Annotated in this window: 103 protein-coding genes and 1 pseudogene; 45 read left to right on the forward strand and 59 right to left on the reverse strand. The window is 58.2% G+C overall.

Translation table 11 applies throughout. The annotated features are described in order from the left end of the window. Nucleotides 1-383: 383 nt before the first annotated feature. The 6 genes from F4V58_RS12535 to F4V58_RS08040 form a co-directional block, all read right to left on the reverse strand. Nucleotides 384-533 carry a hypothetical protein gene (locus F4V58_RS12535; protein WP_157105773.1) on the reverse strand — a complete coding sequence of 50 codons (150 nt, stop codon included), beginning with the start codon at nucleotides 531-533 and terminating at the stop codon, nucleotides 384-386. 11 nt (nucleotides 534-544) lie between these two features. Further along, nucleotides 545-865, reverse strand: a complete 321-nt coding sequence (locus F4V58_RS08020) for a hypothetical protein (RefSeq protein ID WP_075734930.1) — start codon at nucleotides 863-865, stop codon at nucleotides 545-547. A gap of 2 nt (nucleotides 866-867) precedes the next feature. Beyond that, entirely contained in the window at nucleotides 868-1,110 is a 243-nt protein-coding gene (locus F4V58_RS08025; RefSeq protein ID WP_075734932.1) for a hypothetical protein, read from the reverse strand. Nucleotide 1,111: 1 nt separating this feature from the next. Further along, nucleotides 1,112-1,498, reverse strand: coding sequence for a hypothetical protein (locus F4V58_RS08030; RefSeq protein ID WP_150385753.1), 387 nt, complete (start codon nucleotides 1,496-1,498; stop codon nucleotides 1,112-1,114). Nucleotides 1,499-1,533: 35 nt separating this feature from the next. After that, nucleotides 1,534-2,322: an antA/AntB antirepressor family protein gene (locus F4V58_RS08035; protein ID WP_075734936.1), complete on the reverse strand. Its 789-nt coding sequence runs from the start codon at nucleotides 2,320-2,322 to the stop codon at nucleotides 1,534-1,536. Nucleotides 2,323-2,385: 63 nt separating this feature from the next. Then, entirely contained in the window at nucleotides 2,386-2,640 is a 255-nt protein-coding gene (locus F4V58_RS08040; protein WP_075734938.1) for a hypothetical protein, read from the reverse strand. A 185-nt stretch (nucleotides 2,641-2,825) separates the two neighbouring features. Between F4V58_RS08040 and F4V58_RS08045 the strand changes: the two genes are divergently transcribed. The 6 genes from F4V58_RS08045 to F4V58_RS08070 all read left to right on the forward strand — a co-directional run bounded on the left by F4V58_RS08045 (nucleotide 2,826) and on the right by F4V58_RS08070 (nucleotide 7,072). After that, nucleotides 2,826-3,317, forward strand: coding sequence for a hypothetical protein (locus F4V58_RS08045; RefSeq protein ID WP_075734940.1), 492 nt, complete (start codon nucleotides 2,826-2,828; stop codon nucleotides 3,315-3,317). After that, complete coding sequence (locus tag F4V58_RS08050) at nucleotides 3,310-3,684, forward strand: ImmA/IrrE family metallo-endopeptidase (protein ID WP_075734942.1); 375 nt, start codon at nucleotides 3,310-3,312, stop codon at nucleotides 3,682-3,684. The genes F4V58_RS08045 and F4V58_RS08050 overlap by 8 nt, the downstream gene beginning before the upstream one ends. A 24-nt stretch (nucleotides 3,685-3,708) precedes the next feature. After that, nucleotides 3,709-4,233 (forward strand): excalibur calcium-binding domain-containing protein, encoded by a 525-nt coding sequence (locus tag F4V58_RS08055; protein ID WP_150385754.1) that lies wholly within the window; start codon nucleotides 3,709-3,711, stop codon nucleotides 4,231-4,233. A 46-nt stretch (nucleotides 4,234-4,279) separates the two neighbouring features. Beyond that, on the forward strand, nucleotides 4,280-4,750 hold the full coding sequence (locus F4V58_RS08060) for a hypothetical protein (RefSeq protein ID WP_075734944.1): 471 nt from the start codon (nucleotides 4,280-4,282) through the stop codon (nucleotides 4,748-4,750). 88 nt (nucleotides 4,751-4,838) lie between these two features. After that, nucleotides 4,839-5,948: a site-specific integrase gene (locus tag F4V58_RS08065; protein ID WP_075734946.1), complete on the forward strand. Its 1,110-nt coding sequence runs from the start codon at nucleotides 4,839-4,841 to the stop codon at nucleotides 5,946-5,948. Between the two features lie 497 nt (nucleotides 5,949-6,445). Beyond that, nucleotides 6,446-7,072, forward strand: a complete 627-nt coding sequence (locus F4V58_RS08070; protein ID WP_075734948.1) for a hypothetical protein — start codon at nucleotides 6,446-6,448, stop codon at nucleotides 7,070-7,072. A gap of 184 nt (nucleotides 7,073-7,256) precedes the next feature. Here F4V58_RS08070 and F4V58_RS08075 read toward each other — a convergent pair whose 3' ends face one another. Both F4V58_RS08075 and F4V58_RS08080 read right to left on the reverse strand, forming a co-directional pair. Further along, a complete protein-coding gene (locus tag F4V58_RS08075; protein WP_075734950.1) occupies nucleotides 7,257-8,666 on the reverse strand; it encodes a cryptochrome/photolyase family protein in 1,410 nt (469 codons plus the stop codon). Between the two features lie 60 nt (nucleotides 8,667-8,726). Then, nucleotides 8,727-10,358, reverse strand: coding sequence for a multicopper oxidase family protein (locus F4V58_RS08080; protein WP_075734952.1), 1,632 nt, complete (start codon nucleotides 10,356-10,358; stop codon nucleotides 8,727-8,729). 185 nt (nucleotides 10,359-10,543) lie between these two features. Between F4V58_RS08080 and glmU the strand changes: the two genes are divergently transcribed. From glmU to F4V58_RS08095, 3 genes are all read left to right on the forward strand, one after another. Next, a complete protein-coding gene (gene glmU / locus F4V58_RS08085; RefSeq protein WP_075734954.1) occupies nucleotides 10,544-12,007 on the forward strand; it encodes a bifunctional UDP-N-acetylglucosamine diphosphorylase/glucosamine-1-phosphate N-acetyltransferase GlmU in 1,464 nt (487 codons plus the stop codon). A 24-nt stretch (nucleotides 12,008-12,031) separates the two neighbouring features. Beyond that, nucleotides 12,032-13,006, forward strand: a complete 975-nt coding sequence (locus F4V58_RS08090) for a ribose-phosphate diphosphokinase (RefSeq protein WP_075734956.1) — start codon at nucleotides 12,032-12,034, stop codon at nucleotides 13,004-13,006. Between the two features lie 358 nt (nucleotides 13,007-13,364). Next, nucleotides 13,365-14,033 carry a 50S ribosomal protein L25/general stress protein Ctc gene (locus F4V58_RS08095; RefSeq protein WP_075734958.1) on the forward strand — a complete coding sequence of 223 codons (669 nt, stop codon included), beginning with the start codon at nucleotides 13,365-13,367 and terminating at the stop codon, nucleotides 14,031-14,033. Between the two features lie 176 nt (nucleotides 14,034-14,209). Here F4V58_RS08095 and F4V58_RS08100 read toward each other — a convergent pair whose 3' ends face one another. Continuing rightward, the gene (locus F4V58_RS08100) at nucleotides 14,210-14,548 is read right to left on the reverse strand and encodes a hypothetical protein (RefSeq protein ID WP_075734960.1); all 339 of its coding nucleotides are present in this window, start codon (nucleotides 14,546-14,548) and stop codon (nucleotides 14,210-14,212) included. Nucleotides 14,549-14,833: 285 nt separating this feature from the next. Here F4V58_RS08100 and pth (F4V58_RS08105) point away from each other — a divergent pair, with 285 nt between their 5' ends. Then, complete coding sequence (gene pth / locus F4V58_RS08105) at nucleotides 14,834-15,382, forward strand: aminoacyl-tRNA hydrolase (RefSeq protein WP_084559736.1); 549 nt, start codon at nucleotides 14,834-14,836, stop codon at nucleotides 15,380-15,382. 522 nt (nucleotides 15,383-15,904) lie between these two features. After that, on the forward strand, nucleotides 15,905-16,903 hold the full coding sequence (gene ppk2, locus F4V58_RS08110) for a polyphosphate kinase 2 (protein WP_075734962.1): 999 nt from the start codon (nucleotides 15,905-15,907) through the stop codon (nucleotides 16,901-16,903). 170 nt (nucleotides 16,904-17,073) lie between these two features. Here ppk2 and F4V58_RS08115 read toward each other — a convergent pair whose 3' ends face one another. Then, entirely contained in the window at nucleotides 17,074-18,531 is a 1,458-nt protein-coding gene (locus F4V58_RS08115) for a glyceraldehyde-3-phosphate dehydrogenase (protein ID WP_075734964.1), read from the reverse strand. A gap of 222 nt (nucleotides 18,532-18,753) precedes the next feature. Between F4V58_RS08115 and pth (F4V58_RS08120) the strand changes: the two genes are divergently transcribed. The 5 genes from pth (F4V58_RS08120) (at nucleotide 18,754) to F4V58_RS08140 (ending at nucleotide 23,424) form a co-directional block, all read left to right on the forward strand. Beyond that, entirely contained in the window at nucleotides 18,754-19,431 is a 678-nt protein-coding gene (gene pth / locus F4V58_RS08120; protein WP_075734966.1) for an aminoacyl-tRNA hydrolase, read from the forward strand. A 30-nt stretch (nucleotides 19,432-19,461) separates the two neighbouring features. After that, a complete protein-coding gene (locus F4V58_RS08125; RefSeq protein ID WP_425429745.1) occupies nucleotides 19,462-20,328 on the forward strand; it encodes an SDR family NAD(P)-dependent oxidoreductase in 867 nt (288 codons plus the stop codon). A gap of 24 nt (nucleotides 20,329-20,352) precedes the next feature. Then, on the forward strand, nucleotides 20,353-21,996 hold the full coding sequence (locus F4V58_RS08130; RefSeq protein WP_075734970.1) for a peptide chain release factor 3: 1,644 nt from the start codon (nucleotides 20,353-20,355) through the stop codon (nucleotides 21,994-21,996). A 496-nt stretch (nucleotides 21,997-22,492) separates the two neighbouring features. Continuing rightward, the gene (locus tag F4V58_RS08135; protein WP_075736628.1) at nucleotides 22,493-22,885 is read left to right on the forward strand and encodes a hypothetical protein; all 393 of its coding nucleotides are present in this window, start codon (nucleotides 22,493-22,495) and stop codon (nucleotides 22,883-22,885) included. Further along, the gene (locus F4V58_RS08140; RefSeq protein ID WP_075734972.1) at nucleotides 22,879-23,424 is read left to right on the forward strand and encodes a gamma carbonic anhydrase family protein; all 546 of its coding nucleotides are present in this window, start codon (nucleotides 22,879-22,881) and stop codon (nucleotides 23,422-23,424) included. The genes F4V58_RS08135 and F4V58_RS08140 overlap by 7 nt, the downstream gene beginning before the upstream one ends. Here F4V58_RS08140 and F4V58_RS08145 read toward each other — a convergent pair. After that, nucleotides 23,413-24,081 carry a hypothetical protein gene (locus F4V58_RS08145; RefSeq protein WP_075734974.1) on the reverse strand — a complete coding sequence of 223 codons (669 nt, stop codon included), beginning with the start codon at nucleotides 24,079-24,081 and terminating at the stop codon, nucleotides 23,413-23,415. The two genes, F4V58_RS08140 and F4V58_RS08145, sit on opposite strands and share 12 nt — an antisense overlap. A 148-nt stretch (nucleotides 24,082-24,229) precedes the next feature. On the opposite strand from F4V58_RS08145, the gene F4V58_RS08150 reads away from it, so the two are divergent. Further along, complete coding sequence (locus F4V58_RS08150) at nucleotides 24,230-25,369, forward strand: DUF6882 domain-containing protein (RefSeq protein ID WP_075734976.1); 1,140 nt, start codon at nucleotides 24,230-24,232, stop codon at nucleotides 25,367-25,369. Between the two features lie 28 nt (nucleotides 25,370-25,397). Here F4V58_RS08150 and F4V58_RS08155 read toward each other — a convergent pair whose 3' ends face one another. Then, complete coding sequence (locus F4V58_RS08155) at nucleotides 25,398-26,414, reverse strand: 3-hydroxyisobutyryl-CoA hydrolase (protein ID WP_075734978.1); 1,017 nt, start codon at nucleotides 26,412-26,414, stop codon at nucleotides 25,398-25,400. Between the two features lie 43 nt (nucleotides 26,415-26,457). Here F4V58_RS08155 and F4V58_RS08160 point away from each other — a divergent pair, with 43 nt between their 5' ends. Beyond that, nucleotides 26,458-27,249: an HAD family hydrolase gene (locus tag F4V58_RS08160; protein WP_245802968.1), complete on the forward strand. Its 792-nt coding sequence runs from the start codon at nucleotides 26,458-26,460 to the stop codon at nucleotides 27,247-27,249. Nucleotides 27,250-27,523: 274 nt separating this feature from the next. Here F4V58_RS08160 and F4V58_RS08165 read toward each other — a convergent pair whose 3' ends face one another. From F4V58_RS08165 to F4V58_RS08175, 3 genes are all read right to left on the reverse strand, one after another. Then, nucleotides 27,524-27,847, reverse strand: a complete 324-nt coding sequence (locus F4V58_RS08165; RefSeq protein ID WP_075734982.1) for a putative quinol monooxygenase — start codon at nucleotides 27,845-27,847, stop codon at nucleotides 27,524-27,526. A 17-nt stretch (nucleotides 27,848-27,864) separates the two neighbouring features. Continuing rightward, nucleotides 27,865-28,413 carry a hypothetical protein gene (locus tag F4V58_RS08170; protein WP_075734984.1) on the reverse strand — a complete coding sequence of 183 codons (549 nt, stop codon included), beginning with the start codon at nucleotides 28,411-28,413 and terminating at the stop codon, nucleotides 27,865-27,867. A 96-nt stretch (nucleotides 28,414-28,509) separates the two neighbouring features. Then, entirely contained in the window at nucleotides 28,510-30,327 is a 1,818-nt protein-coding gene (locus F4V58_RS08175) for an ABC-F family ATP-binding cassette domain-containing protein (protein WP_075734986.1), read from the reverse strand. Nucleotides 30,328-30,405: 78 nt separating this feature from the next. Here F4V58_RS08175 and F4V58_RS08180 point away from each other — a divergent pair, with 78 nt between their 5' ends. Next, a complete protein-coding gene (locus F4V58_RS08180) occupies nucleotides 30,406-31,614 on the forward strand; it encodes a hypothetical protein (RefSeq protein ID WP_075734988.1) in 1,209 nt (402 codons plus the stop codon). A 26-nt stretch (nucleotides 31,615-31,640) separates the two neighbouring features. Here F4V58_RS08180 and F4V58_RS08185 read toward each other — a convergent pair whose 3' ends face one another. From F4V58_RS08185 to F4V58_RS08200, 4 genes are all read right to left on the reverse strand, one after another. Further along, a complete protein-coding gene (locus F4V58_RS08185) occupies nucleotides 31,641-32,555 on the reverse strand; it encodes a 4-(cytidine 5'-diphospho)-2-C-methyl-D-erythritol kinase (protein WP_075734990.1) in 915 nt (304 codons plus the stop codon). Then, nucleotides 32,552-33,403, reverse strand: coding sequence for a 16S rRNA (adenine(1518)-N(6)/adenine(1519)-N(6))-dimethyltransferase RsmA (gene rsmA, locus F4V58_RS08190; RefSeq protein WP_075734992.1), 852 nt, complete (start codon nucleotides 33,401-33,403; stop codon nucleotides 32,552-32,554). Before rsmA ends, F4V58_RS08185 begins: the two co-directional genes overlap by 4 nt. Nucleotides 33,404-33,424: 21 nt before the next feature. Next, on the reverse strand, nucleotides 33,425-34,597 hold the full coding sequence (locus tag F4V58_RS08195; protein ID WP_245802969.1) for a resuscitation-promoting factor: 1,173 nt from the start codon (nucleotides 34,595-34,597) through the stop codon (nucleotides 33,425-33,427). A 434-nt stretch (nucleotides 34,598-35,031) separates the two neighbouring features. Beyond that, nucleotides 35,032-35,856, reverse strand: a complete 825-nt coding sequence (locus F4V58_RS08200; protein WP_075734996.1) for a TatD family hydrolase — start codon at nucleotides 35,854-35,856, stop codon at nucleotides 35,032-35,034. Between the two features lie 18 nt (nucleotides 35,857-35,874). Here F4V58_RS08200 and F4V58_RS08205 point away from each other — a divergent pair, with 18 nt between their 5' ends. Continuing rightward, complete coding sequence (locus F4V58_RS08205) at nucleotides 35,875-36,357, forward strand: GNAT family N-acetyltransferase (protein WP_075734998.1); 483 nt, start codon at nucleotides 35,875-35,877, stop codon at nucleotides 36,355-36,357. Here F4V58_RS08205 and metG read toward each other — a convergent pair. The 4 genes from metG to rsmI form a co-directional block, all read right to left on the reverse strand. Then, on the reverse strand, nucleotides 36,354-38,186 hold the full coding sequence (metG, locus tag F4V58_RS08210; protein WP_075735000.1) for a methionine--tRNA ligase: 1,833 nt from the start codon (nucleotides 38,184-38,186) through the stop codon (nucleotides 36,354-36,356). The genes F4V58_RS08205 and metG overlap by 4 nt on opposite strands. A gap of 112 nt (nucleotides 38,187-38,298) precedes the next feature. After that, entirely contained in the window at nucleotides 38,299-40,146 is a 1,848-nt protein-coding gene (locus tag F4V58_RS08215; RefSeq protein WP_075735002.1) for a BCCT family transporter, read from the reverse strand. 183 nt (nucleotides 40,147-40,329) lie between these two features. Continuing rightward, the gene (locus F4V58_RS08220; protein ID WP_075735004.1) at nucleotides 40,330-42,186 is read right to left on the reverse strand and encodes a BCCT family transporter; all 1,857 of its coding nucleotides are present in this window, start codon (nucleotides 42,184-42,186) and stop codon (nucleotides 40,330-40,332) included. Nucleotides 42,187-42,445: 259 nt separating this feature from the next. Continuing rightward, complete coding sequence (rsmI, locus tag F4V58_RS08225; protein ID WP_084559739.1) at nucleotides 42,446-43,438, reverse strand: 16S rRNA (cytidine(1402)-2'-O)-methyltransferase; 993 nt, start codon at nucleotides 43,436-43,438, stop codon at nucleotides 42,446-42,448. A 54-nt stretch (nucleotides 43,439-43,492) separates the two neighbouring features. Here rsmI and F4V58_RS08230 point away from each other — a divergent pair, with 54 nt between their 5' ends. Then, nucleotides 43,493-45,130, forward strand: a complete 1,638-nt coding sequence (locus tag F4V58_RS08230) for a dolichyl-phosphate-mannose--protein mannosyltransferase (protein ID WP_075735006.1) — start codon at nucleotides 43,493-43,495, stop codon at nucleotides 45,128-45,130. Between the two features lie 37 nt (nucleotides 45,131-45,167). Here the strand turns inward: F4V58_RS08230 and F4V58_RS08235 are convergent, their stop codons facing one another. Then, nucleotides 45,168-45,866, reverse strand: coding sequence for a hypothetical protein (locus F4V58_RS08235; protein ID WP_075735008.1), 699 nt, complete (start codon nucleotides 45,864-45,866; stop codon nucleotides 45,168-45,170). After that, nucleotides 45,853-46,266, reverse strand: a complete 414-nt coding sequence (locus tag F4V58_RS08240; RefSeq protein ID WP_075736631.1) for a DoxX family protein — start codon at nucleotides 46,264-46,266, stop codon at nucleotides 45,853-45,855. The genes F4V58_RS08235 and F4V58_RS08240 overlap by 14 nt, the downstream gene beginning before the upstream one ends. A gap of 62 nt (nucleotides 46,267-46,328) precedes the next feature. On the opposite strand from F4V58_RS08240, the gene F4V58_RS08245 reads away from it, so the two are divergent. After that, on the forward strand, nucleotides 46,329-46,808 hold the full coding sequence (locus F4V58_RS08245; protein ID WP_075735010.1) for a methylated-DNA--[protein]-cysteine S-methyltransferase: 480 nt from the start codon (nucleotides 46,329-46,331) through the stop codon (nucleotides 46,806-46,808). A 279-nt stretch (nucleotides 46,809-47,087) separates the two neighbouring features. Beyond that, nucleotides 47,088-47,681 carry a DNA-3-methyladenine glycosylase I gene (locus tag F4V58_RS08250; RefSeq protein ID WP_075736633.1) on the forward strand — a complete coding sequence of 198 codons (594 nt, stop codon included), beginning with the start codon at nucleotides 47,088-47,090 and terminating at the stop codon, nucleotides 47,679-47,681. 103 nt (nucleotides 47,682-47,784) lie between these two features. Here the strand turns inward: F4V58_RS08250 and sepX are convergent, their stop codons facing one another. The 4 genes from sepX to F4V58_RS08270 form a co-directional block, all read right to left on the reverse strand. Then, on the reverse strand, nucleotides 47,785-49,125 hold the full coding sequence (gene sepX, locus F4V58_RS08255; RefSeq protein WP_075735012.1) for a divisome protein SepX/GlpR: 1,341 nt from the start codon (nucleotides 49,123-49,125) through the stop codon (nucleotides 47,785-47,787). Between the two features lie 206 nt (nucleotides 49,126-49,331). Then, a complete protein-coding gene (locus F4V58_RS08260; protein ID WP_075735014.1) occupies nucleotides 49,332-50,030 on the reverse strand; it encodes a GNAT family N-acetyltransferase in 699 nt (232 codons plus the stop codon). 15 nt (nucleotides 50,031-50,045) lie between these two features. Further along, a complete protein-coding gene (glp, locus tag F4V58_RS08265; RefSeq protein WP_075735015.1) occupies nucleotides 50,046-51,365 on the reverse strand; it encodes a molybdotransferase-like divisome protein Glp in 1,320 nt (439 codons plus the stop codon). Between the two features lie 15 nt (nucleotides 51,366-51,380). After that, the gene (locus F4V58_RS08270; protein WP_075735017.1) at nucleotides 51,381-52,310 is read right to left on the reverse strand and encodes a UTP--glucose-1-phosphate uridylyltransferase; all 930 of its coding nucleotides are present in this window, start codon (nucleotides 52,308-52,310) and stop codon (nucleotides 51,381-51,383) included. Nucleotides 52,311-52,365: 55 nt separating this feature from the next. Here F4V58_RS08270 and F4V58_RS08275 point away from each other — a divergent pair, with 55 nt between their 5' ends. The 3 genes from F4V58_RS08275 (at nucleotide 52,366) to mscL (ending at nucleotide 54,325) form a co-directional block, all read left to right on the forward strand. Beyond that, nucleotides 52,366-52,926: a 5-formyltetrahydrofolate cyclo-ligase gene (locus F4V58_RS08275; protein WP_075736635.1), complete on the forward strand. Its 561-nt coding sequence runs from the start codon at nucleotides 52,366-52,368 to the stop codon at nucleotides 52,924-52,926. 44 nt (nucleotides 52,927-52,970) lie between these two features. Continuing rightward, a complete protein-coding gene (locus F4V58_RS08280; protein ID WP_075735019.1) occupies nucleotides 52,971-53,759 on the forward strand; it encodes an SAF domain-containing protein in 789 nt (262 codons plus the stop codon). A 128-nt stretch (nucleotides 53,760-53,887) separates the two neighbouring features. Continuing rightward, on the forward strand, nucleotides 53,888-54,325 hold the full coding sequence (gene mscL, locus F4V58_RS08285; protein ID WP_075735021.1) for a large conductance mechanosensitive channel protein MscL: 438 nt from the start codon (nucleotides 53,888-53,890) through the stop codon (nucleotides 54,323-54,325). 26 nt (nucleotides 54,326-54,351) lie between these two features. Here the strand turns inward: mscL and F4V58_RS08290 are convergent, their stop codons facing one another. The 7 genes from F4V58_RS08290 to F4V58_RS08320 form a co-directional block, all read right to left on the reverse strand. Next, nucleotides 54,352-54,600 (reverse strand): hypothetical protein, encoded by a 249-nt coding sequence (locus tag F4V58_RS08290; RefSeq protein WP_075735023.1) that lies wholly within the window; start codon nucleotides 54,598-54,600, stop codon nucleotides 54,352-54,354. A 38-nt stretch (nucleotides 54,601-54,638) separates the two neighbouring features. After that, nucleotides 54,639-55,277 (reverse strand): MogA/MoaB family molybdenum cofactor biosynthesis protein, encoded by a 639-nt coding sequence (locus F4V58_RS08295; RefSeq protein WP_084559742.1) that lies wholly within the window; start codon nucleotides 55,275-55,277, stop codon nucleotides 54,639-54,641. 56 nt (nucleotides 55,278-55,333) lie between these two features. After that, nucleotides 55,334-56,764 carry a S1C family serine protease gene (locus tag F4V58_RS08300; RefSeq protein ID WP_084559743.1) on the reverse strand — a complete coding sequence of 477 codons (1,431 nt, stop codon included), beginning with the start codon at nucleotides 56,762-56,764 and terminating at the stop codon, nucleotides 55,334-55,336. A 135-nt stretch (nucleotides 56,765-56,899) separates the two neighbouring features. Continuing rightward, nucleotides 56,900-58,273: a HAMP domain-containing sensor histidine kinase gene (locus tag F4V58_RS08305; RefSeq protein WP_245802970.1), complete on the reverse strand. Its 1,374-nt coding sequence runs from the start codon at nucleotides 58,271-58,273 to the stop codon at nucleotides 56,900-56,902. 161 nt (nucleotides 58,274-58,434) lie between these two features. Further along, nucleotides 58,435-59,136, reverse strand: coding sequence for a response regulator transcription factor (locus F4V58_RS08310; RefSeq protein WP_075735027.1), 702 nt, complete (start codon nucleotides 59,134-59,136; stop codon nucleotides 58,435-58,437). Between the two features lie 384 nt (nucleotides 59,137-59,520). After that, complete coding sequence (rpmF, locus tag F4V58_RS08315) at nucleotides 59,521-59,694, reverse strand: 50S ribosomal protein L32 (RefSeq protein ID WP_075735029.1); 174 nt, start codon at nucleotides 59,692-59,694, stop codon at nucleotides 59,521-59,523. Nucleotides 59,695-59,709: 15 nt separating this feature from the next. Continuing rightward, a complete protein-coding gene (locus F4V58_RS08320) occupies nucleotides 59,710-59,979 on the reverse strand; it encodes a type B 50S ribosomal protein L31 (RefSeq protein WP_075735031.1) in 270 nt (89 codons plus the stop codon). A gap of 774 nt (nucleotides 59,980-60,753) precedes the next feature. Between F4V58_RS08320 and rpmB the strand changes: the two genes are divergently transcribed. The 6 genes from rpmB (at nucleotide 60,754) to F4V58_RS08350 (ending at nucleotide 63,527) form a co-directional block, all read left to right on the forward strand. Next, complete coding sequence (rpmB, locus tag F4V58_RS08325) at nucleotides 60,754-60,990, forward strand: 50S ribosomal protein L28 (RefSeq protein WP_075735033.1); 237 nt, start codon at nucleotides 60,754-60,756, stop codon at nucleotides 60,988-60,990. Between the two features lie 3 nt (nucleotides 60,991-60,993). Continuing rightward, entirely contained in the window at nucleotides 60,994-61,158 is a 165-nt protein-coding gene (gene rpmG / locus F4V58_RS08330; RefSeq protein ID WP_006822996.1) for a 50S ribosomal protein L33, read from the forward strand. A 3-nt stretch (nucleotides 61,159-61,161) separates the two neighbouring features. Further along, nucleotides 61,162-61,467 carry a 30S ribosomal protein S14 gene (gene rpsN, locus F4V58_RS08335; protein WP_075735035.1) on the forward strand — a complete coding sequence of 102 codons (306 nt, stop codon included), beginning with the start codon at nucleotides 61,162-61,164 and terminating at the stop codon, nucleotides 61,465-61,467. 20 nt (nucleotides 61,468-61,487) lie between these two features. Next, entirely contained in the window at nucleotides 61,488-61,736 is a 249-nt protein-coding gene (gene rpsR, locus F4V58_RS08340) for a 30S ribosomal protein S18 (RefSeq protein ID WP_075736641.1), read from the forward strand. 226 nt (nucleotides 61,737-61,962) lie between these two features. After that, nucleotides 61,963-62,745, forward strand: coding sequence for a hypothetical protein (locus F4V58_RS08345; RefSeq protein WP_075736643.1), 783 nt, complete (start codon nucleotides 61,963-61,965; stop codon nucleotides 62,743-62,745). Nucleotides 62,746-62,834: 89 nt separating this feature from the next. After that, nucleotides 62,835-63,527: a TetR/AcrR family transcriptional regulator gene (locus F4V58_RS08350; RefSeq protein ID WP_075735037.1), complete on the forward strand. Its 693-nt coding sequence runs from the start codon at nucleotides 62,835-62,837 to the stop codon at nucleotides 63,525-63,527. An 87-nt stretch (nucleotides 63,528-63,614) separates the two neighbouring features. Here the strand turns inward: F4V58_RS08350 and F4V58_RS08355 are convergent, their stop codons facing one another. The 4 genes from F4V58_RS08355 to F4V58_RS08370 form a co-directional block, all read right to left on the reverse strand. After that, complete coding sequence (locus F4V58_RS08355) at nucleotides 63,615-64,520, reverse strand: hypothetical protein (protein WP_075735039.1); 906 nt, start codon at nucleotides 64,518-64,520, stop codon at nucleotides 63,615-63,617. Between the two features lie 240 nt (nucleotides 64,521-64,760). Further along, the gene (purH, locus tag F4V58_RS08360) at nucleotides 64,761-66,299 is read right to left on the reverse strand and encodes a bifunctional phosphoribosylaminoimidazolecarboxamide formyltransferase/IMP cyclohydrolase (RefSeq protein ID WP_075735041.1); all 1,539 of its coding nucleotides are present in this window, start codon (nucleotides 66,297-66,299) and stop codon (nucleotides 64,761-64,763) included. A gap of 9 nt (nucleotides 66,300-66,308) precedes the next feature. Continuing rightward, nucleotides 66,309-66,938, reverse strand: a complete 630-nt coding sequence (purN, locus tag F4V58_RS08365; RefSeq protein ID WP_075735043.1) for a phosphoribosylglycinamide formyltransferase — start codon at nucleotides 66,936-66,938, stop codon at nucleotides 66,309-66,311. A 48-nt stretch (nucleotides 66,939-66,986) separates the two neighbouring features. Beyond that, nucleotides 66,987-68,750 carry a cell division protein PerM gene (locus F4V58_RS08370; protein ID WP_075735045.1) on the reverse strand — a complete coding sequence of 588 codons (1,764 nt, stop codon included), beginning with the start codon at nucleotides 68,748-68,750 and terminating at the stop codon, nucleotides 66,987-66,989. A 392-nt stretch (nucleotides 68,751-69,142) separates the two neighbouring features. Here F4V58_RS08370 and F4V58_RS08375 point away from each other — a divergent pair, with 392 nt between their 5' ends. The 5 genes from F4V58_RS08375 to F4V58_RS08395 all read left to right on the forward strand — a co-directional run bounded on the left by F4V58_RS08375 (nucleotide 69,143) and on the right by F4V58_RS08395 (nucleotide 75,609). Beyond that, nucleotides 69,143-69,940 carry a M23 family metallopeptidase gene (locus F4V58_RS08375; RefSeq protein ID WP_075735047.1) on the forward strand — a complete coding sequence of 266 codons (798 nt, stop codon included), beginning with the start codon at nucleotides 69,143-69,145 and terminating at the stop codon, nucleotides 69,938-69,940. Nucleotides 69,941-70,343: 403 nt separating this feature from the next. Next, nucleotides 70,344-70,880 (forward strand): PadR family transcriptional regulator, encoded by a 537-nt coding sequence (locus F4V58_RS08380; RefSeq protein WP_075735049.1) that lies wholly within the window; start codon nucleotides 70,344-70,346, stop codon nucleotides 70,878-70,880. Between the two features lie 4 nt (nucleotides 70,881-70,884). Next, nucleotides 70,885-71,580: an ABC transporter ATP-binding protein gene (locus F4V58_RS08385; protein WP_075735051.1), complete on the forward strand. Its 696-nt coding sequence runs from the start codon at nucleotides 70,885-70,887 to the stop codon at nucleotides 71,578-71,580. Between the two features lie 9 nt (nucleotides 71,581-71,589). Continuing rightward, the gene (locus F4V58_RS08390) at nucleotides 71,590-74,376 is read left to right on the forward strand and encodes an FtsX-like permease family protein (protein ID WP_075735053.1); all 2,787 of its coding nucleotides are present in this window, start codon (nucleotides 71,590-71,592) and stop codon (nucleotides 74,374-74,376) included. A 462-nt stretch (nucleotides 74,377-74,838) separates the two neighbouring features. Further along, nucleotides 74,839-75,609, forward strand: a complete 771-nt coding sequence (locus tag F4V58_RS08395) for a M23 family metallopeptidase (protein WP_075735055.1) — start codon at nucleotides 74,839-74,841, stop codon at nucleotides 75,607-75,609. A 46-nt stretch (nucleotides 75,610-75,655) separates the two neighbouring features. Here the strand turns inward: F4V58_RS08395 and pcrA are convergent, their stop codons facing one another. Next, nucleotides 75,656-78,223, reverse strand: a complete 2,568-nt coding sequence (gene pcrA, locus F4V58_RS08400) for a DNA helicase PcrA (protein ID WP_075735057.1) — start codon at nucleotides 78,221-78,223, stop codon at nucleotides 75,656-75,658. Nucleotides 78,224-78,513: 290 nt separating this feature from the next. Between pcrA and F4V58_RS08405 the strand changes: the two genes are divergently transcribed. The 3 genes from F4V58_RS08405 to pgi all read left to right on the forward strand — a co-directional run bounded on the left by F4V58_RS08405 (nucleotide 78,514) and on the right by pgi (nucleotide 81,910). After that, on the forward strand, nucleotides 78,514-78,810 hold the full coding sequence (locus tag F4V58_RS08405) for a chorismate mutase (RefSeq protein WP_075736645.1): 297 nt from the start codon (nucleotides 78,514-78,516) through the stop codon (nucleotides 78,808-78,810). A 62-nt stretch (nucleotides 78,811-78,872) separates the two neighbouring features. Further along, nucleotides 78,873-80,219 carry a Na+/H+ antiporter family protein gene (locus tag F4V58_RS08410; RefSeq protein ID WP_075735059.1) on the forward strand — a complete coding sequence of 449 codons (1,347 nt, stop codon included), beginning with the start codon at nucleotides 78,873-78,875 and terminating at the stop codon, nucleotides 80,217-80,219. Nucleotides 80,220-80,281: 62 nt separating this feature from the next. Beyond that, nucleotides 80,282-81,910, forward strand: a complete 1,629-nt coding sequence (pgi, locus tag F4V58_RS08415; RefSeq protein WP_075735061.1) for a glucose-6-phosphate isomerase — start codon at nucleotides 80,282-80,284, stop codon at nucleotides 81,908-81,910. A 148-nt stretch (nucleotides 81,911-82,058) separates the two neighbouring features. On the opposite strand, the gene F4V58_RS08420 is transcribed toward pgi, so the two are convergent. The 5 genes from F4V58_RS08420 to F4V58_RS08440 form a co-directional block, all read right to left on the reverse strand. Next, complete coding sequence (locus F4V58_RS08420) at nucleotides 82,059-82,472, reverse strand: YccF domain-containing protein (RefSeq protein ID WP_075735063.1); 414 nt, start codon at nucleotides 82,470-82,472, stop codon at nucleotides 82,059-82,061. Between the two features lie 79 nt (nucleotides 82,473-82,551). Then, nucleotides 82,552-83,208 carry a hypothetical protein gene (locus tag F4V58_RS08425; RefSeq protein ID WP_075735065.1) on the reverse strand — a complete coding sequence of 219 codons (657 nt, stop codon included), beginning with the start codon at nucleotides 83,206-83,208 and terminating at the stop codon, nucleotides 82,552-82,554. Between the two features lie 166 nt (nucleotides 83,209-83,374). Then, entirely contained in the window at nucleotides 83,375-84,199 is an 825-nt protein-coding gene (locus F4V58_RS08430) for a DNA-formamidopyrimidine glycosylase family protein (protein WP_075735067.1), read from the reverse strand. Between the two features lie 94 nt (nucleotides 84,200-84,293). After that, nucleotides 84,294-86,225 carry a hypothetical protein gene (locus tag F4V58_RS12540; protein ID WP_075735069.1) on the reverse strand — a complete coding sequence of 644 codons (1,932 nt, stop codon included), beginning with the start codon at nucleotides 86,223-86,225 and terminating at the stop codon, nucleotides 84,294-84,296. Next, nucleotides 86,225-86,863 carry a DUF3558 family protein gene (locus F4V58_RS08440; protein WP_169833314.1) on the reverse strand — a complete coding sequence of 213 codons (639 nt, stop codon included), beginning with the start codon at nucleotides 86,861-86,863 and terminating at the stop codon, nucleotides 86,225-86,227. The genes F4V58_RS12540 and F4V58_RS08440 overlap by 1 nt, the downstream gene beginning before the upstream one ends. A gap of 605 nt (nucleotides 86,864-87,468) precedes the next feature. Here F4V58_RS08440 and panB point away from each other — a divergent pair. Further along, nucleotides 87,469-88,293 (forward strand): 3-methyl-2-oxobutanoate hydroxymethyltransferase, encoded by an 825-nt coding sequence (gene panB, locus F4V58_RS08445; RefSeq protein ID WP_075735073.1) that lies wholly within the window; start codon nucleotides 87,469-87,471, stop codon nucleotides 88,291-88,293. Nucleotides 88,294-88,549: 256 nt separating this feature from the next. Here panB and F4V58_RS08450 read toward each other — a convergent pair whose 3' ends face one another. Continuing rightward, nucleotides 88,550-89,290, reverse strand: a complete 741-nt coding sequence (locus F4V58_RS08450) for a MerR family transcriptional regulator (protein WP_075735075.1) — start codon at nucleotides 89,288-89,290, stop codon at nucleotides 88,550-88,552. A 332-nt stretch (nucleotides 89,291-89,622) separates the two neighbouring features. Continuing rightward, nucleotides 89,623-90,075 carry a Panacea domain-containing protein gene (locus F4V58_RS08455; RefSeq protein ID WP_075736647.1) on the reverse strand — a complete coding sequence of 151 codons (453 nt, stop codon included), beginning with the start codon at nucleotides 90,073-90,075 and terminating at the stop codon, nucleotides 89,623-89,625. Nucleotides 90,076-90,295: 220 nt separating this feature from the next. Between F4V58_RS08455 and F4V58_RS12545 the strand changes: the two genes are divergently transcribed. Continuing rightward, nucleotides 90,296-90,448 (forward strand): hypothetical protein, encoded by a 153-nt coding sequence (locus tag F4V58_RS12545; protein WP_169833315.1) that lies wholly within the window; start codon nucleotides 90,296-90,298, stop codon nucleotides 90,446-90,448. 114 nt (nucleotides 90,449-90,562) lie between these two features. Here F4V58_RS12545 and panC read toward each other — a convergent pair whose 3' ends face one another. From panC to F4V58_RS08505, 10 genes and pseudogenes are all read right to left on the reverse strand, one after another. After that, nucleotides 90,563-91,390, reverse strand: coding sequence for a pantoate--beta-alanine ligase (gene panC / locus F4V58_RS08465; protein ID WP_150385757.1), 828 nt, complete (start codon nucleotides 91,388-91,390; stop codon nucleotides 90,563-90,565). A gap of 137 nt (nucleotides 91,391-91,527) precedes the next feature. Further along, nucleotides 91,528-91,746: a hypothetical protein gene (locus F4V58_RS08470; protein ID WP_150385758.1), complete on the reverse strand. Its 219-nt coding sequence runs from the start codon at nucleotides 91,744-91,746 to the stop codon at nucleotides 91,528-91,530. Between the two features lie 440 nt (nucleotides 91,747-92,186). After that, nucleotides 92,187-92,651, reverse strand: a pseudogene (locus tag F4V58_RS13075) (ABC transporter transmembrane domain-containing protein); the annotation flags it as partial. Nucleotides 92,652-92,689: 38 nt separating this feature from the next. Further along, entirely contained in the window at nucleotides 92,690-93,592 is a 903-nt protein-coding gene (locus F4V58_RS12880) for an ATP-binding cassette domain-containing protein (RefSeq protein WP_245802973.1), read from the reverse strand. Between the two features lie 9 nt (nucleotides 93,593-93,601). Further along, entirely contained in the window at nucleotides 93,602-94,315 is a 714-nt protein-coding gene (locus F4V58_RS12885) for an ABC transporter transmembrane domain-containing protein (protein ID WP_245802974.1), read from the reverse strand. A 101-nt stretch (nucleotides 94,316-94,416) separates the two neighbouring features. Continuing rightward, the gene (locus F4V58_RS08485; RefSeq protein ID WP_075735083.1) at nucleotides 94,417-97,020 is read right to left on the reverse strand and encodes a DEAD/DEAH box helicase family protein; all 2,604 of its coding nucleotides are present in this window, start codon (nucleotides 97,018-97,020) and stop codon (nucleotides 94,417-94,419) included. A 2-nt stretch (nucleotides 97,021-97,022) separates the two neighbouring features. Beyond that, a complete protein-coding gene (locus F4V58_RS08490) occupies nucleotides 97,023-98,879 on the reverse strand; it encodes a site-specific DNA-methyltransferase (RefSeq protein WP_075735085.1) in 1,857 nt (618 codons plus the stop codon). Nucleotides 98,880-99,030: 151 nt separating this feature from the next. After that, nucleotides 99,031-101,022, reverse strand: coding sequence for a site-specific DNA-methyltransferase (locus F4V58_RS08495; protein ID WP_075735087.1), 1,992 nt, complete (start codon nucleotides 101,020-101,022; stop codon nucleotides 99,031-99,033). A gap of 34 nt (nucleotides 101,023-101,056) precedes the next feature. Beyond that, nucleotides 101,057-101,290: a transposase gene (locus F4V58_RS13080; RefSeq protein WP_169833316.1), complete on the reverse strand. Its 234-nt coding sequence runs from the start codon at nucleotides 101,288-101,290 to the stop codon at nucleotides 101,057-101,059. Nucleotides 101,291-101,668: 378 nt separating this feature from the next. Further along, the gene (locus F4V58_RS08505; protein ID WP_075735091.1) at nucleotides 101,669-102,781 is read right to left on the reverse strand and encodes a DUF262 domain-containing protein; all 1,113 of its coding nucleotides are present in this window, start codon (nucleotides 102,779-102,781) and stop codon (nucleotides 101,669-101,671) included. Between the two features lie 384 nt (nucleotides 102,782-103,165). On the opposite strand from F4V58_RS08505, the gene F4V58_RS08510 reads away from it, so the two are divergent. Together F4V58_RS08510 and F4V58_RS08515 are read left to right on the forward strand one after the other, a co-directional pair. Further along, entirely contained in the window at nucleotides 103,166-104,326 is a 1,161-nt protein-coding gene (locus tag F4V58_RS08510; RefSeq protein ID WP_245802975.1) for an integrase core domain-containing protein, read from the forward strand. Nucleotides 104,327-104,729: 403 nt separating this feature from the next. Continuing rightward, nucleotides 104,730-105,944, forward strand: a complete 1,215-nt coding sequence (locus F4V58_RS08515; RefSeq protein ID WP_075735093.1) for an AbiH family protein — start codon at nucleotides 104,730-104,732, stop codon at nucleotides 105,942-105,944. Between the two features lie 127 nt (nucleotides 105,945-106,071). Here F4V58_RS08515 and F4V58_RS08520 read toward each other — a convergent pair. Beyond that, a protein-coding gene (locus tag F4V58_RS08520; protein ID WP_169833283.1) for an IS3 family transposase occupies nucleotides 106,072-107,303 on the reverse strand; the annotation gives its coding sequence in 2 pieces (ribosomal slippage) (nucleotides 106,072-107,018 and nucleotides 107,018-107,303; 1,233 coding nt in all). Nucleotides 107,304-107,495: 192 nt separating this feature from the next. Between F4V58_RS08520 and F4V58_RS13085 the strand changes: the two genes are divergently transcribed. Beyond that, a partial coding sequence (locus F4V58_RS13085; RefSeq protein WP_150385759.1) for a transposase occupies nucleotides 107,496-107,668 on the forward strand: 173 nt, incomplete at its 3' end.

A 107,668-nucleotide genomic window follows, 5' to 3' on the forward strand; every position in this document is an offset into this window, starting at 1 on the left:
AGGGACAATGTCGCGAAACCCCCTCGTTTGACACACCCCCTTGTGCCCGTGGCTGGAATCGAACCAGGCCACCACCTACTGCGCCTCTAAAAGGCGGCTTCAAAGCTGGTGCCCCTACCAGGGAGCACGGGCTGGGTTGTTCCGTCTGTTGCCTCCCGCCTGGCGCTACCCATAGGCGGAGTGTGGACTAGCGGTTTCAAGGGTCATCGCGATCTAAGAACCACGCTCGCCCGACCTGCTAATCCGTATCTTGACGGAGACTTTCACTATTCAGTTTTCATACAACCTGGCCAACCGGTGTTCCTCACACTTCCCCATGCGAGGACCTCCGGGGCCTTGTGCCTACCCGGGGACTCGAACCCCGGCAGGGACCATCTAGGCGACTATTTCTCTTGCTCCATGTCGGACGGCTCGAGGTAGTCATCCTCGTAGAGCATGTCCAGGCAGTTGTTCCACTTATCTGCCTTCCACAGCGCAGCTTGCAGGGAGTTCACCTTGAGCTTCAGGCGGTTAATCTCGGTTTGTTCAGTCATTTCATTTCTCCTTAGTTGTCTGGTGTTTCCTCGTTCATGTCGCCGTTGTGCAGAATGTCACTGCCGTACAGGCGGTTGTAGATGTCCTCCGCGACCTCCTGTGAGTTCTCCACAGTGTCAGTCAAGGCGTGGCGTAGCCGGTCAGCGCGGGCGTTAGTGTTCATGAGTTCGTCCGACAAGCTGGTCGCCAACTCCTGGTACCGGCCCTTCATGCGCTTCAGCTGCGCAATCTCACGCTGCACGCGGGCCTCACGCTCAGCAACCAGCCGCCAGCCAAGGGCGTGGGCACCACCGGCAGCGAAGGCCCGGATTAGGCAAATAGTAAATTTCATGGTCAAGCTGCTTTCTTTCGATGTAGATTGGTCAAAATTTCGTTGTAGATAGGGTCGCCCGGGGCTAGCTGTCCTCCATCGGACTTTCGCACCATGCGAGGCTCGGTATTGTGGCTGCCAACCTCTTTCGCCCGGTAACTTGCCTGCGTCACGTGGTACTCCACGCCGGAGTTGATAACCTTCCAGGCACTAATCCGGGTGTCGTGGGACTCCGCGCGTCGGTGACTTAGCACAATGAAAGCCATGTCAGCTCCTCGGAAGGTTGAGATCTTCATAGAGACGGACAATCTCCCGGTGTGCGTTTAAGATGAACTGGTCGTAGGTGTCGGGGTCGGCCTGCATGACTGCTGCTGCCATGACGGCGTAAATAGCGCCGATTCGAGGGTCTGCCGTCCCGCGACCGTTATTACAGGCAATGAGGTCGGTTAGCCAGGTTGGCAAAGCTGACTGTGGGTAGTAGGCGGCTTTTTCGCGCCGAGAGTCTTCCATCTCGAGGTACTGAATCGCCTTGTCCAGCTCCTTGTTTTTTGGGGTGGCTGCCCAGATGGAGCGGAGGGCGTTGCCAAGGTTGTAGGGAAGTTCCTGGGCGATGGTGGAGATGTCGTAGCCCCACGGTGGAATGGTTGCGGTCATGGTTGTGGTTTCCTTTTTGATAGTGGGGCTATAACTCATTGAGCGACCTCCATGCTGGTTTGCTTACTCAACCCCAGGCGCTTAGCCAGGGCCGGGGCGTAGAACGCCTTGACATACATGGTTTGCTTCACCTGGCCGTTATGCAGGCGGGGCGCATTATGCTGCGGACGGAGGTCAAACCACTTATTACTGGCCTTCCCTGCATAGGCACGCCACTCAAACTCGTCCACCATGCAGTTCTTACTGGCCGACCAGCGGGAACCAACACGCCGCCGGAAAGCAATATCCAACTCCGTCAGCATGGCGCGCACCTTGTAGCCCGTAGTGCCATGCTCGCGGGCGAAATCATCCACGGTTATCACATCCACATCTTCACGGATGTACTTCTCGTGATACTCCAAGGCCGGGGCTGCTGCCTCCACAATGGCCTCCGCCGTAGTGGCCCGCGCCTCCAACTCCTTGATGGTGGAGTCCGCTTGCACCAGCGCCTTCGCCATGAGCTCCGGCCCAGTGAGTTCCACCTGAGCCTTGGCCCGGCGCTCACACTCAATGAAATACTGACGCGCCTGCTTACCCTTCTCCGTACGCTGAATCATGCTCAATTCCTTAGCCATGTCCAGAGTGACGATGTGGTCAGTACGGGGGCGACCTCCGGTACTTTCCGACATTTTTGTCGAAAAGTCCTTATCCTCCTCAAATCCGTATGAGACCATGCGAGGGAACCACTTATCGTATGGAGTGGTCACCGCCAGGAACTCGTGTAGGTCCCTACCCAGGACGGCCTGTGCGCCGTCATGTTCTGTCAGTGGAATTAACCCAGTCATGTGTTATCCTTTCCTTACTTTTCGTTGTTTCGTGACCCCCGGCCCTCTTCGCCGGGGGTTTACTTATGCGGCCTGTTCGGAGTCGGTTATCTGCTCGAATAGGGCTGCGATGTAGTCCTCATCTCCCTGTGCTGCGCTTACGCGCAGTGCCAGGCGGATAGTGACTTCTGCCCCGGCGCGTAGCCGGGCGATGTCCGCGGGGGCGCAACCGATGAATGCGGCCAATTGGCGGTCGCTTGTGAGGTTGCGGGTGCGCATGATGTGGTCAAGCGCCCCGGCGCGGAAGCGGTAACGCGGCACGGTCAGTGTGACGGCCATGTCAACCTCCTTGTGGTCCAAAAATCTTGTTCTGTAGTGCAGCTCTGCGCCGCTGACTACAGTTTGCCAAACATGACTATCGTTCGCAACACCCCCATTTCTACCCACCCCCACAATATACCCCCGTCACCTCTTTTGACCTGGCTTTATAGCGGGTGACTACGGTTTGCTATACAGTAGGGGGCATGAAAACATCTGACTGGTTAAACGACCTCAAGGGCGATGACTCCATGCGCCAGGCCTCGCAGGCAAGTGGCTTCGCCCAGACCACTCTTCAGCGCCAGGTAGACAAGGGCCAGTTCTCCCCTGAGATGGTCATTGCGTTGTGTCGTGCCTATGGGCGCTCCCCTGTGCAGGGCCTTATCGAGACTGGGTACATTCATGCTCATGAGGTGGATAGCCCAGCTGTTGCGGTCGCCCTCGAGAAGGCCACTAACGCGGAGCTGTTGGCGGAGATTAACCGCCGCTCTGACCCTGAAGCCCGCTATTTGTTCACCGCAGACCTTGACCCGGAGGTCGTGGACATTCAGGAAGACGCCGAGGTTTTCCACATCGCGCCTACTGATGGCACGGTGGTTGATTTCGACTCCACCTACGGCTCCCATGAGTACGCCGCCGACAGTAGCTCAGATGAGCAGGCTGAGCGCGAGCGTAGAGGGGAGGACATGATTGATTGATGACCTCATAGCCACCGCTGAGGCCCGGGGGTACACGGTGGCGTGGCACCGGGGTGGCCCTAAAGCCGCCTGGCTGCCACACTGCCACACAATCACACTCCGGCTAGGCGCGGACGAGGCCCACACTCTCTGCGCCCTAGCGCATGAGTTGGGTCATGCTCACTACGGCGACCCACCCGGCCACCACGGGGCGCAGGAGCTACGTGCAGACAGGTTTGCTGCGCAGCTCCTGGTAAGTCCCTCCGAGTACCGCACCGCAGAACTCATCTACGGTGCACACCCCCAGCTCCTAGCCACCGAGCTAGGAGTAACCAAACACATAATCGAAACCTGGCAGCAACTGCACACCAATGTGTGGGCTGCGTAGCCACTCAAGAAAGGCCTCTCCCAAATGTCTCAACCTGCTCCATACTCAGACGGCGCAAAACCAACCAGCAAGAAAAAGAAGGGCTGCACAGGGTGCCTGGTCACGCTAGGTGTACTGATGGTGCTCGCCGCTGGCTGCGATGCTGTTTTTGGGGGCGAGGACGATACTCCCGCGCCCTCAACCACGACGACCACCTCACATAAACCGGCAACCACCACCAGCACCACCTCTAGTACCACTACGCGCACCTCTGTGGTAGCCACGACTGAGGCCACCAGCGTGCAAGAAATGCGGATTAACCAGCCAGACGAAGCCCCCAGGTTTGCCGATGTCCCAGCTGATGACGCCTCTCTACCTGATACTGATATACCGGCACCCAATATTCCGCCAGCTGTCGAGGAACCCCCAGCACCGACACCCCCAGCACCAGCGCGAAAAAGCGGTACCTGCTCGGAAATTGGACATAAGGTCTACCGAGGGGACGGTATCTATCAGTCGCGACACGACCGCGACGGTGACGGCGTTGGCTGCGAATCCTACCCCGGATAGAGCCTGTCTCTAGCCTCATAATATTACTTTCTATGAAAGGAAAACCATGACCAGTGAAACCCCTCACTCATCCAAGAAAACCGGACTGATTCAAAAGATTCTCATGGGACTTGGAGTGCTCCTTCTTGTCCTGATGATCGCGATCGCCGCGATAATGGTCCTCGTCCCTGATTCCGGTCGCCCTGATGGGTTCAACTCCGCAACCGAGAAAGACCGTGTCTGGGCTGCGTATAAGTGCAAGTATTTCCAGGACGTTGACGCCGGGTTCACCGCTATAGGGATCACCCACAGTATTCTGAACGATGACGTCCCACGGGACGAGGTACCAGAAGCGCAGCGCTACCAAAAGAAGCTGGCTAAAGCGGGCGATGTCGGGGACGTTATCGAACTGGAACCAGGCACTAATATGTGCACCGGATGGCTTTGGACGTGGTACCAGAGGCAGGAAGGGTACATGAAGGATTACGAAGCCTTCACGCTTGAAACAGCTCGTAACGAAGGCGTAGTCCGAGAATAAAAAGTGCCCCGGTGTTGAGTTACGAGCTCGTGACCGGGGCGGGGTGTCCACTACCTACCAAAGTATGCAGACAAGGGAGAATTTTAGCATGGCTTCAATCAGGAAGTACGGGTCGTCGTGGCGTGTTCAGTACCGTGACCCGCAGGGTAAATCACGGACTAAATCTGGATTCCGCACCAAGACCGCAGCGCAGGCCTGGGCGGATAAGAACGCCACGGAGGTGCGTACCGGGGATTGGATTAACCCCAATGCTGGTGCTGTGACTATTGGGGAGCTGGGTGTCCGGTGGTTGGCTATGCAGACCCACCTTAAGCCGTCCACGCGGGAACTCTACGAGCAGGTGTGGTCCGGGGCGGTTGCACCGCACTGGGGTGGTGTGCAGGTGGGGCGTGTGGCTCCCTCGCAGGTGCAGGCGTGGGTGTCGTGCTCCCCGCACAAGGCGTCTTGGACGCGGCACGCTCACAATGTTTTGGCGCAGATACTGGACATGGCGGTCGCGGACGGCATGATTCGGGAGAACCCAGCAAGGGGTGTGAAGCTCCCACGTAGGGAAAAATCAGTCAAGGTTTTCTGGACTATGGCGCAGTTGCGGTTGTTCGCGGCTGAGTGTGGCGACCGTGAAGACCTTATCCTGCTGCTGGGGACTTCTGGGTTGCGGTGGGGTGAGGCTATTGCTCTGCGTCCGGAGGACTTGGACCCGCTGCGGGGCCGGATTCATGTCACGCGTAATGCCGCGAAGGTGGGCAACAAGGTGGTGCTGGGTAGTCCTAAGACGCATGAGCGGAGGACGGTGGCGGTGGCTGGGCATGTGATGGATATGCTCGTGGCTCGGGCGGAGTCGGTAGGCCGGTCGGAGTTGCTGTGGACGGGGCGGCGCGGGGGCTGGCTGATGTCGCCGGGTCATCGGTCGTGGTTTGCTGGGGCGTTGGAGCGGGCGCAAACAGCTGACCCCACACTGCCCAGGATTACCCCTCACGGGTTGCGGCATGTTGCTGCGGGACTGCTGGTGGAGTCCGGGGCGAATGTGAAGGCGGTGCAGCGTCAGCTGGGGCACGCGTCTGCGACTATGACGCTAGATACTTATGCGGAATTGTTTGATGATGGGCTTGATGTGGTGGCGGATAGTTTGGACGCGGGGTTTTCTAATGTCGTAGAAATGTCGTACGGAGATAGGGAAATAAGCGGTTTACGCAGGTAGATTGGGTGCTTTTCGCTAGGTTCGAGTCCTGGTGGGGAAGCTTTTTACCACCCCTTCCACCAGCGTAAATTCTGGCAGGAGGGGTTTTCTCCTCCCTTACCGCGAATTGCCGCGGTTCTACAGCGTTGAAAAGCTCTAGGTTAGCCACACTGGCACGGGCCCGGCCGGCCTGCAGCCATCTAGCCAAGTACCCGGCCCCCGACGTTTCATCACAAAACGGAATCATTTTGCCTACGAATCAAATGCCGGTAGAAGACTTTTCTCACCTTCCTGTTAGTATCTCTAAAGGTGCGCAGCGGTTATAGCTAACTTGCTCCCGCATTACACAAGGAAATGACCTTGCCCTGGCCGCAGTGCTGCCGGGCCGTTGGGCAATACCCAACGCGTTAACGCTTAAGTGCTAGCTAGCTGCTCATTTCCTTGTATAAGGGTCTAGCGCGGCTTCTTGACCGCGGTCTTCCCTCCGAACTTTTTCAACACTCCCGAGAGGAACCCCTGTGTCTAATAAATTTAATCTTCGTGAAATCTCCGAAAAGAAAGAGGGCTGCGGCCGCGTCGCCCTCATGGTCCTGGCGGGCATGATTGTACTTCTGCTCCTTCTGGTAGCTGGCTGCAACGCCATCTTCAGCGATGATGATGACGAAGGCACCACTGTGGTTGTCTCCACCACCGCTGTGACCGAGGATAAAACCCACGTCGAAGAGCACCCAAAGGTTGTCACCGAGACGGTCGAGGTCACCGCAACGGAAACCACCACGGCAAACAATGCCGCACCGGCTCACGGCAACGCTCCTGCAGCATCTGCAAACCAGCCTGACCTGGAGACCTGGGCCAAAGAAGCTATTGGCGGCTCCGCTGATGAGTCTTACGCCACCATCGCTGGTAAGGCCGGCTCCCCCGCTTGGGCTTTTTCCATCGCTGACGTAATCTTCGACGAGAACGGCAACATCGCCGTCCGTACCCAGCTCAACGCTGATAGCGACAAGGACGTCGCTGAGGAAATCGCAAAGCTTTTCGCTGAAGCATTCAGCCACGACAACCGCCCGGCTGACGCTCACAACGTTACCCAAATTGTTGTCCAGGACGGCGCCGGTGAGATGATCACCCAGGAGTCCGTGAACTAACCACGCCTGCCCACTTCCGCCCTTCGCCTTGTGCGCGGGGCGGTTTTGGCGTTTTAACCCCAAGTGGAAGGGAGGGTTAAGGGAAAGCGCGTGCGGCACTAGCCGTGGGCGTAGGAGGGCCCGCCACCGCCACCAGCTGCGCTGCGGCTACCTCCACGCGGCAATGATGCCGGGTGGAACACAACTAATCCGGCAGCGCCTGATAAGACTCCAACGCCATCTTGCGAGTCAGTTTTAGGTCCACCAAAGGCTCCGGATAGAAAGGCGTGTGGAGCTCCTCAACCCAATGCTCGCAGTATTCGAAATCAACGTCGAACCGCTTCTGCTGAGTTTCCGGGTTGAATATCCGAAAGTATGGTGCCGCGTCATCGCCGCACCCGGCCACCCACTGCCAGTTAAAGGTGTTGGAGGCCATATCCGCGTCCACAAGCGCGTCCCAAAACCACTCCTCCCCCATCTTCCAGTGCATGCCCAAATTCTTAGTCAACAACGACCCCACCACCATGCGCACGCGGTTATGCATGGTCCCGGTGGCCATAAGCTCCCGCATCCCGGCGTCCACCAGGGCGATCCCGGTTTCCCCGCGCGCCCACGCCGCAAACTCGCCGGCTTCCGAACTCTTATCCACCTGTTTGCGGTAAACCTTGTCAAAGTCCACATCTTCTTTCCACCAGGGGAAGTCGCGAAACTTCTCACGTAAGCTCTCCTCAACCATGTGTGGGTTGGCAAACAGTCTGTGCCAGGCGAAATCCCGCCACAGCAGCTCTTTGCGGAAAACCTGCGCGTCCGCGCCCTCATTGTCCACCCGGGAGGCCAGCGCGTAGACGCTGCTCACACTTATCTCCCCGAAACGCAGGTGCGGCGAAAGCCTGCTGGTAGCTGGCTTGGCGGGAAAATCCCTCTCCGCTTGGTAGCCGCCCACGGGGAAGAACTCGCGGGCCAGCGCCCACGCCCCGGCCTCACCGGGCTGGTAGTCAAAGGCTGCCGCCCACTCCGGCTCCCCGCGGTCAGCGGGCAGCAACCCCAGCCCGGCTATCTCCGCCAAGGTGGCGTCTACATCAGCTCCGTCGCCCTCCAGCTTCTCCGGCGCGGCCCCACAATCCCATGTCACCGGCTCTAACTGCTCCATGGCCCGGCGCGAAAAAGGCGTGTACACCTTGTATTTGCCCCCGGTATTAGTTTCCACCTCCCACGGCTCCAGCAGCAGGTGCCCGGCAAAACTCTTTGCCTCCGCCCCGTTGCCGCGCAGCGCCTCTTTGATACGCGCGTCCATCTCACACCACGGCTGGTAGTAGCGCCTGGACCAGGCCACGGCAGTGGCCCCTAGTTCCTCTACTACGCGGGGGACCTCTTTCTCCGGGTCCCCGGAAACCACCCGCAGGCGCACGCCATAGTCCGCCAAGTCCCGGGCCAAGGCGCACAAGCTATGGTGAAGCCACCACTGGCTTGCCCGGCCCAGCTGGCGCGTGGTACCGGAGGTGTCAAAGATATACAGAGCCTCAACTTGCCCCTGCCCCGCCAGCCACTCGAGCGCCGCGAGGTCTTTGACCCGCAAGTCATCGCGAAACCACATCAATCCCTTGTCCTGTTGCATGCTCCCCACCCTAGCCGGGAATGTGGGGGGGCCAACACGGCAACCTTAAGAGCCCGGTTGCTAAGCCTTCTTCTCCGGGGTGGCATAAGGGCTACGGGACGCGTCAATGACCTGCCCACCATGCGCGGAGTGTGCAGAGAGGGCGGAGTCGTTTTCAAAGGCAAGCGCAGCGGGTTGCACGCGGACATCAGCCTTTTGACCTGGTTCAACCATCACAAACTGACCCATCATTCCCTCATCCTCATGCAGGAGCATGTGGCAGTGGTACATGTAAGGAATGGTGGGGTCCGGGAAGTAAGCAAACTCCACCAGCAGCGTAGCCGTGGCCTTGGGAGGAAGGTCTACAGTGTCTTTCCACCCGCTAACCGGGGCTTCCACACCCTCTGGCGTATCAAAATCAATGACTTTGAATCGAGCGTTGTGGATGTGGAAGTTGTGCGGCCAATCGGAATTTTCATTGGTCACTTTCCAGATTTCTGGCTCACTGTGGTCGATGGTGACGTCCACCCGGGCCATGTCGGTGCGCTCACCGTTAATCATGAACGTGTTGAGAATGAACTCGCGTTCCTTGAGCCCAGTGGTGGGCGGCGTAGCGGCGGCATCGGCATCTAGCACCTCCGGCAGTGGCCCCGGCTCCGCAGCCCCCTCATTGGGGCCTGTGATACGCAGGATGTCAAAGGTGTCCTGGAAACCAAAGTCCGCCGCGTACTCATCCTGCGGGATGCCAAAATTGTCCTTCCGAGGAACAGATTTCAGCAGCACCTGTTCCTCCGGCTCCAGGTCAATGAGCACCTCCACACGCTCCCCTGGGCCAATGAACACCTCATCTACTTCCTGCGGAGTGTCCAGCAGGCCCACGTCAGAAGCGATAACTTGCATTGGCTTGCCGTTGTCCAGCACCAGGTTATAAAAGCGCATGGAAGCACCGTTGAGCAGACGCAAACGCACCCGGCGAGTAGTTGCAGTAAATTCCGCATTGGCAATACCGTTGACGACCGGCGTGGTACCCAACAATCCCAAAGTTTTGTCAATTTCGTGGTCAAGCTGGCCGTCTTCGGTAAACTTCACGTCTGTAATGACCACAGGGATGTCGTCCACCCCGTACTCTTTGGGGATGTCCAGGCTTTGCGCCACATCATCATCCACGATGAACATTCCGGCTAGGCCGCGGTAGGCGTGCAAGGCAGTGGCCAGGTGCGGGTGCGGGTGGTACCAGACCGTAGCGGCCGGCTGAATGACCTCCCACTCCGGCTTCCAGGTCTTGCCCAGCTCAATTGGGGAGTGCGGCCCGCCATCCGAATAGGCTGGCAGCTTCATGCCGTGCCAGTGCACGGTGGTCATCTCAATGGTGTTGTTAGTGACCTCCGCGCGAACCTTATCCCCCTTCTTGGCGTAGAGGGTAGGGCCCAAAAACGGGCCGTTGAAACCCCAGGTCTTAGTGGTGGGAATGCCGGCAATAATTTCCGTCTGACCGTCCTGCGCAGTGAGCTTGAACACCCGCGTGTCACCGTCCATATCCCCTTCCAGAAGTGGGGGTATGGGCAGCGGTCGCGGCGCGGTGTCATAGCCCAGCGGTTCTGGCTGGTCTTGGTTAGCCCCCGACGTTGAACAGGCAGCCAATGCCTGACCAGCAGCCATGCTAGTGGTGAGGATAACGGCCCCGCGGAAAAATGTGCGACGTGAAAATTCCATACCCTATAGCCTATCTATTCACGGCCCGTAATAGTACCCGGTGGGATCAACGACACGCAGCGAAAACCCGGAGGGCCGGCTCTATCAAGTGGAAGTTTTAACCCCCTTTTGTGCACGCTGGTTGAGCTAGACCGTTAAGATTGCCCTTAGATTTTAGAGCATACAAAGACACTCAAGGAGCTACTTTGACTACCGCCCACCCCTCCGCCCCCTGCGCAGTCGTAGTACTTGCAGCCGGTGCGGGTACTCGTATGAAATCCACTAAACAGAAGACACTGCACGAAATTGGTGGACGTACCCTGCTTGGCCACGCGCTGCACGCCGCAGCGGGGATTGAACCAGAGCACCTCGTGGTTGTGGTCGGTCATCAGCGCGACCAGGTGGCTCCCGCAGCTTCCGCAGTAGCTGAACAACTAGACCGGGAAATCCTCCAGGCCGTGCAGGATGAGCAAAACGGCACTGGCCACGCGGTGCAGTGCGGTATTGAGCCCCTAGGGGGCTTTACCGGCACCGTGATTGTTACCAATGGTGACGTACCGCTGCTGCGCCCTGAGACCATCAAGAAGCTCCAGAACACCCATGAATCCGAAGGCAACGCGGTGACGGTGTTGTCCATGGAAGTAGAAGACCCCACCGGTTACGGGCGTATCATGCGCTTGTCCGACGGCCAGGTTTCCCAGATTGTCGAGCACAAAGACGCCACCGAAAAGCAGCGAGCAGTCAAAGAGGTTAACTCCGGAGTCTTTGCCTTCGACGGCGCAATTCTTGCAGAAGCCCTAGGCCAGTTAGATTCCAATAACTCGCAAGGAGAGCTCTACATCACCGACGTCCTGTCCATCGCGCGCACGGCCGGTCACCGCGTGGGCGCACTTATCGCTGCGGATCCACAGGAGCTGGAGGGCGTCAACGACCGCGTCCAACTAGCCCACGTTGGTAAAATCCTCAACCGCCGCTTGGTAGAAGACGCCATGCGTGGCGGTGCTACCATCATTGACCCAGAAACCACCTGGATTGGCGTGGATGTAAAGGTGGGCAACGACGTCACCATCTATCCCGGCACACAGTTGTGGGGCAAGACTAGCATTGGCCAGGGTGCTGAGATTGGCCCGGACTCTACGCTCACCGATGTGACCGTGGAGGAAGGTGCTTCGGTCATCCGCACCCACGCCACCGATTGCACCATCGGCGCGCGCGCCACCATTGGGCCGTTTACCTACATCCGCCCCGGGACTGTCCTGGCAGCAGAGACCAAACTAGGCGCATTCGTGGAGGCCAAGAACGCCCAGATTGGCACCGGTTCAAAGGTCCCACACCTGACCTACATTGGGGACGCCACCGTTGGTGAGCACTCCAACATCGGTGCCTCCTCAGTTTTTGTCAATTATGACGGAATCAACAAGCATCACACCACAATCGGCTCACATGTACGCACCGGCTCCGATACTATGTTTATTGCACCCGTGACCGTAGGTGACGGCGCGTACTCCGGAGCAGGTACAGTAATTAAGGACGATGTTCCACCAGGAGCACTCGCCGTATCCGGTGGCAAGCAACGCAACATCGAAGGCTGGGTAGCCAAGAGGCGCCCAGGCAGTGAAGCCGCGCTTGCCGCTGACAAGGCACAGAATAACTCATCGGACCAGAAGTAACTTTTAAGGAAGGTACCAGCCATAATGACCGGTAAAATCACTGGCAGCAGCAAACGAATGATGCTCTTTTCGGGGCGCGCACACCCCGAGCTAGCGGAGGCGGTTGCCCGGGAGCTTGACACCGATTTGGTCCCCACCACCGCGCGTGACTTTGCTAACGGTGAAATTTTCATCCGTTTCGAGGAATCAGTGCGCGGTGCGGATTGCTTTGTTATGCAGTCTCACCGCCAGCCACTGAACAAGTGGTTGATGGAACAGCTCATCATGATTGACGCCTTGAAGCGTGGTTCCGCGAAGCGAATCACCGCTATCTTGCCTTTCTACCCCTATGCCCGCCAGGACAAAAAGCACCTTGGCCGCGAGCCCATTTCTGCGCGCCTAGTGGCAGACCTGCTGGCAACCGCTGGTGCTGACCGGATTGTGTCAGTGGATCTCCACACCGACCAGATCCAGGGTTTCTTTGACGGTCCCGTGGACCACATGCATGCGCAGCCCATCCTGACCGAATACATCAAGTCCAAGTACAGCACTGAGAACATGGTTGTGGTCTCCCCTGACGCCGGCCGCGTGAAGGTAGCCGAAAAGTGGGCCAGTGACTTAGACGGTGCCCCACTAGCCTTCGTCCACAAGACCCGCTCTAACACCGTTGCCAACGAAACCGTGTCCAACCGCGTGGTTGGTGACGTTCAGGGCAAAGACTGCGTTCTGCTCGACGACATGATTGACACCGGCGGAACCATCTCAGGTGCCGTAGGCGTCCTCCGTAACGCCGGCGCAAAGACCGTCCTTATCGCCTGTACCCACGGCGTATTTTCCGATCCTGCCCGCGAGCGCCTGTCCAACACCGGCGCTGAGGAAGTCATCACCACCGATACCCTTCCTCAGTCCACAGAGAACTGGCCAAACCTTACCGTCCTGTCCATCGCGCCGCTACTGGCACGTACCATTAACGAAATCTTCGAAAATGGCTCCGTAACCACGCTGTTCGAGCGCTGCTAGGCAAGTAGACAATCAAAGCCGTCCATGCTCGCGCTTGGACGGCTTTTAGCGTTCCTCGCTCCGCCCGGGAATTCCCGGCCAGGAAACTACAGGCCTTGCTGCAACAATCTCCGGACCACCCCAACGGCAGGAAACCCGCGCGGGACTTGAATATGCTTGCGCATTCCGATAAAATTTCTTCAGTCTCGGCGAGGGGGACTGGCCACCACTATGGTGGCCGGAAAACCGTAATCGACGCGATGTAAATCTCAAGCATTTATTAGCCTGCGATGAACTCAGCCCAGACGTCCATCGGCAGGCATTTGGCGTTTTTACCCTCTTGCCTTGCCATTCCACATTTTCTAAAGGAGTAGATTTCATGGCTAATGAAACCCCAGTATTGAAGGCTCAGACCCGTAAAGAATTTGGCAAGGGCCCATCCCGCCGTCTGCGCGCAGCCGGCCGCGTTCCTGCCGTCACCTACGGCCACGGCATTGACCCATTGCACTTTTCCGTTGACCGCCTAGAGGCCACCGCGCTCATCCGCAACTTCGGCGTTAACGCTGTGTTCGAGCTTGACCTCGAAGGCGAAAAGCACCTGTCCATGGTCAAAAACATTGATCAGAACGTTCTGACCCTGAACATTGATCACCTTGACTTCCAGTACATCAAGCGCGGCGAAAAGGTCGAGGTTGAGGTTCCTTTGGTTGTCGAAGGCGAAACCGAGCCAGGTACCCAGTCCCTGCAGGTCCTGGACGTTGTCCTGGTCGAAGCCGGCGTGCTCAACATTCCGGAAGAGATCACCATCTCCGTCGAGGGTCTGGCCGACGGCGACTCCGTCACCGCTGCAGACATCACCATGCCAGAAGACGTCACTCTGCTTACCGATGAGGAGACCACCCTGGTCACCGTCGCTATCCCGGAGGTTGACGAGGAGCTCGAGGCAGCCGCTGAGGCCGCTGAAGAAGGCGGCGCTGAAGCTGGCGCTGAGTCCACCGAAGAGGAATCTGAGGAAGAGACCAAGGAAGACAGCGAAGACGAGGAGTAAATTCCTTTCTTCACCCCTTCCACCCAAGGCCATCGCGTACCCCAACCGGGGACCACGCGGTGGCCTTTGGCCTTCGATTTTCCTACTCCCAGATCCCAGGTTTTAGCCCATACAAAAAGGGAACCACATTGAGTGGTTCCCCTTTTTCCTCTGCCCGCTAGGACTCTGGAAAACTTTTAAAAGATGGTTGGCAGGGTTAGGCCGTTGCCAAACATTGCGAAAAGACCAGCGCCCAGGCTGATAACGGAAACAATAACGCCAATAGCGATTGCCGCTGCCTGCCAGGACTTGTTCTCTACAACCTTGACCTCCTGCTTCTTACCATCAATGATGACGGTCTTAGTCTTTTCTTTGGAGCCAAGAGAAGAACTGCCGCCGTCCATCATGGTCTGCTCGGAAGACTGCGCCTGCTCCGTAGGCTTGTCATCGGCGAATGCCTGTGGGGCGGCAACACCGGTGGAAACTAGTGCCAGGCTGGCACCCAGAACGGCGAGGCGTCGGGAAAGTACGGTCATGGTGGTTCTCCTTTTTTCAAAAAGCAACGGCTACCTCACGCCCCTGGAACAACAGATGCGAACGCAAAGTAAATTTCTCTTACCATGATATAACAATGCCAGCGCAATAGGGCTTATTGTTTTCACACAAAATCTTCAAAACGAAAATGCAGTCAATAAGAAAGCCAAGCGTCCCCCGCCAGACTGGGAACGGCCTCCCCCGCAACCCATCTACGCCACCTCCGCCCCCACGGCCGTTGCGTTTAGGCGGATTGGTCACGCGCCGGCGGGCAAGCCTGTGGTTGAATGGTTCCCGTGTCTACTACCCTGATTATTGGCCTGGGAAACCCCGGCCCCAAGTACTCCGGAACCCGCCACAACATCGGGTTTGACGTTATTGATGAGCTGGCCAGCCGAGTATCCCCCATGCCGGCCGCGCTCTCAGTGAATAAGAAGACCAACACGGACATCGCCGAAATTCCGGCGGGCAATCTACTCTCCGGCAAGGTGATCTTGGCCAGACCTAGGTCCTTTATGAACCTGTCCGGCGGGCCCGTCAAAGCACTCGCCCAGTATTTCGGGGTTTCGCCTGCAGATTTAATTGTCATCCACGATGAACTGGAGATGGAATTCGGACAGGTGCGCCTGCGTACAGGTGGCGGGGACCACGGCCACAACGGTTTGCGCTCAATCACCAAATCCCTAGGCACCAAGGATTACCAGCGGCTTTCGGTAGGGATTGGCCGCCCCCCAGGACGGATGGATCCGGCCAGCTATGTTCTTAAACCCTGGGCAAAGAAGGAATCCTCAGAATTGCCTATTATTTGCGCTGACGCCGCTGATCTAGTGGTCTAGCTAGGTTGGCCCTGCGGAACTCGCACCACTCAATACCTCCTGCGGTCATCAGGCCATTCGGGGTGAGCGCCCTGGCGTGGGTACTGCTTGGGATTTTAAAGGAAGCGGGCGCGCTGTTGGGCGCGAGTGTCTGGCACAAAGCCGCTGGACTTTGCGGCGTTCCGGAGGCCCTTGCTCCCCCGGAACCTAGCGCCAGTGGTCCACGCCCCGGGGAAAATCATGTGCGCTGGCCCGGACTACGCCACACAAATGCAGGAAAAGAACCGCTGCGCCGGGTGGCGGCCATGGTTAACCACATCTGATAGATGGTCCCCAGGCTAAGGGGCGCGGGTTTATAGCCACGGTTGACGGCCAGGTAACCCCGGGCGGGCATAGCTAAATTGAGTTTTGTTGAGAGCAAAACCATGATCACCGCCGCACCCCAGTCCGCCCGATCCGGGTTTTGGTGTGCCGGGCGGATGGGCGCCTTAGCATTTCGCCATTTCCACCCCCGGGGCCCCTGCGCCCCCTAAACTGGTAAGCATGGCTAAGAATAAAAAATCCCCAAAACCTCCCAAGCTCGACAAAGCCGCCTACGAAAAGGAGCTTCAGAAGTTACAGGCTGAACTGGTTGAAATGCAGCAATGGGTGGTGGCCACCGGCGCACGCGTGGTTATCATCATGGAGGGCCGCGACGCCGCCGGCAAGGGCTCTGCCATAAAGCGCATTACCCAGTACCTCAACCCGCGAACCTGCCGTATCGAGGCGCTGCCCAAACCCACCGAACGGGAATCCGGTCAGTGGTACTTCCAGCGCTACATTGAAAAGCTTCCCACCCGTGGTGAAATAGTCATCTTTGATCGCTCCTGGTACAACCGCGCCGGAGTGGAACGCGTCATGGGGTTTTGCACGCAGCAAGAATACGTACGCTTTCTTCACCAAGCCCCCATGCTTGAGCGCATGCTCATCGATGACGGCGTCATTTTGTTGAAATACTGGTTCTCCGTGTCCGATGAAGAACAGATTGCACGCTTTAAGTCCCGCCGCAATGATCCCCTGCGCCGCTGGAAGCTCTCCCCCATGGACCTGCAGTCCATCACGCGGTGGGAGGAGTATTCACGCGCCAAGGATGAGATGTTTGTCCACACCGACACCCCAATTTCGCCCTGGTTCACGGTGGAGTCTGAAGACAAAAAGCGCTCGCGCATCAACGTCATCCACCACCTGCTCAAGACCATTCCTTACCAGCACATTGATCAGTCTGTCCCGCAGATTCCAGACCGGCCTAGCTCAGATGGAGACTACGAGCGCCCGGCGCGTACCGACTTCGCCTACGTTGAGGACGTAGCCTCGGAGCTGGAGCGCCGTAAAGGTGCCTCCGCTAGCAAGAAGTCGAAAGAACCGGCCAAGTCAACCGGGGATAAAAAGGCCGAAAAGCCCAAGAAGGACAGCAAGGCGAAGAAGGACAGCAAGGGAAAGAAGGCAAAGAAGCCAGCTAAGGCAGGAAAGTCAAAGGACACGCCTAAGAAGAAATCTAGCTAGCCGAACCGCGCAGTGGCGCGACCTAACCGCACAGGCGCCCCCGAAGGCGTTGAAAGGCGCTGTCCTGGAAACCCAGTGGCAGCGCCTCTTGCTAACAACGCTCGTGCGCGGCCAGCTCGGTAACCGGCTACGCAGGGTGCGCCCGGAGGCGGTGACCCCCGGGCGTAGCGCTAGAGTTCGCTGGGAGAAACGCGGGCAGGGATAACCTTGGGACGCGCGCCCGCTAGTTCCTCAACAATACGGATGACCTGGTTAGAGTACCCGTACTCGTTGTCGTACCAGACGTAGAGAACCAGGTGCTTGCCGGTAGAGATGGTGGCCAGGCCGTCCACAATGCCGGCGTGGGTGGAGCCCACGAAGTCGGTGGAGACTACCTCGGGTGAGGCAATGTAGGAAATCTGCTGGCGCAGATCCGAGTGCAGGGAGACGTTTCTTAAGTACTCGTTGACCTCCTCGCGGGTGGTTTCTTTCTCTAGCTCTAGGTTGAGCACGGCCATGGAGACATCGGGGGTAGGAACGCGAATGGCGTTGCCGGTGAGCTTGCCTTCGAATTCTGGCAGGGCCTTGGAAACGGCCTTCGCTGCGCCGGTCTCAGTAAGCACCATGTTCAGACCCGCTGCCCGGCCGCGGCGGTCACCGGAGTGGAAGTTGTCAATCAAGTTTTGGTCGTTGGTAAAGGAATGAGCGGTCTCCACGTGGCCGTGGGCTACCCCGAACCTGTCACCGATAACCTTAAGAACCGGCGTGATGCCGTTGGTGGTACACGAGGCCGCAGAGACAATCTTGTCCGCATCAGTGATGTCAGTGTGGTTGATACCGTAGACCACGTTCTTTAGGTCCCCTTTGCCAGGGGCGGTGAGAAGAACGCGGGCAATACCCTTGGATTTTAGGTGCTGCTCAAGTCCGGCGCGGTCGCGCCACACGCCGGTATTGTCCACCAAGATGGCGTCTTTAATCCCGTAGGAGGTGTAGTCAATCTCTGCGGGGTTGTTGGCGTAGATCATCTGGATTTTGGTGCCGTTGGCCCAGATGACGTCATTATCCTCATCAACGGTGATGGCACCGTTGAACGCGCCGTGGACGGAGTCGCGCCGTAGGAGAGAGGCGCGTTTGAAGATATCAATATCGCCCTTCTTACGGACCACGATCCCGCGCAGACGGACCCCGTTATAAGTGCCTTCACGTGCGATGAGGATCCGGGCTAAGAGGCGGCCAATGCGGCCAAAACCGTAGAGCACAACGTCAACGGGTTCCTTGCTTTCGTTGGTGCCAATGATTTCGGCGAGCTCGGAGTCAAGGAACTCACGAAGCGTGCCATCACTGCCTTCAAAGCGCGTAACCAATCGACCCAAGTCAATCGAAGCGGGTCCCAGGTCCATGCTGACTAGCTCGCGGACCATGGGGAGGGTCTGGACGGTGGAAAGTTCTGTACCGGCAATCCGGCGGGCGTAGCGGTGTGCTTTGACGATATCGATGTCGGTCACGCCGTCGAGGAGAGCGCCGAAGATGGAAGTCACAATGTTTCGGCGGCGCAGTTGGTGGAGCAAAGGGATCATTTCTTGGGCACGTTCAACGCGCTCGTTCCAGTCGTCGTGCCAATTTTTGCTGCCAGCTTGAAGATCAGTCACTTAAAATCGTGTCCTTTTTCGTCTTGGGTTTTGTGGCGTTGTGGCGTTGTGGTGTTACGCCCCAGGTGCCGGGGATGGTTCCTACCCCGCGCGACCTTAGATATTACTAATTTCCCACACTACTTATATGGCTATTGGTACATTCTACTTCCACGAATGCCCCTATTATGGGGGTCCAGGCCGGTGTACAGCTGCGCACGGATTCGTGAGAGACTAAGACCTATGAACGCAATCACCAGATTTTTCAGTCAACTCTTCGGGGCCTTAGGCGCACACCGTCCGGCACCCCAGGGCCAAGTCTTAAGCATTACGGAGTTAAAAGAGCAGCAGGTATCGTGGCTAGTGGTGGGCTTAGGAAACCCGGGAGAACAATACGCGGCCACCCGGCACAACGTGGGATATATGGCTATAGATGATTTGCTGGCGGCCAACGGTGACACCCTGCAGCCGGTGGCTGGTGCCAAATCCCAGGGTGCTGTGGTGTGTGTCGAAGACCAAAAGGTTCTGGCCCTGCGTAGTACAACCTTTATGAACCTCTCCGGCGAGGGCGTGGGGCCGCTGGCCAAGAGCCTCGGGGTGGCACCGGAGCGCGTGATAGTTATCCACGATGAGCTGGACCTGCCGGCGCATAAGGTCCGCATCAAGCAGGGTGGCAACGAAAACGGCCACAATGGGCTGAAATCCATCACCGAGCACTTGGGAACCCGCGAGTATCCACGGGTGCGGATTGGGATTTCCCGTCCGCCGAAGGAAACCCCCATCCCCGACTACGTGCTGGGGCCGGTGGATTCCAGCGCCGGATTCGACCAGGCGATAGCCCTCGCAGCAGCCGCGGCACGGGCCATAGTTTCCCAGGGGATTTCCCGGGCGCAGAATGACATCCACTCCCGCAGCAAATAAACCCGCCCGCAGCGGCTCTTTGTCGATACAATGGGAAATATGAGCCACGAGCATGCGCCAACCCATGTCCCCTCCCCCCAAAAGACGATAGTAATTACCGGTGCCTCGGACGGTATCGGAGCTGCAGCGGCCCGGATCCTGCACCGCCAACGTCCTGAGGACAACCTCATCTTGGTGGGTCGTGACCCCAAGAAGACTAAGGCCGTGGCCTCCAAGTTGGGGGTTCGCTATCACGTTGCAGACTTCACCTCGCTGGGTGAGGTCCACCGCTTGGCCAGGGAGCTAGATGACCTGGAAACCATTGATGTACTGGCCAACAACGCTGGTGGCATCTTTGACGGGCCACTGGCTACCGTGGACGGGTTTGAGCGCACCTGGCAGATCAACGTGGTGGCTCCGTTTTTGCTTACGAGCTTGCTGCAGGACAAGATCCGCGCGGTAGACGGCCTGGTGGTGCAAACCGCCTCGGTAGCAAACTTCTTGATGTCTAAGTTTGATCCGGCTGACCCCAACACGTTCGACAAGTTCAGCTCCGAACGCGCCTACGGCAACGCCAAGGTGGGCAGCATTTTGCTCACCCGGTTCATCCACTCGCACGGGATAAATTCAGTGGCCTTCCACCCCGGGGTACTGGCCACCAATTTCTCCAGCGAGCTCACCGGAAAGCTCAACAAACTCTACTTCACCCCGGGCATCAAGCATCTGCTCTCTAAGCCCAAGGTGGGCGGGGCCAACCTGGCGTATTTCATCACCGGCACCCCCGGTATCCACTTTGAGTCGGGCGAATACTACAACGACAAGCGCAAGCCCGGGCTGCAACGCCCGATTGCCAAGAACGTCTCGGTTGCCAAACGGATCTTTGCGGACCTTGCGCAGTCATTGAATGTGGAATGGTAGTGCCCGCCCGCTAGACTAAGGCGCATGAGTTCTGCTGCCACCATTGCCCACGAAGCCAACCGACGCCGCACCTTCGCCGTCATCGCCCACCCGGACGCGGGTAAATCCACGCTGACGGAGGCGTTGGCTCTCCACGCGCATGTCATTAATGAGGCGGGTGCCGTGCATGGCAAGGCCGGCCGCAAGTCCACGGTGTCCGACTGGATGGAGATGGAAAAAGACCGCGGTATTTCCGTGGCGTCCTCCGCGTTGCAGTTCGAATATTCCCCGGAGGGCCACAGTGGTGAACCTTTTGTTATCAACCTGGTGGACACCCCGGGCCACGCGGATTTCTCCGAGGACACCTACCGCGTGCTCACCGCCGTTGACGCCGCCGTGATGCTCATTGACGCAGCCAAAGGCCTGGAGCCACAAACCCTGAAGCTATTTCGCGTGTGCAAGGCCCGCGGGCTGCCCATCATCACGGTGATAAACAAGTGGGACCGCGTGGGCCGTGACCCTCTAGAGCTGGTGGATGAGATCGTCAATGAAATCCAACTGCAGCCCACGCCGCTGTATTGGCCGGTGGGTATGGCCGGTGACTTCCGCGGGCTGGCCCACATCAACACCGACGGGGAGGCTGACAACTACATCCACTTCCTACGCACCGCCGGCGGTTCTACCATTGCACCCGAGGAACACTATGCACCCGAGCAAGCTGCAGAAAAAGAAGAAGGTGCCTGGGACACTGCGATAGAGGAAGCGGAGCTCCTCGCGGCCGACGGCGCGGTGCATGACCAGGAGCTATTCGAGCAGTGTGTCACCTCCCCGCTCATTTTTGCCTCGGCCATGTTGAACTTCGGCGTGCACCAGATTCTGGACACCCTATGCGCCATTGCCCCGGAGCCTGCCTCCCGTGACTCGGATCCTAATGCGGTAGAGGCGGCATCGGCGGCCATTGATGAGGTACGCGAGGTAACGGACGACTTTGCCGGCGTGATTTTCAAAGTCCAGGCGGGTATGGACCGCAAACACCGCGATAACTTGGCCTTTATGCGCGTGGTATCCGGCGAATTCGAGCGCGGGATGCAGGTAACTCACGCCCAGTCCGGCCGTAGCTTCTCCACGAAATATGCGCTGACCGTCTTCGGCCGCAATCGCGACACCGTGGATACCGCCTACCCCGGCGATATCGTGGGCCTGGTCAACGCGGGCACGCTTGCCCCCGGTGATACCATCTACGCCGGCCGCAAAGTTCAATTTACGCCCATGCCACAGTTCGCGCCGGAGGCCTTCCGTATCCTGCGCGCGAAATCCTTGGGGGACTACAAGGCCTTCCGCAAAGGCCTGGATCAGCTGGCAGCCGAGGGCGTGGTGCAGATCCTGCGCAACGACACCCGCGGAGACGCCGCACCGGTTATGGCCGCCGTTGGACCCATGCAGTTCGAGGTCATGCAGGCGCGCATGGAGGCCGAATACAACGTCCCTACCATTACCGAGCCCATCCCCTACTCCGTGGCCCGGCGCACGGACGCGGAGTCGGCGCCGGAGCTGGGCCGCCAGCGCGGCGTGGAGATTTTCACCCGCACCGACGGGGAACTCATCGCGCTGTTCGGGGACAAGTGGAAGCTCGCTTTCATTGAAAAGGAGCACCCGGAACTGACCATGGAAACCCTGGTGGCTGACTAACGGTTCCATCCAGTGGAGCTTCCCGCTCCGCGAATGGCCCCCTGCTCTCCCCGGGGCAGAGATGGCGTTGAACCAGGTGCGCGGGGTCTCCGGCAACGATCCGGCCTCCCCCCCTGGGCCCGGCTGTTGGATGCCGGGGCGCGACGGTTGTGACACCGGGATTTAACCAGGACTTAAGGTGCCCGCCGGGCCGGGGTAGGCACTCTTTGCATTTCTCAAGACTCCGGGACCTAAGTCCATACTAAGAACCTGTGAGATATTTAACACCATAATCCCAACCCGCCGCTCATTCACATTTAGCAATTTAGCTAAACGCGTGGGCCGGGGATTGTTTGGCTTTCAAAGTCTATAACCTGGTCTCTTTGCGGACACTGCAGGCCAGTTGGGAACAAAATAACTACACATACAAATAGTTCCGAAATTGTTTATTCACCGTGATTTTCCCGTCCACAGGGGTTTCACTGACCTGCGGGATGATGTTCAGTATTCTAAATTTATGACCCTACGCGCAATTATAGACAAGCTCACCGGCCCTAAGGCTCCCCGTCTTGCCTCCCCGGCCGGCGACGCCCCCATCGTGGAAGTTCCCCGACTGCAAGTCCACACTGCTGAAGACACCGTCATCGTGACTATCTGCCCGGATACCGTGGAGATAATTCGCGAGATTGCGCGGTCCGGGGTCTCAGCCACCATCACCGACGGTGAGCTTGACGTCCACTTCACTCCGGTGGAAAAGAGGACCCTCACCGTCAAAGACCCAAAGAAGGGCTGGGTTCTTCCGCTAGACAAGGACGTGCGGGAGAAGATCGAGGAAAAACTCAAACCGGCCGAGGACGGCTACGAAATCAATCAGGACATCGCCTTCATTGTTGAGGACCTAGGTTGCTAATCCTCCCCTACCAGGGCGCGGTTCCCCGCATCCACCGCAGTGCCTTTATAGCCCCCAACGCCACCATCATCGGTGATGTGGAGATTGGCCCTGCCGCCTCCGTGTTTTACGGCTGCGTGCTGCGCGGCGATGTCAGCGCCATCCGGATAGGCCAGCGCACCAATGTCCAAGACAATAGCGTGCTCCACGGAGAAGCAGACGCACCTTGCATCCTTGAAGACGACGTAACCATAGGCCACATGTGTATGTTACACGGCACACATATTGAGTCCGGCACGCTCATTGGCATGAACGCCACCGTGTTATCGCGGTCCCGCGTTGGCGCGGGTTCCATTGTGGGCGGGGGCGCGGTGGTCCTAGAAGGCCAACACATTCCTGCCCGCAGCCTGGCAGCGGGCGTTCCGGCCAAGGTTCGGCGGGAACTAAGCGCCGCGGAGTCCGCTAGATTCATCCCCCATGCGGCGAAGTACGTGGACTACGCCGCCAATCAAGCGGGTGAGGGCGAAAGCCTTGACCTGGATGACGTGCTATTCGGATAATCCCATGAGGCTGAGCGCACCCATGAGTACCAGGAACGCGGCAACCAGGTAGCTTCCCACCAGCGCGACCTGATGGCTGTTGGCCCGAGCCTTAGCGAAAAGTTTTCCGGCTGCAGAGTCCGGGCGGGCGCGCACCACCGCCACGAACAGCCCGCACAAGGTTGGCAGTGACAGCGCCAGGCTGGCGTAGACTACCAAACCGCCGTAGGTTATCCAGGGGCCAAAGTCCCCGGCTGCCAAAAACATCAGGCCCAAAAAGAATGGCAGGGAGGTCAGCGACTGCACCGCCCCCATGATAAAGCCTATGGCCACGGTCGATTTAGACGGCACCCGCAGCGGCACCAACAATCTTTCTACCAAAGCATTGGACTGCCCCTTAGACCGCCACGACAAAACGGCTAAGCCCAGTCCCACCACAATTAGCAGCCATCCGGCGATGGGCGAAGCCAGTAGCGCCTCAATGTGGTCGCGAATGCCCACAAAGATAAACGTCACTACTGCCGATGCCGCCAGCACGCCCAACCAATCCCCCACAATCACCAGGGCGGCAACCTTGCGGTATTGGCCACGCGGTAGCATGATGCCGATTGCTACGAGGATGCCAATGAGCAATGCGTTGACTGAGTCAGCAAGGGCGTAGCTTAAGGCGTGGATCATGTCCGCAATGTTACCCGGCTGGCCAAGAGTTCACGCAATATCAAACGGTGCGGGACGCCGGTGCCCACGGCCTTCTGCTAGACCCGGACCTTCCAAACACAAGGCCACATCGCACACAATTAACCCGCTAGGGGTTAGAGTAAGTGCCATGCACCTTACTGCACCAGTTTCTTTCCAAGACGTTTTGACCGACGGGCTGTTTCTCAACGCGGCGCTAGACCTGGCTTTTGACAAAGCATTCGGCCGGGTAAGCACCGTGGAATACAACTTCCATCCGCCAGCCGGAGGCCCTGACGCCCCCGTGGATGTGCGCATCACCTCTGCGACCGGGATCCACGATCTCCACGGAACTAGGGTCGCGGTGATCGAAGATGAGCAATGGACGTGGTTGACGGAATCCACTGCGGGACTAGATATACCCGAGCTATCCGGCACCCACGCCTACAGCACGGAGCTAATCCACGCCGCCCGAACTGTCAACGCCGGGCACCCGGTGTTCATAGCCGAACAAGGCAACCACCTGGCTGCGGTGTCGGTTACCCTCCACGACACCGCGCTACCCTGGGGTTTTGCCGTGGCTAATGGACTAGGGCAGGTCACCCCAGCTACTGATGAAAGACGCGCCTTCGCTGCCATGCAGGCAGCCTTGGGAATAGACGATGAAACTGCAGAATCCGCCGTGTCATTTGCTGGAGACAAGCTCACCAGCCTTCCCGCACAGGCGCCCTTGCGTCTAGATGAGGTGGTGGCGGACGGCCACTACAGGGCTGCGGAACAATGCTTGTTGTACTCGGGCCGCTTTGGCGGGGCCCGCCTCAGCCTTGACTGGAACCGTGGGCTAGGACTAATTTCCCACCCTTCCGGAGCTTTCCCAGGGTTTGAGGCCCGCGCGCATATTTTGGCTACCGTGTCCGGTGGGGTATTCACCTGGGCGTGGGCGAATCCCAAGCTCGTACAGCACCCCATGGCTAGGTTGGCTGGAAACGTCCGGCGCTTTGGTTTTGATCACGGAATACCCGCGCTTTTGCGGGGCCACACATCCGAGTCGACCGCCAAGGAGCAGCGCCTGGTGCAGGCGGCCATGAGGATCGTGAATGTGTGGACCTTAGAAACCGTGAAACTCGACGGGGAAACCACCGGACTAGTGTTAGTGGACGCCCCACAGCTACAGCTTCCTCCGCTGCATCCAGAGGTACGCGCGGCGGTACTGCGCGTACCCGTTGCACCGGGGGTTGACCGGAACCGGGCGCTAGCCGCCTACGAGCAGCTACGCCAGCTGCAAGGCTAGGCTGGGCAAAAATCCCGCTGCCCGAACTTTAGGAAGCGGAGTGAACAACGTCCAAGATAGCCTGGCGGTCAACACCATCCACAGTCTCCGGCTGGAAGTCCGCGTCGCGGGTCTTGTCGACTAACACCGCACGTACGCCTTCGGCGAAGTCCGGCTGCCGGACAAGGTAGCTTCCCAGGCGGAGCTCCGCGTTCAGGGCCTCGCGCACATCCTGGACGCCTTCCTCGAAGTCGTAGAGGGCCAACGCGGCAACCAATGAGGTCGGGCTTGCGGAGGCGGTGTATTCCTCCAGCTCCTCCCGCAGACGTGGGCTGGCGTTGTCTAGAATCTCCGACCACGTAGTGTGCCGGAAGGCAGCCTCAATCTCCTCCGCCTTCTCAGCCAGTGGGGCCCCATCTACGGTGGACGTCTCCACGTTTTCCACGCCCTTGGCAATGACCTCTTCGATATAGGAATCCGGGTCTTCTACGTATCCGGTGGCTAGACCGGTATAAAGCATGTCAGCTGCGTACATACGGTAGCCGGTGATACCCCAGTACTTGGCAATTTCCGAGCTAGCCTTGCCGCGGTTGCCAACCATGCGCTGCGAACGGTAGGCCAAACCCACGTCAGTGACGTAGCCGATTGCCAATTCTGGCATGGCGGCAAAAGCTTTGTCCGTGACAATCAGGTGGCTGCCGTGAGCGGAGATCCCCAAGCCTCCGCCCATGACTACTCCGTCAATGACTGCGATATAAGGCTTGGGATACTCCGAGATCCGCGCGTTGAGGTCATATTCAGCGGCGAAGTAACCCTCAACTGTCTCCCAGTCTTTTTCCAAGGCCCCATCACGAACGGCGCGGACGTCTCCGCCCGCACAAAAGGCTTTGGGATGGTTGCTCTTGACCAGGATTTGGTCCACGGAGTCATCATCCCGCCACTGCTCGAGCGCCTCGGAGATGAGCTCAATCATTTCCAGGTTAAGCGAATTTAGCGCCTTTGGGCGGTTTAATTCCACAATTCCGGTACGGTTACGGATAGAAGTTAATACGGGTGCATCAGTCATGTTCCCAGTGTTCCACATCACACGACATTTTTCGAGGATTTTTTTGAATACGCCTAAACTCATCGCCCTAGACATGGACGGCACACTGCTAGACGGCAATGGTCAGCTGCCCCCCGAATTCCCCCGCGTGGTCAAACGCGCCAAGCAACTAGGCGTCACCCTTGCGCCCGCCTCCGGGCGCCAACTGTCCACGCTGGAGAAGATGTTCCCAGACATGTCCACCTTCATCGCGGAAAACGGCACCGTAGTAGTCCACGGCGGTGAAATTGTAGGGACCACGCCCCTAAAAAACGCGGACGTTCACGCCATCTTGCAGGCCCGCGAGTCCATTGAGAAACCCCACATGACCGTCCTTTGTACCCCTTCGATGGCTTACGCGGAAAAAGATTCACCGGAATCCGCACGTGACGAGTTGGACAAATATTACAAAGCCAACACGCTAGTGGACTCCTTAACGGATTACGCGGATGAGGAAGTTATCAAGATTGCTATCTTCTGCGCTGAGGGAACAGAAGAGTTCGTGGCTCCGGTTCTCTACGACGTTATTGACGCCCAGAACGTGGCTATCTCCGGGCAGGTGTGGGTGGACTGTATGCCTAACAACGCTAATAAGGGCGTCGCGCTGGAACAACTGGCAGAGATTCTCTCCGTAGACATCGCCCAGACTGCGGCTTTCGGTGACTTCCTCAACGACTACGAGCTCTTAAAGTCCGCAGGCCTAGCCGTGGCTATGGAAAACGCGCATGAAAAGCTCAAAGAGATCGCGGATAGGATAGCGCCACCAAATACTGAGTACGGGGTCATAACCGTGCTCGACGAACTCCTAGGAACTTAAGCTCTTTATCCCAGGAACAGGTTTGCATTCCGAGCCCATACCCCAGACATGCCAGTTAGCTGCTACTGGCAAGCTGTGGGGCAGGGCAAGGGCTCGAGCAGAGCCAGGGGCTCGAGCAGAGACAGGGGCTCGAGCAGAGACAGGGGCTCGAGCAGGGGCAGAGGCAGGGGCACGGAACCTAGCAACAACGCGCCTGCCCCGCCTGTGAACACAAGAAGGAGGGTAGGCCCGCAACGCGGCCCTACCCTCCTGGTGACACTTGGCGGAAGTTAAATTACTTAACTTCCATTTCTCCGAGCTTGTCCCACTCTGCTTTACCCGGAATCTTTGTGTTGATGATGTCCGGGGTTTCTTGAAGCAGCTTAGGAATTTCTTCGCACGCACGCTTGAAGTGATCCGACTCCACGTGAGCTACGTCTTCGCCGTCTGCGAATGCCTCAGCCAGGAAGAAGCGGTGAGGATCTTGGGGGTCACTGTAGAACTTGAAGAACAAGCAGCCCGGCTCTTCATTACAAGCATCCGCGAACCACTGCGTTTGCTCCAAGAAAGTACCCGCATGCTCTGGTTTCACCAAGAAACGAACGTTGATCAAAATCATTTATTTTCCTTTAGTAATTACTTATCGAGGAAGTACTCAACAACGTAGATATAGTCTCCATCAGTGGAGGTGGCCACACCGTAACCTTTGCTCACCGGGGACGTCTGAACTGGCACATCACGTTGTAACCAAGCTAGGCGGCGAACTGCTGAAGTCCGCTTGAAACGGTAGACGTTGCCGGATCCGTTTTCCAGGTGGTTGGTGCCATCCCCGGCGCGACCGTAGAACTTGACCTCACCGCGTGCAGCCTGGCCGGCCCAGTCACGCGCAAAGTCATAAGCCCGCGCGTCTTTGGTATGACCTTGCTTTTCCAGGTGGGATTCTGTGGCCCCACGCAGACCCTGCTCCAACTTGTTGGAGGATTGCCACACGAAAGCCGGTAGCTCAATACCTGCGGCATCAACCAAATCTAGAGCTTGGTCTGGCAGCGAAATTTGCGGAATAGACGAGGTGGATGACAGCTGCGCAAAATCAGGAGTAGCGGCACCTGCAGTGGACCCAGCGGTGCCCGCCAGCGTGAGTGCAGAGGCTGCAAGGACTGCGGAAATACGGCGTGAGTTGTTCATAAATCAGACTTTGCCACACACTTTCCGCTAAATAAAGCTCTGCGGGAAATTGGTATATGTTTGTGACTTTCCGGCTAGGCGTATGACAAAGACCTCCTAACTTTCCAGCCTTTCCCCAAGTTCCATCCACTCCATCTCTAGCCCCTCGCGCTCTTCCGCAACCGTTCGCAGCCGTTTATCCAACCGGGTAAGCTCCTCCGTGTCCATTTTCTCCGCAGCGGTGGCCATCTTTTTATTAAGGTCTTCCACCGTGGCATCTAGTTTGGACATCTTCCTTTCCACCGCGTTCATCTTCTTAGTCAAATCGCGGGTTTCCTGCGAGGACAGTGTGCGGCCACCAGCCGCAGAGACTGTGGGGTCCGCGACATCCACAGCTGAAGCTTTCTTCACGCCAAGGTCGATTGGCCCGCTGGCTGCTGGCTCGCGCCGGCGGAGGTATTCCTCAATCCCGCCCGGGAGGTGGGTGAGCTTCCCATCGCCAAATAGCGCATAGGTGTTATCGGTGACCCGCTCGATTAAATAGCGGTCGTGGGAGATGACCACCAAGGTTCCCGGCCAGCCGTCCAGCAGGGACTCGAGTTCTTGCAGCGTGTCAATGTCAAGGTCATTGGTGGGCTCGTCAAGCAGCAACACGTTTGGCTCGGCCATCAGCACGCAGGTCAGTTGCAGGCGTCGGCGCTCACCACCGGAGAGGTCGCCTACGGGGGTGCGCTGACGCTTAGGGCTAAATCCCAGACGCTCCGCTAGCTGGGAGGCGGACATCTCCTTTTTCCCCAAACGCATGTACGTGGCCACATTTTCCACCGCTTCTAGCAGCGTTTGTTCAGGGTCAAGGTCGTCGAGTTCCTGGCGCAGCCACCCTAAACGGACAGTGCTGCCCTCAATACGCTTGCCGGATTGGAGCTCGCGGCTGCCCGCCAGAGCGTGCAGTAATGTGGTTTTTCCCGAGCCGTTGACCCCTACCAAGCCTATTCTTTCCCCCGGAGCCAGCCGCCAGGTGAAGTCGTCGAGCAGGACGCGTCCGTCTGGGGTGGTAATTGTCGCGTCCTCGAGCTCAATGACCACCCGCCCCTGGCGCTGCTTGGAAAAGGCCATGAGCTCAACCTTGTTGCGGGGAGGCGGCACGTCCGAGATGAGGGCTTCTGCGACCTCTATGCGGTAGCGGGGCTTAGACGTTCTAGCCGGCGCGCCGCGGCGCAGCCACGCCAACTCCTTGCGTGCGAGGTTTTGCCGGCGCTGCTCCATAGCTTCCGCCTGACGGGCGCGCTCCGTGCGGGCAAAGATCCAGTCATTGTAGCCGCCTTCATAGGCGTCCACGTTTCCGTCGTGAACCTCCCACGTCACCGTGGCAACGGAGTCGAGGAACCAGCGGTCGTGGGTTACCACTACCAATGCCAGCTTTCGGCTCAGCAGGTGTTCGGCCAGCCATTGCACGCCTTCTACGTCTAGGTGGTTGGTGGGCTCGTCGAGCACCACCAGGTCTAGATCCTGCACCAAAGCCGTGGCCAGGTTAACGCGGCGGCGTTCACCGCCTGAGAGTTGGCCGACCGAAGTCTCAAGGCCCAGGTCTACTATCCCTAGACCGCTCAACACGTCGCGGACTTTTGCGTTGGACGCCCATTCGAACAGTTCCAGCCCAAGGGGCTCTACAACTGCCTGCCCAATAGTGAGGCTCTCATCTAGTTCAAAGCGCTGGGTAACAACTGCCATCCGCAAATCCGAGGTGTGGGAAACCCGCCCGGAGTCTGGCGGTTCACTGCCGGCCAAGACTTCCAGCAAGGTAGTCTTGCCCCCACCGTTGACCCCAACTATCCCAATACGGTCGTCTGATTGCACGCCCAAGGAAACCTCATCAAGGAGGGTTTTCAGTCCGAAGGACTTGGAGACGTTTTCAAGGTTTATTAGGTTTGCCATAACCTCTAACACTCTAGTGCGTTGCGCCCGCAGGTGGGCTATTGCCAAGGAAAAGTATTTCCCATACGCTTGTTCTTTATGAAAACCTCTTTCATCATAGGGCTAGCTGCCACCACGCTTCTGCTGGGCGGTTGCACCACAGCCACGGAGCCGCAGACGCAGCCAGACCCCACCGACACGGACCACGCTAGGCCGGCGGCGGCAGATGGCTTCACCGGTGAAGCCGGTCACGAGGAAGTCCAGGCACTGCCTAACCGCGTGGCCATCACCGCCCGCGGTGTGGTAATTACCCTCAACCCGTTCACCGGGGAGGAATTAGGCAAGGCAGAAGTCCCGGGCAACCTGCAGCTTAGCCCCGCCGGTGATGGCCGCCACGTGCTTATCACCTCCGGAGAGCAAGTATCCGTCTTAGATGTGGGACTAGTGGCCAAGCCACATGGGCAGCATTTCCATTACTACGTGGCACCCCCGGAGCTGTTGGATACAACTCTCAAAGCCCCGCACGCCGGGGCCATTAACAGCAATGAAGGCCACACCGCAGTCTTTTCTGACAGTACCGGGATAGTAAAAGTCTTTGAGTCCGCACACCTGGGAAACAAAGACTTAACCGAAGCCGCTTTTGACACCGGAGCGGCCCACGCGGGCGTGGCGCTGCCGTTTGCTGACGGCACTGTTGTCACCAGCCGAGGCACCGATAGCCAACCCGCCGAGCTGGTTCACATGGACCGCGCAGGCAGCGTCATAGGTTCCGGGCATCCTTGCCCAGAGGCATCCGGCGTGGCCACTGTCGCGCCCGGTGTTGCCGCATTCGGTTGCGCGAAGGGCGTTGCGTTGTTTGCAGGGGGTAAATTTAGCACCGTGCCCCTGGAACCCGGAGCGAGCGATTTAGCCGGTTCGGCCGAATCTTCCGTGGTACTTGCCGGAAACCCCGGGGCCCGCAGTTTCACACTGCTAGATACTAAAGAGCACAACGCTCGAACGGTCGAGCTGGATTCTGCTATCGGTCCCCATTCGCTGGCCAGGGGCCCGTTGGGTGAGGCCCTGGTGCTTGCTTCTAACGGCACTCTCACTGTCTATGACGCGGACACAGGGCAGTATAAAGATTCTCTGCAGGCAACTGCCGCGTGGGATGACTCCGCCGCAGCAGCGCAGCTGATTTCGGCTGACGGTTACGCTTTCATCATCGATCCTGCTCAGCAAGAGCTAGTGGTGGTGGATCTGCTTTCCTGGGATGAGCTCTACCGCCATCATCTAGACTTCGTTCCCGAAGATCTGGTGGTCCTCTAAACCAGCCACATCTCATCACGCGGGGCTTAGCCCATCAGCGTAGCGCCCGGGGCGGGTCCGCTGGTGACCAGCCCGCGCGTACCACGATTGTCTGCGGTCACCTGCGCTACCACCTCGAAGGCGTCATCAGCGTCCGCGCACAAAAATGCGCAGGTAGGTCCGGACCCGGAAACTATTCCGGCCAGCGCGCCTGCGGATTTGCCTGTTTCTAGCACCTTGCGCAAATCCGGGCGCAGTGACAGCGCAGCTGGTTGCAAGTCATTGGCCAAGGCCCCCGCCAGCACGTGAGGATCGCCAGAGACCAGGGCCTGCGCCACGGTGCTGGTGTCCATGCGCGCGGGGATGTCCCGGCCCGCAGCGCGAAGTTGGTCGAGCTTGCGGAAGACCTCCGGGGTGGACAAACCCCGGTCATTGGTGATGATTGCCCAGGTATAACGCCCCCGCGCCAGCATGGGGGTGAGGTTTTCGCCACGCCCAGTCCCCAGCGCGGTGCCTCCCATCAGCGTGAAGGGGACATCAGAGCCCAAGTGCGCCGCTAGCTCAAACAAGCTCTTCCGCGGGCACGCGGGCCGCCCGGTGGCGGTAGCAAAAGCAGTATTAGCCAGAACCAGCGTGGCGGCGGCGTCAGCGGATCCGCCGGCCATACCGCCGGCAGCGGGAATATTTTTCTCCAAGTGCAACGCGAACTCGGGTGCGCCCGGAAACTTCTCCGCGACCAGCAAAGCTGCCTTCCACGCCAGATTGCTGAAATCCGTGGGAACCCCGCCGGCGTGCGGCCCGGAGACGCTGATTCCAGAGGACCCCAGCTGCAGGGTGACCACATCGAAGATATCCAGAGATTGAAACACCGTGGCTAGCTCGTGGAAACCGTCGGGGCGGGCATCACCTACCCCAAGGTGCAGGTTTACCTTGGCATAGGCCCTAGCAGTAAACGTGGTCATTGCACACCAGCCAGCCGGACAAAGTCCTCTACCGCAATTTTTTCACCACGCTGCTTAGGGTCAATGTTGGCCGCCAAGAGAGCCTCCTCTGCGGCGGGCGCGGAGCCATAAAACCCAGCTAAGGCCGCGCGCAGGGTCTTGCGGCGCTGCGCAAAGGCGGCGTCAATGAGCGGGAATACTTCCTCCTTGGTCACGGGCCAGGGGTTAGCTTCAAAGCAATCTATGCGCACTAGCCCGGAGTCGATGTTGGGCGCCGGCCAGAATACGTTCTTGCCAATATTTCCGGCCTTGTACACGTTGCCGTAGTAGCTGGCCTTGACGCTGGGCACTCCGTAGACCTTGGACCCAGGTGAGGCGGCCAGCCGGTCAGCAACCTCCAATTGCACCATGACTAGCACCCGCTTGATGGACGGAAACGTAGCTAGGAAGTGCAGAAGCACCGGTACGGAGACGTTATAGGGCAGGTTTGCCACCAAGGCCGTGGGAGCCTCTACATCTGCAGCGGTGGTTTTGAGGGCGTCTTTTTCAATGATCCTCATATTGCCTGCAACGCCGGGAGCCCGTTGCGTAACGGTCTGGGGCAAGCGCTGCGCCAAGCGGGGATCTATCTCCACGACGGTTAGGTCAGAGACAACTTCGAGCAACCCCAGGGTCAGCGACCCCAGGCCGGGACCAACCTCAACTACTTTGTCATCTGCTGAAAGCTCCGCAGCCGCCACGATCCGGCGGATGGTGTTTGGGTCGTGCAGGAAGTTTTGCCCCAGTTTCTTGGTAGGGGTCACATCCAGCTCGGACGCCAACGCGCGTATTTCTACAGGGCCCAACAAAGCCGCTACTGGTTCACTCATGGCTACCAGCGTAGTAGACGGCTAGCGGATTCCCAGCTTTGCGGTACACGCGGGCCACGCGCCCCAACCTTGGGCGGCCTGGACGCGCTCTGCCACAGCAATCTGCTGTTCGCGGGTGGCCAGGTATGCCTGCGGTGCGTATTCCCCACCGCCAAATCCCAGCCAGGTGGAAGGCGTAAACTGCAGTCCGCCGGAAAACCCATTGCCGGTATTGATTGACCAGTTGCCGGTGGCCTCACACATAGCCAGGGCGTCCCAAACGGAGCCGGCGGGGACCGCTGGCGCAGCCGGTTTTGTCCCGCGCGCGATGGTGGCCGGCTGGGCAGGGCTGGTTTCTACCGAACGCACAACCTCATCAGATTCCTTGGCACCGTTGGCCATAACCAAACGCTTGCTTACAACCCGCTTGCCGGGCGCGCCGGGATCAAGGACTTTCTCCGTTCCTTGCTCTAGCTCAGGGGCCTCAACGTAGATGGGCTCGGCGTGAAACTCCTCTTCTACCTCATAGTCTGTGGTGGAGACCTGATCTATCTTGATGGTCATGCCCTCTGTCACGGGCGTGTCCATGGATGGGTAAATCCGGTCATCCCAGTCCACGTCAATACCCCGGGCCTCCACAACGTCACGCACGGTGGTGGCGGCAATCTTGGTGAAGGTAACAAACCCGCCGTCGTTTACTTCCACAATCTTCGGCGTTATTACCTCCAGCTCCATGCCTTTAGTCAGTTTTTGGGAGGAGCCCTGTGCAGCGGAAGGGGCGGTGGACAGTTTCTCTACAGCGGAGGCGGTGCGAACGGCAGAACCAGGCGCTACTCCGTCCAGGGTCTTAACCAAATCTTGAACGGTCAGTTCTGTGGAGGTGAGCTGCTTTTTCACGCCGTCCACGGTCACGGCCACGGGCTTGGCGGTGCGCACGGTGATTTTCTCCCCGTCGCGCAGTGCCTCCCCAGGTGCGGGATAGACAAGGTCCTGGGTGCCGGCGCTCACCCCGGCCGCCTCCAGCGCACCTTCAACATCGGGAGAAAAAGTAGCCAGCTGCACGGTGTCACCATTGACATCAATGACAACGTCTTTTTGCGCCCCCACGGCTACTACTCCCCCTACCGCCAGGGTGGTCAGGATTCCACCGGTGGCAACGGTCAGTGGCAGGGAGCGGGTGCTGTTGATCCGCTTGATTTGGCGTGGGGTAGGCAAGCTCTTTAGTCCTTCGATTCTTCGAAACATTTTCACGGGGTGGGCAGCAGGTGCCCACACATTCCAAGTAACAATACGGTAACAACCCATGAGGAGGAACGCACTCAATGACACTTAGAGAACCCTGAAAACATTTGCCACACCCACCACTTGAAACAAACCCCACCAGGGCTTTCCTCAGTGTGATTTTGAGCACACCCCAACCCCGCGAGGCATGCCGGCTCCACGAACTTCCCTGCGGTATACCGGCACAGCCAGTAAGTCCTACCGGGAGCCCCGGCGGCATGGCCCAGCTGGGACTCGAGCAATTGCCCTCGGGCTGGCCCGGCTCGGGTTGGCCCGGATCGGCTTGGCTCGGCTCGGCTTGACTCGACTCGGCTCGGCTTGACTCGGCTCGGCTTGGCTTGGCTCGGCTTGGCTCGGGTTGGTCGCGGCTAAACCCCGAACACGTCTGTGAAGGTAGGAGCCAAATCCTCAGCTAACTGCTGGACGCTGACACCGCGCACGTCCGCCACGCACTGCCAGGTGTGCCCGATAAGTGCGGGCTCGTTGCGCTGGCCACGGAAAGGCTCCGGGGTCATATAGGGGGCATCGGTCTCAATCAGCAGTTGGGAAGCCGGTGCCAGTCGCGCGGCCTCGCGTAGTTGCTCATTGCGCTTGAAAGTCACGTTGCCCGCAAAAGAAAGCACGTAACCGCGGTCCAACGCCTGCTTGGCCACCTCCAAGGGGGAGGAAAAACAATGCAACATGACCTTCTTTTGTTCCGGGACGGTAGCTAGCACGCGAAGCAAGTCCGCGTCCGCCTCCCGGTTGTGAATCATCAGCGTCTTGCCCACCCGGGCGGCCAGCCCCGCGTGCCACCGCAACGCCTCTTCCTGCACCTCCAGCGGCGCGGTATCCTCCGGAGAGTGCTTAATCCAGTAGGTATCTAGCCCCGTCTCCCCCACTGCCACGCAGTCCGGATCCTGGGCCAGCTGCTCTAATTCCGCACGGGCGGCGTCATCAAGCTGCCCGGCGCGCGTGGGGTGAATGGCCACCGCCGCAAAAACGTCCGGAAATTGCCGCGCGGTCTCTACCACCGCGCGGGATTCCTCCATATCGTCACCAACAGTGACCATACGGGTCACGCCGGCAGCGCGGGCGCGCTCCACCAGAGCGGCGTCGCTGTCTTTGTGGGAGTAGAGGTGAGTGTGGGCGTCAAAGATATTGTGCAATCCATCGACAGGCACGGGCTGGGGGCGGCGCTTCTTTTTAGACATGTGGACTAGTCTAAGACCATGCAAATCAGAAAGGCCACTTTGGCGGATGTGCCCGCCATGACAGAGATTTTTAATTGGGCAATTAGGGAAACCACCTTCGTCTTCCGCAAGGTTGAGGCCACCGTGGCTGAGCGCGAGGAACACTTCCGCTCAGTAGAGGGATACCCATACTTGGTGGTGGAAACCGACCGCGTGATGGGCTTTGCCCTGCTCCAGCCCCACAACGACCCCCGGCGGTGGGATGGGTGCTTTGAAGACAGTATCTACATTGACCCCGCTGGCCACGGCCAAGGACTGGGCAAGCACTTGCTCAGCGCCCTCGTGGAGGAAGCGCGCCAGGATGAGCGCATTCACACCGTGCTAGCGCTCATTTGCGGCAATAACCCAGCCTCCGTGGCGCTGCACGAAAAGCTGGGTTTTAAAAAGAGCGGCTACCTCCGCGAGCTATCTTTCAAGCACGGCCAGTGGCTAGATCTCAACTACCTGCAGCTGATGGTCTAGCTTACCGGCGCCCACTCCGGCCCGGTCTCCCCCAACTCCGGGTCCAACTTGGCTACTAGCGGCTTGGGCTTGGACAGCGGGGTACCGGGCTCCACGTCCACGCGGGACCAGGTGGCCTGCTGCGCGGTGTAGTCCCCGGTGATAATTGGGTAGGAATGGCCCTCCGGCGGGAGGTTTACGCCCACTAGTTCAACCGGGATGTTGTCTGTGACTTCCCTAATTTCCGGCTGCGCGGCCCACACCCCGGTGCGACCCAGGGTCTCATGCACTTTCTGCGCAGTAAAGGGAAGGAACGGGGTGAGCATAACGTTGCAGTCGGAGACCACCTGCAGCGCGGTCCACAGTACGGTGGCAAGGCGCTCGCGTTGGGAGTCATCCTTGGCCAGTTTCCACGGCTCCATGGCCGCGATGTAGGCGTTGGCCTCCCCCACCACGTGCATGGCTGCGCCGATAGCCTGCTTGAAGCGGGAATGCTCCAGGTGTTGGCCGGCCTCTTCGAAGGCCTTGTGAGCCAGATCCAAGATGGCTTTGTCTTCTTCGGTGAGTGCCGCCGGGGCGGGCACCTCACCAAAGTTCTTGTGCGCCATAGACACCGTCCGGTTGACCAGGTTGCCCCAGCCATTGGCCAGCTCATTGTTGATACGGCGTACAAACTCATCCCAGGTGAAGTCCGTGTCATTATTTTCTGGGCCGGCCACCGCAATGAAATAGCGCAGGGCGTCCGGGCCAAATTCCTTGAGGAAGTCCTTGACGTAGATAACTACGCCCTTGGAGGAGGAGAACTTGGAACCGGACATGGTCAGGTATTCCGAGGACACAATTTCGGTAGGCAGGTTCAGCTCCCCGTAAGCGTGGGTAGTCCCGCCCTTGGCTCCCTTGCCCGCGTAGCCCAGAAGCTCCGCCGGCCAGATCTGGGAGTGGAAGGTGATGTTGTCTTTGCCTTGGAAGTAATAGTGCTTGGCTTCCGGGTTCTGCCAGAAATCCTTCCACGCCTCCGGGTTACCGGTGCGGTGGGCCCACTCGATGGATGAGGACAGGTAGCCGATGACGGCGTCAAACCACACGTAGAGCTTCTTGGCGTTGTTGTCCTGCCAGCCTTCCACCGGGATGGGGATTCCCCAGTCAATATCGCGCGTCATGGTGCGCGGGCGCATGTCCTCTAACAGGTTGAGGGAGAACTTCAATACGTTGGGCCGCCAATCCTCACGGGTGCGCAGCCAGGACTCCAACGCTTTCTTTACTGCCGGGAGATCTAGCAAGAAGTGCTCAGTTTCGATGAACTCTGGGGTCTCACCGTTAATCTTGGACACCGGGTTGATAAGGTCCACCGGGTCTAGCTGGTTACCGCAGTTATCGCATTGGTCCCCCCGGGCGCCATCGGCACCGCACAGCGGGCAGGTTCCCTCAATGTAGCGGTCCGGCAGCGTGCGGCCGGTAGAAGGAGAGATTGCCCCCTGGGTGGTTTCTTTAATCATGTAGCCGTTGGCGTAAAGGCCCTTGAACAGCTCCTGTACCACGGCGTAGTGGTTGCGGGTGGTGGTGCGGGTGAACATGTCATAGGTAAGGCCCAGACCGGCCAGGTCCCCCACAATCTGGCGGTTGTAGCGGTCAGCGAGCTCGCGGACTGTCACGCCCTCCTTGTCAGCCTGTACCAACAGTGGCGTTCCGTGCTCATCGGTGCCGGAGACCATGAGCACCTTGTCACCGCGCATTCGTTTAAAGCGCGCAAAGACATCGGAGGGAACGCCAAAACCAGCCACGTGTCCAATATGGCGGGGGCCGTTCGCGTACGGCCAGGCAACGTTTACTACTACATGATCGGAAGTCATGGCCTCTACTCTATCGAAGGTGGCCAAAAACGCAGAACAGCACCCGCCGGTTGGGGCGGGTGCTACTTAAGCGTGCGAAGATTCAGCGCGGCTAAGGGCGGCTTGCCGGGAGCTATTTCTCCGCGCGGCGTGGCCGCTTCAACAGCTCAGCGCGGCGGCGCTTAACTTCTTTTTCGCGTTGGTGCTCACGGTGCAGGCGGCGTTCGCGGGCCAGCTTGCGGGTATAGGCCTGGGCCTCCCGGTGTTCAATGTAAATGACGTCGCTGCGCAGGTCTTTGACAATGGAAAACATCAGCAAGACGAGGATGAGCAAGAATGGCGATGCCACCACAATGGTCACCGTCTGCAGGTTGCCCAGCACGTCCTCACCGGAAAGCAGGAGGGTTAGGCCCACTGCGGCCGTGAGGCAGCCCCAGATGGCGGACAGCCAAGGCTTGGCGTTGACCGCGCCGTTCTGGGACATCGAACCCATCACGGTCGAAGCTGAGTCAGCGGAAGTAATAAAGAAGGTGGACAGCAAGATAACGGCTATGATTCCGGCAACGAACCCGCCAGGGAAACTCTGCAGGAGGTTAAACAGCTCTTCCTGGGTAGTCTCACCCGTGATGGATTGTCCCAACTGCTCCAAGTGGATAGCGGTGCCACCGAAGATGGCAAACCATACCGTGGATACGGCGGTGGGGATAAACATCACGCACAGGCAGAACTCCCGGACGGAGCGGCCACGGGAGATACGCGCCAGGAACATGCCCACGAATGGGGACCAGGAAATCCACCACGCCCAGTAGAAGATGGTCCAACCGGACAGCCACTCAGCGGCCTCTCCGTTATTGGACTCAGCGGTGCGGCCAACCATCTCCGCGAACTGGTCCATGTAGTTACCTACGGAACCAGGGATGAGGTTCAAGATGGTGATGGTGGGGCCAAAGACAAAAACGAAGATGGCTAGCAGCGCGGCCAGCACCATGTTGGCGTTGGACACGTATTGGATACCCTTGCCCACACCAGACATAGCGGAGACCAGGAACGCCAGGGTAAGGACCAGGACGATCCCCACGACTATGGAGTCGGATGGGTTGTCGATAATCCCAGAGGCCGCCAGGCCGGCACGGATCTGGGTGGAGCCCAAGCCCAGCGAGGCCGCGGTGCCAAACACGGTAGAAATAATGGCCATGATGTCAATCAGGCTTCCCAAAGGGCCGTTGGCGCGGCGCTCACCAAGCAGCGGGATGAATGCCTGGCTGATGAGCTGCTTACGGCCGAGGCGGAAAGTGGAGTAGGCCAGCGCCAGACCCACGATGGCGTAAATACCCCAACCGTGGAGCGTCCAGTGGAACATGGTGGTGGCAAGCGAGGTGCCCACTTCCCCCGGCTGGTGGCCAGGAACGCCGTTGCGGTAGTAATTCAGGGGCTCAGAGGCACCGTAGAACATCAGGCCAATGCCCATGCCGGCGGCAAACATCATAGCCACCCACGAAGGAGTGGAAAATTCTGGGTCCTCATCCACGTTGCCTAACCGGATGGAGCCAAACTTGGAAAAAGCGATGGCGATGACAAAACCCACGAATACGGTGCCAAAGAACAGGTATGCCCACCCGAAGGTATCTATAACATACTCCAGGCCCATACCGGCGTACTGGGCAAAATTATCCGAGGCTAGCAGCCCCCAGGCCACCACGGCGAGGATGGCAGAGGCGGCAATGATGGTGATAGGCCAGTTGACAGGCTGATCATCCTCGCGTGAGGTATCCCGCTTAGCCTCTTCCTCCAGCTTCTCATAGTCCAGATCCTCAGCCTCAAGGATGTCTTGCAGCTCAGTGTGCGCGCTGCGTGAATCTAGCTCCTCATCCACCAAGGCATAGGATTCATCATGGTCTTCCACTAGCCGCGAGTGGGGCGCTTTCACCGACTTTGCGTCTGTTTCCAGCGGAAATGTTCCGTTATCTTCCGATTTTGTCATACTTAATAGAATGAGGGCAAAAGTGTTTTACTCCAAATTGATGTGACTTATTGCACACCATTGGCGTGCGCTGCATTTTCTTGGACGTAGGACAGCTTTTCTTAAATAAAAACGACAAAAGCACCTGCCCTTTTAGGGCAAGTGCTCAGGTCAGGATACTTAAATTCAAATTAAACTAAAAGTTTAATCCTTCTGATGGTGCCCCAACTTCAAACGCTCCGCGCGACGGCGCTTGAGCGCTTCCGCCCGCTGCTGTTCGCGGTGCAGGCGGCGTTCACGAGCCAGCTTGCGCTGGAACGCCTGCGACTCACGGTACTCAAGGTAGATGATGTCACTTCTTAGATCCTTGAAGATTGAGAACATCAAACCGATGATGATGAGAAGGAATGGAGATGCCACCACGATGGTCACGGTCTGCAAGTTCGAAAGTGCAGCCTCACCGGAAAGCAGCAGGGTTAGGCCTACCGCAGCGGTGAGCACGCCCCACATGGCCGATAGCCATGCCTTCGCGGTAACCGCGCCGTTCTGGGACATGGATCCCATCACGGTGGAAGCGGAGTCCGCAGAGGTGATGAAGAACGTGGAGAGCAAGACCAAAGCTACTAGTCCGGCGATAAATCCGCCCGGGTAGTTCTGCAACAGGTTAAACAGCTCTTCCTGGGTGGTCTCACCGGAGATGGAATTATTTGCCTGCTCCAGGTGAATAGCCGTACCGCCGAAGATAGCAAACCAGATGGTGGAAACACCGGCGGGAACCAGCATCACGGACAGGCAGAATTCCCGGACGGAGCGGCCGCGGGAGATACGCGCCAGGAACATGCCCACGAATGGGGACCAGGAAATCCACCACGCCCAGTAGAAGATGGTCCAACCGGACAGCCACTCAGCGGCCTCACCGTTATTGGACTCAGCCGTGCGGCCAATCATCTCAGTAAAGGAATTCAAGTAGTTACCAATGGTGCCCGGGATCAGGTTAAGGATGGACACGGTAGGGCCAACAATAAACACGAAGATTGCTAGCAGTACAGCCAACACCATGTTGGCGTTGGAGATGTACTGGATGCCCTTGCCCACACCGGACATAGCGGAAATTAGGAAGCCCAGGGTCAAGACCAGGACAATTCCAATGACTACATTGTCAGTAGGGTTTTCCACCACGCCGGAGGCCTCCAGGCCCGCGCGGATCTGGGTAGCACCGATTCCTAGGGAAGCGGCGGTACCGAACACGGTGGCAATAATGGACAGCACGTCAATGAGGGTGCCCACTGGGCCGTTGGCACCGCGCTCGCCCAGGAGGGGAACGAAGGCCTGGCTGAGCAGCTGCTTGCGGCCCATACGGAAGGTCGAGTACGCGATGGCCAGACCCACAATGGCGTAGACCGCCCAGGGGTGCAAAGTCCAGTGGAACATGGCGGTGGCCATGGAGGTTCCCACCTCACTCGGGCCGTGGCCCGGCACGCCATTCTTGTAGTAGTTCAGGGGCTCGGAGGCACCGTAGAACATCAGGCCAATGCCCATGCCGGCAGCGAACATCATGGCAATCCACGATGTCGTGGAAAATTCCGGCTGCTCATCGATCTCACCCAAGCGGATGGCGCCGAACTTAGAGAAAGCAATGCCAATGACAAAGACAACGAAGACGGTGCCAAACAGCACAAAGGCCCAGCCAAAGGTGTCCATCACAAAGCCCAGACTTTGGCCGGCAAAATCAGCGAAGTGATCCGGGGCCAGCAGGCCCCAGGCCACAACCGCCACCACAACGGCGGCAGCGATGGCGGTAATCCCCCAGTTGACTGGGGTGTCTTCGTCTTTATCCAGCTCATCGGCAGCAGAGCTGTCAATTTGGCTGTAGTGAATGTCTTTAGCGGCGAGCAGATCTTGGAGTTCGCTGTGCGCGCTCCGGGAATCCAACGCCTCGTCCACGGTGTCGTACGCGGTTGCGTGACCGTCAGCCAAGTCAGCCTCGGGAGCCCGCACCGCGGTACCGTCCGCGATTTCAGATCTATCCGATCTTGATAAGTTGTTTTCTGGATTAGTCATGCGTAACAGGGTGGTGTGCCAACGCGATTAGTTCAAGTTGGAAGCCAGATAAAACGCGAAACTCCGCGAACTAAAAGGCGAAATTCCGCGATAATAGGCCACCCTGGCAAAACTTTGCTTCACTGGACAAGCCGGGCTACGTGGATCTATAGGCAAACACTAAATCCCAGCCATAACAATCTGGTAACGAACGGCACTTTTCTAAGGTCTTCCCCAGCAAAATCCCACCGTACGGCCATCGCGCTCCCAGGATCCCCACCTATTCAACCGAGTTCGCGGCAGCCAGGTACGCGTTATAAAGCTCCCGGTTAGACACTGAAGTCCCCTCCGCCACCTTCTTGCACGCGTCCTTAGCGCGAACCCCGGCCGCTACCAACTCACGTACCCGGTCCACCAAGTCTTCCTCGCGGGATTCAGCCTGGCTGGCACCGGCAATGACCACCGTAATCTCCCCGCGCACGCCTTCTTGCGCCCACTGCGCCAGCTCCCCCAGCCCGCCCCGCTTTACTTCCTCGAACCTCTTAGTTAGCTCGCGGCACACCGCAGCCTGGCGCTGCTCTCCCAGTACCCTTGCCGCCAGGGACAGGGTGCTGGCAATCCGGTGTGGGGACTCAAAAAACGCCACCGCCCGTTTTTCACTCATCAGGGACTCCAGCCACTTGGTCCGTGCCCCGCTCTTACGCGGTGCGAAACCGTCAAAGATGAACTGCCCCACGCCCATCCCGGACAGAGCCAGTGCGGTGGGGACCGCTGAGGGACCGGGAAAGCAGGTCACGGGAACGCCCGACTCCGCCGCCGCCGCAACAATCGAATGGCCCGGATCAGAGACCAAGGGCATCCCGGCGTCGGAGATGACCAGAACTGTTCCGGTCCGGGCTGACTCGATAAGACCGGCCGCCCTTTCAGATTCATTGTGGTCGAAATTGGACACGACCTTCCCAGTAATCTCCACCCCCAACGCCTGCGCCAGGCTCCGGGCCCTCCGGGTGTCTTCCGCCGCTACGACATCTGCGTGAGCCAAAGCCTGGATAAGCCGCGCGGAGGCGTCCCCGACGTTCCCCAACGGAGTGGCCGCCAGGATGATCCCCCGGGGCAACGGCTCCAGGCGCAGCTCTAATCCCGGCGCGTTGCCCGAATAGTTGCCGCCACCGGCACCGTGCCTGTCACTGCTATCAGCACTGTGCTTGCCACTACCCGCGGCACCGTGCTTATCACTGCTACCGCCGCTTTGACTTAGTTCGTTTCCGCTCATGCCATAACAGCCTATAGCCCGCAAAAGGGATAGTGTGCTTTAGACTAGGTACTTGTGACTGTTCAAACTGCCTCCCCCGCATCAAAGACGCGTGGCACCCGCCGCACACCGCGCCGCGCTCAGCGCCTGCACGGCCGCCACGCCGTGTCCGCCATCCCGGCACCGCGGTATTACCCATGGACCCGCAAAGACACCATCTCTACGCTGGTCATAGCAACGCTGGCGTTTATCACGCGGTTTGCGGGCCTTAGTTTTGCCACCTCCGACGGCACTCCGGTCTTCGATGAGAAACACTACGTGCCGCAGGCTTTTGACATGGTCCGCAGCTGGGACAACCTGCTGATTGGTGGCATTGAATTCAACCCCGGCTTTGGGCTAGTGGTTCACCCGCCGCTGGGCAAACAAATCATCGCACTGTCGGAAATGGTCTTCGGATATACACCGCTGGGCTGGCGCGTTGCCGGTGCGCTCCTGGGCGTAGGCGTGGTACTGCTGACCATGCAGCTAGCCCGCACTATCTCCGCCTCCTGGCAGGTCGCGGCCATGGCCGGCTTCATAGCCGTATTCGACGGGGTACTGCTGGTTACCTCCCGTTTTGGAATGCTGGATATCTTCCAGACCTTCTTCATAGTGGCTGCGGCCTATGCCCTAGCGCGGGACCACGAACAGGTCCGCGCCCGGCTGCACGCGGCATGGGAGAACCGCCAGCTGGGACGCAGTCCCTTTGGCCCCCGTTTTGGGTTTAGGTGGTGGCGCTTTACCGCCGGAGTCATGCTGGGCATGTCTTTAGGCGTGAAATGGTCGGGGCTGTATTTCATTATGTTCTTCGGCCTGATGAGCGTCTTTTCAGATCTAGCGCTACGGCGCCGCTACGGGGTGCGCCGGCATATTACCGGTGCCCTCATAAGGGACACGCCCGCCGCGCTAGCCTCCCTGGTCGCACTCCCCGTAGCTATCTACGTCTGGACCTGGCGCGCCTGGTTCGCCTCCGACACCGCGGTCTACCGCCACGCTAAGGTGGACGGCACCATTGAGAGCGGGTCCGCTTTGAAACTACTCCCCGAAGCGGTGTCGGGTTGGTTTTACTATCACAAATCCGTCCTTGACTTCCACGCTTCCCTCACGTCTTCCTCCGGCCACAGTCACCCCTGGGACTCCAAGCCGTGGGCGTGGCTAGTTGGCGCCCGCCCGGTGCTGTACTACTCCAACACTGACCTCGACTGCCTGCTTGGCTCCAGCTGCCGGCAGATGATCTACCTCTTTGGTACCCCCATCATTTGGTGGCTCATCGTCCCGGCCGTGTTGTGGGGATTGTGGTCGCTTGTCATCGGGCGCGATAGGCGCTTCTTGGTCCCGCTTGTGGGCTTTGCTGCGGCGTTTGTGCCCTGGCTGGCTTCCTTCGACCGGCAAATGTACTTCTTCTACGCGGTGCCTTTTATCCCGTTTGTCATAGTGCTTATTGCCCTGGCGTTGGGACAGCTCAGCGGCACTGGTAAGCAGATAAGCCCCGCCGGCTTAGGAAACGTCATCCGCGGCCTAGCGGGCGGCCCGGTTTCGCGGGGGACAGTGCTGGTGACCGTCTACCTCGCAGCGGTACTCGCTTTCTTCCTGGTCTTTTCTTCCAACCTCTACGGCTACACCGTCCCTGACTGGTGGTACGAGTCCCTGATGTGGATGCCAAGCTGGCGGTAGCGGTGGCCGTCTCCCCAACCGGCCTTAGCGGCCGTTGCTAGACGGGATCGGCTGCCAGCTGACGCCACAGGGCGCGCAACACATAGCCCTTGTCCACCGCCCAGGTCCAAGCGAGTAGCGCGACGGCACCGCCCAGGCCCAGTAGCGTGTAGATCTGTGGCAAGCTGACGGTACCCAACGCGATATCGCGCATGGTGGCACCGGCTAGAAACATCAGCATGGTGGTGACCACCGGCAACATTCCCGGCGCGAAGGACGGGCGCCAGGCGGCAAAGAACAAACCGAAAGCCACGCCAAAGCGCAGCGCAGCGCCCTCCAGGGTAAAAGCCGCTAGCTCCGGCTGGGCTTCCGGGCTCAAGGTTCGCCCATCCGCAGACCACATCAGCAACTGCGAGGACGCGTTTACTTGCGTAACCGCCCACGCCACGAAGCACAGCCCGACTACGGCCAGGCCCACCCGGGCAATAGCCAAGTGGCCTCGGCGCGCGCCAGCTGTGGCACGCCATTGCGGCTCCACCCCCGCCAGGATGGACTCGGAGAGATCCCGGGGCGGGGCCATCCCGTCGTGACGGGATTCGCTCAGCAGTGTTCGGCTTAGCTTGGCGGCACGGTCTTGGAAAGCCGCACACTCGGGGCAGTTAACCACGTGCGTATCAATGACGTCATCGGCTATCTCGTAGCTTTCACCGTCAAGACGCGCTGATATCGCGGCCTGGACTAGGTCATGACTCAACACGGCTTAACACCTCATCTAAACTTGCCCGGCCGGCGCCAAAAACCACGATCATCAGCAGGGACACCGTCAGCACCAATGGGTATTCAAAGCCGCCGTGCCCGTAGAAAATCCCGTTATCAAAATGCACAAAGTAACCGGCTGCGGCGGCCAGCAGGGCCAGGACGCCGGCCACCGCGGTGGTCAATAGGCCGATAACCAGGAGTGAGCCGCCCACCATTTCCAGCACGGCTGCCAACCAGGCTGATATCCCCGGTTGGGGGATGGACCACTGCGCAAATTGGGCAGCGGTAGCAGAAATACCGGTGAAAAAGATGCGGTCTACTCCGTGCGCTACGAAAACTAATCCAAGCACTGCGCGGAAAATAAGCAGCGCTGCGTCACGAACGGCGGGTCTATCCATGACGTTTAGACTACCGTTAAAGCCACGTTGGGCCACATTCTGAGACAGGAGTTTCTTTCCTCGTGACATCTTTGTTCTTTGAGACCTTCGATTCCCCCGTTGGCACTTTGACCGTCGAAGCAAGTGAGACGGCAGTCTGGCGCCTGCTTTTTGCGCAAGACTCCCCCGCCCCGGGCGCGACATCCAAGCCTAATTCCCTGACCAGGCTAGCCACCCAGCAGCTGGAGGAATACTTCGCGGGCAAGCGGCGTAACTTCGCGCTCCCCCTGGCCGAACCCTTTGCTCAAGGCTCGCTGTCCCACCACGTCCTCGTAGCCCTAACCCATATCCCCTATGGCGCTACTGCAAGTTACGCCGAACTTGCGCGCACTGTAGGCAATCCGCGTGCCGCCCGGGCGGTAGGCAGTGCCTGCGCACGCAACCCCGTTCCTATCCTTCGCCCCTGCCACCGGGTCATACGCGCCGATGGCAGTGGCGGTGCTTACCGCGGCGGCTCCGCCACCAAACGCTGGTTATTGGATTTTGAAAAGGCAACCCTCTAACAATCCCCAGACCCGCCCCCACGCCGGGCCCGGGAACCTTCGAGCAAAAACAAAGTCTAAAAGAGTATGACTACATTAAATTCTCACAACACGAACTCACCAACCGCCCCCCAAGGAAAACCGCAGGGCGCAGCCGCTCCCGGCAGTGTTAGTAACCCTCCTGATACTGCTAGTGGCGGTGACGGTAGCGGTGACGGGACCGGGGACGGAACTACCTGCGGTTGCGCGGGCGCTGCGCCATCCGTGGACGTCACCGAGGGCAGTACCCAGCCGGACGCCATTTCCCCGGATCTAATAGAGTGCGCGGACGGGTTGGCCCGCCCGCCCTGGGCGGCCGCCAACCGGATGCTGCAAGAGTATTACGACACTGAGTGGGGCATGCCCATCCGCGATGAACAGGGCGTCTACGAGCGCCTGTGTCTAGAGGCCTTTCAGTCCGGACTCTCCTGGGCGTTAGTGCTCAGCAAGCGCGACGCCTTCCGCCACGCCTTTGCGCGCTTCGATCCTGAAAAGGTTGCGAACTTCTGTGACCAAGACATAGAGCGGTTGTTAGAAAACCCCAAAATCATCCGCAACCGGGCCAAGATTGAAGCCGCCATTGCTAACGCCAAGGCCACGCTAAGCATGCGGGAGGAAGGCGGCTTGGCCGCACTGGTGTGGTCCTTCCAACCCGATAGCACGCCACGGCCATTCACTTTAGAGGACATACCCAAACAGACCGCGGAATCCGTAGCGCTTTCCAAGGCGTTGAAAAAGCGGGGCTGCAAGTTTGTGGGGCCGGTGACGGCCTTTGCCCTCATGGAAGCCATTGGCATGGTGGACACCCACTTGGTGGGCTCGCACCGCCGCGGTAGTTCGGGGGTATGGGCGTAGAAAAAGGGGGGAGGCTAAGCCGCACAAAAGGGCCAGCAAGAACCATAATACGGTTCTGCTGGCCACATACTTCTAATAGCTAGTCAGCTAGCCTTGGGCGGGGTTAACCCACCCGGCGTGCCGATAAGTCATCGCGGAAGTCCCTGCGGTTGACTACCTTCACGTCAGCTTCTCCCGGGTCGTAGGAGTCCTCACTGTAGGTGGGTAGGAACTCAAAGTCCGGGCTTTCGTCATCCGATTCTAAGACGATGGCCCCGGGGCGGCGGAGCTTACGCGGGATAGCCAGTTCTTCGTCTGCGGCGTTGCGCACACCCAGCCGGGCGCGGCGCAGCTGTGCCACCCGGCGGCGGTGCAGGGCTTGTTCGGCTAGCGTCAAGTTACGCAGCGCTATCAAGTACCACCCCAATACCAAACCGGAGACTACAGCCGCGGCCCAGGCCCAGCCGCCAACTACTATGCCTAATCCAACGCAGAGCACCAGTACCGCAACCAACGCCAGGAGGGCGCGCTGGCGGCGCTGGAAACGGGTAGCGCGGGCGGCGTTATCGGCTACCGGATCCCAGCCGCCACGCCCCTTACGACGCTGAGCAAAGGCCACCTCTTCGGGAGAGAGTTCTGCGAAATCTTCGCCTGGCTGGCTTGCGCCGGATTGTGCATCATCTTCCAGCTGTTGGCTGGCGGGGACTGCGGTGCCGGAAAGGGAACCGGAATCTTGCTCTGTGGCGTCCTGGGGCTCCACGTGGTCCACCGCGCCGGGGTAGAGCAGGTCTACTGGGGAGGTGAAAGTTTCATCAAACGCGTAAGCGTCAGCGCTGGTGGCGGTAGCTACGACTGGGGCGGCAAAAATTTCCGCGTCAGTTTCCTTCTCCGAAGCGGCAGGTTTGGTGCGCGCAGGCTCCTCGATCAACAGGTCATCAGCCTCGTTGGAGGTGCGGGCCTTTTCCTCTTGCTCGGCCTGGTTCTCTAAACCGTGGCTTGCCGGGATAGCTGTGCCGGATTCAGCTTTGAGCGTATCCCCCGCGTCAGCGCCGTCAGAAAAGTCGGTGAGGTCGGTGACATCAACTAGCTCACCGTCTACCGTCTCGGTGGTCTTGCTGCTTTCAGCAGCTGCTGCACGGTTGCGCTCAGTGGGGTCCACCACTTCACCAATAACCACCGAACGCGCGCGGCTCATGGCGGTGCGGAAAGAGCTACCGCGGGAAGGTTGCTCCTGCTCTTCTGCACCTTCGCTGTCCTCGGCTACGTACTGTTTACGCACGTCCTCCGGGCGCAGGCGGGGGCGAGGCTTAGCCTGGACTTTGCCCGAGCCGCCGGAAAACAGCACGCGGGTATCTTCAAAACCTTCACCCGTGTGGCTCACTGGCTTTTGAAAGCGCAGCAACCAGGGGGCAAGGACAAAGAGCCAAACCACGATGATCAAGATGATGATGGCACTAGTAGGCATAGGCGGTATCTTCCTCCAACAACGGGCCGCCGTAATGAGGCGACTAAGATTTCCCTTGGAGTTTATCTATCCCCGTTTTCCCGTGGCGGCTGCCACGCCGCAGCAACCGTTAAAAGGCATACCTTTCTGGCCTTCCCCGCTTTCCCTGCAAGCCCCGCTTTCCCTGCAAGCCCCCGCTTTCCCGGCTGGGCGGCCATTGCTGTTTACTACTGCAGGCGCCCCACGGCGCGCAACCGCTGCACCGCAGTGTTGGCAAAGTCATCGCGGTTAATGGCCATGAAGACATGATCTTCCCATGCACCGTTGATGTGGAGGTTGCCGCGCAAGAACCCTTCTTGGCGGAAACCGCAGTGTTCTAACACCGCTCCGGAGGCAGGGTTGGCAGGCAGGTAGGTGGCGGTCACACGGTGTAGCCCCACCCGGGCAAAGGCGTGGTCCACGCCCAAGGCGCAGGCGGCCGTGGCAATTCCCTGGCCGTGCAACTGGGAATAGACCCAGTACCCAATCCAGCATTCGCTAATGGCCCCGTGCTGGATATTGCCCAAGGTCAGTTGCCCGCAGAAGTCCCCGTCCACTTCAATGGCCAGCGGGACTACTGTGCCCTCCCGCGCACTGGTGCGGAGGAAGTGAAAGTGTCTAGCCCAAGCGCCCTTATCGTGGGCTTGCTCCCAACTGACTGGGACAGTTGGCTCCACGGGTTTCAAATGCGGCTCATCCAGCAGGCGCATCTGCTGCCAGGGTTCCGCGTCTTTGCGCACCATGGGCCGAAGGCGCACCCGGTAGCCACCAGCTGTCATGGTGGCGGGAGTGGACTCCGGCCACCCGGGGTGCAGCTCATCACGCGGTGCGCCGGGTGGTGGCGGGTTCGGGTAGTACCTGCCAGCGCGCCCAAAGAGGTTCAGCATTTATCGGTAGTATCCCTAGGTGCTTTGGGTAATAAACAACACGTCAACGATATCTCCCGGGCGCACGTAATCTACATCCTCCGGAACGCGGATAAAGGCGTTGGCCTCCGATAGTCCCGCTAACAGGTGGGCCGGCGCACCACCGGCACCGCCCAGGCCTTCCACCAGGTAATCTGCGGTCTGGGCGTCGCGCATAAGCCGGGCGCGGATGTAGCCGCGACGGCCCGGCCGGGACTCGATGTGGTTGAGAGCCCTGGCGCGCACGACCCGGCGCGCCCCGGTGCGCTTTCCTAGCGCCGTGCGGATAAGGGGGCGTATGAATACCTCAAAGATGACTAACGCGGAAACCGGGTTTGACGGGACTAGGAACGTTGGCACACGGTTTTCGCCCAGTACCCCGAAGCCCTGCACGGATCCGGGGTGCATGGCCACACGTCGGGTATCAAGCTCCCCCAGCCGGCCAAGGACCTCACGGATTTCCCGGGCCCCTTCACCGCCTACCGCGCCGGAGACCACCAGAATTTCCGAACGGGTGAGGTGTGCCTCCAGGATTTCGCGTAGCCGCCTGGGTTCTCCTTCTGCTATTCCTACGCGGTGGACATCCGCCCCCGCTTCCCTAGCGGCAGCCGCTAGGGCGTAGGAGTTTACGTCGTATACCTGCCCTAATCCGGGCTCACGGCCCACATCTATGAGTTCTTTGCCAAAGGCCACCACGGTGACGCGGGGCTTGGGGTTAACCAAGACCTTCGACCTACCCACCGCAGCTAGGAGGCCAATGTGCGCCGGGGTGAGCGTAGTGCCGGTAGACACCGCCACGTCCCCCGGCTGGATGTCATCACCTACGCCCCGGACGAAATCTCCGGAGCGCACCGGCCGGTGGGCAGTCATGCGTTTGGTTCCACGATCTGTCCATTCCAGGGGCACCACTGCGTCGGCCAGCATGGGCAGGGGCGCACCTGTATAGACGCGTACAGCCTGTTTGGGCTGCAGCCGCAAAGGCTTATGAGACCCAGCGGGGACTTCTCCAACAACGGGGAGGGAGCGCTCCACTTCCGCTTCCATTGGCTGCGGAGGGGCATCTGCTTCAGCACCCGCGTCCTGGCCCTCAGTGCGGGCTGGGTTGGTCCGTGCGGACAATGCCCGTGCGCCGCCGATATCCACCGCGCGTACCGCGTAGCCATCAATGGCGGCCTGCGGAAAACCGGGTAGCGGCTGGTGCGCCTGGACTTCCTCAGCACTCATTAGCCCCAGTGCGTTGGCAATAGCTATCCGCACCGGTTCCGGAGTGGTGGCAGAAGCCATGATTAGATCTAGTTGTTCCTCAACTGAGCGCATGACAATGCCCCTTTTTTAAAGTTCCGCCTCGTAGCGCGCGATGATGTCTTTCAAGTCCTTGTACAGCGCCGGGCCGTACTGCTCATTGCGAAGTCCAAAATCCACGCAGGCCGGGATGTACCCGCCCGGGTTACCTAGGTCGTGGCGGGTTCCCCGGTGCACCACCACGTGGACGGGCTCGCCTTCCCTGATGAGCAGTTCAATGGCGTCGGTGAGTTGGATTTCCCCACCTTTGCCTGGCTTGATCCGCCGCAGCGCGGAAAAAACCTTGCGGTCCAAGATGTAGCGGCCGGTGGCAACCAAGTTTGAAGGCGCGTCTGCGGGATCTGGCTTTTCCACCATGCCTTTTACCTTCTTCACGCCTGGGGCGTTGGTGTCTTCCACGTCAAAGACTCCGTAGTCAGCGGTCTGCTCCCTAGACACTTCAAAAGCGCACAACACTGAGCCGCCTACCGCGCGGCGCACGCGTTCCATCTCCCCCATCACGGTGGCTGGCATGACAATGTCATCGGGCAACATGACGGCAAAGAACTGCTCATCATCGTCCAGGGTGTCCTCCGCCAACCCAATGGCGTGGCCCAACCCCAGCGGTTCTTCCTGTGGAACGGAAACTGGCTTTATCAACTTGCCGGCTCTTTCCACCTTGACGGCTTGCTCTTCCTTTCCACGCGCGCGCAGGGTGCGTACTAGCTCGGGGAATTCATCAAAATGACGCATAACTTCTTGCTTTTTTGGTGCCGTGATAATGGCTAGGCGCGTGGCTCCTAGCGTGGCCGCTTCTTCCGCAATAAGTTCTATACCCGGGGTATCAACCACGGGGAGCAACTCTTTAGGCACCGTCTTGGTGGCCGGAAGAAAGCGGGTCCCCATCCCCGCAGCGGGGACAACCACAGTTTTCACGCCGTGATAGCCATTGTCTTGTGCGTCATTGGATTTGATAGGCATGTTTCCAGCCTACCGTGTGAAGCGTGAGTGTTTGGTAACTATTAGTGTGGTTCGTGTGAGTTACCAAAAGTCCCAACTTCGCGCCCAGCTGCTGGCCGGCCGGAAAAACCTCACGCCCCAGGCGCGCGCGGAGGCCAACGCCGCGCTGGTGGCGCAGGTCTGCGCCCTGGCCCGGGACAAGAAGGTGGCAGCCTACTCCCCGTTGGCCACAGAGCCGGGCGGGCCTAGCTTTGCCGATACCCTCTATCAGGTCACCCGCCAGCTCTGGCTGCCCGTCTCTGGTGCGCACGGGCAGCTTTCCTGGGCAACCTACCAGGGCGAGGGCTCCTTGCGCCCCGGTGCCTTGGGCATCTTAGAACCCACCGGCCCACGGCGCGACAACGCGGTTTTGAATGAACTTGACCTCATTTTCACCCCCGCCTTGGGCGTAACTCCGGAAGGTTACCGGCTGGGCAAGGGCGGTGGCTACTATGACCGGGCGCTGGCAACAACCGCTACTTGCACCGCCGTGCTGCTCTTTGACTCGGAGATAAACGCGGATATACCGGTAGAGCCCCACGACCGGCCGGTGGACATTGTCATCACCCCGAGCGCGGTCCACTACCTCCGGCAATAACGGGCGGGGAACCTTCCGCGCCCAAGGTGGGTCTAATATGTGCCATGAGCTCGAAAAAGTTTAGCCTGGCCCAAACCCTAACCACCCCGGGTAGGTCCCGCAGCGTGTTTATCCGGCGCGGCCTGGCCGGTATTTTACTGCTGGCGGCGGTGGTTTCTGCAGCGCTTTCGCGCCGGGATATGCCCACTGCGTTAGTCTTTGGCCGTGACGTGGAGGCCGGCCACGTGATCACTGCGGAGGACGTGGCTTCGCGCCGCGTCCCCGCCAGCTTGCTTCCGGCTTCCGCAGTAGATGTCCCTCCAGTGGGCAGCGTGCTGGTGGCCGCGGCAAACTCTGGGGAGATTATCACGGACTCCCGTTTACTCAGCCCGGAGCTAACGGCCATGGATTTGGGACCTGCGGGATCTGCGGGTTCCGGGAGCGCTCAGGTATCCGGGAGCGCGCAGGTATCCGGGGGCACCCAGGTATCCGGGGACCAACTCGGCTCCGCCGGGGGCGAGCCACCGCCAGCTACGGCAACGGGGCTTTTCCTGGTCCCCATCCCGCTGGCGGAGCCGGACCTGATAGCTTTGCTCCACCACGGTGATGAGGTGGCCATCGTGGCACCGGCCGAAGACGCCGGCGGGGAGACCATTGCCAGGGGCGGCAAGATAGTCACCACCACGCTTCCCGGCTCCGGCTCAGGTCCGCGCAACGCGACCATCTTGGTGGCACTTCCCCCCGCTGCTGCACAGGAGGTGGCGGCCACGTCGCTTATCCGGCCCCTGACCGTGATGATTACGGGGCCGCGCGCTAGCGGCGGTATCGCGCACAGGACTGACGCCAATAGCTAGCGCGTCTTAAGCGGTGAGGTAGCGTAACTGCGAAACGGTATTGGAAACCACGTGATCCAAGACCTCTAACTATGGGCCAGCCAATTCCCGGTTTAGGTGCCCCGATTTATCGAACTAAAAGGAAAGAAATGTTTAAAGGCTTCAGAGACTTCATCATGCGCGGCAACGTCATTGAACTGGCCACCGCCGTCATCATTGGCGGTGCCTTCACCGCCATTGTCAACGCGGTATCAGACAACCTTATCAACCCCATCATCGCTTCTTTTGGCAGCGCGGACGTATCCGGCCTGGGCTTTCAGATCCGCTCCGGTGACCCCTCCACCATGCTGGACTTTGGCGCCGTCATCACAGCCATCCTGAACTTCCTCATTGTGGCCGGCGTGGTCTATTTCATCATCATCAACCCCATGAACAAGCTCAGTGAGCTGACCAAGGATGACAAAGATGTAGACCCTAAGGACCCCGCCCCCACCACCGAGCAGCTACTCGCCGAAATCCGTGACCTGCTCAAAAACGGTGGCCAGGCCACAGCCGCACTAGATCAAACCACCAGCCCCCTGAAATAGGAGGCAGCAACTCAGCCGGTAGGGCTCTAGCTCCCGTAGTGCGGGGGGAATTGCGCGCGGTAGAACTCCGCGTCAAGTCCCCCTTTTTCGGCTGACTCCGGTTCCTCGCGAATGTCTCCGGCGGAGTCTTCAAAGATTACCGCCCGGGCGCCGTCGTCTGCGAAAGCGGTAACAAAACCGGGGTCGTCGGCGTGGCGGTCATAATCCACTGCCGTGGAGGGGCGAACTGCGCGCCGGCGCACTTTCCTACCGGGTGTGGGCGGGTGATCTGACATCTTGGACCTTAACCTAACTCCTAGAACCTACGTGTGAACTAGACGTCGTAGCGCTGTAACTGGTCAATGAGGTGGTGTACTAGTGGCGGAACCATGGCCATACCGTCGCGGATAGCCGGGCGGCTTTCAGCCAGGTTCACTACCACCGTGGACCCGGACACCCCGGAGATTCCACGCGAGGTACACGCGTCCACTGCTCCACAGGCTTGGCCGGATGACCGCAGCGCCTGCGCAATTCCCGGAACCATCTGGTCGATGATTGCCGCGGTGGCATCGGGCGTTTTATCGCGCGGGCCCACACCAGTGCCGCCGATAGTGACCACCAAGTCAACGCCGCCCACCACAGCCGTTTCAATGGCCTGGCGGATCTTGGTCTTCTTAGATTTCACGGTAACGCAACCGTCCACCCGGAAATCCGCCTCATGCAGCAGCTCCGAGACCAAAGTGGCAATTGACTCAGCTTTGCCCTCCGGGTGGTCCGTGACAATTACTGCCAGGGCCCGCCGGCTGGCCTTAGTTTTTCCTTCCCGCTCCGTGGCGCGGAAGAACTCATCATCCGGATCGGCGATATCCAGTAACGCGGAGAGGTTCTTTTCCCGCAATTCATCAGTGGGGAACTGAGTTCGAGGTGAAGCGGAGGCTTGATCCTCTTTTTCGTTCTGGTCAAAATGGTCCATGTGAGCTCCTGCGAAGTAGGTAGAAATAGGTTTTCGGTGGCGTGTCTTTAACGCTACTAGTTTGTCAGCGTTACTTCTACCGTTCGTAGCTCCCTAGTGCGTTCGTTGAGAACTTCCAAGGTGACCGTGGCCCCGAAATCCTGGGACCGAGTGGCAGCAATGAGCCCATCCGCAGAGTCCACGGTGCGGTCATTGAGCCTGGTGACAATGTCTCCGGCTTCCAGCCCAGCCGCGTCGGCCGGGCTTCCGGGCTCAACTCCTTCAATCTGCGCGCCATCTACTACCCGGCGTCCCGAAACCTGGACCCCCAGCATAGGGTGACGCACCTGACCTTCGTTGATAAGTTGGTCTGCCACCCGCTTGGCAAAGTTAGCGGGGATAGCAAAGCCTAGACCGATGGAGCCCGCCTCCATCCCGCTCACGGGCGACAAGGAGGCGATCATGGAGTTCATGCCCACCAGGTTGCCGTTCATGTCCACCAGCGGCCCACCAGAGTTACCCGGGTTGACGGCGGCGTCCGTTTGCACGGCGTCGATGAGTGAGGACTCACCGCCCTGCTGGGATGCGCGCACCGGGCGGTTGACGGCGGAAACAATGCCGGAGGTAACCGTGGCGTTGAGCCCCAGTGGTGAGCCGACCGCCACCACCTGCTGGCCCACCACAAGTTGGTTGGAGTCCCCGAATTCCAGGAAAGGCAGATCCTGGGCACCACGGATTTTAATGACGGCTACGTCCGTATTCGCGTCCGAGGAAATCACGTCCGCCTCATACTTAGCGCCGTTGTTCAAGGTAACCCGCATCACCCCGCCTTGCTCAGCGCCAACCACCACATGGTGGTTGGTCAAGACAAAGCCATCCGGGGAGATGATGGAACCAGAGCCAGCGGACATAGCCCTGTCCGTAGCCACTTGAATGGCCACCACAGCCGGCAGCACTCGTCCAGCTACTTGTTCGATGGAGCCCTCGGGAGCTACCGGCTTGTCGTTAGCCACGGGCCGGTTAAGGACCTCGTTGACTGCAGCGGGGTCGGAACCGTGGCCGCTATCGTTGAGCTCTGCGAAGGTTAAACCGACCACTGAACCGGCCACGACAGAACCTGTGAGCATCAGCGCTAATGCGGTGCCAAGCCCCACTGAGCGCTTTGGTTTCCGCTGGTGAACAGCGGCTAAAGCGGGACTTCCCCCCATGCCCTCTCCGGCGACAGCCGGGGCGTAGACCGGGGCAATAGGATTCATGGGGTCCGCGTGGTGCCTGCCAACGCTGTGGTGCGCTGCGCCCCACCGGGAATACGGTGCCCCGGGTCTAACGTCACCGTTTCGAGCCGCGGAAAAGTCCTGGGAACTAGGCTCGTGACTAGGCGAACCCTGCCCGCCATAGCCACGGCTATCACCACGTCCGTGCTCGGGAGCCCAGTTGGGGGTGGAAGTACTCTCTGTAGCGGCGTCCTCACTTTGACGCCGGTTTCTTTGTGGACGCATAAAATTCATGACAAGAAGTATTCCTCACAGTTCTGGGGAGCCACTGACCTCACTCTGATAATTCCATAGGAAAACCTGGATAAAATCCGGAAACGCGGCCGGCAGATTGAACAGACACCGAAAATACGTCCGATCACACTTGCCTTAATCCTGGTTGAACCACCGCTCAGCGAAAATCTTTTTGCGCTCGTTGCCGTCCTCAGCGTTCAGGAATCCCGGGTCGCTATCCACTTCCCCTTCACCACGGTACCCCGGGAACAGTGCCTCTAGGCGGGCACCGCCATCGGGTGAATCTAGCACGCGGATACTGCCCTCGTGACGTTCGATAACCTGCCGAACAATTGCCAAACCAAGTCCAGAGCCAGGCATTGAGCGCGCCTCAGCGGAGCGGTAAAAACGTTCGAATACCTTTTCGCGGTCCTCCGCGGGAATACCCGGACCAGAGTCATCAACGCGGAGGCGCAAGGTACTGTCATTGATCTGCCGCATCGAGATCCGCACGGTTCCTGAGGGCGGCGACCACTTGGCGGCATTATCAATCAAGTTCAATACCGCCCGGGCGAGGGAGAACTCATCACCTTCCAATATCCAGGGCTCAATCCGGACTTGGAAATCAACATCGGGGCGGCGGCGCCTAGCCCTGGATAACGAGGTGCCCACGATTTCGTGCAGCTCCACCTTTTCCGTCTTCTTTTGGGAGGCGTCTTCACGGGCCAGGTCAACTAGGTCCCCGATGAGAGTGGAAAGCTCGTTCATCTGGGCAATGACATCTTTTTCTAACTCCCGACGGTCTTCTTCCGGAATGGATGCGGAGTTGCCCGACTGATTGGCCATCATCAACAGCTCAATATTGGTGCGCATAGACGTTAGCGGCGTCTTTAACTCATGACCTGCGTCCGCGACGAACTGGGACTGCCGAGTACGTGTTTCCTGAAGCGCCGCTAGCATCTCATTAAAAGACAGGGTTAGCTGCGCCATTTCATCAGTGCCAACAACCATAATTGGACGCAAGTCATTGGTCTGCGTGACGTAATCTGCGGCCCGCTGCAATCTGGTAATCGGCCGAAGTCCAGCCTTAGAGACCACCAATCCAGCCATGATGGCAAGCAGGATACCAGCCGCAGCCAAGGTGACCAGCACGGTCCCTAGAGTTGCGACCATGGCACGGGTATCAGTCATATCCCGGGCCAGTGCCACCGTAGCACCGGAAGAGTGACGCTTGACCACCACTCGCTCATCACCGATGGTCCTAATAGAAGTCTCAATACCGCCACCGGACTCACGGAAAGCTCCCCCCAAGGGGATCGAGTCACCATAAGCGAAAGCCCACTGAGGCGGCTCGATTGACGTCCGCGACCGCGGGTGAAATGCACGGTATTCGTCTACCAATTCCCCCAATTCCTCTGGGGAGTCGGCGTTCATTGACATTCCCAAAAGGGACGTGGCGTCTTCCTCGAGGGCCATATCCACCCTGGCTGTCAACAACGCGGTGACAGTTGCATAAGTGGCAAGTGTCACGACGGCGACTACGATAGCCACCACAACACCGGTGGTTAGCGAGAAACGCCACCGCAAAGGCGCACGCGGTTCCCAACCATTAGAATGCTCCCAGGGGCCGGCTAAAGAGGCCCCGGGAGCGTTAGAGGAAGCCAAAGACGTCTCCGCAGGCCTCCTCAGTATCACGGGTTAGACTCCCGAAGAACGTAGCCCACCCCGCGCACGGTATGGATAAGACGCGGTTCGTTGTCTGCTTCTGTCTTTTTGCGCAAATATCCGATATAGACTTCCAAGGCATTGCCGGAGGATGGGAACCCGTAGCCCCAAACCTCTTCGAGAATGGTATTTCGTGGCAGCACTTTACGCGGATTTTCCATCAACAACTGCAGCAAAGAAAACTCCGTGCGCGTAAGGGAAATACTGCGCCCTCCACGGGATACCTCGCGGGTATCCGCGTCGAGTACCAGGTCTTCAAAGTCCAAGCGTGATGCAGGTTCAGCAGAAGACCTTGCGGCGGCGTCCGCCGCAGCGCGGCGTACCAAAGACCTCACGCGCGCTAGGAGCTCCTCCAATGCGAAGGGTTTAGGCAGATAATCATCCGCCCCGGCATCCAGTCCCGCGACGCGGTCCGAGACACCGTCGCGAGCCGTCAGCATAAGAATGGGGCGGCCCCACCCTTCACTACGAAGAGCACGGCAAACCTCCAAACCGTCCATATTGGGCATGTTCACATCAAGAATAATCAGTTCCGGATTTTCGCGGTGGACCATGTCGATTGCTTCAACACCGTCACCAGCAAGCGTGATGTCATAGCCGTTAAAGCTTAAAGAGCGCCGCAAAGACTCGCGTACGGCTTGCTCATCATCCACTACAAGAATTTTCATAACCTTGATCGTTCCTCACTCATCGTTGTGTGCCTAAAAATAATTAAAATAGAAATGTCGTTTATAAGTTCAACAATACAAAATGTAACTTCTTTAAGTTCGCTTCGCAAAGTGTAAATTACGGACCTAGCGGGGAGCCTAAACTCCCGAGCCGTCAATACCTTTAACCCTACCCTCGACTTTACTCTGATTGTATGGTCTACACCACAAAAGCCCGGTATAAGCCAGACGGATTGCCCAGCTTTCCCAAGGACGAGCAAGAAAAAATCCCCGACACAGTGCTCTTGGCACTTAAATCGGGGATATTTTCCAAGTCTTTAGACTATTTTGCACCCCCGGCAAACCGGGGTGCGGTGTGGATTTTTTAAAATCCAGGTCTGGGGACTAGAACTGCTCTACGTCAACTAGCCCAAGCTTGGCAGCTTTAACTAGACGACGTGGGATACGTACAGTCTGGCCATCAATGGTGACTTCCTGGAGGGCAACATTGTCAGCCTTCCACTGGGAGCGACGGGAGTGCGTGTTCGCACGGGACTTCTTAAACTTAGGTACAGCCATTTTTCCTTATCCTCCTTACGCGTTCTTCTTCTTGCGGCGAGCCATGCCACCGAAGCGCTGGTTGAAGCGCTCGACGCGACCGGCCGTATCCATTACGCGCTGTGCACCGGTCCAGAATGGGTGGGACTCAGAGGTAACGTCAACAACGATAAGTGGGTACTCATTTCCGTCTTCCCACTCGACCTTGCGGTCAGAGGAGGCGGTTGATTTGGTCAGGAACTGCGAGCCGGTGCCCGCGTCCTGGAAGACCACGGGGTGGTAATCCGGGTGGATATCTTTCTTCATATAAATCTTCCCTCAGGGTTGAACTTCGAGTCGGTTCTTCTAGCTTATTGAACACAACGGCCGGCCACCGGGAACTACGCCACCAAAATTGGGCAACACCTTAAGTGATCCAACCGAAAATTCAAGCAGAAGATCGTGCTCGAGTTGGGATGTATAAATGTACAAAATGACCTCCCACCAGCAAAGGAGTCAGGCGAACTCGCACGAGCTCGCTAAACACCATCGCCGAATGGTCAGCAACTTTACATACTTTAGCGCTTTGATGCTGATTTGGAAAATTCCTACAACCCACGCCGGGAACGCCTACGGATAAACCCCAGCACCCCAACCGCCCCGCAGGCAGCTATGGCACGCGCGGCGGCTTTGCACCCTGGGCGGCTATACAAGCTTCGCACCGTGGGCGGCTATACAAGCTTCGCACCGTGGGCGGCTATACAATCTTTGCACCGTGGGCGCCCATACAAGCTTCGCACCGTGGGCGGCTATACAAACGGGTAAGGAAGATTGTTCACGCTACAATCCTCAGATGGCCACATCCACCACAGGGATTACAGCCACCCGGCAAGATTAGGTGAGATTAGGCAAAACCGGTCGGTAGCATGTAATATTTCCCATTGCTGTTGTCACAATGTACGTTTAATGCCCGTCACAATGTGTTTCAACCACCATTTATGGCGCTCAACCTCACATTTTGTAGCGCGATTGCACCTCACGCAATGTTTAATGGTGGATTAAAAGGAAGCATTGTTCGGGTTGCAAAGAGAAAGAAGACCCATGTCGGCTATTTGCCAAGTAACGGGCCGCAAGCCGGAGTTCGGCAAGCAGGTCTCGCACTCGCACCGCCGCACTTCGCGCCGTTGGAACCCCAATGTGCAGCGTCGTCGCTACTACTTGCCCTCCGAGGGCCGCACCATCACCCTGACTGTATCCACCAAGGGCATCAAGATCATTGACCGCGACGGAATTGAATCCGTTGTTGCAAAGATCCGCGCACGAGGAGAGAAGGTCTAAAAGATGGCACGTAACGATATCCGTCCAATCATTAAGCTTAAGTCCACTGCGGGCACCGGTTACACCTACGTGACCCGCAAGAATAAGCGCAACAATCCGGACCGTATTTCTTTGATGAAGTTCGATCCTGTAGTCCGCAAGCACGTCGAATTCCGCGAGGAGCGTTAATCTATGGCTAAGAAGTCTAAGATTGCTAAGAACGAGCAGCGTAAGGAAATCGTCGCCCGCTACGCGGAGCGTCGCGCTGAGCTCAAGGCAATTATCAAAAACCCGAACACTACCGACGAAGAGCGCTTGGATGCGCAGTTCGAGCTGAACCGTCAGCCTCGTGACGCCTCCAAGTCCCGCGTTCGTAACCGTGACGCAGCCGACGGCCGCCCACGCGGTTACCTGCGTAAGTTCGGTCTGTCCCGTGTCCGTATGCGTGGCATGGCTCACCGTGGTGAGCTGCCTGGCGTCCGTAAGTCCAGCTGGTAAAGAGGAGACTGAAAATGGCTATTAAGCGCAATAACTCTAAGAAGTTCCGCATGGAACAGTCTCGTCGCCCTAAGAAGAACCCTCTCAAGGCTGAAGGCATCGAGACCGTCGATTACAAGGACACCAAGACCCTTCGTCTGTTCATCTCTGATCGACACAAGATTCGTTCGCGTCGCGTAACGGGTCTGACCCCACAGCAGCAGCGTCAGGTTGCTACTGCGGTAAAGAACGCTCGTGAAATGGCACTTCTGCCTTTCACCACCCGCTAATTTTCTAGCGAGGGTTTTCAAAACAGCGTTGTGACTCAAGTAAGTCCACCCGTTTCCTGTTCAAGGAAACGCGGTGGCTTTTGCTTTTTCTAACCAACCCCCACCGCACAGGCTGGCGTGAGCCCGGGTTCGGGTTCCTTGCTGGCTTTCCGGGCTGAGTCGAGTCCCGGTGCATTTGATTGCTAAGGTGGAACCGTTATTCCACGTGGAAAGGTCCGGCAACACCATGGCTTTGCATCAATCACTTCTTGACCTAGGCGAGCAAGCTGCGCGCTGTAGTACCACAGCCACCGCCAAAGGGGTTCTGGCGGAGGCCACAGACTTAATCCGCAACGCTTTGTTCCACCGCGAGCAGGAAACTGCGCTTTCCGCGTGGTACTCACGGCTGTTGAGCGATGTGGTGCGCTCCCCCGCGCTGGCCCCGCATACGGGCGAAGTCCGCTTGACCGGCTCCGTGGCGCTGGGGGACGCCTCCCCCACGGCCACCGTCCGGTGGTTGGGTTCCAGCCCGGAGTTGGAGGAGCTGCTTTCCGCCGTTGGGATCAAGGGTGAGCAAGCCAAAGATAGCCTGCCCCATCGCGTGGACTCAGGGCTTCCTGTAGGTATCGACGGAGAAAAACAGCTCTTTCGTGCCGCCTTGGAGCAGCGACCACCGGCCGTGCAGATCTCTAACGGGCTGCCCGACCCCACGCAAGCGGTAGACTTCAAAGCTTTTCTCCTGTTACCCATCCAGTCCTTGGCACGGTGGGCTGCGCCTTCTCCGCGCCCCACCCCGGACCGCCTGGCGATAGGCTTGGAGAGGGAGCTATTAACCCCCGAGGAATTCGAATCCCTCAACCAGGCGTGGAAAACCGGGTTGGCGTTGGACTACCGAAACTGGTTAGACGGCGTGGACGTCTACTCCCGGGAGCTTCAGGTCCGGGACTTAGCCGCGCTGGATAGGACTGCGTACGGGGCGGCTTGCTGGATGGTGGCCGGGGCCTTTGATTCGATAAAGGTCCGCCACTAACCAAATCCGGTAGGTTCGTATATTGTTGTTTTGTTAAGGCAATTGACTGGGCGTCCGTGACGCCCCCTTTTTGAAGGGATTTTTCATCTATGGCTGGAGCTGTGGGCAGGCCGCGTAAACAAAGCCCTCGCAGGCGCGGAAGCACCGCCCGCGAGGAAATTTTGGACGCGTCCTCGGAGCTGTTTACCACCCAGGGCTTTGCCACCACTTCTACGCACCAAATTGCTGAGGCCGTTGGAATCAGGCAGGCCTCGTTGTACTACCACTTCCCTTCCAAGACCGAAATCTTTCTCACGCTGCTCAATTCCACCATTGAGCCCTCGCTGCACTTGGCGGAAGAGCTCTCCGCCAGTGACGCCGCCCCGGAGTTACGCCTCTGGGCTCTTGTTGCGGCGGAGGTCCGGTTGCTCCTTACCAGCGGCTGGAACGTAGGGCGTCTATACCAGCTGCCTGTGGCCAACTCTGAAGAGTTTGCTGAATACCACCAAGCGCGCACGACCTTGCAGAACAACTTCCGGGAGCTTGCCCAAGAGATTGTGGGGGAAGATGACCCGCGCGTGGAGTTGCCTTTCCACATCGCGCTGTCCGTTATTGAGATGCGCCCCAATAACGGCACACCCCCGTACGTGGCCCAGCAATCCATCCCGGACACGGCCTGCATGTTGGCGGACGCGGTCCTAGCGGTCTTGGGTGCCAAACCGCCCGAGGACCGCTACCAGGCCACGTTGGACTTGCTCAAGCACCGCAAGGACACTTTCAAGGCCCCCGCCAAGAGCAAGTAGGACAAGAACTAACAAGCAGTCAAAAGAAACAACCCCAAGGTTTTTAAAAACCTTGGGGTTGTTGCGGTCTAGCGGTGGCACCGGTTCTTACCAGATGTCAACCTTAGCGCCGTCTCCGCCCTCGCAGCGCACAATGTCAGCGCCGCTGCAAAACATTTCATACGCAAACCCTGTCACCGGGGACACCGCCGTGATAGCCACGTTGGTGCGGCCTGTTTCCTCACGGGCCTGGGTAAACGCTTGGTACACCACGCCTGCGAATTCCTCCGACGTCATTTCATTGGCGGGCACGTAGTTGATGTACCTTGCCGGCGGGGCTGCCGGGGCGTTCGCGTCCTCCGGGGTGGCCGGCGCGGTGGTTGTTTCTACTGCGGTGGTTGTTTCTACTGCGGTAGTTTCCGGGGTGGTCTCCGCGGGTGCCTCGGTGGTTGGTTCTTCAACGACAGACGTAGGTTCTTCGAACTCGGTAACAACCACTACCGAGGGTTCTGGCTCTGGTGCACCTGCGTTACCGAAAAAGCCCATGCGGTAGGCAAGATAAGCCCCACTAACCGCCACGAGGGCCAGCAGCAATACCGTGATTAGGGCCACTACTGCCCCGCCGCCGCCGGAACGCTGCGGCGCGGCAGGGGCCACCGGAACCTGCGCGGGGGGCACGGGCTGCTGGTACTGCGGTTGTTGGTACTGCGGTTGTTGGTACTGCGGTTGCTGGTACTGCGGGGCCTGCTGGTACTGCACCTGCTGAGGTTGTTGATACTGAGCCTGTGGCGGTTGCTGGTACGCAGCGGTCTGTGGGAACTCCTGGCGCGGCCGGGGCTGGGGCTCTGGGCCCAGGGCCTCGGTGGGGATGTTCATCTCTGCGGTGTGACCATCCTGCGACCAGTCATAGCCCGGCTCGGGCTTGGAGTGTGCACCGCGCCCGGCCCCTGATTGGCCGGTTGCCTTGGATCCTTTGCCGGAACCGCCCGCTGTGTGTGAATTAGGTGGCGTCATAAGTGGTCTTAAGCTCCCCAATGGTCTGAGTATGAGATGGAAAAATCAGTAGTGCCTAGTATGTCATGTTTGCCCGCCAGTGTTCCAAGCCACTTGCCCGGCCGGGTTCGCCGCAGCGCAGGTGCGCCGTGTGAAAAACGGCTGTTAGTACGGCCGTGGTGGCCCGCTAACCTATGGCAATCCCCGCCGCGACCGGGAGGTCACGGCGGGGATTGACGGTGGCACTAGGCGCGTTAACTCCTAGTGGAAGAAGTGGCGGGTGCCGGTTAAGTACATGGTGACCCCGGCGGCCTTGGCCGCCGCAATGACTTCCTCGTCGCGGATGGAGCCACCCGGCTGCACCACGGCTTTCACGCCGGCGTCAAGGAGTACCTGCAGGCCGTCGGCGAACGGGAAGAACGCGTCCGATGCCGCGAAGGAACCCTCTGCACGATTCTCACCATCACCCAGTGAGTTGGCGCGCTCAACGGCCAGTTTGGCCGAGTCCACGCGGTTGACCTGGCCCATGCCCACGCCCACGGTGGCATTGTCCTTGGCCAGCAAAATGGCGTTGGACTTTACCGCGCGGACTGCCCGCCACGCGAATTCCAGCTGCGCCAAGTCCTCATCGCTCAGGGGCTCACCGGTGGCAAGCTCCCAGTTCTCCGGCTTATCGCCGGCGGCCTGGTAGGTGTCCGGTTCCTGGGTGAGCACCCCGCCGGAGATGTGTTTGATTTCCTCAGTTGGGGCTTCGTGCTTTGCTACCAGGATCCGCAGGTTCTTCTTGGTCTTGAGGATTTCCACGGCCTCATCTTCAAAGGAGGGCGCCACAATTACTTCGGTGAAGATGTCCTTGACCTGCTCGGCCATCTCGCGGGTTACCTCGCGGTTAACTGCAATCACGCCGCCAAAGGCGGATAGGGGGTCACACGCGTGCGCGGCGCGGTGGGCGGCGGCAATGGATTCATCGGATACCGCAATACCGCACGGGTTGGCATGCTTGATAATGGCTACGCACGGGCGCTCGTGGTCCCAGGCGGCGCGCCAGGCGGCATCGGCGTCTTGGTAGTTGTTATACGACATCTCCTTGCCTCCCAACTGCTGGGCGTTGGCCACGCCGGTGGTGCCGGTGCTGCGGACGGTGGCGGCCTGGTGGGCGTTCTCCCCGTAACGCAGGGCCTTAGAAGCGGAGCCAACAGAGGCATCGGAAAGCTGCTCTACAAACCAGGCGGACACGGCGGCGTCATAATCGGCGGTGTGCAAGAACGCATCCCGTGCCAGCTCGCGGCGCTGCGCGATGTTAAAGCCGCCCTCCTTAACCGCTTCGATGACCTCGGTGTAGCGGGCTGGCTCCACCACAATTGCCACCGAGGGGTGGTTCTTAGCCGCCGCGCGCACCATGGAAGGCCCGCCAATATCAATCTGCTCCACGCACTCATCAAAGCTAGCGCCAGAAGCCACCGTCTCCCGGAAAGGATAAAGGTTGACCACAACTAGCTGGAAGGCCTCCACTCCCAACTCCGCGAGCTGGCTCAGGTGATCTTCCTTGCGGGTATCCGCCAAAATACCGGCGTGGACCTTGGGGTGTAGCGTCTTGACGCGTCCTTCCAGGCACTCCGGGAACCCGGTGACTTTTTCCACCGGAGTCACGTCAATGCCCAGCTCAGCGATCTTGCCGGCGGTAGAACCGGTGGAGACAATCTCCACGCCTTGGGAGTCAAGCGCGCGGGCCAAATCCTCCAGCCCGGTCTTGTCATAAACACTGATAAGGGCGCGTTTGATGGGTTTGATGTCGGTCATGGTGCTCCTTTAAGAGATGGGGGTGATAACTAGGCAGTTGCCCTCAATGCGGGCGTGGCGCAGGACTTCCACAATGAGCTCACGCTCTACTTCCTTGATGCGCTCGTGCAGGCTGGATTCATCATCTGCCGGCAGCACGGTGACCGGCCGCTGGGCGATGATCTTTCCGGTGTCCACGCCGCTGTCAATGAAGTGGACAGTAGATCCCGTTACCTTCACTCCATACGCCAGGGCGTCACGCACGCCGTGGGCGCCTGGAAACGACGGCAACAAGGCCGGGTGGGTATTAATGGCGCGGCCCTCAAACTTCTCTAGGAACCCCGCACCCAGAACCCTCATAAAACCGGCTGAAACCACCGCGTCCGGCTGCCCAATGGCAGCGGCCAAGCGGTGGTTCCATTCTTCGCGGTTAGTGGTTGGGCCCTTGCCCAACTCAACAACCTCAGTGTCAATGCCGGCGGCTTGCGCGCGCTCAATGCCTTGGCATTGCACGTCAGCCACAACCTTGACCACCTGATATCGGTCATCTTGGTGTTCGATGATGTTCTGCAAAAGTGAGCCCGTACCGGAGACTAAAACTGCCACCTGCAAGGGCTGCTGTGATGTTGTATTAACTGTGGAAGTCACAACGGAAATCATAGACGCTGCCAGGGGCTTTTTGGAAACCGCCCGCCACAGGAAAAAATTTCAGCCGCGCCCCGCGGGTGTATTGCCCTGGCTTCCAGGCTCATCATATTCATCGTGCTCGATGACCTCCCCGGCGGCAGGCGGGTTGGAGTCTTCCAGGTCCAGGGTGTCATTCAACCCTGCGGCCGGTGGGGTGGCAGTGGGCCGCGTTTCTACAATTTCCCCGTCCAGAATCAGTGTTTCTTCTATCCGTTTCCCTGCACCCGGGGAGCCTGGGCTTGCCCCGGCGTCCGCGCCGTTCCCCGCTACCCCGGTGACGCCGATAATCTCGGTATCATCTTCGGCTATGGGGTCCTGCTCGAGTTCCTGGTCTGTAGCCGCGGCCGCAGCTGCTTCCGGAGCCGGGCTATCCTCCGCGCCTGCGGGATCGTCTTCCTGTGCGGAATCTACGGGGGCCTGCGCGGGCTCTGCCTCATCGGTTCCCGGTTCCGCCGCGGCCTGGGTGTCCGTGGTATCTGCTGGAAGTTCGGCGTCTTGCTGGATATCCTGCGCACCCGCGTGCCCGTTGCGGTGGGCCACCATCCAGGCCATGGCCACGGCCAGACCGATGCCTGCGGTCCAGGCAGCGGATAGGCCCACGGTAAGCCAGAACATGGGGCCGATGAACCCGTAGGAGCCCATCATTCCGGTTCCCAGCCAAGCGATGAAGGCGCTAAAGACCGCGGCCCACGCACCGGTGGCCAGTGCCTGCAGGATGGTGGGGCGGCTGCGCCAGACCGCCGCCAGAGCGGCGAGCAAGGGCAGCACCAGCAGGACTGGCGCCCAGGCGGCGGAACTGCCCGGGGCAATTGCGGCAATAGGCAGCGGAGGCAGGGCAACCAGGTGGGTGTCAAACAGGGAAAGGCTGGCGTTGCCAATGTGGAACTCCGCGCCCAGCAAGACGGTGCCCACGGCGATGATGGCGTTGGGGATGTACGCGATACTCAGCGCGATGATGCTGGTTAGTCCCAGACCGGAAAGGTTGGGGTACTCCTGCAGCAGCGTGAGCTGGCGGTCCCAGCCGGCCGCGAAGAGCACCAGAACCACCACGGCGGAGAGCGCGGCTAGCAAGCCCAAAAAGCGGATGGCCGTCACGGCTGAGTCCACAATAAAGGCCGGGACGTTGTAGCGCCGGGCAAGCGCCCGCCACAACCGGGGTGACATTCCCACTGCCATGGCCAGAAGGTGAAAGACAACAATCTTGACTAAAGCCGGAACAAGCGGTGGGGGCAGGGTGTCATAAACCTTGGCGGCGTCCCACAGCATGAACCAAGCGGTGAGCCCAAAGGCCAAGGGGACGATAACCACGGAGGCCAGCAGGATCCCCAGATCCGTGATGCTCACCCGTTTGCGCACGGCCGTGTAGACCCGCCGGGCTACCATGACAAACAGCAACACGGCGGGCAGCAGCGGCACGAACGCCAGCTGGATATCCGCGGCGCTCACGCCCACACCGTTGGCCACCATCCAGGAATGGGCGATGGCAGTGGGCAACCAGGCCATGGGCGAGGCGGTAAGCAGCACGACGGCCAGGCACACGGCCACGATGAGGGCAAACATGGCCCCGTCAGCTACTAGTACTGACAAAACACCGCGCCTGATGCGGGCCGGCATGGACAACTGCCGGGTATCCACCCGTGCCTGCGCGTTGTCACGGACCTTGGTGGCCACGCGGGAAACGGCGTTACGCTTTGCGCGGGGGGCGGCAGGTTGGCTAGCGCCGCCCCGTGAGGCTGATGACTGACGGCGGCCGGAACGCGAAGTAGGGCTGGTTTTTCTGTTCATTGTCTTTCCACTTTGCCACGAAGACGCCGTGACCTCTGGACGGCACGGCGGAACGAGCCTTAAAGTTATCCGATATTTAGGGGGCTGGCCAAGGCCGTGGAGTAGCGGGGACAAGGGGGTAAACAGTTTTCGGTTTCTTGCACTCCGGTGTGCAACAGCAAACAGCTTGCTGTTTACTGAAAGTTTGATGAATGAACCGAGTTTCGTTGGGAAATTGGCGGATCAGGTTGCCCGTCTTCACTAATCCCAGTATTGTTAGCACCTGTTGGTAACAAGATGGTCACAATCGTGTAAACACTAGCTTTTCAGTGAAACGCTTTAAATTTCTGAGCGTTCTACGGATTTGGCTTAGAGCGAAGAACACGGCTTGAGACAAGGAAAGAAGATACTTAATGCGAAGCAACCTTCAGCGCAACGCTGGCCGTCACCGTAAGGTGACTGCTGCTCAGACGGCTAAAGGCCGCGTTGCTATTTTTACAGTCGCGGCGGGTGCAGTATCCGGCGCTGGCGCCACCGGCGTTGCAGCGGCTCAGGTTCAAGATAACGCGGACGGCGGTCCATCCACTAAAGCCCAGTCCGTTAACTTCACCCTGGCAGCAAATTCCTCCCCGCTCGACCGGTTTAATCAAGACCTCTCTAACGCCGTAGACGCGGCTAACACCGCTATTGCGGACGCTGCATTCGCAGCCCCCCAGATTCTGGCGCTGGCTGAAGAAAAGCCAGTCATCAACCTGCAGGAACAGCTACACAAGGCCATTGAGGCCTCTACGGCACGCGCGGCCGCTGACATGGCGGCCCGTGCCCCGCAAATTTCCCGTCCAGCCGAGGGCGCGTTCACTTCCCCCTTTGGCCCCCGCTGGGGAACTTTCCACTACGGCGTTGATATTGCTAACGCTCCGGGAACCCCCATCCTTGCCGTCATGGACGGTACCGTGGTTGACTCCGGACCGGCCTCCGGTTACGGCAACTGGATCCGTATCAAGCATGATGACGGCTCCCTTTCCCTTTACGGCCACATGCAGTCGCTTGACGTAGCTGTTGGCCAGCGCGTTACCGCCGGCCAAAAGATTGCCGGCATGGGCAGCCTGGGCTTTTCCACCGGCTCCCACCTGCATTTTGAGATCCACCCCGACGGCACCACTCCCGCCGACCCAGCCGCTTGGTTAGCGGAACACGGAATCAACCTTTAATAAGGCATCTTCTTCTTTCTTTTCAACGAGGGCGGACCTGCGGCGCAAAATCTTAGCGTTGGCCAGGTTCGCCCCGAGCGCCGTTAAAATGTGGCAACCGTCACATTATTAGTTTTCCGATTAAACCAACCCCGGTCAAATACCCCCGTTTTGAGGATTTTGACACAGATAGCTTCGCGCCAAACTTCCGATCTCCTGGGGTAGACCAGCGGGGAAATCACCCCCATCATCCGCCCTGCGCCGGACACCCCCTGACCATCACCGCCCAGGACACCTGCCCCCCTTACGTACAGGATACTTCCACCACCCCCTTGCCAACCGATTACTTACCCAGTAAGCTAGGGGTTGTTTACACAGTAAGTAACGCGCCAACCAGGCAAAACCCGAAAAGACAGGGGTACTCGTGTCCATCAAACACTCATTACTAGCTTTACTCAAGGAGGGCCCGTCCACCGCGAGCCAGCTACAGACCAGCTTCTCCACCGTTATGAATGAAGTGTGGTCACTCAACCCAGGCCAAGTAGCCCAGACCCTCACCCGGCTGCAACGCGACGGCCTGGTCATCCCCCAGGGCCACACCACCGGCCCCACCGGACGTAAGGCGGAGCTTTACGCCCTCACCACAGCCGGTGAAGATGCGCTAAAAGAATGGTTCAATTCCGTTGTCGCACGCCCTGCAGCCGACCGGGATGAGCTTGTCATCAAAGTGGCCCTGGCCGCCAGCCGCGCAGACATTGACCTCATCACGCTTTTAGACAAGCAGCGTTTTGCCACACTCCAGGCCATCCGCGAACTCAACGTAGAGGCTCACAACCTCCCCCAGACCAGAACCACCCAACGGCTCACTCTGGAGCGCCGCGTCTTCGAACTAGAAGGACAACTGCGCTGGCTAGACCGCGTTGAGTCCCTATCCCCGCACACCTCCACACAGGAAGGCTAAAACCATGTCACACGTCAACCCTCTAGAGCTAGATAACATCACTAGTATTTTTGGCACCGGCGCCCGCAAGGTCACCGCGCTAGACAACGTTTCTCTCACGCTCAGCCCAGGAGAGCTGGTGGCCGTGATGGGCCCCTCTGGCTCCGGCAAGTCCACCCTGCTCAACGTGGCGGGCCTGCTCCAACCGCCCACCTCCGGAAGGGTGCTGGTCAACGGCATAGACACCGCCGGGATCAGCGCTTCCAAGGCCGCAGAGCTGCGCCGTAACCACCTAGGTTTTGTATTCCAGCACTTTAATTTGGTGTCCACTCTCACGGTAGGAGAAAACGTCACCTTGCCGCTAGAGCTAGAAGGGATGAGCAGCAGCCAGGCCAAGGAGCTAGCCCCGGCGGCCCTTGCGGAAGTGGGGCTGGAGAATATGGCGGACCGCTTCCCGGATGAAATCTCCGGTGGCCAAGCCCAGCGCGTGGCCATTGCCCGCGCACTGGTGGGCAAACGCGGCATCCTGCTGGCGGATGAGCCCACGGGCGCGCTGGACACCGCAACCGGTGAGGAAGTCATGCAGGTGCTACGCGGGCGGATAGACGGCGGTGCCAGTGGCCTGCTTGTTACGCATGAGCCCCGCTTTGCCGCCTGGGCGGACCGCGTGGTCATGGTCCGCGACGGCCGCATTACTGACAACAACACCGCCCGGAAGTAAGGAGTAGATATGTCAAGCTTTATTGCAGCAACCCGCCCCGTGCGGCGCGACATGTTTGGCCGCCCCGGCCGGTTAACCGCCGCGGTCATACTCATCGCACTAGCCGTAGCCGCCGTTGTGGGCATGGGTGTCTACACAGAGTCGAATAACCCCAAGTTCGTGCCGGCAGAAGCGCAAACCGTGTCTGGCCGGACAGGAAATCCCACCGCAGCGGAGCTGGAAAATGCCCTTCCCGCCGGATATTCGCTGGATGTCTCCGCTCGGGTGCTGGGTGTCTTCACGGCTTCTGCAGGTTCCGGGCAAGCGGCTCCTTACAGTTCCATGGTGGAGCAATACCCCCGGGAACTGCTCCTAGAAGATCTTCCCATCACTCCGGGTACCGGGGAGGTAGTGCTGGCCCATCCCGTGGCTGAGACTTTAGGGATCAAAAAGGGAGAGACTGTAGCCTTCCGGGCGGAAGGTCATCCGCAGTTAGGGTCTGCCACCTTGACGGTGGTGGGGATAGTGCCAGGTTTTTCCTCCCTGGTTGGTCCAGATTCCCTGCTGACAATGGTTGATGTTCTAGACAACCCCGCGGCAGCCGCGGCGGCGTCGTTTACCATCACCGGGCCGCAGCCGCTGGACGCCCAGCAGCGCCAGGCCATGTTTGACCAAGGCTTTGAGGTTCAGCGCCTGCATGGTTCGCCCTACCCCTACATGGCTGGGGATGGTTCCAAAGTGAGCCCTGATTTCTTTTTCCTATTCCTTAACGTCATCCCCTTCCTTACCGGGTTTCTTTTCATCTTCCTTTTTCTATCCCCGGCCTTCGCGCTGGCGCTTTCCCGGCACACCCGTATGTTCGCCCTCATGGCGGCGCAGGGGGCAACCCGCACACACATTGCCATGGCGGTGCTATCCTTTGCACTCTTTGCCGGCGTCTTGGGTGCCACCCTTGGCGTAGCGCTAGGGTGTGCGGCCGGCTGGGTTGCCGTTTCACTCCAGACCCCGGATTGGGAGGTGAGTTGGCCGGTGACATTTATTGCCTGTGCCTGGGCAGTAGCCCTCATCGGCTGCCTAGTGGCCGCGTCCATCCCCGCCTATCTAGCGGGCAAGTCTGCGCTAAGTAGTGCCATGCTAGGTGCCAACCCGGACCGCATGTTGCGGTGGAAGAAGTGGATGGCTGTGGGGCCGGTTATCTGTGCGCTGGTGGGGATAGCGCTGGCGGTGGGAACGTCTAAGGCTACTTCCGGCGCTTTTATAGCCTTTGCTCCTTACTTCCTCCTCCTTCCGGGCATGATTGGGTTTGCCCTCAGTGCGCCGGCGGTTGTATTGGGGATGTCTAAACTAGGCACCCGCGCCCCCATGGTCTGGCGCACCGCGGCGCGCGGCCTGGGACGTAGTTCCATGCGCGCAATCCCGGCGGTTGCCGCGTTACTGTGCGCCAGTTCCCTGTTTACGTTCAGCTCTAGCTCAATGCTGACGCACGACGCCACCGCCAAGGCCCAGCTGCTCCTGGGCACCCCGCGCAACGTGGCGTTGATTACAGCTGGTGATAAGGAAACCATCGCAGACGTTGGCAGTATTCTCACCCAACGCCTGGGGGCGTCCACGGAGGTCCCTCTTTTTGGTCCGGCTACGCCCCGCGAGCTTGCTGGAGGTGCGAAGAGCTTTCGTCTTACAGCCAGGGATGCTCCGGCCTGCGATGGTTACTACGGCGCTACCTATACCTCATTCCTGAGCGTCGGTTACGGATTCCCGGGAACGTCTGGCCACGGTCCTGATAAGGATCCCCGCGAGGTAAGCCGGTGCTTGGCGCGTATCGCTCAGGATAATGGACCATCGACATCTTATGACTTCTACCTGACCAAGCACCTGATTGGCGGCCAGGAACTTCTGGATCTGGTGGTTTTTGACTCCCCCGATGACCGCGCCAAGGCCGCAAAGACGTTGGCCGCGGGAGGCATTGTGCTTCCGCGCGGGTCTGGGTTTATTCCGGAGGGTTCTTCGCAACCGGCACCCACCGTCAAGATTCAAGCGATCTCAGAGGCCGTTGAGGAGTTACAGGATGAACCGGTGACTAAAGAAACCACAGCTGCACTGGAAGTAAGTGAGTCAATCTCACACCTTTCCCGGCCTGTTACGCTGCTTAGCCCCGAAGCCGCCAGGGCCCTGGAGCTTAACCCCACGCTCATTGGCGCGGCCCTGGTCTACCCCCAGGACATTAGCGGTGCGGAGGCCACCGCTGCCCACCGGGAGGTAGATGAGCGAAACCTGCCGATATCGCGTATGGATAGCGCAGATTCCACACCGGAGGACGGCAGTCGCGATATCTTCGGTGAGACACTTACCGCCGATGTCTACTTTGCCGCGCAGGACCCGCAGGTTTCGCAGCCCTTTGTTGGGCCGCTATTCCTGGCGGCGTTGGTTATCATCACCATGCTGTTAGTCACAGCGCTGTCCGCCGCTACTCTGCGCCGGGAAAACCGCGCGTTCGCCGCCATCGGTGCCGCCCCCGGTTTTGGTGCCAAGGTGGCCGCACTACAGACCTTCCTGATTTCCAGCGCCGCCCTTGCCCTGGGCTTTGTGTCCGGACAGCTGGCCGTACTGGCAACCAGCACTGGAGACCTTCACGCCCCTACCGGGGAGCTCTTAGCGCTTGGCACCTTGGGCTACCAGCGCTTAAGCTGGCCGGTCCTGCTGGCAAGCCTGGGCGCCGTGGCGGTATCCACGGCACTGACCTGGGTCATCCACCGCCAGCGCAGAAGTGATTGCCAGGCGCTGGTAGGCGGTGCGCAGGAGGACCGCTTGCTGGCTTAACTTTCTCGCGCCTAGCAGTCTTAGCGTGCCCACCCGGCCGCAAGAGTTGCCGCATGAAACGGCCTAGCCTTTGCTAAGAAATGGACCGCCCCTGGGGCGGTTCATTTTTCATATGCCCCACCCCCACACGCCACCCCCATTCCTTAAATCACGACTTTACACCCTCAACTTTAGTCACATTAGCAACACACGTAACACGCTGGCATGTTCGAATGTTTTCGAAATATGGGGCTCCTACCTGCAATTTCGAACGGTTGCACCGCTAGTCATCAGACGTTACCTTTTAACAAGTGTCACAACGCGATAAACATCGTGTAACGACACGCCCGGCTACTCAAAGTAACCAAAATTTTATTTTCTCCGCACATCTCCATATTGACTCGATTCACAAAGCAAAATACGCCGTATGAGTTCCCAGTGGCTTTGACCATGTCTCAGGCAATATCGCGAAAAGGACCACTTATGAAGCGCTATCCCGATGCGCGCCGCACCAGGGCCACTGCCTCCGCAGTAGCCGTTACCGCAGCACTCACGCTGTCCCAGGCACCCAACGCCATGGCCCACGAGGGCGATGTCGCCCCGGTGAGCACCACCAACGGCGAAGAGGGCTCCTCCAAGGAAGACATTGATACCGCCATTGTCGTGCTAGACACCTTGGCTGAACTAGCCGGCGCTGCGGACCAGATCCTCAATAACGAATCCCTCCCTCCCGCCGGTGGCGCCCCAAGCGGGGTGCGGGCAATTCTGGACCCTCACGTTATCTCCGGTCTGGCAGCGGCCCTAACCCCCGAGGTTGGCTCCCCGCTTAGCCCCTCCCTTCGCGGCACCACGGTGGAAGGCTACCCGGTAGTCTTCCCCACCTCCGGTGTTCTTACCTCCGGGTTTGGAATGCGTTGGGGCGCTATGCACAACGGTATTGACGTGGCCAACCCGGTGGGCACGCCCATCTACGCCGTCATGTCCGGCCAGGTCATCAGCTCCGGACCCGCGCAAGGGTTTGGCCACTGGATCCGCATCAAGCATGACAACGGCGCGGTTTCCGTCTACGGCCACATGCGCGGGGACTCCCTGCTGGTTAACGTGGGCGACCGTGTGGAAGCCGGCCAGCAAATTGCCTCTATTGGCAATGAGGGCCACTCCACCGGACCGCACCTGCACTTTGAAATCCACCCAGATGGCGCTACGCCGGCTGACCCGCAGGCGTGGTTCGCGCAGCAGGGAATCTACTTCTAGGCTGCTGCGACATCCTGGCACTCCCGGCAGCGCGCCTGTAAAGCTGTTAGAGCTTTTCCATGGGAACGCCGCCAATGAGCATGAGCCGGACCTTGCCTGCGGAACCAAAATCAATGGTTGCGCTGGTACGAGGACCAGTACCGCTTACCTCCAGGACCTTACCTAATCCGTATTTGTCATGGTTGACGCGGTCTCCTACAACTAAATCAAGTTTATTATTCCGTGGCCGCGCTGAGAGTTGCGAGCGCGAGGAAGTGGAAGGTTTACGGGCCTGCGTTGGGGAAGACGCGGAGCCCGTAGACTTTCCGCCGTAGCCGCCCCACTCCTTGTTATAGGTGCGGCCATAGGAATAATCATCATCACCCCAGGCCGAGGCCCGGGACAGGGAACTATCTTGTTCTCCACGGCGCCAGTCGATGAGATCTTCTGGGATCTCCGCGAGGAAGCGACTGGCCGGATTGGACAACGGATTACCCCAGGATGACCGGAGAAGCGCGCGAGTAAGATACAGTTGCTCGCGCGCTCTGGTGATCCCCACGTAGGCCAAGCGGCGCTCCTCTGACAGCTCCAGCGGATCCCCCAAGGAGCGCATATGCGGAAACTGCCCGTCTTCCCACCCCGGAAGAAAGACCACGGGAAATTCCAGACCCTTGGCCGTGTGCAACGTCATCAGTGTGACCACCCCGGATTCGTGCTCCGGAATTTGGTCCGCGTCCGCTACTAAGGAAACCTTTTCTAAAAAGGCCTGCAAGGAGCCCGGCGCGGCTTCTCCTTCTTCCATGCTCGCGCCGCCTTCACCGCCTAGCTCCGCGTCCGCCTCCGCGAACGCCATCTGGTTGGCTGCCTCTGAGCTGAATTCCCGCGCCACGGAAACCAACTCGTTGAGGTTGTCCAAGCGCGAGCCGTCCTGCGGGTCATTCGAGCTTTCCAGCAGTGCGCGGTAGCCGGTAGCGTCCAAGATTGTGGTGACCAGCTCCCCGATGTCTGGTTGCCCGGTGATCTCATTGGTCATAGCCGGCATCTGCGCGCGCACCGAGTCCATCATCTCCACGAACCTGGCCATGGCATTGCGCCCCATAGCACTAAGCCCCGGGATATCCCCCGCGGCCGCGTCACGCAGCGCCTGGGAGTAGCCAATACCCATGTTCTCCGCGTAGACCGCCAGGTGGCCTTCTGCCTTCGCGCCGATACCGCGCTTGGGCACGTTGATTATCCTCCGCAGGCTGATGGTGTCATCTGGGTTGAACACAATGCGCAGGTAGGCCACCAGGTCGCGGATTTCTTTGCGCTCATAAAAGCGTGTGCCGCCCACCACTTTGTAGGGAATGCCAGAGCGGATGAAGATATCTTCAATGGCGCGGGAAGAGTTATTGGTCCGGTACATCACCGCCATATCGGAATACTCCCGGCCCCCGTCTACCAGTTGGTCAACTTCTTGGGCAATAAACCGGGCTTCGTCGTGCTCATTGTCTGAGACGTAACCGACAATCTTTGCGCCCTGACCGTGTGCTGTCCACAGGTTCTTCTTGCGGCGGTTGTCGTTTTTCGCAATCACCGCGTTGGCCGCGTTCAAGATGGTTTGGGTGGAGCGGTAGTTTTGCTCCAGCAAAATGGTGCGCGCCTGCGGGTAGTCGCGCTCAAATTCCTCAATGTTGCGGATGGTGGCGCCACGGAAGGCGTAGATGGACTGGTCCGAGTCACCCACCACGCACAGCTCCGGGGCCATGCCTTCCGCTACCCGGTTGCCTTGGCCCACCAGCGCCGCCACCAGGCGGTACTGCGCGTGGTTGGTGTCTTGGTACTCATCAATGAGCACGTGCTTGAACCGCCGCCGGTAGAACTCCACTACTTGCTGGTACTGGGTGAAGATGCGCACGACCTCCCCTATCAGGTCGTCAAAATCCACGGCGTTGGCGGCGCGGAGGCGCCGCTGGTATTCGGCGTAGACCTGCGCGATGGTCAAGTCGAAGGGGTTGTGGGTGCGTTCTGCTTCTGCCAGCACGTAGTCCGGCCCTTGGAGCTCGTTTTTGTAGTTGGAGATGTTGTTGGCCAACACGCGGCTGGTGAACTTTTTCAGGTCCAAGCCCATGTCTTTAGCAATCAGCGAGCACAGCCGCCGGGCATCATCCGCGTCATAAATGGTGAAGTTGGAGTTTAGCCCCGGCACCAGTTGCGCGTTTTGGCGCAAGATACGCACGCAGATGGAGTGGAAGGTGGATACCCACATGCGCTCCGCCACTGGCCCCACCAGCTGGCCCACGCGCTCTTTCATCTCCGCTGCGGCCTTGTTGGTAAACGTAATTGCCAGTACTTCCCAGGGTGCCACCCCCCGGTGCTGCATGAGGTAGGCAATCCGCCGGGTTAGCACCGCGGTCTTGCCCGATCCAGCGCCGGCCACGATGAGCAGCGGGGAGCCAATATGCTCCACCGCCTGCCGCTGCTGGGGGTTCAGCCCCTCCAACAGCGGGCTGTCCACGGCAGGTGCCGGTTGCTCTGCGGGCACCGGCGCGGGTTTGGCTCCCCCAAAGAGGAAGCCTTGCTCCCTACCAGTGGGTTCAGTTCCGGTGGCGGGCGTAGACGGGTTGCGGCGTGAAAACGGTGAGGAATTTTCCATAGTGTTATCCAACCTACTACCTTGGGTGGACATGGGGCCTGTTACTCGCGGGGCTTGGCACCAAAGCTCGCGCGCCCTTAGCCCAACGGGGGCACTTGCCTGCAAAAACCATTGTGCATTCGGGGATTTCCGGGCTAGATTTAGACGCTATGAACGCCCCTGACACCCCAAGGCTTAACCACGACGCCGCAACCTCCAGCACAGCCGCAACCACATCCACCACAGCTACCGCAAGCGGCCCCACGGACGAACACCAGCCCAATCAACCGGACACCGACTCCGCCCAGGCCCTGGTGGAGCAGTTTGACGTCCGCACCCCAACTGGCACGGATGATCCCCTCTCCGACTCGGAGATCCAGCGCTACCGGCAAGAAATTGACCGCATGAACCGGATTATCCTGGAGGCGGTGAAAAGGCGCACGGAGATTGCCCACGCAATTGGCAAAACCCGCATGAGCTCCGGCGGAACCCGTTTGGTCCACACCCGCGAAATTGCCATTATTAACCAATTCCGCGAGGAACTGGGGGAGGAAGGCCCGGCGATTGCCCAAGCCCTTCTGCGCATGGGGCGCGGGAAATTGGGCTAGCCCTCCCCTTTTTGGCCTAGGCAACGCACTAGCCATAACGTGAATGTTCTACACTCTAAGATGTGAACGCAGTCCTCGTAGCCGTTGTCCTTATGCTGGTCCTTTCCCTTCTTCGCGTCCATGTGGTCGTGGCGCTGTTTCTAGGCGCGCTTTCGGGAGGACTGGTAGCCGGCATGGGCTTGGATAGGACGCTCATTGCGTTCCAGGACGGCTTGGGCGGCGGCGCCAAGATTGCGCTGAGCTACGCCCTGCTGGGCGCGTTTGCCATGGGCGTGGCCGCCACCGGGCTGCCCAAATTGCTGGCGGACTTCTTGCTCCACAGGATCAACTCGGACGGCAGTTCAGCTAAGGCAGCCTCCGCCACCAAGTGGCTGCTGGTAGCTGGAATCATTGCCATGGCGGTGATGAGCCAGAACCTCATTCCCGTCCACATCGCGTTTATCCCGCTGCTGGTTCCGCCGCTGCTCAACGTGATGAATAAGCTACGCCTTGACCGCCGGCTCATCACCTGTTGCATCACCTTCGGTTTGGTGACCACCTATATGTTTATCCCCGTGGGCTTTGGTTCTATTTACCTCAACGATATTTTGCTCTACAACATTGGTGAGGCAGGGCTAGATACCTCCGGGATTAATGTCATGCAGGTCATGGCTTTCCCCGCCCTGGGAATGCTGGTGGGCGTGCTGATAGCTATCTTTGTCACCTACCGCACTCCGCGCGATTATGCCGATGTCTCCTTGGGCACCGCTCCAGAAAAGGCCCCGGACGTCTCCCGGTACAAGGTGGCGGTAGCCATGGTGGCCATTGTGGCTACCTTCGTGGTCCAGATCCTCATGCAATCCTTGGGATTTGAGGCGGACGGCCTGTTGGTGGGCGCCCTCATCGGCCTAGCAATCCTGCTGGTTACCGGCGCGGTTAACTTCCGCAACGCTGATGACATCTTCAGCCAGGGCATGAAAATGATGGCACTCATTGGTTTCATCATGATTACTGCCCAAGGCTTTGCTGCCGTGATGTCCGCAACCGGTGAGGTGGAGTCCCTGGTTACTACCGCCGGTGACGTGTTCGGGGACAACAAGTTTGCCGCCGCCGGGGCCATGCTGCTGGTGGGACTTATTGTCACCATGGGTATCGGTTCTTCCTTTTCCACACTCCCCGTTATTGCCGTGATCTTCGTGCCACTGGCAGTGTCATTGGGCTTTAGCCCCGCTGCCACGGTGGCGCTGGTGGGTACCGCAGGCGCGCTTGGTGACGCGGGCTCCCCGGCATCAGATTCCACGCTGGGCCCCACCGCAGGCCTTAACGCCGATGGCCAGCATGACCACGTCCGGGACTCCGTTATTCCTACGTTCATCCATTTCAACATCCCGCTGCTTATAGCCGGCTGGGCTGCTGCGATGATCCTTTAAACCCAAATGCACTACGGTAGAAAGCATAGAAAAATCACCGCCTGAGAAAGGTCTGTTTCCACATGTCTATTTCATCCACCTCCGCTTGGCAAAAGCTGGAACAACTAGCTGAATCCAAGGAGCTCGACCTCCGTGAGTTGTTTGGCAAGGACGGCCGCGTAGAGCGCCTTTCTGTTGATGCCGCCGGCTGGCACGCCGATCTTTCCAAGAACCTCCTCGATGAGGACATCCTGGGCGCGCTCCTAGCGCTTGCCAAGGAAGCCAAGGTGGCAGAGCGCCGGGAGGCCATGTTCGCAGGTGAGCACATCAACCTCACTGAGGACCGCGCTGTGTTGCACACTGCCCTGCGCGCGCCCAAAGACCACCAGATTAACGTTGACGGCCAGGACATCACTGCCGATGTCCACGGGGTCCTAGACCGCATGGAACAATTCGTCGGTTCCCTCCATGATGGCACCTGGACCGGGCATACCGGCAAGAAGATTGCCACGGTGGTCAACATTGGCATCGGCGGCTCTGATTTGGGGCCGGTCATGCTGGCGCAGGCGCTGCGCACCTACAAACACGGGGACTTAGACGTCCGCTTTGTCTCCAACGTGGACCCCTCCGACATCGCCGCAGCGCTCAGCGACCTGGACCCGGAGACCACCTTATTCCTCATTGCCTCCAAGACCTTCACCACCCAGGAAACGCTCACCAACGCCCATGTGGCCCGCCGCTGGGCACTTGACGCCTTTGACGGGGATGACTCCGCCATTGCCAAGCACTTTGTGGCTCTTTCCACCAATGAGGAAAAGGTCACTGAGTTTGGCATTGATCCGAAGAACATGTTTGGTTTTTGGAACTGGGTGGGTGGCCGCTACTCCGTGGACTCCGCCATTGGCTTGTCCATCATGGCGCTTATTGGCCCGAAGAACTTCCGCGATTTCTTAGCCGGCATGCACGCCATGGACACCCACTTCCGCACCGCCCAGCCGGAAGAAAACCTCCCGCTGCTCATGGGCCTGCTAGGTGTCTGGTACACCGACTTCTTGGGCGCGCAGACCCACGCCGTGCTCCCCTACTCCCAGGACCTGGCGCGCTTCCCGGCTTACCTGCAGCAGCTGACCATGGAGTCCAACGGCAAGTCCGTGGACCGCGACGGCCGGGCCGTTGCCGTGGACACTGGGGAGATTTACTTCGGTGAGCCCGGCACCAACGGCCAGCACGCCTTCTTCCAGCTCATCCACCAGGGCACCCACCTCATCCCCGCGGATTTCATTGGCTTTGCCACCCCGCGTGAGGACTTCCCTACTGCCGATGGCACCGGCTCCATGCACGATCTACTCATGGGCAACTTCTTTGCCCAGACCAAGGTCTTGGCCTTTGGCAAGACTGCTGCGGAAATTGCCGCTGAGGGCGTGGCGGAAGACCTCATCCCGCACAAGGTCATGCCGGGCAACCGCCCCACCACCACCCTGGTGGCCAAGGAGCTAACACCGCATGCCGTGGGCGCGCTCATTGCCCTCTATGAGCACATCACGTTCACCCAGGGCGTCATCTGGGACATCAACTCCTTTGACCAGTGGGGCGTGGAGTTGGGCAAGCAACAGGCCAACGACCTAGCACCCGCCGTCTCCGGCAAAGAGGAAGCCAACTCCGGCGACGCCTCCACCGACGCGCTTATCAACTGGTACCGCGCCAACCGCTAAGCCACGCGCCTAGTCAAGGCCAGGAAAACGACTAGGAAAACGGCTAGGAAAACGGCTAGGACTCCCCGCCGCAGCTTGTTCAAGCTGCGGCGGGGAGTCCGTTTTCTCACCTATCCATTGAAACCGCCCCCGCCCACCGGGGTGGTGACTAGAGCTTTACCATTGGCTCGAAGCCGTGCGGGATGGCGTCGGAAAATACCACCTGGCGCCCAAACGGGAAGCACGTCACCGGAATCATCTTCAGGTTGGCCAAGGCCACCGGGATGCCGATGATGGTCACCGCCTGCACAGCGGCAGTAGTTACGTGGCCTACCGCCAACCACAAGCCCGCAGCAAGAAACCAAATCACGTTGGAGACAGTGGACAATCCACTAGTCCCTCCCACCGGCTGGACCACGGTACGCCCAAAGGGCCACAGCGCAAAGCTGGCCATCCGGAAAGACGCCACGCCCGCCGGAATGGTCACCACAAACAAGCAGGCAAAAACGCCAAGCAGAACATAGCCCAACGCCAGCGCGAAGCCACCGGTAAACAACCAGATAAGGTTCAAGATAAGTTTCATCACGCTAACAATAGCCGCTCCGGCGGCCAAAGACACCAACCGCCGGGAAAGCTACTGCCCCGAAGCACTTCTGCAGCTTTTACAGCCCGAACGGCAACAGGGAGGAAAGCATGGGCAATACCGCCGCAATCAGCCCCAGCACAGCAACTACTGCGCCGGCCGCGATGACCGCAATACCGGTTTCGTTTGGTTGACCATCTGCTGAGGACAGCGGGTTATCAGCCGCAGGTGCTTGAGCAAAACCCAGGTCAGTCTCACTCATCCCTTGGCCGTTGATGCAGGCTTCCCTGACCTTCTGCAGCCGGTCCATCGCCAGGAACAACGACCCCGCCGCTAGTTGATACCCGAGTAGCGCCTTATTCTCAGCGTCGGTGAGGTCCTTATTGGATTCCGTCTCAAGCCATTTATTAAAGGCCTTGCGCTGACTTCTGTATGTTTCCAGGCGTTGCCGCTCCGTGTTACGGGTGGTGGAGACCTGGTACCCATTAGCAACCTTGCGCCAATCGCCGTCCCACTGCGGAATATTTTTAGCCGGGTAGCCACGAAGCGCGTTGTAGCGTTCACTCGCTGACTGGAGCCTTTCCCAACGCTCCCCGATGATCTGGTGTTCTTCATTGGTGTAATTGATAGTGCAGTACTGCCCGTACACATCAACTGACACCGCTTGCGCGGGAACCACACTAACCTGCAGCAAAGTGGCCACAGCGGCCACAGAAGCGATCGAACGCTTGAACATAAAAACTCCTTGAGTTAGAACGAGAATGGTTACGAAAAACGCAACCGACCCTAGATATTTTAATACAAAATTATCAGCCCGACCGCTATTTCAATTCTCATTCAGCACTGGAATTCAGCCCTAAAAGCGGTGCCCTCACCGCCTGTCCTCCGTGACCGGCACCGCGCTACGCGGACAAAGGCTGGCAGCTTGGGCACCACCAGATAACCCGCTCAAGCTCACCTTCATCCCCACCGGCGTCAGGGCCTCCCAACAAGTCTTTCTTGATAAGCTCACCGCAACGCCGGCACCGTTTCCGGTTGCGCCCAAACACGTAGGCGGTTTCCCCGCCCCGCTTAACACCAGTGGTCACCCGGACGGGCTCATTCCGGTTGGCCCACATAATCTTCCGGCTGATATCAATGATCTTCTCTACATCCACCTCTGCGACCGGTGTGGCGGGGTGCACGCCCGCGATGAAACAGGCCTCCGCACGGTATTCATTACCGATACCCGCCACTACCTTCTGATCCAGCAACGCTGCTCCCACCGCCCGTGTGGGCCGCGCCAACATGCGCCGAATGACCTCCTCCCGGTCACCGTTGGACTCCCACTCCGGGTTCAACATGTCCGGGCCTAGGTGCGCTATCCTCGCTTCATAATTTTCCACCGGATAGACCTCCACAAAACCCAGCGAGTGGCCTACGACTTCGATGTCACGCGGGGTATGGGCAAGTTGCAACACTACCCGCGCGGTGTGCCCGGGCTTGCGCCACCTATCCCCCGCGTAATGCATGGCCCACTGCCCCTCCATTTTCAGGTGGGTGTGCAAGATGAGCTCATCAAAGCGCATAAGCAGATGCTTGCCGTAGGGCCAGATCCGCTGGCAGGTCATGCCGTCGAAAGACGCCAGGGCATACCTTGGAACCCGCACTGACGTCTTGGTCACTTCCCGTCCAACCATAAATTGCAACCGGTTGGACAGCTGTAGGACGGAATCACCCTCCGGCATGGCCACCTCCCCTTCATCAGGTCAAACTTAGGCCACCGCCAATAGTAGCGCCGCGTGCCCAGTGCCGCCCCAATCCACCGGGCATACCCCAGGACTAATCCTCCCGCACCCAGGCACCGATAACCCCCGGCACCGCCGGCGGCAACTTCCCCAACAACGCCCTGCGGTTAGGCTCCGCCTCAATCTTGGTTGTCACCGCATGAATCTGACCGCGCTTACCCTGACGCTGACCACCCCGACCACCGCCGGCCATTCCACCACCGGCCGCCTGACCACCAGAGCCAGTCGCAGAGCCCGCCCCTGAACCAGCACTGGAGCCAGCCACAGAACCTTGCCCACCAGCACCGGACAACCCAGAACCGGAACCACCAGACACACCGGAACCGAAGCCACCCGAAGCGCCAGAGCCAGAACCGTACCCCGAACCAAACCCGGAACCAGAGCCACCGCTTAACCCGCTACTGGAACGAATACCCGGACCGCTACCCAGCGAGCCACCGACAGCGCCAGCACGACCAGCACCGGCTCCCCCAGCCATGCCAGCCCGGCCCGCGGCACCAGCCCGCCCTGGGCCATTCCCGCTACCCGCACCAAGTCCTCCGGAATTTCCGGCTACGCCTCCGGCTCTTGCCTGGCCGGCACCGCCGGAACCAAAGCGTCCACCACCCGCAGTGCCGCCAATACCGCGCGAGGTTCGCAGACCGTTTAACGGTTGCCCCGCACCAGCACCACCGCCGGCACTACCGGCCAAGGCCCCGCCGCCACCGTTTCGCGCGCCCATTCCTGGGACCGAGCCGGGGATCCCTGAAACTATCGCCGAAGTCCCGCCAGCGCCACCGCCACCAGACGGCCCTGCGAGGCCACCCGGTGAAGATGCCGCCACCGAAGCACCCGCTGCGACAGTTCCCACGTCCTGTAAGCCGACGCCTTCAGGCGAGATCCCCAACCGTCCCAGCGCCTCACCGGCGGCCCGATCGATCATGCTCTGATGCTCCGGGGGCAAGCCCAGGTCCGCATTCGGGCGGACGCGACCGTCAACAACCTCAAAAGAACCAGGCCCTACCCGGCCGGATGCCGCAGCATCAGTCAAAGCTTTAGGCCACACAACCTCATCAACAGCCAGCCCTTCCGCATAACCGTCATGACCACCAAGCCCAACCGTTGCAGAGCCACCACCAGCACCTAAACCAAACTCCGAAGCCAAAGTTCCCCCACTAGGAAGTGAAGCATCTACTGCGTCCTGCAAACCCGACTGCGCCCGCGCCAAAGCAGCCTTCTGCGCCAACTCCCGTTCCTCCGGATCCTCAATTTTCTTAATCACCGCAGCATCCATCGCCGCCCCCAACATGGAAGTGACCGTCAAACCAGAAAAAGCAGCAGTCCTGCCAGCCATTGCCTCCGCATTAGCAGCAAACACCCGAGCAACCGCAACAGCTTGGCCTACCCGCTCAACACTCGCATCAATAGCCTCGCCCTTGTTCTCCTCACGAATCTGCGAAGCAATAGACTCCAACCGCTCCCCAGCCCGCGTCATCGAACGCGCCAACTCCGACCACCGCTGCGTAGAAGCATCAATCTGACCAACATCAATAGCCCCAATATCAGCAACAGCACTATCAAAATCATCACCCAACTGCACACCAGGCTTATGAAAAAATACCTCACGCACCGAATTCTCCGGCTCACGCGAAAACGGAAGATCCCTCCCCTCCGGCGAAACAGACTCAGAAACAAGATCTAAACCATAAGACAGCAACATATCTTGGCTGGTAAACGCCTGCGCCATTAGTTGATACATCTCAACGAACCACTCAGCCTCCGACGCCAAAGACTTCACCACACTCTCCGCAGAACCCGGATCACCCTGCAAAAAACGACCATGAATCTCACCAGCCTCCGAAAACCCAGAAATCGAAGACACCCCGGAGTTCAAAACCGATTGTGGATCACTTAAAGCTGCTTTCAATGCTCGCTCGACGGTACATAAACTGGCAGAGGCAGATTCTAAAGATTCAGTAATTTTCATTAAACTTCTCCTCTTTTAAATAAACTAACTAATATCTGAGAGGGGATTTCGCAGTAGGTCTCACCACTGGGTTCGAGCAAAAGGTTCGCGTAAACGATTGATACTGTCCCCCGGACTGTATCTACTGTGGCCTCACAGCTTTCTTCCTCAAAAAATCCGGGATATCGCGTTACCAGACCTCCAGGAATTTGCTCTATTCGACTTTCAACCTCCGAGAGACCGGTTTCAACCAGCAGTTCCACAGGATCTTCTGTTGCTGTAAAAAAGAAGGATCCGGCTTCACCTTGGTAATCATCGACAAGAAATCGACACTGATATCCAGCTCCCGGATCTTCGGAGTTCCTCAGAATCTCAATGCCCAACTCATCTGCTACCTCATCAGGAATATCGCGACAAGGACGGAAGATTTCCTCAGCAGAAAGCGGAGGCTCGTACGTGCCAAGCTCCGGCATCGACCAGGTATCCCACACGCTAGGCTCCTGATTATCACTGTTTTCAATAGCTTGGGAACTGGATTCCTCAACGGCCCGGCTAAGGGGCACCGCTTCCGTTTCTGTACCAGAACTGCCCGCAGCGCCACACGCGGTGACGCTTACCCCCACAGCAGATATAGCTACCGCCAAAATAAATCTTTTCAAAAGTTTCTCCCCCGAGTTATTAATAAATCACGGCATATCGCTTTGCCTATGCAAACTGTAGATATGCGCCTTCCCAACATCATGCCCTATAAGTAAGGATTTGTCAGCACCTCTTTTTAAATTCACCCGAATCCGGGCAATGGGCCCCTTTAAACATTTCACAAGCCTGGGATCAATCCCCGCCCGCGAAGTATGAGAGCCCACAGGCTGAGGCGGGCTAGTCGCATTGCTGACTTGTTCGGCTATTGTGCTCCGGGTAGAAAGCTCTTCTTAGTAGGAATCTGCGGCGGGGTATGGAAGCAAGGAGCCTGCTTCCTGCAACAATGGAAACCGGGGGTAGAACGTCAGGAACAAATCAAAAGGCCCCTGTGGTTTCGGTGCTTTCTGCTCCGCGTGCCATACACCGCAGAAAGCACCTTCGTCGCCGCTTTCCCGTGGGCCGGTTTCTAGCGGCTTCCCGGCGTGTCAATCAGGCAGATTGCGGGCCCCGGAAGCAGGGCGGTTCCGCCTCGTTGCCGGCCGCTATTGTTTCCTGCGTGGAGCTTGGTTGATTTCCTCCCCAAGCGCTAGTCCCGCAGTCAAAGCCCGCTATAGTTATCCCCATTATGACTAAGGACTCCGGCTACCTGACCCCGCAGAAAAAGATCCGTATTGCTGACTTAAAAGCCCTCAAGGGTGAGCGCCCGTGGGCCATGCTCACGGCGTATGACTACCCTACGGCCAAGGCGTTTTCCGCCGCGGACGTGGAGTGTCTCCTGGTGGGTGATTCTGCCGCCAACGTGGTCTTCGGCTATGACTCCACTACGCGTATCAGCTTGGATGAGATGGCGTACCTGGCCGCAGCCGTAGTCCGCGGTGCCGGCAACGCACTGGTAGTGGCGGATCTGCCCTTCGGCACGTATGAGGCCTCCGATTCCCAGTGTGTTGCCACCGCTACCCAGCTTATCCACCGGAGTGGAGCGCACGTGGTCAAACTTGAGGGTGGGCGCCGCATGGCCCCGCGTATCAAGGCACTTAAGGACGCGGGTCTGGCCGTGTGCGCGCACGTCGGGTTTACGCCCCAGTCGGTGGATAATCTCTCAGGCTTCAAGGTCCAAGGGCGTGCCGATGCCGCCCAAACCGTCCGTGATGACGTCCGCGCCGTCGTAGAGGCCGGCGCTGACATGGTGGTCTTCGAAATGGTTCCGGCGGAGCTGGCCACGGAGATAACAGAGTCCTGTCCGGTGCCCACCGTAGGCATTGGTGCCGGCGCGGGCACTGACGCGCAGGTACTGGTCTGGCATGACATGGCCACCATGTTCCCGGGCGGCCACCGCCCAAAGTTCGTCCGCGCCTTCGGCCAGGTGGGCCAGGCGCTCACCCAAGCTGCGGCAGACTACAAGAAGGCCGTCGTAGAAGGCGACTTCCCGGGCAAAGATGAGATTTTCTAAACAAACGCACAAATCATAGGCCCACCACAGCAAGGCTTATGGAATAGTTCCGTCCAAAACGGTGCCTGGGTAGCATTCCAGAGACGGCTCAGACCACGATTTTGCTTACCCTACTGGTGGTTCGTCTGGCTTCTTGTTCGCTGCTTTTGGTATAACCGCCTCCAGAAGACTCCGCTTTCCGAAGAGGGCCCTGCTGCGGTGCCATATCCTAAATTTGGGAGGTTCACTCACAGCAGGGCCCAGCGTTCAGCTTTTGTCACTTTAAGAAGAAGGCTGGAACAACTGCTTTAGCTTGCGGTGGGAGCATTGGTGCCAGGAAATGAAGGCCTGCGGCCAACAGGGCTAGCACTGCGGTCACTGCTCCACCCGCGATAAGGGCGATACCGGTGGCATTGGGTTTGCCGTCTGCGGAGGACAAATCAGAACCAGTGGCGCTTGGCTTGTGGCCTGGGGTTGGCTCAGCGGGGTCGGCGGGGCTGGGCGCAGGTGAGGCCGGGTCGGCGGGCTTGGGCGCAGGTGAGGCCGGGTCGGCGGGCTTGGGCGCAGGTGAGGCCGGGTCGGCGGGGCTGGCTTGAACAGCGGTACACTTGCGCACTGCATCGTCCTTTATCGTGATGAAAGCGTCAAGCGGCTTGTAGATCTTTAGCAACTCCTGCGCATAAACACGACTTTCTTCATCGTTGTCTTCCTTGGCAAGTTCCTCGTTGAGCACAGCGATTTGAGCTTTGACGGCTTCGCGTTGCTTGGCCAAGAACTCCTTTTCCGCGTCAATCTTTGACAGCTCCAGGTCGGGGTTGACTATGTCTGCTACTGTTTCCTTCCGGTCGTCGGAGGTGGCAGTTTCCTGGAGCTCTTTGATGAGCCCGGCTTCCTTAGCGTCATAGGACAGGGTGCACTTGTCTCCTGCAATGTGAACCTCAGCCGCACTGGCGGGGGCGGCAACCGTGGCGGATAAAGCGGTGGCTGCAGCCGCCGCGGCGATATAACGTTTAACCATGGGGTACTCCTTCGAGGGAAGATTTTGGCAGGCTCAGATATCTAAACAACTGAGCAAAAGCACACTACGTTTACTGGAATCAAACTTACTGCACCCCCTCACAGTCAGTTAAAAACGCTGGTAGCAAGGACTAATCCCTAACGCGGCTGGGCTTGCCAGAAATCCACCATCTGTTTCCCCACCAGAGACAGGGGTGACCCTCTACCCAGAATTACCCGGCCAACGGCGTCCAAAGCCCTACCAAAAACTGGACCGCTCCAACCAACCTCCTGGAACAATTTAATGTCGATTGCCAGCCTCATGCCGCCTGCCTTTCCCTCCGGTGAAAGTCCTTAGTCAGCACTCGCAGCGTGGATACCGCTGTAGTACTCCTGCATGACGTCAAGGCTCACTTTGCTACCGGATTTCGCCCCTTCGGGCACGCCCTCCCGGGCTTCACGCCACGGACGCTCGCTGTGCGAAAGGTCGCTCAATTGCTGACCCGATAAATCGGCGTAGGCACCAAGCACTACATCAATTGTTTCACGTTCAGCGTCGGTCAGGCAGCTGGAATCACCTTTGAACATGTCGGGGTGCGCGGTGAAGAAACCGCGGTGAAGGTCGTACAAATCTGGAATCACCGGCCCGTTTGCCCAAGCCTCGATCGGGGAAACGAACAAAGGCTTTTCGTCCCAAACCAAGCTCCAGGCTTGTGAGTAGTACACGAGCTTCTGCAACTTGAGGGTGCTGATTGTGCCTTGTTGGCGCTCTACGATGTACTTCGCTACGTCAGAAACACTGGCCACGAGTACCTTCCTCCCCTTTGAACCCTGGCTATTCACAACCCTTTGCCGTCTATTATCGCCGAACCACCCTTTGACTGCTAGCTGCACGATGGGCATCGATATTCCCAACCCAATTTTAGGCGCGGACATGGGAAAACCGCCCGGGCGCACCACCCCCGTTTATAGTGAGTCCGCAGCCCAGGGAGTTCCACAGAGTGGCTCGCCTTGTTACGTTGGCCGCATGGATGAAAAGACACCACGGCCAGGCACCGGCGCCGGGGCAAAGGCTCCCAGCAACACAGCCGATGTCCAAGGGCAGGAAAAGCCCGGCCTAAATACAACCGAAACCTGTTTGGAGGCAGCCTACCAGCGCGTAGCTGCTGAACTCTCCTAGGAAGATTACGCCTTCGCCACGGCCGTGCGCGCTCGTCGCCGCGCCCGGGAGCGCAGACGTCATCACCGGAGCAATACCAGCGGTGTCTAACGTACTGGGGACTAAGCCCGCGTGCTACAACTGCTCCACAAACACCGCCCGGTTATCCAGCAGCCGCGGCTTGCCCACCTGGGCGGCAATGAGCAGGCGGTTCTCCCCCACCTGCGGCTCGCCCAAGTCTGGGGAACGCAGTTCCAGGTAGTCCAGCTTGGCTGCCGGCTCCGCCGCAATGCGTTCCCGCGCCGCCGCCAGAATCTCGTCTACGCTAGTGTGCTCAGCGCCTGCCGCCAGGGCCTCGGACAGAGCCACCGCCTGGGCGGCTTCATCTGCACTCAGGTACTTGTTCCGGGAGCTCATGGCCAAGCCGGAATCCTCGCGCACAATCGGACCACCAATGATTTCCACCTCCATGTTGAGGTCTTCTACCATCTGCCTAATGAGCACCAACTGCTGGTAGTCCTTCTCCCCAAAAATGGCGTGGGTGGGCCGGGTGATGTTAAACAGCTTGTTGACCACCGTGAGCACGCCCGCAAAGTGCGTGGGCCTAGATCCGCCCTCCAGCGTTTGCCCGGCTGGGCCGGGGTGAATGACCGTGCGAGTACCGTGCGGGTAGATCTCCGAGGTCCGCGGGATGAACACGTAGTCCACGCCCAGCTCGCTTAACTTGCCGATGTCCTCTTCCACCGTCCGCGGATAAGCCTCCAGGTCCTCGCCTTCCGCAAATTGCAGCGGGTTGACGAAGATGGTGGCCATCACCGTGGCACCGGGAATCTCTAGTCCGCGGGCGGCTAGGCTCAGGTGGCCTGCGTGCAGCGCCCCCATGGTGGGTACTAAAACAAAGGGCCCGGTGTGGCCTGCGCGGTGCGCGCGCACCTCCGCAATCGTGCGTAGAACAGTAGTCATTGACATCTCCTTTTCAACGGAGATAATCCTAGTGTCCACCGGCCCAGCCCGGTTATTTGACCACGACAAAAATTCAGCCAGCTAGGAGCTCACCCAGCTGGTTTGTTGAAAGTTATTCGGCTCTTGCCCGCAGGGAGTTACTTGCTATCCCCAAGCTCGCGGTTGACGGTCTCAGCGCCAAGGCGCACCAGGATAGCCAGGGCTTCTTTCTCAGTGAGCTGATCGGAGACTTCACCGATAACCTTTCCAAGGGCCTTGTGCTCAGCAGAGCCGGGCAGGGTCAGCCTTTCGACCAAGCGGAGCTCATCCATTTCGAGGGGAACACTTTTGACTGCATGATAATGGGAGGAAGACATGCCCCATAGTTTAGCGTTTCGCCCTCAATTTTAGAAAGCCAATTCTTATGCAATTGCTTACACCGGCCCGGCCTTGCGCACTAGCTCCCCGACACCGGGCAGTTGTGACCGCGCTAACTCACGTGCTAACGCTCCCTAATCCCCGACTACCCCGGCTTACTGAGAGATCCAGCCCACTCCCATCCATGGGATGGGGCGGACTGAACGATTGCTATGAATCTTATACCCTGGACGCCTAACCGCACAACAGGCACATACCACTTCCGCACCTTCGCGCCGTTTGAGCGTGAACTGTGGTGCCCGCCTCCGTGTTCCAGATGGCCAATAAGCTCCCGGCCGGTCAACACCGGGGTAGCCGTGGATTTGGTCAATCCATTCCGGTGGCACGGCGCCAAGTCCCCACTTAGCACCAAGCAATTTGCCGGCAATGGCCGCGACGGTACCGGTGTTCCCGCCGCCGCGCACACCAGCACGCCCAGCGGCACCACCACAGCGGATATCACCGGCGCGGTGGTGTGGGCAAAAAATGTCTCAATCTGCCCGATATCGCGCGTGAGCCGGGTGAGCATATCTCCTGTCCCCACGGCCTTTTCCCCCGTGCGCGCACTAATAGCCGGCGCCTGCGGGAAGATATCCCTAAAGACCCGAATGCGAATTAACTCCAGGGACTTAAACGCCACCAGGTGACCACAGAAGTGCTCCAGGTAACGCAGGAAGGCCTTGACCACTGCGGTCAGCACCATCACGGCCAACACCGGCACCAGCGCCCACTTACCGCTTAGAATCGCGTACGCCGGTACCACGAAAAGCACAATGCCCAGCACCTGGTTCAAAATCCGGAGCGCCGTGGACCAAGCCAGGGGCACCAACACCGGACGGGTGATCCCCAGCACCCACTCCACCACGGCCCGCGTACTAACTGAACCAACAGAACTCACAGAACTCACAGCACCTCCCCCGTAACGTCCACAATCTTTCCGCCCTCAACGTGCAGCACCCTGTCCATATGCTCCACAGCGCCGGCCCGGTGCGTGGCCATAATCACCGTGAATTCCCGCCCTAAGTCCCCGATGGCGCTTAAAATCTCGCTCTCCGATCTCAAGTCCACGTTCGCGGTGGGCTCATCCAACAAGATGACCGGCCGGCCGGACACCACCGCCCGCGCCAGGGAAATCCTTTGTGCCTGTCCGCCGGATAGCCCCAGCCCCTGCTCCCCCAGCTGGGTGTCAAGGCCTGCTGGCAGGGCACGAACTTCATCGGCCACACGCGCCCGCTCGAGTGCCTGCCACAGCTCCGCGTCCGTAGCCTCCGGCCTGGCCAAGCGCAGGTTATCTGCAATAGTCCCGCTAAACAGCCACGTGGATTGCCGCACTACCGCCGATACCCCCACCGCCACCGTCCCCGAATCCGGCACTAGCTCCCCCTGCAGCAGCGCCAACAGCGTGGACTTGCCCTGTCCGGAACGGCCCACAATAGCCACCCGCGCACCGCGGGCCACAGTAAAGCTGACCCCATCAAAAATGGGTTTGTCATAGCCAAAGCGCAGGTCACGGACCACCACCGCCGGATCAGCCGACTCCGGCACATCAACCGAATCATCCGAACTAGAAGCCCGCGCACCGCGCAAGAACCCAAAGATACCGCGCTGGCTGCCCAGCCCTCCCATGCCGATGTAGAAAAACGCCCCCACCTGGTCCATGGGCTCCAGCAGCAAAATACTCAACCCCAGGAGCATAATCCCCTGGCCTTCACTCAACGTGCCCGCGCGCACCCCATGGATGGCAAGCCCCGCCGCCACGGTTACCAACGCCACGCTAAACGTCACGTCAATGACAAACAAAATCAACTGGTTGCTCTATAACAACCGCATAATGTCCAATCGGTTGCGCTCCCCGGCGGCCTCCAACTCATCCGCTTTGCCCTCCGCCACGCCCAACAGCCGCAGCGTCACCAAAGACTGCAAGGACTCCATGTAGCCTGCCGCCAAGTCCTTGCGCGCGTCCTGGGTATCAGAAGAAACTCTTGACGCCACTTTCCTAAACCCGCCCACTAGCAGCGGGACCATAGGCAGCATGACTAGCAACACCAGCGCGAAATCCCCCGATACACACAGCGCCACCGCAGCAATGACCAGCAGCGGCGCCGTCAAAGACGCCACCAACTGGGAAACAAACCTCGCCCTAAAGGCCATCATCTTCTCTGCCGCCTCAGTGGATAAAGCCACCACCGCACCAGTACTGGTCCGCGCCGACCTAGCCGGCCCCGCCTTAAACACCGCCCCCAACAGCCGATGCCGCACCAGCGACTCCTCACGCACCTCACCCCGCGCCAACAGCCACCCGCGCAACCACAACGCCACCGCAACAACCACCGGCCCTACCAGCACCGGCCCCAACCCCGGCCGCTGCGGATACGCGTCAACAATGCGCCCCGCACCATAAATACTCAGGCACATCCCCACCACCGCCACGAGGTAGAGCACCACCCCCAGGGCAATAGACTTCCTAGCCCCTGCACCCAACACATAAGGCACCGGCGGTTTGTCCTTGTTGCGCTGCAATAGCTTCATAGGGCCAGCCTAGTCTTGCCAAGTAGCGTCCACAATGGGGCGGAAGCCGTAGTCCTTAGGGTGTAATACCTGCCGGACCAAGCTTCTCATCTTCTTGCGGACTAAAGGGCGTTGCTAACGGGGCTAGCGAAAGCCTTGAGATCGTCCCATGAATCGGCATCTTTGATATTTTGCTCGTAGGCAATGAGATAACCCCATTTCTGCCCCTCGTAGGCCTTTTCAGCAGCTAGTCGCCGAACTATAGCCTCCGCAGCCTTTCGCTTGGCTTGCACCTGGGCGTCGTGCTTTCCCTTCTCTGATTTTCCCTCGATAATCCAATGCACTCCGTTTGTATCTAAAGCAACAAAATCTGGAAAATAGCGGTCTTTAGGCGTGTAGTACACCAGTGCGTTGTCTTGCGAATGCAAACGATGCCACCACACGATGCTTGGAGAGGTATTCAACAACCGCGCCAACTGGTACTCACCAGTAAAAGAATCAAACGATTCCTCTGCGAACAACGACTTGAACCAACCACCGTATACTCGGTATTTCTTAAAATCGTCCTTACCCTCAACTTGATCATGCACTTCCTCACCTAACGGCAAAGAATACCCCTCACGCGGCATTGGTTTCGGATGAATAACTGGTAATTCACGAATGGAGCGTAGCGTTTCAACTGCGTGCTCCGTAACCAGCCGTTGCAATTCCCTTCGAGCCGAATCCAGGGACTTAACTGTCCATCCTTCAAAGCTAACTTCCCGCATGAACTTTGGAACCAGGAAAGTCTCTATGTAGCGTTTAGACTCTTCTGTCTTGGGTACTTGCGCCAAATTGAGTACAAGCTTTATCAAAGCAAACTTTGCTTGCTCATCATCAATCGAAACTGAATCAACCTGTGCGCTCTCCCGGTCTTCGGTTCGAAGGGCCTTACCGAGCGCGGCGACAATCTCCTTTCTAAAAAGTACATCACCCGCCGAAGTCACCTGACGAGCGGCTTTCTCCAGTCTTGTGTCCTCTATTTCTGACAACTCAACTGGAGGTTGATCAATCTTAATAGTTGCCACGGGGAACTGGTACGAAACGTCAGCGAAAGCAGGGTTGCGCTCGATCGTGACTAGATTCCATTCTGGCTCTTTCTGAGACTCTTCCCCTGATTCCGAATCGGGTATCTCACGGAACCCGAGCCCTGGGGAACCCGGGTCGTCATCCCCTGAAACCGGTACGTTAACGGGGGTGTCAATTAGGCCTGGACCTTCTCCGGATTTAAATTTTTCCGAAGTTTCGGAGCTGTCAGCCGGGAGTTCCTCTCCGCCTGAGGTTCGTGGGGTCGCTTCGCCCTTGCGACCTTCCTCATCGACAATTTTGCGGATCGCTTTCTCGACTTCCGATTTGTTGTGCTCCGCAATGGCGTCTTCCAACCCAAATTGCTTCAACACATTCTCCGCTTCTAGAAGTTCGCTAAAAGACTGATGAGCAATAATATCAAGTTGGTCAATTTGACCATTTCCGGTGTACTGACCGAAGGGGAGGCGCAGTCCGCGCCCCATGGTCTGCTGGGTCAGAACCTCCGACGCCATAGCCCGCAGCGTGACTACTACGGCAATATTTTTGACATCCCAACCCTCCTTCAGCTTGTTGACGCTCACAACCGCAAGTACCGGCGATTCTGGTCGGTCCAGGTCGTCTAGCCTCCGCTGACTCAACTCATCCTCATGCTTTGAATCCACCTGTAGCACCGCCGCTTCTTTGCCGAAATACTCAGGTGAACGCAACAGGTCCGCAACCTGGGTGGCGTGGTCAACGTCCGAACAAACGACAAACATTACGGCATTCACTTTAGGAAGCCCATTTATTGCAGCGTGCTCGTCGTAGTGGACCTGTTTCAAAGAACGAAGCTGCAAAGCATCCCGCAACTGCTGTTCTTCGGAGTCTTCATCTGTACCATAACCGCTCTTGCGGAAAGCGAGGACCGGTGCTTTGACATATTTGTCTTGAATAGCCCGGTAGAGAGGATACTCAAAAATTACGTGATCAGTCTTCTTGTCCACAGACGCCGTTAGGCCGACAGTTGCGGCAGGGGCTAGCTCTTTCAATGCCGAATTAAACGCAATTGCCTTGGAACTGTACAAGTGGGACTCATCCGCGATTACCACTAGATCTTCTAGCTCTTTTAAGTAATCAAAGAGAACTCCGGCATGCTCGTCGAACTTTCGTGGCTTCCGCTGAATCGAATCCTGGGTAGTTCCACGAGTGTCACCTTCGGCGTTCTTTGGCGCGATGAGTTGCTGAATGTTGAAGATAAAGGCCAACACCGGTACTTCCCGCCCAAAGGCCAATTGCTCTGGGCCATTTTGGCGAGCTATCCACGCAGAATAATCCTGTGGAGTGACCACTTCCGGCGGGACAGGCGAACCAATAATATACCGAGGCGACCCAGGCGTGAAGTTCTGAACCGTCTTTGACTGCACTGTCTTACCTGGCGTTACTATGACAACGTTTCCCACACCCTGCCGACGTAGGTACTCAACGAAAGCGGCCATCAGATATGTCTTCCCCACGCCTGTCGCCAGGTTGAGCACCTGTATCTGGGCCGGGTCGTAGTCCCCATCAAGGGTGAAAATCAGCTGCCGCAGTGCTTCCTTATTTGGAGCACGAAGCGAAAACTCGGCGCTAATTGATTCCAGCAATTCCGAATCGAAACAAATATTAAGTCGTTTAACCATTATTAAAAATCACTTTCATTATAGCGGAATATATCATCAGGCAGAGCTACCACGCGAGAACCCCTAACGGTCTTACGTAAGTGCTCACGAACGCCGTCCATTACCGTTGTGGCCGCAAGAACAATCGTCTCCCCTGGTCGGATCTGAGTTGCCAGCCAGTCCACAATCTCTACCGAAGCTGCACCTTCTATAACCTTCAAAAGTGCCTTGCCTCGTCGCGCGTCAAAGACAACCCCATCGCCGGAGTGAAGCAGCTTGAACCCTAGGTTCGCAGCTACTGAATCAATCAATTGCTGACCGGTTGCTGCAGGAGTCAATAAAGCCCGATCTAGCTCCGCATCATAGTCGAAACAGGCAGGTGAAAGATGTGCAACCTGAAAACCGCCACCGCCCCTCCAGTGGATAATCTCCTTGACTCGCTTAGTCTTAGCCGCGTTCTTCAGGGACTTAATGTCGGCACTCTTCTTCCATTCAGGGCAAGCGGATAGAGCCTTGTTTAGAAGCTGCGTAAACTTAGCAGCTTCATCCGCACTCATGACCTCCGCGATCCCCGATTCTGCAACAAACTCACGGTCCCCCTTCGAGCGAGAAATTCCACCGCCGTCGCGATTGGTTATGACCTTTTCCAGGCGGGGCTTAGTAAAAGTCTCAAATGTCTCCTCAAGTAGCTCACACGTCACCCATCGCCTACCCATTTTTTGAGCCACAGCAGCAGTTGTACCTGATCCGCCGAAGACATCAAGAACAACATCGCCAGGATTAGAGCCTATATGGATAATCCTCTCGAGAAGTTTCTCAGGTTTAGGCGTGGAAAACGGGGATACATGTGGAAAAAGCTTGGAAATTTCGGACTTTGAAATCCTGTTTGAGCCGGTATCTTCGTAGCGCCAGGTGTTGTGGTAAGTCACACCTTTACCCGGCGTGAAGTAGATCCGTGTGAAAGGACCCAACTGACCGTTTCTTTCTTCAATCCAATCAATTTTATCATATTCGGCAGCGACCTTATCACGTGACCAACGCCAACGTCCCTCACTCCCATCCGAACGAATTGGTAGGACCAAATTGCCTGAAGGATCTTCGATTTCAAACCAGAGATTCGGCGAAGATTCTCTAGTTGAGTCCGAACCTGTCTTCCTCAAGGTTCGAAGACAGTACCAGTTTCCATCTTCGTCTCGCTTGTTGAAATGGGAAGGAACCTGGGTAATTTCCTGCCTATTAGCTACAAATTTCTCCGCATTAACGCTGTAGACTGCAATGTAGTCGTGACTGCCAACCAAACCTTTACTATCGCGCTGGGCTGCGTTGTCCACGCGCTCCCAAGAGACTTCAGTGATGAAATTGCTAGTGCCGAAAACCTCATCGAGCAATAGTCGCATCCTATGGTTTTCAACGTCGTCAAGATGTACCCAAATTGACCCATCGCTGGAAAGCAGCTTCTTCATATGGAGCAGCCGATCCCGCATCATTGTCAGCCAAATGGAGTGCTCGAGGTTATCCTCATATGAAGAGAAGGTTTGAGCAGTATTGAATGGCGGATCGATGTAAATGAGTTTTACCTTGCCGACGTACTTTTCGGCCAATTCAGGCACACGGGTCAGAGCTTCTAGTACATCTCCAGATTCACCGAGAATCAGGAGATTATCTTTCTGAGGAATAATGTCGGCTCTGTCGGAATAAACCTTCCCAGGATCCTTGTCGGCCTGCATTGCTTGGACAAAATCATCCATAACCAGGGTATGGGTCTCGCAATATCGAGGGTCTCGGGGATCGACCCATTTGTAACCATACCTACCCGACTCTGCGGGGATAAGAGCTTTATCCTTGTTGAACCAAGTTAACTCGAGTCGCTTCGCTGTCATCGAACCTACCTATCTATTTAAGACGTTCCAGAACCATGCTACCTACAAGCTACAAAACTCGAGAGAGGCAAGGCCTTATAAAAATTGAAACAGTTCACAGGAAGAATCCCCCGATTCTGCCATGTGAGCATCCTTGAAACCGAGGACACAGCTAAACCCCTTCGCTGCTATAGCGGAATATATCGTCGGGGAGGCTAACCACACGTGAGCCCCTCACAGCCTTACGCAGATACTCACGCACGCCATCCATTACCGAAGTGGCAGCTAGAACAATTGTCTCTCCAGGCCGGAGCTGAGGGACCAACCAATCCACGATTTCGGTCGTGGCTGCGCCTTCGATAACCTTCAAAAAAGAGTTGCCTTTTCGTGCATCGAAAACATAGCCATCTTCTGCATTAAGCAGCCTGAATCCGAGATTCGCGGCCACAGACTCAACCAGAACCTGGCCGGTAGCATCGGGAGTCAGCAAGACCCGATCCAGTTCAGGGTCATAGTCGAAACAAGCCGGCGATAAATGCGCAACTTGGAAACCTCCACCACCCCGCCAGTTCCGGGTTTTCGAGGGACCGGTTGCAAGGACCTTCTTGACTTTCGCGATCGCCCCGGCAACATCTTCATCCACTGGAAAGTTTTTTACTATCGCGTTTAGAAGATCCGTAGCTTCCTGAAGATCCTCCGCTTCGAATTTGTCAGGAACGAGGGCCGAAGGTTTAACGACACGCTCTCTGTCAAAGGTTATTCCGCCGGCATCCTGATCGTGGACAACTTTCTCCAATCTAGGTCGAGTGAAATCATTGAAAGTAGTTTCTATTAGTTCACACGTTACCCACCGACGGCCCATCTTCTGGGCGACAGCAGCGGTGGTACCCGACCCGGCAAAAACATCGAGAACAATATCCCCAGGCTCTGAGCCAATGTAGAGTATCCGTTCAAGTAGTCGTTCTGGCTTAGGGGTGGAGAAGGGCGTCACTCCCGGGAACAAAGCTTTTATTTCAGATTTGGCACTACGGTTATGTCCAACTTGTTTGTTCGACCACCAAGACCTGGCCGGTTGTCCTTCTTCGGGAGGATACGATTTCCTACCGAAGCTAGTTTCTGTAACGAAAAACTCAGGCCAATCGCCCCTATCCAACCGAGCTCTTGCCTCGCGTTCCGCTTTTGCCATGTCTACCGGTGCTAGGTCACCGACGTCCTCGCGAAGGCGATCCACAGGAATGCCTGTCTCGGAAGACCTTTCGTTCAGATCTGGGTGCACCTCAGCAAACTCCGTGTACTGACTCAAAGCAGATAAAATCCTGCTTCTCTTGAAGGCCCACTGACGTCCCCGTGCAGGGTAGAGCCGTTCACCCGTTATCGGATGAATGATCCCATAAACTGACGAAACTTGTATACCTCGACTATCTGTCGAATGGGGAGCGGTTCGATTGTCGCTGAACCAAATACCACGCGAATCGCCGTCGGGGTTTTTGAATCGCGCGTTGTCAGACGCAGACCGTTCCATACGCTTGAACTGGGTCGACTCACCACCTGCGTAACACAGTATGACATCCTGGTCGATGGAGACGCGCTTAACATCACTTCGTGGCGAATCGGCTTTCTGCCATACAAACTCAGCCACGAAATTAGAACTACCGAAGACCTCGTCCAATAGCAGGCGCATACGGTGATTTTCAGCGTAGTCCAAATGCACCCAGATTGAGCCATCTCTCGCTAGGAGCTTCCGCATATGCACCAGCCGATCGCGCATCATAGTCAGCCAGATAGAATGCTCCAGATTGTCCTCATAAGAAGTAAAGGTTTGAGCGGTATTAAACGGAGGATCAATGTAGATCAGCTTAACTTTGCCTGTATATTTGTCCGCAAGCTCGGGAACCCGAGTGAGAGTTTCCAGAACATCGCCAGACTCCCCTAGAATCAGGAGGTTATCATTTTGTGGTTCTAGGTCGGCCCGGTCAGAGTAGTTTAACTTATCAACTTTTGGCGACTGTTTCCCGTGCGCATAATCGTCGAAGACAAGAGTGTGGGTTTCGCAAGACCGCGGATCAGAAGGTGCGACCCATGTGTACCCGTACCTTCCCGTCTGGGTAGGAATTAGGGCTTTGTCCTTGTTATACCATGTCAGCTGGAGACGATCTTTTGCCATGCATATAGTCTACATTGTCGCCACGCGTTTTATGCTATGAATAAGGACCACTGTGCTGGGCTTGGAATTTTCCCTCAGCGAGATCCTTATACGCAGCTTTTTCCAACTCCGAACCCCCAAGCAGCCTCTTGAGGCGATCGTTTTCCTTCCGGAGCGCTTCAAGCTCACGAGCCGCGGCACGCGACATCGTGCCGTACTCCCGACGCCAGCTGATCAACGTTGCCTCCGAGATTTGGAGCTCACGCCAGATTTCCGCGTTAGTCGTCACCGCTTCGGAAAGTTTAGATGCATTCTCCAGGCGCTAGGCTACCGCACACCACTGGAAATCGTGACCGAATATTGCTGCCAGAACCAGCTTCCTAAAATAATGTAAACCAGGGTTAATCGTTTGGAACAAAACCAAAGGCCACTTCACCCTTGTCTTCAAGGTCTACTACGGCACACGCTCAAGCTTCTCGGTCCGAATATTCCAGCCAACACCAATGGGGATTCAAACTGGCGCGGTAATAGTATCACCTCAGTGGGTGGGAATTTTGATCACCGGCGCTCGTGCGATGACTATCCGGGGTAGGCCAGCCAACTGACGGCGGACCTCATTCAAATTTACCTACCCTCACGATTACTCCTGTTTCTATCAAAGCCAACGTTAGGTGAATGCCTTCACCGCCAGCTGCATCCGTTTCGTCACGTGCTTTTCATCGGAAGTGGGGCCGGTAGCGGCACCGATAAACTCCTCACTGGATCGGAGTTCCGCGACACCCTTAATAATGCTTCCCAGAGTCACGGTTCCTTCGGAGAGTCCGGTCATAACCCCGATGAACAATGCATCCGACCAAGAGTTGTTTGTCTGGTTAGATTGCAATTTCAATGCACTCCGCTTAGTTGGCCCCTTGCCCATTTCCTGTACATTGTTGATTAATCTCGCAGCGTCAGTGAATAGGGCTGCAGCTTCGGATACTTCTTTAGATAGACCTGCCTCCATAAAATCATTTAAGAAGTTTTTTAGCGGTCTGGAGTAGTGCTTCCAGTCAAGGTACATCGCCAGGATTCTCGTCACGAGTTCGTGGTCGCGGAGTCTCGGGCTTCGGGGCCCGTACAGGGACCGCCAGTTGGGATCAGAATTTAGAATTTCAATATAATCAACTAATTTACCGGGGTAGGAAGCAATTCTAATTTCGTGAGCGGTAAGTTGCGTCCCGCCGGCATTGAGGCGCTCAAAGATTTGGTAAATCGCACGGTGATCAACCTCGCTAGAGCCGGTCGATAGAACGATTGCCTGGATGAGGGCATTGTCCAGCTTCCTGCGCAAACGAGTGTTAAGGTCTTGGTATGTTCGGCCCCGGAACTCTTCGGACACGTTTGCAAGCAGAAATCTACGCCCAGCAAAGGTTTTTCCGGAATAAAATTGTTGAAGGGTGAGTAGTCGCTGTTGGCCGTCCAGCACCAGCAGTGCCTCATCTGCTTGTTTGACTAAGAAAATATTGGGAATTGGATATCCGAGCAAGATCGATTCAATAAATCGATCTTGCTGTGTCTTCTTCCATACGAATCCGCGCTGGAAACCTTCCGTTTCGATATCGTCACGGTTGTTGCCAAATCGTGGAATAAGGATGTCGCCCCGGTTGAGGCGTCCGACTAGGCCATGGACATCGAAGTCTTGTCCAGAATAGTTAACCTCGACTGGGGTATCGATTGGGTTGTCAAACTCTCGTTTCTCATCATCATAAAGTTCGGAGGATTCACTTTGCCGAGTACTCATAATCTAAGGATATTGACTTTCTTATAGGGCTTTTGATAGTTCCATGCTCCCCCATTCTAGCTTACGGTCGTGAACACTGTTTCACACGGAAGTGAAGCGGCCTGGGCTATGGTCCTGCAAAAAATAGGAAACCGTGACCCGCGCATCTTTTCAGTAATGGTAGGGCGGTGTGTGATGTGTCATAGCTTTGCTCACGGTACTGGGCGTCATCTCGGGCCTCCCTGTAGGGCTTGAAGTGTGGGTTCGTGGATGATTGGATAATGCCGAAACCCATTTCCCCCAGACACTCCCAAGATCATCGACTTTAATCCGCACGACCCTAAGTCCCCGTCCATCACCGAGTTCTGCAAGGCACTGAAGGTCTCTACCTATAGTTTTTACAACATGCGTAACCGGGCTGAGCAAGAAGGCGCTGCCGCACTTCACCCACTTCCGCCAGTGCCCAAAAATCCCCGCCGGGTCTTTGGCGAAGACACCACCCGAATCCTTCTTTCTATTCGTTCCAGGCTCAAAGACTCCGGCTGGGACTATGGGCCAATGTCGATCTGGTTTGCTGGCATTGAAAGCGGCGAAAATACAACCCCCCGGCGCCATCGGTGTCGACAATCGCGCGGCTGCTACGCCACGCAGGCGGAAGTAGAGTCCAATCCCCGCAAGCGCCCGAAATCTTCCTACCTGCGCTTCCAGCGCGGCAAAACCATGGAACTATGGCAGCTAGATGGCCTGAAATACCGCCTTTACGTTCAACAGCGCACGGCTATTACCATCTACCAGCTCATCAACGACGCCACACGCAAGGACATAGGAACCGCCGCCTACGTCACCAACGAAAATAGCGCAGACGCCGTCGATGTGGTTGCCCGCGCTATTGCGCGCTACGGTGCCCCGAATGAACTGTTGACCGATAATGGGTCAGCGTTCAACCAGCTCAGGCAAGGAAGAATCGGGCCATTGGAGTCTTATGTGGCATCACAGGGCTGTAAACCAATTCCTGGGCGCCCCGGACACCCCCAGACGCAAGGCAAAAATGAGCGCAGTCACACCACGCTCGTCCGGTTCCTCGACGCCCATCGGCCCACCACCCTTGAGCAGACCGAAGAGCTTATCGCCACCTACCGCGAGCATTACAACACCCCGCGTCCGCATCAGGGCCTAGGAACGCCTCCTGCGACCCCTGAACAGGCCTGGGAACTCATGGAGTACGCCGAACCTCAGCCACCCCTAGATCCCTCCTATCTGGCAGCCGTAGTAGCTAAATACCGGCGTCAACGCCGCCAAGCGGTGACCACAGACCCTATCGTCAACACTGGCGAAAAGCCCGCGCTCAACAAAGGCCAGAAATATCGCCAAGAGCAAGCTGGACTTGACCAGGCCGCTAACTTCGCCGCTAATGGCGATGGCGGTGACAACACCGGTGAGGACCTGGCATACGCTGTGGAAATAACGCACCATAACCGTGCAGGTTTCTTCCGGGGGCGTCGCATCTCGGTTCCGCAAGATATTCGGGCAAGTACTAAATCCGCAACCTCACCGAAGATGAACTGACCTACTGGGATGCAGATAACGGAGAAATTATTATGAGTTTTCCGCTGCCACTAATCGGAATCAGCGACAGTCCGAGATAATTCAATTCCTACAACGTCAAAGGAGCCGGGCTCAAAGACCCATCAGCCCACTGGCAACGCAAACACGATGAAGCCGAGAAACGCTTCGCCGCCCAATCCACCGACCAAGAATCCGGTACCTAAGACCCCGCAGGATCTGCGAAAAGAGCTATGACATTGTTCGTGAGCTAGGATTACACACCAAAATCCTGGCCGTTCCATGTATACTAATTGAAAGTGCGTCTAGATCTCGACCCCATTGGGACCGGTTCCTGAATCAGTACGAAACACCGCCGAAAGTGTGGCCACGGTGTTACCAAAGACCCGACAACGGAAAGAATACAATGCCCTGGACTCCCGACGAGCAAAATCAGCTAACTGGATTTTCACGATATTCAAAAGAGCAATTTTCCAGGCTCGAACGTCAGCACAATATAATGGTTTTTGTTGGTAACGGATTCGACTTACAGATTCTTCAAAAATATGAATACCCTGCAGACCACCAGACGACTTATAGCGCATTCTATAAATATTTACAGACCAGAAATTTTGAACAATCAAACTGCATATTCAGTGCCATGCAACGAGAGTACGCAATAAGCCAGAGTGAGGATGGGCACGAGAATTGGAGCGACATCGAATACCATATTAGCAATTTAGTCAACTCAAATCATGTGGGGATGGATCAACTGCAGTCAGATTTACAGGCTGTACAGCAAGAGTTTGTAGAATTCTTGCAATCGATAATAACCCCAGATCTTCTCCAAAAACTCAGTTCTGACACTGAGGAACACGGTTGGAGCAGCCGTAGCTTATCCTCATTTCTAGGCGACATTACGGACCGTACTGACTTCACTTCTATGAAATTTCCCAGTTCCATAAATCATTATTATCTATTTAATTTTCAATTCATTAATTTTAACTATACCCCACTCTTAGACAACTACATTTTCCTTGATAAGAAACAATTTAATCCCCTAAAGAATAAGACCGTTGATACACACTTTCTCTTCCGCAACGATCCCCTAGGATATATACACCCCAACAACGTAGATGATATCGGATATTCCGGTTACATCTTAACTTCAGTAGTGCACCCTCACGGAGATTTTAATATCCCTCGGTCACTCCTATTGGGAATGGATGCGCCGAACAACTTCAAGGCTTATCGGGATCCTAGGCATAAGTTATCGAAGCCATACTGGGGGCGGAACAACGAACGGTTTGAAGCTAGCTTTAAGCAGGCTGATCTTTTTATCATATTTGGCTCATCTATCGGGAGCAGTGATGGCTGGTGGTGGCGCCACATAGCATCGGAACTCATCGATGCAGCTAAGGACGCACAGGCCGACGATCGAGCGAGGGAGTTTGAGCCTGAACTAATAATCTATCGCCGGACATGCGGGCCCAACGAAACCCCTGAGTCGACGGTCAAAGAGTTCTGCCGGGCGGCCGGCTACAATCCCGGCACTGAACCGGCAGAATACCTGGCGAGTCGCATTCACGTAGTTACCTACAACGACTTCACTCCAAGATTCTTCCTCAGTACCTCCAATTAGGTGACTACGGTCACGTGGTTGACGGGGAGTCACTAGGAAGGATTTTTCCCAGCTTCGGCCTGCACACCCTTTAGGATCCTGTCCGGAACTTGCGGGCAACCCCACTGAAGTGGCCTTTGGTTTGTTCCTAGCAATTTACCTTGGTTTCCATTATTTCAGGAAGCTGGTTTTGGCTGCAATATTCGGCCTCAACTTCCAGTGGAGTGCGGTAGCCCAGTGCCTCATGAAGACGAACTTCATTCCACCATGACACCCACTCAAACGTTGCAATCTCTACCTCAAATTCATCCTCCCATTCCTTATCATTAATAGCTTCATTTTTGTACGACCCGTTGACATTTTCGGCCATCGCATTGTCATAGGAATCTCCCACCGTCCCAGTGGAAGAAAGAACTCCATGCTTAGCCAAGGTATCTCCGTACACGACGCTGACATACTGACTACCGTGGTCAGCGTGGTGCACAAGCTGCGAAGTATCATCAGCATTAGCGAGAGCCTGCTTGAGCGCCTGCAACGGCAACTGCTCGGTGCTCATCGTCTTTGACGTGGCCCATCCGACAATCTTGCGGGAGAAAACATCAGTAACAAAAGCCGTGTACGCAAACCCTTTCCTCGTGCCCACGTAGGTAATATCTGCCACCCACAAACGATTGGGTGCATCCGCTGTGAACTCACGATTGACCAGGTCCAGGCGGGTATCCTCCCTGCGGGCAGGCCGTGTAGTTTTAGGTGATGAGCCTTTGCCTTTGCCACTAATGCCAGCTAGCCGCATCAGACGTGCAGTGCGATCACGGCCGATATCAATTCCTTCGCGGCGCAGCGCATGATACATTTTGCGGTACCCGTAGACACCATAATTTTCCTTATGGATCTTGAGCATCACTTCAATGATGGCCTTATCCTGCACAGCCCGGGCACTAGGCCCCCGTGACTTGTGCATCCGGTAGCCACGTGGGGTGATAAAACCGCCCTCATGGTGGTCATTCAACGTCTTACAGATGAACTCGACACAGAACTGATCACGGTAGGTGTCAATGAACCGAATCATTTCCGACGTTGCGGGTCGAGTTCCGACGCGAAAAAAGCTGACGCTAGTTTCAGCAGCTCATTGGTATCACGCAGCTGCTGATTCTCACGGCGAAGCCGCATATTTTCTTCAATCACGTCTTCCTCAGCACGCTGGACTGAACCATCACGCCGAGCCTGCTGAACCCACACCCTGGCAGTATGCCACGATATGTTCAACCGAGGGGCCACCGTCTTGCACGCATCCGCAACAGACTCACCCTCGGACAGTATCCGGTCCTCAATCAGACGAACCGCCCGATCCTTAAACTGCTGATCAAATTTCTTTGGCATAACCTACATTTTCCCTTCTATCCAACGGGAACAAAACTCAGCCCACTTCAGTCACGGGGGCCTAGTGCCCGGGCTGTGCAGGATAAGGCCATCATTGAAGTGATGCTCAAGATCTGGTGTGGGCTGGGATATTCGGACCGGTAAACTTGAGCGTGTGCCATAGTAGGCCTTGAAGACAAGGAGAATGGTCATATGAGGAAATTTAAGAAGCACACCCCGGAGCAGATTGTTGTGCGTCTGGAGAAGGCAAGCAAGCTTTCCGAAGCAGGAAAGACCAACGCAGAAATCTGCCGTGAGCTCCAGATCTCGGAGGCAACGTTGAGCCGCTGGCGTCGGGAGTACGGCACAATGTCGCGTGCCGCAGC

This window comes from Corynebacterium phocae (assembly GCF_008693075.1).
In the GTDB taxonomy this organism is placed as follows: Bacteria; Actinomycetota; Actinomycetes; order Mycobacteriales; family Mycobacteriaceae; genus Corynebacterium; species Corynebacterium phocae.

What these genes read in the sequence shown, in the direction of transcription:
- F4V58_RS12535 (WP_157105773.1), bottom strand. Translation starts at nt 533, where the DNA reads ATGACTGAACAAACCGAGATTAACCGCCTGAAGCTCAAGGTGAACTCC.
- F4V58_RS08020 (WP_075734930.1), bottom strand. Translation starts at nt 865, where the DNA reads ATGAAATTTACTATTTGCCTAATCCGGGCCTTCGCTGCCGGTGGTGCC.
- F4V58_RS08025 (WP_075734932.1), bottom strand. Translation starts at nt 1,110, where the DNA reads ATGGCTTTCATTGTGCTAAGTCACCGACGCGCGGAGTCCCACGACACC.
- F4V58_RS08030 (WP_150385753.1), bottom strand. Translation starts at nt 1,498, where the DNA reads ATGACCGCAACCATTCCACCGTGGGGCTACGACATCTCCACCATCGCC.
- F4V58_RS08035 (WP_075734936.1), bottom strand. Translation starts at nt 2,322, where the DNA reads ATGACTGGGTTAATTCCACTGACAGAACATGACGGCGCACAGGCCGTC.
- F4V58_RS08040 (WP_075734938.1), bottom strand. Translation starts at nt 2,640, where the DNA reads ATGGCCGTCACACTGACCGTGCCGCGTTACCGCTTCCGCGCCGGGGCG.
- F4V58_RS08045 (WP_075734940.1), top strand. Translation starts at nt 2,826, where the DNA reads ATGAAAACATCTGACTGGTTAAACGACCTCAAGGGCGATGACTCCATG.
- F4V58_RS08055 (WP_150385754.1), top strand. Translation starts at nt 3,709, where the DNA reads ATGTCTCAACCTGCTCCATACTCAGACGGCGCAAAACCAACCAGCAAG.
- F4V58_RS08060 (WP_075734944.1), top strand. Translation starts at nt 4,280, where the DNA reads ATGACCAGTGAAACCCCTCACTCATCCAAGAAAACCGGACTGATTCAA.
- F4V58_RS08065 (WP_075734946.1), top strand. Translation starts at nt 4,839, where the DNA reads ATGGCTTCAATCAGGAAGTACGGGTCGTCGTGGCGTGTTCAGTACCGT.
- F4V58_RS08075 (WP_075734950.1), bottom strand. Translation starts at nt 8,666, where the DNA reads ATGCAACAGGACAAGGGATTGATGTGGTTTCGCGATGACTTGCGGGTC.
- F4V58_RS08080 (WP_075734952.1), bottom strand. Translation starts at nt 10,358, where the DNA reads ATGGAATTTTCACGTCGCACATTTTTCCGCGGGGCCGTTATCCTCACC.
- F4V58_RS08090 (WP_075734956.1), top strand. Translation starts at nt 12,032, where the DNA reads ATGACCGGTAAAATCACTGGCAGCAGCAAACGAATGATGCTCTTTTCG.
- F4V58_RS08095 (WP_075734958.1), top strand. Translation starts at nt 13,365, where the DNA reads ATGGCTAATGAAACCCCAGTATTGAAGGCTCAGACCCGTAAAGAATTT.
- F4V58_RS08100 (WP_075734960.1), bottom strand. Translation starts at nt 14,548, where the DNA reads ATGACCGTACTTTCCCGACGCCTCGCCGTTCTGGGTGCCAGCCTGGCA.
- pth (WP_084559736.1), top strand. Translation starts at nt 14,834, where the DNA reads ATGGTTCCCGTGTCTACTACCCTGATTATTGGCCTGGGAAACCCCGGC.
- ppk2 (WP_075734962.1), top strand. Translation starts at nt 15,905, where the DNA reads ATGGCTAAGAATAAAAAATCCCCAAAACCTCCCAAGCTCGACAAAGCC.
- pth (WP_075734966.1), top strand. Translation starts at nt 18,754, where the DNA reads ATGAACGCAATCACCAGATTTTTCAGTCAACTCTTCGGGGCCTTAGGC.
- F4V58_RS08125 (WP_425429745.1), top strand. Translation starts at nt 19,462, where the DNA reads ATGGGAAATATGAGCCACGAGCATGCGCCAACCCATGTCCCCTCCCCC.
- F4V58_RS08130 (WP_075734970.1), top strand. Translation starts at nt 20,353, where the DNA reads ATGAGTTCTGCTGCCACCATTGCCCACGAAGCCAACCGACGCCGCACC.
- F4V58_RS08135 (WP_075736628.1), top strand. Translation starts at nt 22,493, where the DNA reads ATGACCCTACGCGCAATTATAGACAAGCTCACCGGCCCTAAGGCTCCC.
- F4V58_RS08145 (WP_075734974.1), bottom strand. Translation starts at nt 24,081, where the DNA reads ATGATCCACGCCTTAAGCTACGCCCTTGCTGACTCAGTCAACGCATTG.
- F4V58_RS08150 (WP_075734976.1), top strand. Translation starts at nt 24,230, where the DNA reads ATGCACCTTACTGCACCAGTTTCTTTCCAAGACGTTTTGACCGACGGG.
- F4V58_RS08155 (WP_075734978.1), bottom strand. Translation starts at nt 26,414, where the DNA reads ATGACTGATGCACCCGTATTAACTTCTATCCGTAACCGTACCGGAATT.
- F4V58_RS08165 (WP_075734982.1), bottom strand. Translation starts at nt 27,847, where the DNA reads ATGATTTTGATCAACGTTCGTTTCTTGGTGAAACCAGAGCATGCGGGT.
- F4V58_RS08170 (WP_075734984.1), bottom strand. Translation starts at nt 28,413, where the DNA reads ATGAACAACTCACGCCGTATTTCCGCAGTCCTTGCAGCCTCTGCACTC.
- F4V58_RS08175 (WP_075734986.1), bottom strand. Translation starts at nt 30,327, where the DNA reads ATGGCAAACCTAATAAACCTTGAAAACGTCTCCAAGTCCTTCGGACTG.
- F4V58_RS08180 (WP_075734988.1), top strand. Translation starts at nt 30,406, where the DNA reads ATGAAAACCTCTTTCATCATAGGGCTAGCTGCCACCACGCTTCTGCTG.
- F4V58_RS08185 (WP_075734990.1), bottom strand. Translation starts at nt 32,555, where the DNA reads ATGACCACGTTTACTGCTAGGGCCTATGCCAAGGTAAACCTGCACCTT.
- rsmA (WP_075734992.1), bottom strand. Translation starts at nt 33,403, where the DNA reads ATGAGTGAACCAGTAGCGGCTTTGTTGGGCCCTGTAGAAATACGCGCG.
- F4V58_RS08200 (WP_075734996.1), bottom strand. Translation starts at nt 35,856, where the DNA reads ATGTCTAAAAAGAAGCGCCGCCCCCAGCCCGTGCCTGTCGATGGATTG.
- F4V58_RS08205 (WP_075734998.1), top strand. Translation starts at nt 35,875, where the DNA reads ATGCAAATCAGAAAGGCCACTTTGGCGGATGTGCCCGCCATGACAGAG.
- metG (WP_075735000.1), bottom strand. Translation starts at nt 38,186, where the DNA reads ATGACTTCCGATCATGTAGTAGTAAACGTTGCCTGGCCGTACGCGAAC.
- F4V58_RS08215 (WP_075735002.1), bottom strand. Translation starts at nt 40,146, where the DNA reads ATGACAAAATCGGAAGATAACGGAACATTTCCGCTGGAAACAGACGCA.
- F4V58_RS08220 (WP_075735004.1), bottom strand. Translation starts at nt 42,186, where the DNA reads ATGACTAATCCAGAAAACAACTTATCAAGATCGGATAGATCTGAAATC.
- rsmI (WP_084559739.1), bottom strand. Translation starts at nt 43,438, where the DNA reads ATGAGCGGAAACGAACTAAGTCAAAGCGGCGGTAGCAGTGATAAGCAC.
- F4V58_RS08240 (WP_075736631.1), bottom strand. Translation starts at nt 46,266, where the DNA reads ATGGATAGACCCGCCGTTCGTGACGCAGCGCTGCTTATTTTCCGCGCA.
- sepX (WP_075735012.1), bottom strand. Translation starts at nt 49,125, where the DNA reads ATGCCTACTAGTGCCATCATCATCTTGATCATCGTGGTTTGGCTCTTT.
- F4V58_RS08260 (WP_075735014.1), bottom strand. Translation starts at nt 50,030, where the DNA reads ATGCTGAACCTCTTTGGGCGCGCTGGCAGGTACTACCCGAACCCGCCA.
- glp (WP_075735015.1), bottom strand. Translation starts at nt 51,365, where the DNA reads ATGCGCTCAGTTGAGGAACAACTAGATCTAATCATGGCTTCTGCCACC.
- F4V58_RS08270 (WP_075735017.1), bottom strand. Translation starts at nt 52,310, where the DNA reads ATGCCTATCAAATCCAATGACGCACAAGACAATGGCTATCACGGCGTG.
- F4V58_RS08280 (WP_075735019.1), top strand. Translation starts at nt 52,971, where the DNA reads ATGAGCTCGAAAAAGTTTAGCCTGGCCCAAACCCTAACCACCCCGGGT.
- mscL (WP_075735021.1), top strand. Translation starts at nt 53,888, where the DNA reads ATGTTTAAAGGCTTCAGAGACTTCATCATGCGCGGCAACGTCATTGAA.
- F4V58_RS08290 (WP_075735023.1), bottom strand. Translation starts at nt 54,600, where the DNA reads ATGTCAGATCACCCGCCCACACCCGGTAGGAAAGTGCGCCGGCGCGCA.
- F4V58_RS08295 (WP_084559742.1), bottom strand. Translation starts at nt 55,277, where the DNA reads ATGGACCATTTTGACCAGAACGAAAAAGAGGATCAAGCCTCCGCTTCA.
- F4V58_RS08300 (WP_084559743.1), bottom strand. Translation starts at nt 56,764, where the DNA reads ATGAATTTTATGCGTCCACAAAGAAACCGGCGTCAAAGTGAGGACGCC.
- F4V58_RS08310 (WP_075735027.1), bottom strand. Translation starts at nt 59,136, where the DNA reads ATGAAAATTCTTGTAGTGGATGATGAGCAAGCCGTACGCGAGTCTTTG.
- rpmF (WP_075735029.1), bottom strand. Translation starts at nt 59,694, where the DNA reads ATGGCTGTACCTAAGTTTAAGAAGTCCCGTGCGAACACGCACTCCCGT.
- F4V58_RS08320 (WP_075735031.1), bottom strand. Translation starts at nt 59,979, where the DNA reads ATGAAGAAAGATATCCACCCGGATTACCACCCCGTGGTCTTCCAGGAC.
- rpmB (WP_075735033.1), top strand. Translation starts at nt 60,754, where the DNA reads ATGTCGGCTATTTGCCAAGTAACGGGCCGCAAGCCGGAGTTCGGCAAG.
- rpmG (WP_006822996.1), top strand. Translation starts at nt 60,994, where the DNA reads ATGGCACGTAACGATATCCGTCCAATCATTAAGCTTAAGTCCACTGCG.
- rpsN (WP_075735035.1), top strand. Translation starts at nt 61,162, where the DNA reads ATGGCTAAGAAGTCTAAGATTGCTAAGAACGAGCAGCGTAAGGAAATC.
- F4V58_RS08345 (WP_075736643.1), top strand. Translation starts at nt 61,963, where the DNA reads ATGGCTTTGCATCAATCACTTCTTGACCTAGGCGAGCAAGCTGCGCGC.
- F4V58_RS08350 (WP_075735037.1), top strand. Translation starts at nt 62,835, where the DNA reads ATGGCTGGAGCTGTGGGCAGGCCGCGTAAACAAAGCCCTCGCAGGCGC.
- F4V58_RS08355 (WP_075735039.1), bottom strand. Translation starts at nt 64,520, where the DNA reads ATGACGCCACCTAATTCACACACAGCGGGCGGTTCCGGCAAAGGATCC.
- purH (WP_075735041.1), bottom strand. Translation starts at nt 66,299, where the DNA reads ATGACCGACATCAAACCCATCAAACGCGCCCTTATCAGTGTTTATGAC.
- purN (WP_075735043.1), bottom strand. Translation starts at nt 66,938, where the DNA reads ATGATTTCCGTTGTGACTTCCACAGTTAATACAACATCACAGCAGCCC.
- F4V58_RS08370 (WP_075735045.1), bottom strand. Translation starts at nt 68,750, where the DNA reads ATGAACAGAAAAACCAGCCCTACTTCGCGTTCCGGCCGCCGTCAGTCA.
- F4V58_RS08375 (WP_075735047.1), top strand. Translation starts at nt 69,143, where the DNA reads ATGCGAAGCAACCTTCAGCGCAACGCTGGCCGTCACCGTAAGGTGACT.
- F4V58_RS08385 (WP_075735051.1), top strand. Translation starts at nt 70,885, where the DNA reads ATGTCACACGTCAACCCTCTAGAGCTAGATAACATCACTAGTATTTTT.
- F4V58_RS08390 (WP_075735053.1), top strand. Translation starts at nt 71,590, where the DNA reads ATGTCAAGCTTTATTGCAGCAACCCGCCCCGTGCGGCGCGACATGTTT.
- F4V58_RS08395 (WP_075735055.1), top strand. Translation starts at nt 74,839, where the DNA reads ATGAAGCGCTATCCCGATGCGCGCCGCACCAGGGCCACTGCCTCCGCA.
- pcrA (WP_075735057.1), bottom strand. Translation starts at nt 78,223, where the DNA reads ATGGAAAATTCCTCACCGTTTTCACGCCGCAACCCGTCTACGCCCGCC.
- pgi (WP_075735061.1), top strand. Translation starts at nt 80,282, where the DNA reads ATGTCTATTTCATCCACCTCCGCTTGGCAAAAGCTGGAACAACTAGCT.
- F4V58_RS08420 (WP_075735063.1), bottom strand. Translation starts at nt 82,472, where the DNA reads ATGAAACTTATCTTGAACCTTATCTGGTTGTTTACCGGTGGCTTCGCG.
- F4V58_RS08425 (WP_075735065.1), bottom strand. Translation starts at nt 83,208, where the DNA reads ATGTTCAAGCGTTCGATCGCTTCTGTGGCCGCTGTGGCCACTTTGCTG.
- F4V58_RS08430 (WP_075735067.1), bottom strand. Translation starts at nt 84,199, where the DNA reads ATGCCGGAGGGTGATTCCGTCCTACAGCTGTCCAACCGGTTGCAATTT.
- F4V58_RS12540 (WP_075735069.1), bottom strand. Translation starts at nt 86,225, where the DNA reads ATGAAAATTACTGAATCTTTAGAATCTGCCTCTGCCAGTTTATGTACC.
- panB (WP_075735073.1), top strand. Translation starts at nt 87,469, where the DNA reads ATGACTAAGGACTCCGGCTACCTGACCCCGCAGAAAAAGATCCGTATT.
- F4V58_RS08450 (WP_075735075.1), bottom strand. Translation starts at nt 89,290, where the DNA reads ATGGTTAAACGTTATATCGCCGCGGCGGCTGCAGCCACCGCTTTATCC.
- F4V58_RS12545 (WP_169833315.1), top strand. Translation starts at nt 90,296, where the DNA reads ATGGATGAAAAGACACCACGGCCAGGCACCGGCGCCGGGGCAAAGGCT.
- panC (WP_150385757.1), bottom strand. Translation starts at nt 91,390, where the DNA reads ATGACTACTGTTCTACGCACGATTGCGGAGGTGCGCGCGCACCGCGCA.
- F4V58_RS08470 (WP_150385758.1), bottom strand. Translation starts at nt 91,746, where the DNA reads ATGTCTTCCTCCCATTATCATGCAGTCAAAAGTGTTCCCCTCGAAATG.
- F4V58_RS12885 (WP_245802974.1), bottom strand. Translation starts at nt 94,315, where the DNA reads ATGAAGCTATTGCAGCGCAACAAGGACAAACCGCCGGTGCCTTATGTG.
- F4V58_RS08485 (WP_075735083.1), bottom strand. Translation starts at nt 97,020, where the DNA reads ATGGTTAAACGACTTAATATTTGTTTCGATTCGGAATTGCTGGAATCA.
- F4V58_RS08490 (WP_075735085.1), bottom strand. Translation starts at nt 98,879, where the DNA reads ATGACAGCGAAGCGACTCGAGTTAACTTGGTTCAACAAGGATAAAGCT.
- F4V58_RS08495 (WP_075735087.1), bottom strand. Translation starts at nt 101,022, where the DNA reads ATGGCAAAAGATCGTCTCCAGCTGACATGGTATAACAAGGACAAAGCC.
- F4V58_RS08505 (WP_075735091.1), bottom strand. Translation starts at nt 102,781, where the DNA reads ATGAGTACTCGGCAAAGTGAATCCTCCGAACTTTATGATGATGAGAAA.
- F4V58_RS08510 (WP_245802975.1), top strand. Translation starts at nt 103,166, where the DNA reads ATGCGTAACCGGGCTGAGCAAGAAGGCGCTGCCGCACTTCACCCACTT.
- F4V58_RS08515 (WP_075735093.1), top strand. Translation starts at nt 104,730, where the DNA reads ATGCCCTGGACTCCCGACGAGCAAAATCAGCTAACTGGATTTTCACGA.